This window comes from Mesorhizobium loti (assembly GCF_013170705.1).
GTDB classification, from domain to species: domain Bacteria; phylum Pseudomonadota; class Alphaproteobacteria; order Rhizobiales; family Rhizobiaceae; genus Mesorhizobium; species Mesorhizobium loti_D.
The window spans coordinates 4,097,395-4,210,616 of sequence record NZ_CP033334.1 but is presented as its reverse complement, the minus strand read 5'-3'; the positions used below and the strand labels follow the sequence as shown (position 1 = coordinate 4,210,616).

The window sequence follows — 113,222 nt, the reverse complement described above, 5'->3', positions numbered from 1 at the left end:
TTTCGGTTGGCACGCTTAGGAACTGGCGTGCGATGCGGGTCGGCCCCTCGTTTGTGAAAATCGGCAAGGCAGTTCTGTATCCTGTGGAAGAACTTGATGCGTGGGATGAAAAGAATAGAGTGCACTGCCGTGCATCACACCGATTCAACGATCAGTCAGGTGACCGAGCGGGATGATCACGCCGACGCATCCTAAACATACCCCAATTCCCGGCACCGGCGACCGCGACCATCACATAATGACAAGCTATTTCAGCTACTTACCGTGATGGCCGGGCTGGTCCACAACCACCCGTCAGGGGACCCGACGCCGTCGCGCGCCGATATCGAGATGACGAAAGAGATCATCGAGGCGGGCAAACGGCTGGGTATCGCCGTGCACGACCACATCATCATCGGGCGCAAGGGATATGCCAGCATGAAGGGACTGCTGCTGATCTGAGCGGCGGCCGATATGGCGAACAAGTCATCTTCGCCGAGAGCGAAGCCAGGGCGTTCGCGCGCAACGCATCCGACCAGGCTTTCGTCACCGGCTTCCCATGTTCCAGCGCCTTCGACAGGCCGCTCGACCATTATTGCGGCGAGCTAAGACCATGGTCCGGCCGGGATGGGACTTCAGTGCCATGGCCGTCTCATGGCGCTGATTTGCGTGGAATATCAAATAATTACGCCGTCTGCGGTTACCAGCCTCGCGCATTGCGACCGCATTTGTCTAAAGTTTACTCCGTACGGTTAGCGGTTTCTCATATTACGCTGCCCTAGCGGTGGGCGGAGGTGGCGATTCACCGAGGAGACATCATGACAAACCGGAAAACTTTGTTCGCGGCGCTTGCCGCACTGGCGCTTCTGGCGTCGCCGGCGCTCGCCGGGGGCGGCAACGGGCACGGTGGAGGCAACGGGCACGGCGGCGGCAATGGCAACGCCGGCGGCAATGGTAACGGCAATGCCGGCGGCAATGGCAATGCTGGCAGCAATGACCATGGCAAGAGCGGCGCTTCGCATGGAAAGTCTGCGTCAGCCCCAGGACAAGCAGCCAAGGCGGAAACGGACACAACAACCGATACCACGGTCGATACCACGGTCGACAACACCCAGGTCGCGTCCGTGCCCAAGGACAAGAACATCCATGCCAAGCTTGGTCGGCTGAACTCGCTGCAGCGCAACATCAACGCCTATATGAATTCCAAGAGCAAGAAATTCGCTGCCATTCAGGCCTTTGTGACGCAGTCGGCGAAAGCCAAGAACGCCCAGGCCGCGGCTGAGGCGGCTGCCACCACGGCCGCCGCTGCCCAGGCCCAACTGGATACGCTGAATGCGCAATTGACCGCGCTGCAGGCGGATCCGACCGCCACGGCCGCACAAATCCAGGCTGTGAACGATCAGATCTCGGCGCAGCAGGCCGTTGTCGACGCCGACAACGCGGCGGCTGCCCAGGCAGAAGCGGCGGCCGCCGCCGCCACCGTCGGCACCGATCAGGCGTCGCTCGACGCGGCACTGACGGACATGGCCAACAAACCGGTCGACGCCGAGGTCACGGCATGGGCCCAGGGCGTCCTTGCCGGCAAGATCGACCAGATGGCGGCCAAGATCAACGCGGAGACGACGCCTTAGGCGTCCACCAAAAACGACAGTATCCTGATTTGTCGAAGACAATGCCGTCGGGGCTCGCCCGGCGGCATTGCTGTTCTGGCCGCAGGCAAAACGCCCGGGGGGCCATTCAGGCGTGGCAGCTGCTTGCTGGGTTGCTGGAAGGCGCTGCGATGTACGTCCGATGAAGCGCGGCTAATCGAGCGAAATGCCGAAATTTGAAAATCGTTCAATCCTGGAAAGATCAGTCCAATCACACCGACACGATTGGATCAATCTTCCAATCAGCAAGCGCCACATTCAGTTTTTTGGAAAATAGTTTCGTTGAGGCGCCGCGCTTCCGCTGTTACCGTTTGAAACGCTTCAATCGGAACCAGGCAATTGCAACGCAAGCGCCCTACCATAGCGGATGTCGCACGGACCGCCGGTGTCTCCATCGGCACGGTCTCGAACTTCATCAATGGCACTGCCGGCCTCAGGGAAGACACGCGCGACCGCATCGAGAAGGCGGTCGCCGCACTGATGTACCGGCCGAGTTCCTTCGCGCGTTCCCTGCCCGGCCGCGCACTGCGCAGGCCAAAAAACCTCGATCACCTGCCGAGACTTCTGGTCGCCGGACGCGTCAGCGTCGACTTCCTGTGCCGCGTCGACGTGCTGCCGCATAGAGACGACCGGATCACTGCCAGCCATATCGAAAAGGCGCTGGGTGGCCCGGCCGCCAATCTCGCGGTTGCCGCGGCCGGCGTCGGGGCGCCCTACGCTCTTGACGTGGAGTTGGCGACGGCGGTCGGCAGGGATGCGGAAAGCGACTGGGCGCTGGGCGAACTTTCCAAGCTGGGCGTCCACGCCCTCCCCATCCGCAGCACGCCCAACAACCGGCTTTCGCAGGCGATCGTCATCATCGAGCGCAACGGCAGCCGCACCATCATCAGCGAACCGTTCGAACTGGGTGAGGTCGACCTGACCGCCAATCTGGACATCCAGTCCGAGCAGCGCCCGGCCTGCCTGCATATCGAAGGCTTTCACTATGAGACGATGACCGCCTCCATCACGCGCTTTCATCAGGCCGGCTGGAAGGTCAGCCTGCATTCGGCCGGCTTGCCCAAAAGTGCGCGCACGCCCGAAACCTTCGCGCAGATGGTCAGGCAGATCGATCTGACCTTCATCAACGACGTGATGATGCGCGAGATTTTCGGCTTTCGCACCGGAATGGCAAGCATGATCGAAGAGGTGCGGCTGAGGCTGTCACGCATCAAGCCGCGTGGAACCGTCGTGCTCACCCTTGGCGAGTTTGGCGCGGTCGTGTTCCCGGCTGGCGGCGGCCCACAGATCGAGGTGCCGGCACTTCCGGTCAACCGCGTCGATGCCACCGGCGCCGGCGACAGCTTCGCCGGCATCTTCCTGAGCCTGTGGCTGCATGGCGCGTCGCTGGACGCCGCCGCCCGCTATGCAGCGATCGGCGCGAGCCTGACGACCACGGTCGAAGGCGCGCAGGGCTACATCGCCGATTTCGCGACCCTGAAGGCCACCGCCTTGGCGGGCGACACTGTTATGGCAAGTTAAATCAAAGACTTATCAATTTCTGAGCATCAGCCCATCAGGCGAAATCGGGAGAATATGATCATGGCGAGAGCAAAAGTCCTTCTGGTCGGCGAGAGCTGGATGAGTTCGGCAACCCACTACAAGGGTTTCGATCAGTTCGGCAGCGTCACCTTTCATCTGGGCGCAACACCGCTCGTTGCCGCCCTGAAGGACAGCGAGTTCGATCTCGACTATATGCCGGCCCATGAGGCCGTCGAAAAGCTGCCCTTCACCATGGAAGGCCTGTCGCAATACAGGGCGATCATCCTGTCCGACATCGGTGCGAACTCGCTGCTACTCCATCCCGATGTCTGGCTGCACGGCAAGACGGTCCCCAACCGGCTCAAGCTTCTGCGCGACTGGACGCTGGCCGGCGGCGGCCTGATCATGATCGGCGGCTATTTCTCCTTCCAGGGCATCGACGGCAAGGCGCGCTGGCATCGCACGGCTGTCGAGGATGCGCTGCCGGTGACTTGTCTTCCCAATGACGACCGGTTGGAAATCCCAGAGGGCTTTCGGCCCGAGATCACCGGCCCCAGGGATCATCCGCTCTTTGCCGGCATCGACGGCGAGTGGCCCATGCTTCTCGGCGCCAACGAGGTCGTTGCCCGCGAGCGGGACGATGTCGAAGTCCTGGCGCGGCTGCCGCAAGACCAGGGCGGCCACCCGCTGCTGGTCACCGGGCGCCATGGCGAAGGCCGCACCTTGGTCTGGACATCGGACATCGGCCCGCACTGGTTGCCCAACAGCTTTGTCGAGTGGCCCGGCTATGCGCGCCTTTGGACCAATGTGCTGCGCTGGGTGAGCAAGACCATCTAGCCGCTCAGCCCGATCAGAAACAGCTGGGAAACCGCCATGACTGCACCGTTTCTTGTGGCCAGAAACATCGCCAAGCGCTTCGGCGCGCTGACCGCGCTGGCGAATGTCGACCTGGAAATCCATTCCGGCGAGGTGCTGGCGCTGCTCGGCGACAATGGCGCGGGCAAATCGACCTTCATCAAGATCCTGGCAGGCGCTCATGCGCCGAGCGACGGCGAACTCGTCATCGAAGGCAAACCAGTCGCCTTTTCCTCTCCCAAGGATGCGGCGTCCTCGGGGATCGCGACGATCTTCCAGGAATTGGCGCTTTCCGAGAACCTTTCGATCGCGGAGAACGTGTTTCTCGGCCGGGAATTGAAACGCTCCATTTTTGGTGTCCCGTTCCTGAAGCGCCAGGAAATGCGCCAGCGCGTCGACGGCCTGCTGAAAGAACTCGATGCCCATATCTCCGACCCGGAAGCGCCTGTCGGCAGCCTGTCGGGCGGTCAGCGCCAGGCGGTCGCCATTTGCCGGGCGCTCAATCTGAATGCCAAGCTGGTCATCATGGACGAGCCGACGGCGGCCCTTGCCGTCGCCGAGACCCGCAAGGTGCTGGCGCTGACACGGCGGCTCGCCGTGCGCGGCTGCGCCGTCGTCCTCATCAGCCACAACATTTCCGAAGTCTTCGAGGTTGCCGACCGCATCGTCGTGTTCCGGCGCGGCCGCAAGGTGGCCGAACGGCTGGCCACCGAGACCAATCACGAGGAAGTCGTTTCGCTCATAACAGGCGCTCATCCCGACGTGCGGGCGCTCGAAAAAACAAACTGAAACGCACGTCATTTCCAGAGAGGATCAAACCAAAATGATTTCACAACTCAAGAAAGTGCTCGCCGCCTCCGCATTGTCACTCGTCGTTGCCACCGCAGGGCATGCCGCGGACAAGCACAAGGTTGCCTTTGTGCCGCAACTGATCGGCATCCCCTATTTCAACGCCATGGAAGCCGGCGGCAATCGCGCCGCCAAGGATCTCGGCGTCGACTTCATCTATTCCGGCCCGGTCGACACCAATCCGGTCGACCAGTTGCAGATCGTCCAGAACCTGATCGACCAGGGCGTCGAGGCGGTCTCGGTCAGCGTGCTTGATGCCTCCAGCATCGCCCCGGTGGTCGAGAGCGCCAAGGCCAAGGGCATCAAACTGTTCACCAGCGACAGCGATGCGCCCGACAGCGGCCGCGCGGTCTATGTGGCCCAGGCAACCGACGAGGGCCTTGGCACGACGATCATCGACGAGCTCGTCAAGCGCGTCGGCGAGGACGCAACGATCGGCATCGTCTCCGGCGAGGCGACGGCGTCAAACCTCAACGCCTGGATCGGCTTCATGCAGAAGCAAGCCACGGCCAAATATCCGAAGCTGAAGCTGCTCGCCCCGCAATTCGCCGGCGGCACCGCGGAGCGCGCCGCGCAGATCTCTGGCGATCTCATGGCCGCCAACCCCGACATCAAGGCCATCATCGCCGTCGCATCCTCGACCTGCCCGGGCGTCGCCCAGGCAATCGAGACCGCCGGCAAGATCGGCTCGGTCATCGGCGCCGGCTATTGCAGCCCGAACACGGCGCGCTCCTACCTGAAGAGCGGCGCCTTCGGCTTCACCGTTCTGTGGGATCCCGAGCAGCTCGGCTATCTCACGGTGTGGGCCGGCAAACAGCTGATCGACGGCAAGGCCTTCGAGGCGGAGAACAAGATCGTCGGCCTGGAAAAGCCCGCTACCTATGACTCCGCCAAGGGCATCCTGCTGCTCGGGCCGCCGGCTGTCTTCACCAAGGACAATGTCGACAAGTTCAACTTCTGAGCCTGACATGAGCGCGGTGCGACAGTCTGCAAACGGTGTCTTCTCCATGAACGGACGAGAGTGGTCTCTGCTTGTCGCCTGTTTGCTGGCGATCCTCATCTTTTCCGTCGCATCGCCTCACTATGCCACCCCTGGCAATGCGGCGACGGTACTGCGCAACAGCGTCGAACTGCTGCTGATCGGCCTCGGCATGACCTTGCTGCTGGCAATGGGCGGCATCGATGTGTCGATCGGCATCGTCATGGGGCTGGCGGCCATTGCCATCGGTCGCGTGCTCGGTGCCGATGGCAGCCCGCTGCTGGCGATCATTGCCGGTCCGCTGGTCGGGGCGTTGCTTGGAGGCGTGACGGCAATTGTCGTCGTCCTCGGCCGCGTGCCCGCCATCGTCGGCACGCTTGGCCTGCTCGGCGTCTACCGCACCGCCGTCTTCGTCCTGCTCGGCGGACAATGGCTTTCCGGCCTGCCCTCGAGCCTCACCAACATCCTTGCGACAACCGTACTCGGCGTCCCTGTTCCCGCCCTGGTGATCGCCATTGCCTATCTCATCGTCTGGCTGGCGTTGCGGCGGACGCCCTACGGGCTGCATCTGCTGGCGATCGGCAATTCGGAGGAAAAGGCGCGGCTGTCGGGCATACCGGTAATCAAGACCCGCTTCATGACCTTCCTCATCAGCGGCCTTCTGACCGGCATTGCCGCCACCTTTTATGTCGCCACCTACCGCAATGTGGAAATGACGGTCGGCAGCACGCTGGCGCTCGATGCCATTGCCGCGGTCATTCTCGGCGGGACGAGCATATTGGGCGGCAAATGCAGCCTGATCGGCACCGTGCTCGGCGTGCTGCTTTTGAGAATCCTCCAGAACGGGCTGCTGCTGGTCGGCGTCCCCTCGCTCTGGCAGCCCGTCGTCACCGGCGTTCTCATCATCGGCGTGCTCGGCTTCGAGGCCGTCTCCAACCGGTTGCCGCTTGGCCTGATACAGCGGGCCCGCGCATGAAGACGCTCCGCAACCTGCAGGGCCCAGCCCTCACCTTGGCCTTGCTCTGCGCGCTCTGGCTGATCGTGATCGTCGGTCTGCTGGCGCTCAGGCCTTCGGTCTTCAACCTCGGCACGGTCACCACCATTCTTCAGTTCTCGACGATCCTGGCGCTGGTCGGCCTCGGCCAGGCGCTGGTCATCCTGGCCGGTGGCGCCGGCATCGACCTGTCGGTCGGCGGCGCGGTCTCATTGTCCGCCATCATCGCAATGCTTTGCGTCAAGCTTGGCCTGCCACCTGTCCTGCTGCCGGTCGTCTGCATCCTGGCCGGGGCGGTGCTCGGCGCATTGAACGGATGGCTGGTCAACGGGCTCGCCCTGCTTCCCTTCATCGCGACGCTCGGCACATTCTTCGTCTATTCAGGCGCGGCACTGGCCGTCACCGGCGGTGCCGCCCAGGCCGGCGTGCCGTCATGGCTGCTTGTCTGGGGGCGTGGCGTCGTGATGGGCATTCCCATGCCCTTCCTCACACTTGCCATCCCATGCTTCGTCCTGGCTGGCCTGGTGCTGATCTCGACTGCCTGGGGGCGCTGGATCTACGCCATGGGCTTCAATGAACGCTCGGCCAAGCTGGTCGGCATCCCGGTCGATCGCGTGCGCTTCATTCTCTATTGCCTGAGCGGAGCGCTCGCCGGTGCCGCCGGTCTGGTTTCGCTCGCCTGGCTCGGCAGCGGCAGGCCCAATATCGGCCAGAACCTCGAACTGGAATCTCTGACCGCCGCCATGTTGGGGGGCATCGTCATCACCGGCGGGCGCGGTGGCGTCGGCGGCGTTTTCGCGGCCGTCCTGCTGCTGGTCACGCTGAAGACCGGTCTTCTGCAATTGAACATCAACACGGTTTGGCAGGTGGGGATTGTCGGCGCCCTTCTGGTTTTCGTCCTTCTCGCCGACCGACTTTCCCAACGTTGGAGATCATGATGCCGTCAAAAGAAGAGATCATCGCCGCACGCGTCGAGGCAGCAGCCGACCGCATCGTCGCAACGCTGAGCGATCTCGTCGCCTTCCCCTCGATTGTAAAATCCAATCCCAGGGAGGCCGGGCCGGGTGAGCGCGATTGCCAGCTCTATCTGCAAAAACGCATCGAAGCGCTCGGCTTCATGACCGATCTCTGGGATCCGGACGGTCCGGCGCTCTATGAAAAATACAAAGGCCGCGCCGGCGCCAACAAGGGCCGGACCTTCGACGGCCGGCCCAATCTCGGCGGCGTCCTGAAAGGCACCGGCGGCGGGCGTTCCATCATGCTCACCGGCCACATCGACGTCGTGCCGCCCGGCGCCGCCAGCCACTGGACGACCGACCCGTTCAAGCCCGTCCTCAAGGATGGATTTCTGCACGGCCGCGGCACGGTCGACATGAAAGGCGGCGTCGCCTGCATGCTGATGGCCGTCGAAATCCTGAAGGAGCTCGACATTCCCCTGTCCGGCGACATCGTCTTCACCACCGTCATCGACGAGGAGATCGGCGGCATGGGCTCGCTCGCCATGGTCGATCGCGGCTTTCACGCCGACGCCGGCATCATGACCGAACCGACGGCAAACAGAATAGCGCCGCTCTGCCACGGCATCCTGTGGGGCAGGATCATCATCGACGGCATAGGCGGCCACGCCGAACTCACGCCGAATGCCTGGTATTCCAGCGGCCCGGTCGATGCCGTCCAGCTTTGCCGGCAAATCCTCGACGGCATCGACATTCTCAACCGGCGCTGGATGTTCGATCCGAGGAAGAACCATCCGCTGATGGACCTGCCCAACCAGATCATCGTCACCCAGATAAATGCCGGCGAACACCCCTCCTCCATGGCAGGACGCGGCGAGATCATAATCGACGCGCAGTATCTGCCGAGCGAGCATGACGAGTTCAGGCTGGGCGGCAACGTCAAACGCGAAATCGAAGAACACATCGCCAATATCTGCCAGGCGGACCCCTATCTGCGAAAGCACCCGGCCCGCGTCGAATGGATCCTAGACGCCGACTGCGCCGAGATTCCGTCGGACAATCCGTTCGTCGGCGTCTTCCAGCAGGCGGTCGAGGAAGCCAAGCTGTCACCGGTCCTCAGCGGTTTCGGCGCGCACAGCGACATCGGCCTGCCGACCGGGCTCGGCAACACGCCGACCGTAAATTTCGGTCCGGGCGATCCGGCACAGGCTCATCAGCCGAACGAACGCGTTTCAGTGCGCGATCTCGTCGATTGCACAAAGGCGATTGCGATCGCCGTCGAGAAATGGTGCCGGTAGAGCAATTCCAGGAAAGTATGAAGCGGTTTTCCGTCCGGAATTGCCTCAAAAGCGCGCCCCTCACCCGGCCGACCCACCAGCACGCCAGTGTCATGACCGAAAGCGCGGAGAGCACAAGGCCGAATCCGAGCGCTTCGCCCGGCGTGACGCGGCCCGACGGAACCGGCCGCCTTGACGTGCGCGACATCAGCGCGTCGATGTCGGCGTCATACGATCGCGCCTGGGCGGAATATCTCCCCGGTGGAATTGCAGCACCAACATACCATGGAATCCAGGCCGAGGGTAGAAAACCCAAGCTTTGCGAAGGTTTAGAACCCGGCCGCGCTCAAGGCGGATCGGTTCGGCAGGTCTCGGCGATCTGCTCGACCGCCTCTTCAAGCCCGGCAAGGTCGAAATCCGCCTGGCCGCGGCCTGACAACAATCCAAACCGCCAGGAAAGCGAAAGCCGTCTTGCGGGAACAAGGCGCTTGATGCCGTCGGCGCCGTCGCGCACCAGCATTCGGCCGCGTGACCCGACCGACCAGCTCTCGTCGAACTTGCCGCCGCCGTCGACGCTAACCGATATGGTGATCTTGCGGCTGGCCGAAACCCCGTCATTCAACTGCAGCCATTCGGTCCAGCGCGGTTCGCCATCCGCCCGGCAGGCAATGGTCAGCACCGGGCTGTAGCTCAAGGCGCCGCCGCCGGTGATCAGCTTGTTGGTGGCATGAAGCGAAGCAGTGACAAGACCGGCGTCATCCGTGCCGAAGCGCCAATCGCCGGCAAGCGCGTCGGCTTGGGCAAGATCACAGGCGAAGGCTAGAACGAGCGCCAGGGCGACAGCACGCCCCGTTTCAAAGAATAGGCTCAACGCCCCCTCCAGGAACCATACGGTTTGCAGCAGCAGCGCAGATAATGATCAACGCCCGGTATCGCCAAGTGCCGCGTCCCGAGAAGCGAACCGGCTGTTGCAGTTTCGCAACGAAAAAGGCCGCCTTGAGGGCGGCCTTCGTCGATTCCATCAAGTGCGGGAAACTTATTCGGCGTCCTTGGCGGCCTTCTTCTTCGGCGCGGCCTTCTTCTTCGGCTCTTCCGCCTCGTCGCTAGCCTCGCTCGCCTTGGCTTCGGCCTTCTTGGCCGCCGCCTTCTTCGCGGGCTTCGCCTTGGTCGTGGTCTCCGCTTCCTCGTCATCGGCCATCAGCTCTTCCTTGCTGACCTTGACGTCGGTGACCGAGATCTGGCCGAGCAGGTGATCGACCACCTTTTCCTCGAACATGGGTGCGCGCAGCGCGTTCAGCGCCTCGGGGTTGCTGCGGTAGAACTCGAAGGCTTCCTGCTGCTGGTTGGCCGGGAAGCGGCGAACCTGCTCGAAGAGGCCGCGCTGCAATTCCTCGTCCGACACCGTGACACCGGCCTTCTCGCCGATCTCGGCGAGCACCAGGCCAAGACGCACGCGGCGCTCGGCAAGACGCAGATATTCGGCGCGGGCTTCTTCTTCGGTCGTCTCTTCATCGGCGAAGGTGCGGCCGGCGGCTTCCAGATCGCGATTGACCTGCGCCCAGATGTTGTTGAACTCGGCGTCGATGAGCTTCGACGGCGCCTCGAACGAATAGGCCGCGTCGAGCTGGTCGAGCAGCTGGCGCTTGACCTTCTGGCGCGTCATCGAGCCGAACTGGTTCTCGATCTGGCCGCGTACGATCTCGCGCAGGCGCTCCAGTGATTCCAGGCCAAGGTTCTTGGCGGTCTCGTCGTTGATTTCCAGCTCGCCCGGCTTCGACACTTCCTTGACGGTGACGTCGAAGGTCGCTTCCTTGCCGGCCAGATGCGCTGCCTGGTAGTTTTCCGGGAAGGTCACGGTGACCTGCTTTTCGTCGCCCGCCTTGGCGCCGATGAGTTGGTCCTCGAAACCCGGGATGAACTCCTTGGAGCCCAGCACCAGCGGCTGATCGGTCCCGGCGCCGCCGGCGAAGGCCTCGCCGTCGATCTTGCCGACATAGTCGATGCTGACGCGGTCGCCTTCGGCGGCCTTGCCGGTCTTCGGCTCGTAGCTGCGTGCCGACTCGGCGACACGCTTGACCTGCTCGTCGATCTCGCTGTCCGGCACGTCGAACACCTGGCGCGTCACCTTGATGTCGGAGAAATCCTTGATCTCGATCGCCGGTATGACCTCATAGTTGAGGCGGAATTCGAAGTCGGTGCCGCCGGCCAGGATCTTCTCGGCTTCCTTCTCGTCCTCGGTCATGATGACCTCGGGCTGCATGGCGGCCTTTTCGCCGCGGCCGGTAATGATCGAACGGGTCGAATCATTGAGGATCTCGTTGACCACTTCGGCCATGAACGACTTGCCGTAGACCTTGCGCAGGTGCTGCACCGGCACCTTGCCGGGGCGGAAGCCGTTGATGCGGACCTTGTTGCGCGCGTCAGACAGCCGCGCCATCAGCTTGGCTTCCATGTCACCGGCCGGCACGGTGATCTTGATCTCGCGCTTGAGACCGGAATTGAGCGTTTCGGTGACCTGCATCGTAAAACCTTTGTTTTCACCAATGAGACTGGCACGGCCTCTGCCGTTTACAGCCTGCCGGTATAATCTTGCCGGGAATGGCTTTTGGTACGGAACCTGGCGATTTGACCGAAATTACGGCTCAAACTCTCCCAAACTGCGTTCCAAAATGTGAATAAGTTCTTGTTTTTCCTACTTCTTATCACATTCTGTAGAAGCGGATCGTCGCGTCCCGTCACATTTGACACGCCTTTTGTCACAGGCGAGGCTAATTTTCAACAGTCTTCGCGTTTAGGCGAACAACCAGCATTTCGGCCCTGACCCACCATCTTGTCTCCGACATTGACAGAATGATGGCTACATGAGATTGCCGGACCATGCGGGTATGGCGGAACTGGTAGACGCACCAGATTTAGGTTCTGGCGAGAGATCGTGGGGGTTCGAGTCCCTCTACCCGCACCAATGACCGACATCCAACATCACTAATAGAGCGGCTCCTCGAACAACGTCTTGTCGCCATCGACCAGCGCCTTGATCTGCGCGGTACCGTCGCTGGCGAGTGCAAGGCGTATCCCGAACGGGCGCACCCGCATGTCGTTCTGGATCGCGATGCCCTCGCCCTCCGGCAGGTAGAAGCGCTCGATGCCGTACTCCGGCGCGATCGTCATGCCTTCGCCGCGCAGATCCCAGCCTTCGGCGACATGGCCCAGAATATCGGCTTCGTCGGCCGCTGCGGGCGTCGGCGCCTTGCCGAACCAGGCGGTGGTCGGCGTCCAGTAGCCGTCGGCACCCTTCTTCAGGCGGACCACGATCGAGGTGTCGTCGCTGGAGAACTTTCCGGCGGGAATATTGGCGATCATTTTCACCGGAATGCGCGAGATGTCGTAGCCGAGGACAATGTAGTCGCCGCGCAGCAGGTCGCGCGGATCGACGGGCTCGATCTTCAACAGAACGTCCTTGCCGTTGCGTAGGATCGCCGCCCGGCCGGCGATGATCCAGCTCAGGAATCCTATCTGGACGAGCGCCAGCACCAGCGCCGAGATGACAAGTCTCTTTCCGGTCATCATGCCGTGGCTCCCCCGATGGCTGGACCGTTCATGCGTTTTTCGACGCGGATGATGACGACTGCCAGGATACCGAGCAGCACCGCGGCGGCCAGGAAGAAGCCGGCCGTGTCGAGCATCGACTGCAAGGTCACGACATAGATCATAGCGAGTTCGAAGGCGAAGCCGAGATAGGCAAGCCAGCGCAGGCCTCGGCTTTCCCGCCCCGCCAGCACGATAGCGGCAACGATGCCGGCGAGCGCGACGACCGAGGCGATGGCGAAGCCGCTGTTATAGGTGCTCTCGTCCGCCAGTTCGAACTGGATGATTGCCAGGCCGGTGAGGAAGCCGAGCAGAGCATGCAAGGGTAAGCGGCCGCCAAGCTGCACGATCCGGTCGACCGGTTCCGGTGCGAAGACGGCAGCCGCGAAAAGCACGGCGGAGACAATGACAAGGGGGATCGCCACCGGAAGCGTCGCGTGATTCCCGGCCAACAGCACGAGATAGAAGAGCAGCGACAGGATGATCAGGTGCCGCGCCGGCTGACTGCGGGTCCAGAACGAGACGGCAAAGAGCACGACCGCCATGACGACGAAGGCATGCGGAAAGTTGGTGCGGCTGTAGTAATCGAACCCTTTCAGGAACAGCCAGGCGTCGGCGATACCGACCGCCGCGACGGTCAGCGGGTTCGACCGCAGCGCCACCGCCGCCAGCGCCGTGCCGGCGCCCCAGGTGACCAGCGCGGAAGCCTCGTCGCCGGACAAATGATACATCTGGCCGATCAGCGCGATCGAACCGCCGAAAGCAGCGGCAGCCACGATCCACAGCGCTTCGCCGATCGCCGCATGGTCGCGCGTCTTCAGCACCGCGCCGCCGACATAGCCGCCAAGAATGATGGCAAAGAGCGCGGCCACTCGAGCGAGCCGAGGGATCGCATCCCAGTTGGCGGCGACGAAGATCAGGATGGCCGCGCCAAACAGCAGCGCCGCCATCATCGCCAGGATAGAACCGAAGCTCAGCGACTTGCGCTCGTTGGCCTCGACGTCACGGGTAAGAGAATCGGCCGTCGCGGCGTCGATCAGGCCTGTCTGCAGCCACCGCGCGATGTCGGACCTGACCCGTGTCGAGTACCCTGCCATGCCCTGCCTCCCCCGCTAGGTCGTTTTTTTAGCCGAACCAGCCAAACCGTTGACGTTACGGCACTTTCTGATTCTGGCTTCTTTGTGTCAGGTCCGTGAAGGCGCGTTAATGTTGCATTGCACAATTTGCATTGCTGCCATGCAGCCATAGCGCTTTTAAATCGATATGGGCCCGCCTATTTATGGTTCGTACACAAACGGAATGATCCGCAAGAAAGACGAAACGAGAACTACCATGAACCTGATCCGCAACTACCGCAACTGGCGCCGCTACAGGGACACCGTGTCCGAGCTGAGCCGCCTGAGCAACCGCGAACTGACCGACCTCGGCATCAGCCGCAGCGACATTCCTTACGTCGCTCGCAAGGCGGTCTAATTCTTCGGGCCGCGAATGGTCCGAACAAGTTTCTAAAAAAGAGAACCACAATGAACCTGATCCGCAACTATCGTAACTGGCGCGTTTATCGCGAGACGGTTACCGAGCTGGGTCGCCTTTCGAACCGCCAGCTGCATGATCTCGGTATCGTCCGCGACGAAATCAAGATCATCGCCCGCAAGGCGATCTAACGGAATTTCGCTGGAATCGACCTCCTCCCCGAGCCCAGCGAAGACGGTCGGCCCTTACCCTCCTCCCAAGGGTTGACCACCAAAACGGCGCCCGCCGCACCTCCTCCCGCGGCGGGCGTTGTTTCCCAGGCGGCAAAAACGAATTTTGCCCCAGAGGTTTCGCCCCTCTTCAAATGGCGAAAGAGATTTCGTCAGAGCCGACCTCCTCCCCGGCGATGACGAATAGGCCCAACCTTCACCTCCTCCCGAGGGTTGGCCAACCAAACGGCGCCCGCCGCACCTCCTCCCGCGGCGGGCGCTGTTTCCCAGGTGGCAAAGTTGCCCCAGAGGTTTCGCCCCTCTTCAAAAGGCGAAAGAGATTTCGTCAAAGCCGACCTCCTCCCCGGCAATGACGAATACGGTCGACCTTCACCTCCTCCCGAGGGTCGACCTCCAAAACGACACCCGCCGGACCTCCTCCCCCGGCGGGTGTTGTTGTTTTCAAGGGCAGGCGCTCCCGACCAGGCGATTCCCGCTCACCGCAGAGCGACAATTGCAATCGCGGCGGCAAGCGACTATTCCGGCGCTCATGAGCAAAAATCCTATCCACATCATCGGCGGTGGTCTCGCCGGTTCCGAAGCCGCATGGCAGGTGGCGCAGGCCGGCGTTCCCGTTGTTCTACATGAGATGCGGCCGGTTCGGGGCACGGACGCCCACAAGACCGATGGCCTGGCCGAGCTGGTCTGTTCCAATTCCTTCCGCTCCGACGATGCCGAAAACAACGCGGTCGGGCTGCTGCACGCCGAAATGCGGCTGGCCGGCTCCTTGATCATGAGTGCCGGCGACGCCAACCAGGTGCCGGCCGGCGGCGCGCTTGCCGTCGACCGCGACGGTTTCTCCGAGGCCGTGACGAAGAAGCTCGAAGCACACCCGCTGATCGCCATCCAGCGCGAGGAAGTGCCAGGCCTGCCGCCAGCGGACTGGGACCAGGCGATCATCGCCACGGGGCCGCTGACCGCGCCTGGACTTGCCCAGTCGATCGCCGAGGCGACCGGCGCCGACGCGCTCGCCTTCTTCGACGCCATCGCGCCGATCATCCATTTCGACACGATCGACATGGACATTTGCTGGTTCCAGTCGCGCTACGACAAGGTCGGGCCTGGCGGTACCGGCAAGGACTACATCAATTGCCCGATGGACAAGGAGCAGTACCTTGCCTTCGTGCAGGCATTGATCGACGGCCAGAAGACGGAATTCAAGCAATGGGAAGGCACGCCCTATTTCGACGGCTGCCTGCCGATCGAGATCATGGCCGAGCGCGGCGTCGAGACGCTGCGCTACGGGCCGATGAAGCCGATGGGCCTGACCAACGCGCACAATCCGACGGTGAAGGCCTATGCGGTCGTCCAGCTCCGGCAGGACAATGCGCTGGGCACGCTCTACAACATGGTCGGTTTCCAGACCAAGTTGAAGCACGCTGAGCAGGTCCGTATCTTCCGCACCATTCCGGGCCTGGAAAACGCCGACTTCGCTCGCCTCGGCGGCCTGCACCGCAATACCTACATCAACTCGCCGACGCTGCTCGACGCCTCGCTGCAGCTGAAGTCGCGCCCTGGCCTGCGTTTCGCCGGCCAGATCACCGGTTGCGAAGGCTATGTCGAAAGCGCCGCCATCGGCCTGCTCGCCGGCCGCTTCGCCGCCGCCGAACGGCTCGGCTATGCGCCGTCGCTGCCGCCGCTCACCACGGCCTTCGGCGCGCTGCTCAACCACATCACAGGCGGCCATATTGTTTCCGACGATGAGCCAGGCAAGCGCTCGTTCCAGCCGATGAACGTTAATTTCGGCCTGTTCCCCCCGATGGAAGCGCCGAAGACCGAAGGCAAGCGACTGCGCGGCAAGGACAAGACAGTCGCCAAAAGGCACGCCATCACGTCACGCGCGCTGGGCGATTGCCGGCAATGGCTGGGGCTGCCGGCGCAGGCAGCGCAGGCGGCGGAATAAGCAATCTCGGGATTGAACCTCAGGCAGGAAAGTAGGATACTATCCTGCCTGAGGGAGCCGCTCTATGGAATCTGCCGAAAAACTGTCCGTCACCGTCACGCCCGCCATGGCGCGCATGATCCGCGAGAAAGTCGAGGACGGCTCCTTCGGCTCGGCGAGCGAGGTCATCCGTGCGGCGCTCCGCGCCTTCCAGCGCGAAGAGGACGAGCATGCCGAGCGCATGGCCTCGATCAGGGCTCGGGTGAAGGCGTCGATCGAAGATACAAGGCCGAATCTTTCTGGGGAGGAGGTTCGCGACCGCCTTGGACGATTGTTCGCACAGTATTCGAGCCGCGCCGATGATCCGGCGGCTTGAGGTCGAATATCGCGAAAGCGCCAGTAACGATCTTGCAGACATTTTCAGATACCTCGTCGAGGCGCGGAAGCCCTGACGCCGCGAGAAATTTCGTTCTGCGCATCGAAGGCCGTTGCCAGAACATCGGCAATGCACCTCGCGGCGGCCGCTCGCGCGACGACATTGTGCCGGGGCTGCGAACCGTCCCGTTCGAACACTCGGCCGTTATCGCCTACGTGATCGAGGGCGATGTTGTCCGCATCGTCAATATCTTCTACGGCGGCCGCGACTACGAGACGCTGATGCGCGGTGGCGGTTCGAACGACGCCTCCTAGCAGCCAAGCAGTTACTCCGCCGGCTCGGCACTCGCCATAGGCAGTCCCGGCTTCCCCGCCTCGGCGGGATTTCGCCTGACATAAGCAGCCTTCAGGCTTTCAGAAGTTTCGCGCGAGCCGTCATGGCTCCAGCCTGGCGGCTTGATCAAGTAATTCAGGCGCTCGCGCAGCGTCAGGCCCGGCAAAAACGCATCCCTGAACATGCCGATCCATTCGTGGAAGGCCACTTTCAGCGGGTTGAAGGTGCCGAGATTCTTGACGATGCCGTAGCGCGGCCGGTCCTCCTCCAATTCCTCGACGAAGGTACCGAACATCCGGTCCCAGATGATCAGCGTTCCGGCATAGTTGGCGTCGAGATAGCGCGGGTTGGTGGCATGGTGGACGCGGTGGTGGGACGGCGTGTTGAAGATCAATTCGAACCAGCCCCACATCTTGCCGATGGTCTCGGTGTGGATCCAGAACTGCCAGACCAGGTTGAAGCCGAAGGTGAAGGCGATCACCGCCGGATGGAAGCCGAGCAGCACCAGCGGCGCCTGCAGCACGAACATGAAGGTGAACAGCCCGGTCCAGCTTTGCCGGAGCGCCGTCGACAGATTGTAGTGCTGGCTCGAATGATGGTTGACATGCTCGGCCCACACCCAGCGCACCCGGTGCGCAATGCGGTGATAGACATAGTAGCGCAGATCATCGAGCAGGAAGGCGGCCAGGAACACCCAGGCCGACAGGCCGAGATTGAAGACGCGGAACTGCCATAGCCACAGCAGCGCCCAGTAGGAGACGACACCAAGCAGCAGCCCGGCGACGACATTGCCGGTACCCATCATCAGGCTGGTCAGCGTATCGCGCGTCTCGAACGAGCCCTTGGCGCGGCCGCTGCGCACCAGCCAGAGCTCGATCAGGATCGCGGCGACGAAGAACGGAATGGCGAGTTGGGTGACCTGCGGGAAATCATAGCTCTCCATCACGCGGCCTCCCCAGCGGAATTTGAATGATGCGATCCGAAAGCCATCAGCAAGGCCCGGGCATCGGCGGCACTCGCGAAGCGGAAGCGGCCGCCCTTCCAGGTGAAATCCGTCAGCCGGACCAGAATCGTATGCGCCTCGTCGGCGCCGCAGACCTTTGTGTCTGCAGGCGTGACGATGCGGGTCAAAAACCGATCGCCGATGCCGTGAACAATGCCGATACGCCCTCGCCCAAGATCGATAAATGCCGTCTTGGCATCCGCCGTCAGGCGGACCGTCACAGCCGTCTCGTCAGGATAATCTTCGGCGAAACGGCGCAACGCCTGATTCGCGCCGGCCAGTGTGGCCGTCTTGCTGCCGCCGGTGAAATGCACCGCGGCAACCGACAGCGCAATGCCGAAGGCGACGATCGCGACCAGCACGGGCAAGCTCATGGATTTCCTCCGGGCCCGGGCCGTCGTCTTCGGCGACAGTTTTCGGGCTCAGCCGGATCCTTAACATGATTGACGTTTACGTCAAAGCGCCGGCCAGCCCTTGCTTGCGCGCCGCAACAGGAGCCAATGCCGGCGCAAGGCAGAGAGCCGCGCGACGCTGACGAGCGGTGAATGGCCCGACCCTTCCATCTTGTCGAGATAGGCGCGCGACAGCGCCAGCGGCAGGAATGCCGGGCGCAACGACGCCGGCAACTCCGCGGCGCCCCGCTCGAAGGCTGAAAGGTGTTCGCGTGCCAGAGCGATCATCGCCGCCACGGCGCGCTGCGCTCCAGGGCCGCCATCGCCGGCAACAAACTCTTCCGGCGACGATCCCGCCGCCGCCAGGATGTCGGCCGGGACAAAGCATTGCCCGCGCTTGCGGTGCAGCGGTAACAGCAGAAGCAGGCCGGTCATCGCCTGCGCACAGCCCGCCCTGCCCGCCAATTCCGCAATCCGCGGCGCGTCGACGGGATCGAGCACCATCGCCGCAAGCTGGATGAGCGCGGCTGCCGTCTCGCCGCAATAGCCTTCCAGATCCGTGCGCGACGGCATCGGATCGTCGTAGAGATCGAAGATGCGCGCTTCGAGCATGTTCTCGAAGGCCAATTTCGGCAGGCGATGGACGGAAATTGTCGCCTTCAGCGCGTCGGCGGTGGGATGACCGATGCCTGCGCCATCATTGTCGGCGGCGATGAGATCGCGCCACCATTGCAGCCGTACCTCACCCGGCAACGCTTCATGGATGCGGTCGCGAATGCCCGCGACCTCGGCATTGAAAGCGTAAAGCGACAACAGCGCATCGCGCTTGTCGGCCGGCGCGTAGAGCGCCGTGAGATACCGGTCATGGTCGGCGGCGCGCACCGCGTCCATGACGATTTTGGCATTCTGGGACATGTCAATCGACGGCGATGAGCGCGGCAGCCACGGCGCGGTCTTCCGCCAGAAGGACATTGTAGGTTCGCACCGCCGCTCCGGTCGACATCGGATCGGACGCTATGCCCGCCTCTTTCAGCGCCGCCCGCAACGCTGCCGGCAACGGCCGGAGATCCCTGCCCATGCCGACCAGCAGGATCTCGACCTTGTCGGCCTCGGCCAGAAGTTTGTCGAAATCCGCCACCGTCAGCGCCGCAGCGTCCGCCGGCTCCCAGCCATGGATGCCGGATGGTAGGCACAGCAACGAGCCGCGATGCGACATGTCGGCAAAGCGAAACCCGCCATTGCCATAGGCCTCGATCGGAGCGCGGCCTGGGAAATGCGCCTCGCGGATGACGATCCCTTTGCCGGTCACCACTCAGTCACCCCTTCGGGGCCGCGCGTCAGGTCGCGACCGCCTTGCCGCCGCCGACCGGCTTCTCCTCGTCGGCCGTGGCCTGCGGCCGCAGCTTGAACAGGATCAGCAGCGGTGCGGCGATGAAGATCGACGAATAGGTGCCGAACACGACACCGAACAGCATCGCCATGGTGAAGGAGCGGATGACCTCGCCGCCGAACAGCACCAGTGCCAGCAAGGCCAGGATCGTCGTCACCGAGGTCAGCGTCGTTCGCGACAGCGTCTCGTTGATGGCGTTGTTCAACAGCTGCGGCAGCGGCATTCGCTTGTATTTTCGCAGATCCTCGCGGACGCGGTCATAGACCACGATCGTGTCGTTCAGCGAATAGCCGATAATGGTCAGGATCGCCGCCAGCGACGACTGGTTGAATTCAAGGCCGGTGATGACGAAGAAGCCGAGCGTCATGACCACGTCGTGCACGGTCGCAACGATGGCGCCGACCGCGAACTGCCATTCGAAACGGAACCAGACATAGACCAGGATGCCGACCAGCGCGACCAGCATGGCGATGGTGCCTTGCTTGGCAAGTTCGCCGGAAACCGTCGGTCCCACAACCTCGACGCGGCGGAAATCATACTGGTCCTGCAGCTCGCCACGCACCTTGTCGATGACCGTCTGCTCGGCATTCTCGCCGCCATCCTGCGTGCCGACGCGGATCAGCACGTCGTTCGGCGCGCCGAACTGCTGCACCTGCACCTCGCCGATGTTGAGTTCCATCAGCCTGGCACGGATATCGCCGAGATTGGCGTCGCCGCTCTTGGACTTCACCTCGATCATCGAGCCGCCCTTGAAGTCGATGCCGTAATTGATATCGACCGTCATGAACAGCACCACGGACAACACCGACAGGAAGCTCGACAGCGCGAACGTCCAGCGACGGATGCCCATGAAGGGGATCTTGGTGCCTGGCGGAATGAAGGTCACCGGCGCCTTCGGCAGCTCCTTCGGGCGAGCGCGGCGCAGCCAGATCGATACCAGCAGGCGCGTGAAGGTGAAAGCGGTGAAGACCGTGGTCAGGATGCCGATGGCGTAAGTGATGGCAAAGCCCTTCACCGGACCGGTGCCGAGATAAAACAGCACCACGGTGGCGATCAGCGACGTGACGTTGGAATCGACGATGGTCGCCAGCGCCTTCGAGAAGCCGGTGTCGATCGCCTGGATCACTGAGCGGCCAGCTCGTCGCTCCTCACGGATACGTTCGTAGATCAGCACGTTGGAATCGACGGCCATGCCTATGGTCAGCACGATACCGGCAATACCGGGCAGGGTCAGCGTCGCCCCAAGCAGCGACAACAGTCCGACGATCATCGCCACGTGCACCGCCAGCGCGATGTTGGCGAGGAAGCCGAGGAAGCCGTAGGCGACGAACATGAAGGCAACGACGAGGATCGAACCGATGATGCCGGCGACCTTGCCGGCATGGATCGAATCCTGGCCAAGGCCCGGACCGACAGTGCGTTCCTCGATCACCGTCAGCGTCGCCGGCAGCGCACCGGCTCGCAAAAGCACGGCGAGATCGTTGGCGCTCTGGGCGGTGAAATTGCCTGAAATCTGGCCGGTGCCGCCGAGGATCGGCTCACGGATCTGCGGCGCCGAAATCACCTGGTTGTCGAGGATGATGGCGAACAGCTTGCCGACATTCTGCGACGTCGCCTGGCCGAAGCGCGCGGCCCCCTTGGAATCGAAGCGGAATGAAACCACCGGCTCGTTGTTCTGCGAATTGTACGTCGCTTGCGCATCGACGAGGTTTTCGCCCGAAACGATGACACGGTTTTCAATCAGATACGGAACCGGCGGATCGTCCTGGGAATAGAGCACCGAGGAGCCGGCGGGCGGGCGACCCTTGAGCGCGTCCTGCACCGGCATCGACTGGTCGACCATCTGGAAGGTCAGCTTCGCGGTCTGACCGAGGATTTCCTTCAGCCGCTGCGGATCCTGCAGGCCAGGCACCTGGACAAGGATGCGGTCGTCGCCTTGCCGCTGCACGATAGGCTCGGTGGTGCCGAGTTCGTTCACGCGGCGCTCAACCACTTCGATCGATTGCGCCAAGGCGGTCGACGTGCGGTACTTGATTCCGGCGTCGGTGACGGTGAACTTGAGCAGGCCCGGCTCGGAATCGTCCAGCGACATTTCCTGGATCGACCCGCCGGTGAACAGGCCGGCCGCGACCGGATCGGTCAAGGTCTTCAACGCCTTCTTGGCGGCATCGAGTTGCGCCGGATCCGTGATGCGAACCTGCAAGGTACGCCCCGTGCCGCCAAGGCCGGTATAGCCGATCTTTGCGTCACGCAGCAGCGTGCGGATTTCGTCACGCGTCGTCTCCAGCCGATCCTTGATCAGATCGTTCTGGTTCATCTCGAGCAGGATGTGTGAACCGCCCTGCAAATCGAGGCCGAGCGTCATCTGCCGCTTCGGCACCCAGCTCGGCAGCTGGGCCAGCGTGCTGGCGGAGAACAGATTGGGCGCGGCGAGGATCACTGTGATGGCCACGGCCACCCAGATCAGGATCATCTTGAAGCGCGAAAAATACAGCATATGGCGTCGTCCGTCAGAGCGTGTCCGCGGATCGCTCCGCCTGGAATTAGGTTATTTCTTGGCGTTCTGGTTCGCCACGGGTTCGCCCTTGACGCGTACGTCGGCGATCGTCGAGCGCAGCGCCGTCACCTTGGTGCCGCCGCCTAGGTCGATCTCGAGCTCATTGTCGTCGATCACCTTCGTCACCTTGCCGACGAAACCGCCGCCGGTGACGACAGTATCGCCGCGACGGACCGCCGCCAGCATCTCGCCGCGCTTCTTCAGCTGCGTGCGCTGCGGGCGGATGATCAGAAAATACATGATCACGAAAATCAGGACAAACGGCAAAATGCTGATGAGCATATCGGGAGAGGTGCCGCCGATGCCTTGGGCGTATGCCGGTGTCACGAACATCGAGAGTACTCCTGAATTTTGAAAACAGCCGCCAACCGTTCTGCGGAGTTTGGCGGCCCCTTGAAATTTGGCCGGAATATAGTCGGTAAAGTTGTCAATGCAACTGCGCGGCCCGGCAAATCGGCTGCTTTTCCGGCCTGCCGGGCCGTGTTAGAGCATGATCGCGAAAAGCGCGAGCCGGTTTTCGGAAAAGATCACGCTCGAACAAAAGGTTGGAACCGGTTTCGAACCTGACGGAATCGAACGGGTCCTACCTGCCCGCCCCAAGGAAACGAACCAAAAGACCTGAAATGACCGACAGCACCATCGACGCCCTCAACAAGAAACTTGACCGCCTGATCGAGGCCGTCAGCCGCCTCGCCCCGCCGCCCGTGCCCGAAACCGACCTTGGTGAGGCCGATTGCTTCGTCTGGCAGGCGGAGCCGGGCTATCTGGAGCCGGTGCGCAAGGTCAACCGCGTCGATATCGGCCTGATCCGGGGCGTCGACCGTGTCCGCGACATCCTTGTCGACAACACCGAGCGCTTCGCCGCCGGCCATCCGGCCAACAACGTGCTGTTGTGGGGCGCGCGCGGCATGGGCAAATCGTCGCTGGTCAAGGCCGTGCATGCCGAGATCAATGCCAAGGCCAGATCACACAACGCCAAATCCGACCTGCCGCTGAAGCTGATCGAGATCCACCGCGAGGACATCGACACGCTGCCGAAGCTGATGGGTTTGCTGAAGGCAGCCCCCTTCCGTTTCATCCTGTTTTGCGACGATCTGTCCTTCGATCACGACGATACGTCCTACAAGTCGCTGAAGGCAGCTCTTGAGGGCGGCGTCGAGGGGCGCCCGGCCAATGTCATCTTCTACGCCACCTCGAACCGCCGCCATCTGTTGCCGCGCGACATGATCGACAATGAGCGCTCGACAGCCATCAACCCGTCCGAGGCAGTCGAGGAAAAGGTCTCGCTGTCCGATCGTTTCGGACTTTGGCTCGGCTTCCACAAATGCTCGCAGGACGACTACCTCGAGATGGTCAACGGCTATGCCAGCCATCATGGCCTCGACATCGATCCCGAGCAGCTGCGCGCCGAGGCGCTGGAATGGGCGACGACACGCGGCAGCCGCTCGGGTCGCGTCGCCTGGCAGTTCACACAGGACCTAGCCGGCCGGCTTGGCAGGCCGCTGAAGGATTGAGGCATCGCCAAGGCAAATTCCGGGATGTCACTTGGGCAGCCGCGCCCGTCGCAAGTCGCGCGGCGTCTGGCCAATCTCGCGGCGCATCCAGTGCGCCAGGTGTGACTGGTGCGCGAAGCCCGTCAGTTCCGCGATCTCGCTTGTGCTGAGATCGTCCTGCTGCAGCAGAACGCGCGCGCGTTCGACGCGGCGTCGCAACACATAGCGATGCAGGGTGATGCCCATTGCCACCTTGAACCATGTCCGCAAGTGCGAGCTGCTCGCGCCGGCAACCCTGCTCAGGCGATGAATCGAAAGCGGCTCATGGAGGGCGGCTTCAATGTGCTCCAGGACGCGCTTGAGCTGGGTATCCGACAGCCGGTTTGTTCGATCGATGTCTGAAACATCAAGGCCAAGCAGCCTGACCGCGAGTGCGGCGCCAATGCTGTCGGCAAACAGAGAGCCGCTCGGCGCGCCGGCATTGAGATCGCTCTGGAGTGCTCGAGCAAGATGTTCGATGCGTTGGTCACGAAGCAAATGGCGTGTGTCGAGCCGCGTTGTCAGCGCCTTGCCGCCAAGTTCCGCCGCCACCCTTTCCATCAGGGCTGGCTGCAAGACAATCTCAATCGTGTCGAACGGGTTTTCAGCCTCGAAGCCGCCCTCCTCGCCAGCCGGCACCAGGTCGATGTCGCCGGCGCGCCTGACGAAATATCGCCCAACCTGATTGCAGTAGGAGCGCGTCGCCGCGCTTGCATGCACCATGATGCGGTGGTGTGGCGCCCGCGGCAGACGATGGACACCGGCCTCGATATGCCGGGAAACCATTGTTACGTCGGAGGAGGATCGGGCCGGAGCGAATTGCGGACGCATGCTCTCTCGATTCATGGCAAAACCTGTCCAAGATTTGGCAATTCCCGCGCGATTTTCAATGCCGGCAACCGGTACTCACGCCTCTCCATCAGCTTGAAGAGAGGTTGCCATGAGTTTCTATGTTGTTGTCGGCGCGGGCCCGGTTGGACGCGAGACCGCTCGCCTTCTTGGCGAAGAAGGACATGACGTCGTCCTCACGAGCCGAAGCGTCGGCTCGAACGCACTGCGCAACGTGCGGGCCATACAGGCCGACGCCACGGATGCCTCGGAACTGGCGCGTATCTGCCAGGGCGCCGAGGCCATATTCATGTGTGCCATGGCCACATATCATCGGTGGCCGACCGACTTTTTCCCCATCATCGACGGCACCGTGCGCGCCGCGGAAGCGGTCGGCGCGAAGCTCATCGTGCTGGGAAACCTCTATGGTTACGGGGCAAATGCCGATAGCCCGCTTCGCTCCGACCTGTCTCTGGACCCGACCTCGAGGAAGGGAACCGCCCGGACGATCATGTGGCAGCGGGCGGTCCGCGCCAATGTACCGGCCATCGAAGTACGGTCCAGCGACTATCTCGGACATGGCGCAATCAGCTATTTCTCACTGGTCGCGCTGCCCTCCATCATCGAGGGCAAGCCTACCGCCTTCATTGGAGACCTCGACGCAACCCACGCCTGGGCCTTCACCAAGGACGTCGCCAGGACACTGGTCGCGGCCACCCGCTACACGGGTGAATGGGGACGGGCGTTTCACGTTCCCTCGCAATACGCCTCCCCTCGGGAACTCATCCAGAAAACCGCGGCGATGCTCGGGCAAGAGATCCCAGAGACACGTTCCTACTCCGTCCCCGAGATGGAGGCTCTGGGCATGCACGAACTCATCGAAATGAGCTACCTCTTTGAACGTCCCTTGCTGGTCGACTCCTCGGACGCCGAGACGCTTCTCGGCGTGAAGGCCAGCAGCCTTGAGGAGATGATCGCCGACACGCTCCTTGATCATCTCTGAGGCTTGCGGGCGGGCATTTTTCACAACTGAAAAAGCCCGCTCCTCGCGGAACGGGCTGAGCCGGCGGGCCGGACTGGAGGTCAGACGGCCCGCAAATCGCTTTTTTTATTCTATTCGAGATAGGTCGAAGGATCGACCGGCGCCGAGTTCTTGCGCACTTCGAAGTGCAGCTTCGGCGAGTCCGTCGTGCCGCTCATGCCCGAAAGCGCGATTTCCTGGCCGCGCTTGACCTTCTGGCCGCGCTGCACCTCGATCGAGCTGGCATGGCCGTAGACGGTGACCAGGCCGTTCTCGTGGCGCACCAGCACCGTGTTGCCGAATTCCTTGAGACCGTCGCCGGCGTAGATGACGACGCCGTTTTCGGCCGCCTTGATCGGCGTGCCCGTGGGCACGGCGATGTCGACGCCATCCTTGCCGGATCCGAAGCCTGAGATCACCCGGCCGCGCACCGGCCAGCGCATCTTGCCGATACCCGTGGCGTCGGGCGCCACCGCTTCATCGTCCTCGGCCTGCTGGATGACTTTCGCATCCTTCTTCGGCGGCGTGTAGGACGCCAGCGTTTCCGACGGCGTGGTCTTTGCAGGAGGCTGCGTGGTTGCCGTGGTCACCGGATCGACTTTCGCCGGCTTTGCACTGGCGACCGTCGCCGTTCCGCCGGCCGGCACTTTCAGGGTCTGGCCGATCTTGAGCAAACCGTCCTTCATGCCGTTGGCCTGCTTCAGCGCCACGACGCCAACGCCGGTCTTCCTGGCAATCGAGGACATCGTGTCGCCCGACTGGACCGTGTAGGTGCCGGCGCCGCCGGTTGCCTTGGCCACTTGCGCGGGCTTGGGCTCCTTGGGCTGGCTCGCGGCGGCCGAAGCATCGACCTGAGCGGCGGACTTGCCCTCCTTGAGTTTCGGCTGTTGCGGCAGAACGGCAACCTTGTCCGGCGCGGTGGCCGGCAAGTCGTGCTTGCCATCCTTTACCGGCTTCCCATCAGCGACTTTCGGCTCAGCCTTGCTGGAATAAGCATAGGCCGGGATAACGATCTTCTGGCCGGTCTTCAGCCCCTTGGTCGGGCTCAGGCCATTCACCTTCATGATGACATCGGCCGGCACCTTGTAATGCGCCGCCAGGCCGGAAATGGTCTCGCCGTCCCTGACGACGATCTCGGTCGCATGCGGTGTGCCGGCCTGCGCCATCCTCGGCGCGTCGGGCTGGGCACTCTTGAATGGCTTCGCGGCCGGCTCGACAGTGCTGGTCGTCGTCCTGTCGAGATGAGGAGCGGGCCGAACCATGGCCGGCGCCGATGCGACACGCACGGGATTGGCCGCAGGCGCGAGTGCCGGAGCGGGTTGCGCCTGGGCTGAAACGGGCGGAGGCAGCGGCCGGCTGGAGACCGGCTCTAGACTGGAGCGGCTGACCGACTGCGTGTGGGTGCCGTCGAGCGGGGCTGCCGAGACATCGCCCGGATAGGGCTGCACGGCATCCTGCTTGTTGATGATGGTGCGCTGATTGTTGGTCGAGGAAGTGAAGACGTCGTCGACACTGTTGAACCGCGACGCCTGGGAACTGCACCCGGCGGCCGCGCCTGCAATCATGAGAACGGCGCAGCCCCGCGCCAGATTGCGACCATTTGCCTTCAAAACATTGAGTTGCATCGCACTAACCCGCACAAACTCTGCACCAACTGAGACAGGATTAAAGCGCGTTAATGTTACTGGGCGGTTAACCCATTAGAATCCGACGAAAATTTTCTTAAAACATTTTCGAGTGCGCCGGAGGCGACTAGATCACCGCGGCGACGCTGCGCAGGATCGGCTGCAGCCGCACGAGACCGATATCCTCACGCTCGAAACGGCTGCCGACCTTGGTGAGCTTGGCCAGCACCTGCTCGCCCTCTTCCGGCCCGATCGGTGCGATGACGATGCCGCCGCTCGACAATTGGTCGAGCAGGAAGCGCGGCAGGCTGTCGAAGGCAGCCCAGGCGACGATGCGGTCGAATGGCCCCTCGGCAGGCAGACCGCCGGAGCCGTCAGCCTGGCGCGCTATGGCGTTGCCGATGCCAAGCGCCTCGAAGCGCTGCCTGGCCTGTTCGACAAGCGTCTTGTAGCGGTCGATGGTGACGATCCGTGCCGCCAGCCGCGACATCACCGCCGCCGTGTAGCCGGAGCCGGTACCGATCTCGAGCACGCGATTGCCGGGCTCGATGGCAAGCGCCGCGATAACAGCTGCTTGCATGTCCGCGCCTTCGATCGCCTCGCCGCACTCGATCGGCAGCATGCGGTCGGACCAGGCGATCTGGTGGAACTGCGCCGCCAGGAAACCTCGCCGTGGCGTCGCCTCGAAAGCCGCGATCAATGCCTTCGGCACGGTTCCCCTGCCGCGCAGGCGCAGGAGGAAAGCGGCAAATCCTTCGCGGTCATCGATTGGCAGGTTCATGCAAGCGCCTTGCTCAGCTGGTCACGGATCTCATGCGCGGTGAGGTCGAGCTGCAAGGGCGTCACCGACACCAGGCGATTGCGCAGGGCGTAGAGATCGGTGCCTCGCTTGCCCTCGACTGGCTCGCGGCCAAATCGCAGCCAATAGTAAGGCAGCCCGCGCCCATCACGGCGCTCGTCGACCCACAGGCTGTGCACGAGCTTGCCCTGCGAGGTGACCACCGTGCCGGCAACCTCCTCTGGAAGGCAGTTCGGAAAATTGACGTTGAGCAGCACACCGTCCGGCAGCGGCGTCGCGACGAGCTTCTTCAGCAGTGCCGGCGCCAGCGCTTCGGTGGTCTCGTAGGGGACGACGCGATCCTCGCCGACATAGGAGTAGCCCTGGCTGAGCGCGATCGAGCGGATGCCGAGCAGCGCGCCTTCCATGGCGCCGGCGACGGTTCCCGAATAGGTCACGTCGTCGGCGATATTGGCGCCGGAATTGATCCCGGACAGGATCAGGTCGGGCGCACCGGGCAGGATCTTCTTCACCCCCATGATGACGCAGTCGGTCGGCGTGCCGCGAACGGCAAAATGCTTCTCGCCGATCTTGCGCAGCCGCAACGGCTCCGAGATCGACAGCGAATGCGCATAGCCTGACTGGTCCTGCTCCGGCGCCACCACCCAGACATCGTCGGAGAGCGTGCGGGCGACGCGTTCGAGCGACGCCAGGCCCTCGGCATGAATGCCGTCGTCATTGGTCAAAAGAATGCGCATTATTTCGATTCGATCTTTTCCAGACCGCCCATGTAAGGCCGCAGCACTTCAGGAATGGTTACGCTGCCATCCTCATTCTGGTAGTTTTCGATGACAGCTATGAGAGCGCGGCCAACAGCGGTGCCCGAGCCGTTGAGCGTATGGACGAAGCGATTGCCCTTGCCATCCTTGTCCTTGTAGCGGGCGTCCATGCGGCGCGCCTGGAAATCGCCACAGACCGAGCAGGACGAGATTTCGCGATAGGCGTTCTGGCCGGGCAGCCAGACCTCGATGTCATAGGTCTTGCGCGCGCCAAAACCCATGTCGCCGGTGCACAGCACCATGGTGCGGAACGGCAGTTCGAGCCGCTTCAGCACTTCCTCGGCACACTCGGTCATCCGCTCATGCTCGGCAAGCGATGATTCCTGGTCGGTGATCGACACCAGCTCGACCTTGTAGAACTGGTGCTGGCGCAGCATGCCGCGCGTGTCGCGTCCGGCCGAGCCTGCTTCCGAGCGGAAGCAAGGCGTCAGCGCCGTGTAGCGCAGCGGCAGTTTTTCATGCGCTGTGATTTCCTCCCGCACGAGATTGGTAAGCGGCACCTCGGCGGTGGGGATCAGACCAAGCCTGCCCTCCCCGTGCGGCGTGAAGAACAGATCCTCCTCGAACTTCGGCAGCTGGTTGGTGCCGAAAAGCACCTCGTCGCGGACCATCAGTGGCGGGATGACTTCCTCATAGCCATGCTCGGTCGTGTGCAGGTCGAGCATGAACTGGCCGATCGCGCGTTCCATCCGCGCCAGGCCGCTCTTCAGCACCGTGAAGCGCGAGCCCGACAGCTTTGCCGCCCGCTCGAAATCCATCATCCCGAGCGCTTCGCCGATCTCGAAATGCTCCTTCACCCAGTTCGGCCGCGTCGGCACCTTGCCGACGATGTGCTTGACGACATTGTCGTGCTCGTCCTTGCCGACCGGCACGTCATCGAGCGGCACGTTGGGCAGCACAGCCAGCGCGTCGTTCAGCGCCTTGTCGAGCTCGCGCTCGCGCGCCTCGCCGTTCTGGATGAAGGTTTTTATCTCGCCAACTTCGGCCTTGAGTTTCTCGGCAAGGGCGGCATCGCCCGAACGCATCGCGTTGCCGATCTCCTTGGAGGCGGCGTTGCGGCGCTCCTGCTTGGTCTGCAGCTCGGTGACGTGCTCGCGCCGCGCCTCGTCCCTGGCAATCAAATCATCGACCGTGGACTGCGCCTCCGCCGCCGACCACGAGCGCTTGGCCAGCGCCTCGACAAGGGCCTTCGGGTTGTCGCGAATCCATTTGATGTCAAGCATGGTCTATCCGTCCTCGGGTGGCATGTCGCCCAAAAGTGCGCAGCGGTTTGGGACAACGACATGCTCAAAACAAAAACTGAAACGCACCGCCTTGATGGCGATGCGTTTCAGTCAGAGGGCGTAAACCGCATCCTTGATCGATGCAAGATGAGGCTGGGCGGCGGTTGTCGTTTTCCGCGGCAGCCGATGTCTTACGAGGCTGCCGGCGCCGGAGGTTCGTCCGGTGCCTTGTCCGCCACAGTCTCGCCGGCTTCCTGTTTCTCGCGTGCCAGGCGCTCGCGCTCTTGGCTGCGCTCGATCAGCCGGGCCGACCAGATGGCGACCTCGTAGAGCAGGATGGTCGGGATGGCGAGACCGATCTGGCTCATCGGATCGGGCGGCGTCAGCACCGCCGCGACGACGAAGGCGATGACGATCGCCCATTTGCGCTTCTCGGCCAGCGCCTTGGACGACAACATGCCGACGCGGGTCATCAGGCTGGTCACCACCGGCAGCTGGAACACCAGGCCGAAGGAGAAGATCAGCGTCATGATCAGGCTGAGATATTCCGACACTTTCGGCAGCAGCGAAATCTGCACCTGCTCGTCGGTACCGGCCTGCTGCATGGCGAGGAAGAACCACATCACCATCGGCGTGAAGAAGAAATAGACCAGCGAGGCGCCCATCAGGAACAGGATGGGCGACGCGATCAGGAACGGCAGGAAGGCGTTGCGCTCGTTCTTGTAGAGGCCGGGCGCGATGAATTTGTAGATCTGCGTGGCGATCAGCGGAAAGGCGATCACCATGCCGCCGAACATGGCGAGCTTGACCTGCGTGAAGAAGAATTCCTGCGGCGCGGTATAGATCAGTTCGACTTTGTGCGGATCGAGACCCGCCCACTTGGTCGCCCATTTGAACGGAACGACCAGAAGGTTGAACAGCTTCTTGGCGAAGAAGAAGCACACCAGGAAGGCGACGAAGAAGCCGCCAAGCGACCAGATCAGCCGGCGGCGCAACTCGATGAGATGCTCGATCAGCGGTGCCGACGACTTCTCGATCTCGTCCTTTTCCTTGTCCGAAACGCTCACTTGGCGGCTCCAGCCGTCTTCTTGGTCACCGGCTTCTTCGCGGGCGCGGGTTTCGGTTCGGCTTTCGCCACGGCCTTGGCGGCAGTCGCCTTGGCGGCGGCGGGCTTCTTCGCAGCGGCGGTCACAGGCTTTGCTGCTGTCGCGGCCTTTGTCGCTGGTGCGGCTTTTGCCGTCACAGTCTTCGCGGATGTCGAGGCCTTGGCCGGCGCTTTTGCCACCGGTGCCGACTTGGAAGCCTTCCTGGCCGCGGATGCCTTTGGCGCCGCGGCCGCTTCCGTGGGTGCCGATACGACCGATTCATCGGTCATCGCCGGGAAAATCGGTGTTGGCGCCGCGGCTCCCGCCACACTGACGCCAGGCATTTCCGTTGCACCATTCTTCAACGGCTCGGCCGGCAGCGGCGTCGAAGCTGCTGGCGTGGACGGATCGGCGGCAGGCTTCGGCTTCATCGCCGCATCGACGCCGGCGCGCACATCGGCCGCCGCCTGCTCGAACGGGTTGAGCTGCTTCTTGATCTCGGCAATAGGGCTGAGGCCCCTGAGTTCGTCGACCGACTTCTTGACGTCGTCGAGCTCGGCTTCCTTGAGCGCGTCGTTGAACTGTTTCTGGAAATCGGCCGCCATGGCGCGCAGCTTCGCCGTCGTGCGGCCGAAGGTGCGCAGCATATTGGGCAAATCCTTCGGCCCGACGACCACGATCATGACGATCGCGATCACCAGCATTTCGGTCCAGCCGACTTCAAACATGGCACTTTGTTCCGACTAGAACTTTTTGGCTCAGCTCTTGCTGGCTTTTTCCTTCACGGCCGAAACGGTCTCGTCGGCACGGTGTTCGACGGTACGCTTGTCGTCGGCGACGTCATCGTCGGCCATGCCCTTCTTGAAGCTCTTGATGCCTTTGGCCATGTCACCCATCAGCTCGGGAATCTTGCCGCGGCCGAACACCAGCAGCACGATCACCAGCACGATCATCCAGTGCCAAATCGAAAATGAACCCATAGCAAATCTCTCTCGAATGTTTTCCCTGGCGATGATCTATGCGTTTTCGCGTTGGGATTCAAACACAACAGCGACAGAGTTTATGAAAGGGTGACGGATGTCACGCTTTTTCGACTCACTGGCCCGCTACCAATCGGCGCATCTACGATCTATCGGCGCGCTTGGACAGAGCGCCAGTGGTCAATCTTCCGTGACGCGCGGCGTCAGCAAGCCGAGTTCCTCGAGGTCGATATCGGTCAGCGGATCCTCGTCCTCGGTGAGCGTGTCGGGGTCGGCCGGCGGCTGCGGAATGGAGAAATTCGACGGCATGCGGCCCGAAAGCAGGCCGGCGCCCTTCAGTTCCTCCATGCCGGGAAGATCGCGGATTTCCTCGAGCGCAAAATGGTCGAGGAAGGTTTCGGTGGTGCCGTAGGTGACGGGACGGCCGGGCGTTTTGCGACGGCCGCGCATGCGCACCCATTCCGTCTCGAGCAGCGTGTCGAGCGTGCCCTTCGAAGTCTCGACACCGCGGATATCCTCGATCTCGGCGCGCGTCACCGGCTGGTGGTAAGCGATGATCGCCAGCACTTCGAGCGCCGCGCGCGACAACTTGCGCTGCTGCACCGTGTCACGGCTCATCAGGAAGGCGAGATCGCCGGCGGTACGGAACGCCCAGGCGTCGCCGACCCGCACCAGATTGACGCCGCGCCGGGCGTAGATCTGCTGCAACTCGTCCATTGCGAGGGCGATGTTGATGCCGTCGGGAAGGCGCGCGGCGAGCTGCTTTTCGCTTACCGGTTCGGCGCTGGCGAACACGATCGCCTCGGCCATGCGCACGGCCTCCGACATATGCAGGCGCTCGGCCGGATTCTGGGGCTGATTCTGGGGCGAAGCCTGGTCGAGATCGCCCTCATCCGGCCCATCATCCACCTTGAAGGGGATAACCGAAGCGTTGGCGCGTTCGCTCATGATGCAACCTCGACTGCCTTGATTGCCGGTGCGCGGTGATCGCGCAGATAGATCGGCGCGAACACTTCGTCCTGCCGGACATCCATCTTGCGCTCGCGCACCAATTCCAGTGTCGCCGCGAATGAGCTGGCGATCGCCGTGCGCCGCTCTTCAGGGCTGGTCATATATTGGATGAGGAAGCTGTCGAGAGCCGTCCAGTCCCGCAACGAGCCGATCAGCCGGGTCAGGATGTCGCGCGCGTCCTTGAGCGACCAGACGCCGCGCCTGGCGATCGTCACATTTGTGATCGCCTGCTTCTGCCGCTGCTGGGCATAGGCGGTCAAGAGGTCGTAGAGCGACGCCGAATAGGTGTTGCGCTTCTCGATAATGACCATTTCGGGCATGCCGCGCGCGAACACGTCTCGACCGAGCCGGTTGCGATTGACGAGACGCGACGCCGCGTCACGCATGGCCTCTAGCCGCTTCAGGCGGAATTGCAGCACCGCCGCCAGTTCCTCGCCGCTTTCGCCCTCTTCGCCAGGCTGCTTGGGGATCAGGAGCTTCGACTTCAGGAACGCCAGCCACGCCGCCATCACCAGATAATCGGCGGCAAGCTCGAGGCGCAGCGTCCTCGCCGTCTCGACAAAGGCCAGATATTGCTCTGCCAGCGCCAGGATGGAAATGCGCGCCAGGTCGACCTTCTGGTTGCGGGCAAGATGCAGCAAGAGATCGAGCGGACCTTCGAAGCCGGCGACATCGACGACCAGCGATGGGTCGCCGGTCAGCCGTGAATCATCGTTCTCGGCCCACAGGCGGTCCATCGGTGCGGCCTTCGCGGCCTTGCTCTCCAATGTTTCCGCCACAGCCTTGTCACTTCCTTGTCGTTAGGCCACCGCATCGAAATAGGTGGCGAATTCGGCGCGTATCTCGTTTTCCTCGGCCGCGTCGCGTTTCCTTATATAGGTCAGAGCCCGCTTTGCACGCTCCAGAGACTTGCCTTCAAGCCCCGTGGTGCGCGATGCGATGCCCACCATCTCCTCGAAAACGCCGTTGCAGTGAAGGACCAGATCGCAGCCCGCCGCAAGGATCGATGCCGCCTTTGTCGGGAAATCCCCAGAAAGTGCCTTCATCGAGGTGTCGTCGCTCATCAGGAGCCCGTCAAAGCCGATGTCGCGGCGGATGATCTCGTCGATGACCTTGCCCGATGTCGTCGCCGGGTTCTTCGGGTCGATGGCGCTATAAACGACATGCGCCGTCATTGCCATCGGCAGGTCGTTGAGTTCCCGGAACGGCGCAAAATCATGCCGCTGCAGATCGCTGAGCGAAGCATCGACCGTCGGCAGCTCGAAATGCGTGTCGGCAAAGGCCCGGCCATGCCCCGGAATATGCTTCATCACCGGCAGGACCCCGCCGGACATCAGGCCTTCGGCGGCGGCACGACCGAGTTCGATGACCGCGCGCGGCTCCTTGCCATAGGCGCGCGCGCCGATCACGTCGCTGGCGCCTTCGATCGGCACGTCGAGCACCGGCAGGCAATCCGCCGTGATGCCGTAGCGCAGCAGGTCGAAGGCGTGCAGGCGCGCCATCAGCCATGCGGCACGGGCGCCGGCGTCGTGATCGTCGCGCCACAGCGCGCCAAGCGCCCCGCCGGCCGGATAGTTGGGAGCCAGCGGTGGCCGCAGGCGTTGCACCCTGCCGCCCTCCTGATCGATGAACACCAACGCGTCGGGGCGTCCGATGCAATCACGCATCTCGGCGACCAGATCGCGGATCTGCTCGGTCTCGCCAATGTTGCGGGCAAACAGGATGAAGGCCCACGGGCATTCATTGCGATAGAAATTGATTTCTTCGCGGGTGAGCGATTTCCCGGCACAGCCGAGGATCATGGATTTTGATTCGGTCATGTCAGGAGTTTAGGGCTTCGCGCGATCAAAGGGAATCGCTTGCGATCACATGCGGCCCAACGCCGGAACTGCTTCCACATGAAAGCGCTGGGCACATGAAAACGCTGGGCGCATGAAAACGCTGGGCGCATGAAAAAGCCGGCGCGGTCAAAGACCACGCCGGCTTGATTGATTGATCGGCGCCTAGCGGGAGACGAAGCAGTTGCCGCCAGCCGCCTTGTAGCTGGTGCACAGGTTGATGGCATCGTTGCGCGACTGGGCCGCGACGCGGACACGGTAGAACGTGCCCTTGCCGGCGATCTCGGCCTTGACGATGTTGGCGGTGCGGCCGGCAAGCACGCTGCCGTAGCGGCGCTGCAGATCCTGGTAGGTCGACTGGGCGCTTTCCACCGTCGGCTGCGAAGCAACCTGCATCGACCACGAACCGCCACCGGTCGCCGTCGTTGCCGGATCGATGGAAGCGACCTGATCGGGCTTAACCTCGCCGACGACGTCGACCGGCTGGTCGGACGGGCGCTGCGGTGCGATCGCAACCTTGGCCGGGGTGTTGGCCGACTGCGCCTTGGCCGGTTTGGCCGCCGGCTTGAGGGCCGGCTCGTCGCCCGACTGGGCGGCGGCAGGCGCCACGGTGCCGGTCTGGTCGGTATCGGCAGAGGGTGCGACATGCTGCGGCGCCGGATCGGTCGGCTCAGCGGCCGCGACCTGCGGCGCGGCCGGCGCCGGGTCCTCGCGCGGCACCAGCGAGCCATCCGACTTGACAACCATGGTCCTCACCTTGCGCGGCGCGACGGCGACGACATCGGTGTTGGTGCCCTTGTCGGCATCCTGCAGCACCTGCGCGATGCGATCCTCGGACTTGGGCGCCGGCGCCGCATTGGCGGTTGGGGCCGCATTGGCGGTGGGCGAGGCGTTGCCGTCATCGGCTCCGCCAACGGCGGCACTCTGGTCAGGAGAAATATCTATGGCGCGAGCCGGATCCTTTGCCTGCACGTCCACTGGCACCTCGGTGTTGGTGACAAGCTTCTGCTGCACCGGTTCGGCGGGCTTCGCGCCCTTGACCACCGCGTCGTAAACCTTGTTGTCCTGGTTCGGCACCACGGTGCCGCCCGGATTTTCCGGCTTGACCTTGATCGGTGAATTGTCGGCTTTGACGATCACCGGAGCTTCGCTGCCGCCCTTGCCGCCGAAGGACAGCGCAAAGGCGCCAAGACCGCCCGCGACCGCAACGGCGCCGACGATCGCGGCGATGAACAGGCCGCGGCGGCCCGACGAGCTGGCCGCTTCGCGCTCGCCGAGACCCGGAACGGACATCGCCTCGTCCAGTTCAGGATCATAGTCGAGTTCATCGACGGTGAAATCGTCCGCCTGCGAGACCGGCTGGCTGCCGGGCAAATTGTCGAGGTCGAAGCCGTCCGCGGCATCGGCATAGCCAGTGTTCGCGGCCGCACGAGCAGGCGTTTCGGTCGGCCGCGCCGCATAGGTGCGCGCTTCAGGCTGGTAGGCAGGCTTGGGCTCTTCGTATGCCGGCGCCTGGTATCCCGCGTTAGACTTCTCATATCCCGGATTGAGACTCCCATATCCCGGATTGAGCCCCTCATATCCCGAACTGTATCCTGCATTGTAGGATTCGTCGGCGTAGGCAGCGCTGCTTGCGGGAGCAGCTGGAGCAGGCGCGACTTCCACCGAATTCATTTCCGTCAGAAGGCTGGCGAACTCGGCGTCGAGATCGTCATAGCCAGGCGCGGCCGGCTCGTCTTCCTCGAAATGCAGTTCCGGAATGTCGAGATCGTCCGCCAGCGCCACGACGCGCTCCGGCACATCGACCGTTTCGACATCAGGCATCTCCTCATAGCGCGACGGCTGTCGCGGCTGCAGCGCTGATACAGGGGCCGCATGGGGAGCAGCCGCAACCGGCTCGGGTGCACGATAGGTCGGCACCACAGCCACTGCCGGGGCCACTTCCGGCGCGGCGGCCCTGGCCGCCATCGAAGCGGCCGGCTGCGTGGCAAATGCCGGCTGCTGGGGAACCGGTGTCACGCGGCTCCACGAACGGGTTGGCTCCGTCGGCGCCGAGCGTTCGGCCAACCAATCGAGGGAATCGGCCCGATCCTGCTGGGAAGCCGTCTCATGGCGCGCATCGAGACTCCTGGCAAGGGCCGCATCGAACGCATCATCGTCGAGATCGATATGATCCGCGGCATCCGAACCAAGATCCTGGTCCTGAAGTTCGTCGAGCTGCAGATTGTAGAGATCGGCATCGGCGGCGTGGGCGGCACTCGAACGATGCGGATCCTCGGGCGCATGGTCGTCGAGATCCCAGTCGAGATCGCCAACGAGATCGGCATTTTCCTCCGCGCTCTTCGCCGGTGCGGCGGCATGGACCTGGGCGGGAGCAATATCCGGTTGGGCTACAACAGGCCGAGCAACGACAGGCTCGTTGACCGCCGGCGGCGTGCGCGCCGTCATGGCGCCCAGAAGCGCGTTCAATTCGTCTTCGAGGCTCCGTTCGTCCGCCGCGTGGGCCCGCACGGGCTCGGCGATGACCGCTGCCGGAGCCATCGGCTGGACCGCAGCCGCAACCTCGGCGACCGGCTCTTCGGCAGGCTCGGCGAACGCATCGCCCAAATTCAGGTCGAAAGCGTCATCATCCGAAGCGGCATCGGGGCTTGAGAACTCCCCTTCCGTGTCCACGGCATCGGCGAGCACGTCGTGCGCTTCCGCTGCATCAAAGGCCACCGGCTCGTCTGCCTGAACGTCAAAATCCATATCGACATCAGCCATGGCGTCGTCGAAATGACCCGCGAAATCCTCGTCGGAAGTCGCCTGGACCTCATTCGCAACGGCCAGTGCCGGCTCAGGATAGTCGACGGCGGATGCGGCCACATGGCGCTGATCCGCCGGATGGTCGTCAAGCATCAACTCGTCTTCGAGCGAAAGCGCGACCGCATCGTCGAATTGATGATCGGGCTCGACAGCCGCCGGCGCTTCGGCCACCGCGTGCCGAGCCTCGACGGTATCGCCCTCGATGTGGAAATCCTGATCGAGCGACGCGGCAAGCTCGTCCTCCATCGGCAGATCGTCTTCGAAGGGCGAAACGTCTTCGAGCGAACTGGCAACGGCATTGTCGAAATCGGCGTCGAAGGCAGGTTCGACGGATGGCGCGGCTTCGGCAGCGTGAGGGTTGGCATGGCTGGCGACCAGCCCCTGATCATCGGCACCCGTGAAGTCCAGATGGAAATCGTCGTCGAGGGACAGCGCAAGATCATCGTCGGCCGCGTGCGTGGCCGCCGTTTCGAATGCCGGCTCATGAACATCGACGGATGGAGCGGCCGCACCGTCGCCGGCGTCGAACTCGCCCATCAACTCCTTTTCGAGGTCGATATTGAAATCGTCCTCCTGCACGGGCTGGCTGGCGACAGGAGCCTGGGCCGGCGCCGGTTGCTTGACCGGCTGGCGCGGGTCGAATCCCATGATCCTGGTCAGTTCCGCGAACGGATCATCGTCAGCGATGTCGTTGTTGTCGGCTACTCTCAGCTGGGTTCTGTCTGCCATTATTGTTCCCGAACTCGCACTCATTCGGACGCCATGGACGTCGCGCAGGGTTGGCCCTTACCAGCGCAATGTGGGCAAAAGGTGACAGGTTTTTTAGTCAAACCTAACGCATTTCGGTGGGCGCTGCCGCTCCGATCAACGTCAGGCCGGACGTCAGAACGTCCGAAACAGCCTGCACCAGCCCTAGTCTGGCATGCGTCAATTGTCGGTCGTTAACCTTAACAAAACGTAAGTCCGGATTATCCGTGCCCCGGTTCCAGTGTCCGTGGAAACTGGAAGCCAGATCATAGAGGTAAAATGCCAGCCTATGCGGCTCCAGCGCAAGAGCGGCGGATTCGATCAGGCGTGGATATTCGGCGAGTTTGCGGATCAGGCCGATCTCGCCCTCGTCGGTCAGCGATGCGACGGCGGCCGCCAGGCTGTTGCGGTCGAAATTCGCCTCGCCCAATTGCTCGCTTGCCTGCCGGAACACCGAATGGCAGCGCGCCGAAGCGTACTGCACGTAAAACACCGGATTGTCCTTGGACTGCTCGGTCACCTTGGCGAAGTCGAAATCGAGCGGCGCATCGCTTTTGCGGTAAAGCATCATGAAGCGGATGGCGTCGCGGCCAACCTCTTCCACCACTTCCCGAAGCGTGACAAAATCACCTGACCGCTTCGACATGCGGACCGGCTCGCCGTCACGAAACAGCTTGACCAGATTGCACAACAGGACGGTGAGCTTGACCTCGTCGCCCGCGATGGCCCGTGCCAGCGCCTCCAGCCGCTTGACGTAACCGCCATGGTCGGCGCCAAGCACATAGATCAGGTCGACGAAGCCGCGATCGACCTTGTCCTTCAGATACGCCACGTCGGCGGCGAAATAGGTGAACGCGCCATCGGACTTGACCAAAGCCCGGTCCATGTCGTCGCCGACCGCGGTCGAGCGGAACAGCGTCTGCTCGCGGTCTTCCCAGTCGTCCGGCTTCTCCCCCTTGGGCGGCGGAAGCTTGCCCTTGTAGATATGGCCCTTCAGCGTCAGGTCGTTGATCGCCGAGCGGATCTTCCTGGCATTGTCGGCATGCAGCGTGCGTTCGGAGAAGAACACGTCGTGATGCACGTTGAGCAGCGCCAGATCCTCGCGGATCATCGCCATCATCGCGTCAATGGTCCGGTCCTTGACGATGGCCAGTGCTTCGTCATCCGGCATCTGCAGCAGCGAACGGCCGAACTCCTTGACCAGCGCATGACCGACCGGGACCAGGTAGTCGCCGGGATAAAGCCCGGGCGGAATCTCGCCGATATCCTCGCCAAGCGCTTCGCGGTAGCGAAGGAAGGCCGAGCGTCCGAGCACATCGATCTGCGAGCCGGCATCGTTGATGACATATTCCTTGGTCACGTCGTAACCGGCAAACGCCATCAGATTGGCGAGCGCGTCGCCCACCACGGCGCCCCGGCAATGGCCGACATGCATCGGCCCCGTCGGGTTGGCCGAGACATATTCGACATTGGTTTTCCGGCCGGCACCGACCGTCGAGCGGCCATAATTGCGTCCCTCGCCCAGAAGGGCCGCCAGATGGGCCTGCCAGAAGCCGTCCTTGAGGCGGAGATTGACGAAGCCAGGGCCTGCAACTTCGGCGGCGGCGACATCCTTGTCGTCGCGCAGCGCCAGCGCCAGCCTTTCGGCCAGCGCACGCGGGTTCTGGCCGGTGGGCTTGGCCAGCACCATTGCCGCATTGGTCGCGAGGTCGCCATGGCTGGCGTCGCGCGGCGGTTCGACTGCGATGCGCGACAGGTCGGGCGAAACGCCATCCTTGTCTTTCAGATCGAGCGCTTCGACAGCCTTTGTGACTCGCGCGGTGAAATCGGCGAAGATGTTCATGGGTATTGCTCTGGCGGCTTTATGGCGAATCCGGCTCGTTGGCCGGCAAAATCGCGCCCGCCCTAGCTCAAATCCGGGGTGCGGTCAAACAAACGTCGATGTTCCTTGAGTGCGTAGGTATCGGTCATCCCTGCCAGGAAATCGGCCACGCTGCGCGCCTTGATGCGATCCTCGGCCCGGTCCAGCCCCTCGCGCCAGCCGTCGGGCATGGCGCGCGGGTCGGCGAAATAGACATCGAACAGGTCCCTGACGATCTGCTCGGCGCCGGCGCGCACCCGCATCACCTCCTTGTGCCGATAGAGGTGCTTGTAGAGAAAAGCCTTCAGTTCCTTCTCGGCCGCGGCCATCTCGGTGGAAAAGGTCACCATCGTCTCGCCGGCCGCCCTCACCGCATCGGCGCTGCGTGGGGCGATACGCTCCAGATTGGCGGTCGCGGAAACGATGACATCCTCGACCATCGCGGTGATCTGCCGCCGCATCAGTTCGTGGCCGGTGCGCACGCCATCAAGCGCCGGATAGCGTTGGCGCACGCCCCGCAGGATCGCTCCCGGCAGCGAGACGTCCTCCAGCATGTCGAGCGTCAGCAGCCCTGCCCGCAAGCCGTCGTCAATATCATGTGTGTTGTAGGCGATATCGTCGGCGATGGCGGCGCATTGCGCCTCGATGCCGGCGAAGTGGTCGAGTTCGAGATCCTGCAGCTCCGAGTAGTCGCGGATCGCCTGCGGCACCGGCCCTTTCAGGCCCTTGCCGCGGCTGTCGGTCAGCGGGCCATTGTGCTTGACCAGGCCCTCCAATGTCTCCCAGCTCAGGTTCAGCCCGTCGAATTCGGCGTAGCGCGCTTCCAGCCGGGTCACGATACGCAGCGATTGCGCGTTGTGATCAAAACCGCCCCAGGCAGCCATCTTGTCGTTCAGCGCGTCCTCGCCGGTGTGGCCGAAGGGCGTGTGGCCGAAATCATGCACCAGCGCCACAGCCTCGGCCAGATCCTCGTCGCCGCGCAGCGCCCGCGCCAGGGCGCGCGCGATCTGGGCCACCTCGATCGAATGGGTCAGCCTTGTGCGGTAGTGATCACCTTCGTGGGCGATGAAGACCTGGGTCTTGTGCTTGAGCCGCCGGAACGCCGTCGAATGGATGATGCGGTCGCGGTCGCGCTGGAACGGCGTGCGGGTCGGGCTTTCGACCTCGTCGAACAGCCGGCCGCGCGAGCGCGCCGGATCCGTGGCATAGGCCGCGCGCGGCCGGTAGCCGAATCCGATGTCGCCCAACTCGTTGGTCATGGTCGATGCCGCAGGTTGACTGGTCTAGTTGACTTGGCCGCTTGCGCTTCATACCTATCATGTGAAACCGAAAGCAAGGTGACGCCCATGGGCGCGGATGCCAAGACTGCCATGAAAGTCGATATGACCGAGGCTGCCGCCAAGCGGATCGCCAGGATTGTCTCCAACGAAGACGGCAAGACGGCGTTGCGCGTTTCCGTCGAAGGCGGCGGCTGCTCCGGCTTTTCATACAAGTTCGATCTGGTCGATACGCGCAACGACGATGACGTAGCCATCGAGAGGGATGGCGCCACTGTGCTGATCGACGATTTGTCTCTGGTCTATATGGGCGGGTCGGTAATCGACTTCGTCGACGATTTGATGGGCCAGTCGTTCCAGATCCGCAATCCGAACGCGGTCGCCTCCTGCGGCTGCGGCACCAGTTTCTCCATCTAGCGGCATGCCTGCCGTCGGCGCGGTCCGTCAGGTCGCGCTGTCGGCCGGGCGCGATCTTGATTCGACGCTCGCCTTCTGGCGCGATGTGCTCGGCATGAATGTGCACGCGCGCTTCGACCCACCGGGTATCGCCTTCATCATGGCAGGCGGCGTGCGGCTGCTGTTCACCGACGGCATACCGGCCGGCACCGTCTCTCTCGACATAACGGGCCTCGAAGCCTTCCACGCCGGGGCGAAAGCCGCGGGAGTCCCCCTTCACCGCGCCGCCGACGCTGGTGCATCGCGACACGGAGGGCCAGTTCGGTCCGGCGGGGGAAAGCGAGTGGATGGCCTTCCTAAAGGACCCGGCAGGCAATACGATCGGCCTGGTCCAACGCCACCCGCCGCAGGAAGAATAGACCGTCATGAAAATCGTCACCTGGAACATCAACGGCGTCCGCGCCCGCATCGGCAACCTCACCCACTGGCTGACCGAAAGCGCGCCCGACATCGTCTGCCTGCAGGAGATCAAGACGGTCGATGAGCAGTTCCCGCGCGCCGAGATCGAGGCGTTGGGCTACAATGTGGAAACCCATGGCCAGAAGGGTTTTAATGGCGTCGCCATCCTGTCGAAGCTGCGCTTTGATGAAGTGAACCGCGGCCTGCCGGGCGACGACACCGACGAACAGGCGCGTTTCATTGAAGGCGTGTTCTCGACCGACAAGGGCGCGCTGCGCGTCGCCTCCCTCTATCTGCCGAATGGCAATCCGATCGATGACGACAAGAAGTTTCCTTACAAGCTGTCCTGGATGGCCCGGCTGGAACGCTGGGCCGAGGAACGGCTGAGGCTCGAAGAGGCACTGGTGCTGGCCGGCGACTACAACGTCATTCCCGAGCCGATCGATGCGCGCTTTCCGGAGAACTGGCTGGGCGACGCGCTGTTCCAACCGCAGACGCGGCAGGCCTTCCGGCGGCTTCTCAATCTCGGCTTCACCGAAGCGGTGCGCGCGGTGACCGATGCGCCCGACACCTACACCTTCTGGGACTATCAGGCCGGCGCCTGGCAGAAGAACAACGGCATCCGCATCGACCATCTGCTGCTGTCGCCGGAAGCCGCCAACCGATTCTCGTCGGCCTCGATCGAAAAGCATGTGCGCGCCTGGGAAAAGCCATCCGATCACGTGCCGGTGGCGATCGATCTCGCGCTGCAGCCAGCCTGACCGGCCCCTTCCGCCGTCGAATCGCCGGGCTTTGTTTCGCCACGACGACGTTGTGTCGCCACAAATCAGGCTCATGATCGAAAATCATCATGGCGGCCGGGGTTCCCATGACTATTCGATTTGTTGCTTGTCCGATCGGCCTGGCATTCGCCACGGTCGTCATGCCGCCGGCCTTCGCCGCTCCGGAATGTCTCGCCAATGGAAAATCCTATCCGGTCGGTCAGGTCGCCTGCCTGACTGTTGGCGACCAGAGCCATCTGGCGCGCTGCGACATGGTGCTCAACAACACGTCATGGACCAAGGTCGGCGACAGCTGCCCCGAAAACAAGATGGCGCCGCATCTGCATGTCACGCCGATCTCGACGCCCGCGCCAAGCATGGTGCCGACCGAACCGACCGAGAACTGATTTTCTCATCAGGCTATCGACCTCGCCGCCGACTATTTTCATCGTTATGTCTTATGTTAAAGACGCAGACCTCGGATCGGTACAAGGTGCGCCAGTCAGCGGCCAGTTAAATGGGCTCCGCTGCTTGGGAGCGACCATCGCACTCTCGCCCTTACCGGAGCGTAGAGATGTTTGGACAAGACAGCAGCCAAATTCTGTATCCCGAGGATATCGACCGTCTTTGCGCCGTGTTTGAGGCTGTGTGTGACCGTTACCAGATTTTGCCGGATCCCGAAGCCGCTCTCGACCTAGCCGCGGATTTGGTGCGCTTGTTCCAGTCCGGCATGACAGGCGAAACGGCGCTCAGAATTGCGGCGGAGGCGCGCCTCACGGAACCCTATCGTCTCGCGGGCTGATCTGGCGTCGGCTGCTGGTGACTTCCATGATCACCGCCCGCCGTTCGGCCTCGACCTGGGCGACGTTGACCAACGTGTCTATGTCCAACATCTCATGAAGATGACCGGATTGCACAACCATGTTTCGAACGGTTTTCAACGTTTCGCTGGTGGCTCGAAGCGTCGCGGCGAGCGTAGGCATGTCAGTCATTTGCTACTCCCGGAGAAATCACGCGTCGAGACAACCACTCAACCATAGATAGATATCCACATAAAATTCAACCGCAGGTTTATCCATTATCGGCCATCGCTAATTTCACAATTCAGGCGCAGCCGCTTGCGCAACCGTGCGGCATTTTATTTGCCAAAATTGGCTCTGATATTTATCAGCCCGCGACGAAGCCAAGTCCGCATCGTGTTTATCGGCACGTCATGACGCTCGGCCAATTGCGCGTAAGAGAGGCCCTCGATGTAAGCGCCTCGCACGGCTTCCGCCTTTTCCCTTCCCAGTGCATCGATGCATCGATGCACGCGCTTCGTATCGTCGGCTGCGATTAGCAAAGCTTCGGCCAAAGGGGTCGGATCGGCGACATCGTCCGCGGCAGCGAGGTCGGCGGTAGCTGGCCGGCGCGACCGGACCCGATCTATCGCATGGTTGCGAGCGATTGCCGCAAGCCATGAAATGGGACTGAGTTCCGAAATCACGAAGCGGTCTGCTTTGGACCAGATCTTGACGTAAACCTCCTGCAGCGCCTCCTCCGCTTCGCACCGATGACCAAGTATGCCCAAGCAAATTCCGAATAGCTTCCCGCTCGTATGCCGATAGAGAAGATCGAACGCGGCCCGGTCTTGCATGCTTGTCCGCAGGATCAGCCTTGATATGTCATCACGATTCATCACGGGAATCGCTCGATCTCGACCGGAGGTGAAACAACCTTGGATCCGCGCGCGCCGCAAAAATCGCTTGGAAATGCCGAGTTGGGAATGTTCCTTACAGAAGATCTCCAGTGACCGTCGATTTTAGAGAGAGAGACTCCATCGAAGTCCGAGATACTTTCCCAATACCGCCCATTTTGGACAAAATAGCCAAGCTCACTTTCGAGCCTGATGGCGTTCTCCATCGACGTATCGTCGATCGCCGATCTGAACTTCGCCCTGATGGCTTTGATGCGGGCGGAGGTAAGCCGCTCGATTAAAGGCAGCGTCACGCGCGGTAGGGCAAGACGCGTTACGGGAAGCTCAGACAGGTTGAGGCACAGCGTTCCGTGACGCAGGGCTTGGGCGAACAGCCTTGCCGACTTCGCCTTCAGATCCCTCAGAGTTACGTCGTTCCTCAGCGGATCTGCCGTGCCAACCCCGTAGAAGTGCGTAGGCGCGTTCGCGGGATACACCATATCGCAGCCTAAAAAGGCTATGATGTCGGGCTTCAGCGCCTTCAGCGCCCAGTAGCCCGCGGTAAATGCCATTGTCCCGCCGGCGTAGACGAATCCACCGAACAGGTTCTGCGCGGGCACGAACTCGGCGGATGTTATGATCGATGCAAACCGCGGGCTCGGGCTATCCGGCAACCGTCCCTCGGGAAAATCGTCTGGGTGGATCAGATAGTCCCAATCGGGCCGCACGGCCCAGGCGTTGTTTATGGCGACGATGTCGGTGAATGCCGAGCGATCCCAGTCCCTGGCCCTGACCGCGTCGGGCGCGCTGCCGATTATCAGCGAGATCTTAGGCATCTCACGCGGGCTCCTGACTGCTGGTCGCTTGCGAAGCGATTGGTTTGTTCTGGTTACGGCTCAAGACCCGAATTGGATCACTGCCGATCAAACGAACAAAAATCATTTTGCCTGGGAATGTGATCCGAACCCGCGCGCAGTTCGTAAAAAGACCAACGACCCAAAGAGCTGCCTGGTCAGCCGGAGCAAGTTTGAGCGTATACTGCAAGGCGATGGTTGAATTCGATCCAGCCTGGTTAATCACTCGCGTTGCGGCAACCCAGGATCGGGATGCTTTCGTGAGCCTATTCGAGCACTACGCGCCACGCGTGAAATCCATGATGATCCGACGCGGCGCAAGCCCCGACCGTGCGGAAGACCTCGCGCAGGAAACCCTGCTCAGGCTCTGGCGAAATGCCAGCCAGTTCGACCCCGGACGCGCTACGGCATCGAGCTGGGTCTATGCCATCGCGCGCAATGTAGGCATCGATCTCGGCCGTCGTGACCTTCGAGCCGCCAAATGGTTGGAAGACGAAGCCGTTCAGGAAGAGGCAGATCCAGACGAGCCAGAAGGGCAGCTTCTCGCGGCCGAGCGCGAAGACCTGGTCAGGACCTCGATCGCAACGCTGCCCAGCGACCAATTGCGCGTTGTCCGATTGTCGTTTTTCGACGGCCTGGCGCATGCCGAGATCGCCAAACTGCTTGGGATACCGCTCGGCACCGTAAAGTCGCGGATGAGGCTGGCTCTGCATCGATTGAGAGGGAAGCTTGGTGAGCTGAGATGACGAACGACATTACCCACCATCCGAGCGACGAGACTCTGGCCGCCTTCGCCTCCGGCACGCTTGATGAAGCGCGTAGCCTGGTCGTCTCGATCCATCGATCCTTGTGCGCCGCCTGTGGCCACGCGGTCGATCAATATGAAGCGATCGGTGGAGCGCTCCTTGAGCAGGCATTGCCAGTGTCGATGAGGCCCGGCGCGCTCCAGGCGGCGCTGGGATCGATCGGTACGAGCGCCCAGGGCGCGGAGATCGCATCCGAGCAGCTGCTCGACCGTCATAAGCTCGGTCCATGGCGCCGGGTGTGGCCCGGTCTGCAGCAACGCGCCGTCTCCGTCGCCGGCGATTCCGATATCAAGGTCTTCATGCTGAAGGCGGCACCCGGAATCACGCTTCCGCACCACAAGCATACCGGTGACGAATGGACGTGTGTTCTGGAGGGCGCTTTTGAACACCAATTCGGCCGTTACGGTCCTGGCGACTTCGACGAGGCGGACGAAACCGTCGACCACAAGCCACGCATTTGCAGTGACGTGCCCTGCGTCTGCATAGTCGCGCTTCAAGGAAGCATCAGGCTTCAAAGCTTTTTGGGCCAGTTGATACAGCCAATCCTCAGGTTCTGATCGCTGCTGGGAGTGCGGCAATCGTTACCGTTCGCGGGCCTGATGCATGTCGCCCAGAAGTGTGCAGCGGTTCTGGGACGACGACATGAACCAAAACAAAGACTTTAAGGCGCGTCGCCTGAATCGGCTTCAGGGCGACGCGCTTTAAAAGCCGCGACCCGGCCTTTGTCGCATCGAACGCAATCGCCATCTTACCGACGAAAGAATCGAAGCAAGGATCAGGAGAATAGGGTGTGGGCGTGCCGCAACGGTGCTCGACAGCTTACCGGGAAGAAGAGTAGGACCCAGGTGTCCGGATTGCACCAGAAACAGCACCTTCTGATCGGTCGTCATGCCATTTCCTTCTGCCACCTCTCGAAGTTGCGGATCGCTGAACATGACCATGAGGACACCATTGAGAACTCGATGTCACATAACGTGATCGAACCTCACGCGTTCCAATCATTTGTGATGTCAGGGAGTTCGCCAACGTGAACGGAGGGCGCGAAAGGTCGCTACCTCGAGCCAAGACGCGGTCAGCCGCTATTGGTCGGCGTTGGTGGTGCCCTTGGTAAGGATGTCATCCGCCAGCGAAATCGCCGTGCGCCGGTCGGCTTCGCCGGCCGCGGCGAAAGCCTCTTCCTGCATGCCTCGGATCCAGGGCTGGTCGGCCGGCGACGCGCGTTCGAGCGCCGCGGTCATCATCGCCAGGCCGCGAACGATCTTGCCGCTCTGGAACAGGAGATGGCCGAGCGTCGCCTGCGCGCCGGCATGGCCCTTCTCGGCGGCGAGCTGGAACCAGCGCCCGGCCTGCTTGACGCTGGCCTTCACGCCGCCCTCGCCTTTCAGGAACATCTGCCCCATCTCGAACTGGGCGTTCGGGTTGCGATAGTTGGCGGCGGCGCGCATGTAATATTCCTGGGCCGCCACCTCGTTCTCGGTGACCGGACTGCCGGGAATGCCCTTGCGCAGATAGTCGCCGAGCGCCACCAGCGCGTCCGAGACGTAGCTTTCTTCCGGAGAACCGGGCTCGACATCCTGGTCGACGATTTCCGAGAAGAACTTGAACGCCTCATAGTCGTCGCGGGCCACGCCATCGCCCTCGGCATACATGCGGGCAAGCTTCCAGGTGGCGCCGATCTGGCCATTTTCGGCGGCGTATTTATAGGCCTCGGCGGCCTGTTCCTTGTGGCCGTTCTTGTAGGCGGAGAAGCCGAACTGGAACACCGCCCAGGGACTGGACTGCGGCTTCACGCCGGTCTTGTCGTCGAACACCTTGTCGTCGAAGGCCAAAGCCTGGCCCACGGCCCCAAAGATCGCAACAGCGACCAGTGCCGGAAGGACAGATGACCTCAACAACTCTGGTGTTGACTTCAACAACTCAGATATCCGCATAACAGTGTGTTTCTTTCGCACCGCCCGGATGGGTGACCGCACCATCCCGGGCAGACCCGACCGTCTGTGCGTATTTCCATATCGCGCCCGACTGGTAGTCGGTCGTGCGCGCCTTCCATGTCTTTGCCCGCGCCGCCAGTTCGGCGTCGGTCAGCGCCACCTCGATCGTACCGTTCACGGCATCGATCGAAATCACGTCGCCATCCAGGATAAGACCGATCGGACCGCCAACCGCCGCTTCCGGCCCGACATGGCCGATGCAGAAGCCGCGCGTCGCGCCCGAGAAGCGGCCGTCGGTGATCAGCGCCACCTTGCCACCCATGCCCTGGCCGTAGAGCGCCGCCGTCGTCGACAGCATCTCACGCATGCCCGGGCCGCCGCGCGGCCCTTCGTAACGAATGACGAGAACCTCGCCTTCCCTGTAGTTGCGATGCGTCACCGCCTCGAAACATTCCTCTTCCGAATCGAAGCAGCGCGCCGGGCCGGAGAATTTCAACTCCGCCATGCCCGCGACCTTCACGATCGCGCCTTCGGGGGCAAGGTTTCCCTTCAACCCCACGACACCGCCGGTTTGGGTAATTGGTCTGTTGGCCGGGCGGACCACATCCTGGTGTTCATTCCAGGCAACGTGCTCCATATTTTCGGCCAAAGTACGGCCAGTGACCGTCAGGCAATCGCCATGAAGATAGCCGTGATCGAGCAGCGTCTTCATCAACAGCGGAATGCCGCCGGCCTCGAACATGTCCTTGGCGACATATTTTCCGCCGGGCTTGAGATCGGCGATATAAGGCGTCTTCTCGAAGATTTTCGCCACGTCGAACAGATCGAACTTGATGCCCGCCTCATGCGCGATCGCAGGCAGATGCAGCGCTGCGTTGGTCGAGCCGCCGGTGGCCGAAACCACGGTCGCCGCATTCTCCAGTGCCTTCAGCGTGACGATGTCGCGCGGCCGGATGTTCTTGGCGATCAGTTCCATGATCTTTTCGCCGGAGGCGAAATTGAAACGGTCACGCATCTCGTAGGGGGCCGGCGCGCCGCAGGAATAAGGCAGCGCCAGGCCGATCGCCTCGGCAACGGTAGCCATGGTGTTGGCGGTGAACTGGGCACCGCAGGAGCCGGCCGAGGGACAGGCGGCCTGCTCGATCTCGAGCAGTTCGGCATCACCGATCGTGCCGACCGAATGCTGGCCGACAGCCTCGAACACATCCTGCACGGTGATCTGGCGGCCGCGATAGCTGCCGGGCAGGATCGAACCGCCATAGATGAAGATCGATGGCACGTTGAGCCGCACCATGGCCATCATCATGCCTGGCAGCGACTTGTCGCAGCCGGCGAGGCCGACCAGCGCATCATAGCAATGGCCGCGCATGGTGAGTTCGACCGAATCGGCGATGACCTCGCGCGACACCAGCGAAGACTTCATGCCCTGGTGGCCCATGGCGATGCCGTCGGTGACAGTTATGGTGCAGAATTCGCGCGGCGTGCCGTTGGCGGCCGCCACACCCTTCTTGACCACCTGCGCCTGGCGCATCAGCGAGATGTTGCAGGGGGCGGCTTCGTTCCAGCACGAGGCTACGCCGACCAGCGGCTGTGCGATCTCGGCGGCGGAAAGCCCCATGGCATAGAGATAGGACCGGTGCGGCGCGCGCGCCGGACCGACAGTCACATAGCGGCTAGGGAGCTTAGCCTTTGAAATGACCTTGGCGTCCATTCTCATCCTTGCCGCGGGCGGTGCGGCCTGCCTCGTCACCGGGCCTTCTTGGCACGTGTCCCGAGACAGGTTCGAGGTGCGCCGGGTTTATGGCGGGAAATAGGCAATTTCCCCGGCCTGACTTTTAGCGCGGGGGTTGTTCAGAAAGTGTTGCCAAAACGTCACAATTGCACGAGGCAGTCCCAGTGCGGCTTATATGCAACGCAGCTTGGATAGCGGCATCGCCAACAATGCCCGCCCAAACGAAGAAGGCCGGGCAATGCCCGGCCTTTTGCCAGTATTTTCATAAGCTTAGAACTTGATCTTGAGGCCGCCCGAAATCGCGGAGACCAGATCGTTCCCGAAGTCGTAGCTGACGTCCGTACCGGCTTGAAATCCGTTCTCACCGTTCACAACACCCGAGTGGCCGCTGGTCAGCACGCCGATCGCGCCGGCCAGGCGCAACTCGATGTTGGGCTTGGGGGTGTAGGCGATGCCGCCACCTATCGTCCAGGTATCGGTCTGGTCGCCATAGCCATGCGAGGTCCCGCGGTCCCATGAAATCTGGGCCGCGCCGCTCCACTGTTCGTTGAATTGGTGGCCGATGCCGCCGGTGACCGTCCAGCCGTCCCGATACATCAGATCCAGCGAGGTCACGGCCGCCGCCGAACCCGTAACGCACACGGAAGCCGGAACCCCCTGCGGGCAGATCGGGATGCTTTGCAGCAGGCTCCAGTTGACCCACTTGATTGAACCGAATGCGAGCCAGCCGGGCGCGATGCCCGATTGCAATTTCAGTTCCAGCGAATCCGGCATCGACTGCGTTGCGCCGTATATATCGCCGACAATATTCAAGGTGCCCGCGATGTTGTCGAGTTTCACCTGCGAATTGTAGACGAGGCTGGCGCGCAGCGCGATATCAGGAATTTCGTAGGCGACGCCAACGCGCCAGCCCCAGCCGCTGCTGCTCAGGTCGACACGGCCGATTGTGGTGCCGAAGGCCGGGTTCGCATAGCTCTCCTTGAAGCCGTAGACTTCCTGATAGAAAACGCCGCCGATGAAGCGAAGCTGCCCCTTGCCGACATCCATCTTGTAGGAGCACGTGCCGGCATAGTTGTTGCTTTTGATCTGGGTGTTGATGTTGGAATAGGAGCCGTTCCAGATACCGGGGTTTGAACTCGCACCCCATGGCTGCGAATAGTCAAGCATGCAGTCAACGCCATGGCCAACCGTTGCCTTGACGCCGACATACGGCACCCAGTAGCCCTCGGCGTTACGGGCGGTACTCTTGCCCGTTAGCCCGCCGCCGGACGTGTCCGTCGCGTTCTTGAGATCGCGCTGCGGCATGACATAGGTTCCACTGACGTCCGAAGCGAAGGGGCCCGGATCGAACAACAGGTCGATGTCGTAGCCGCCGCGCTCCAGGCCACCAGCATGCGCCGTGTCCATCACCGTGCCTATCAAAGCAAGCGAAAAGCACCCCGCCCCCAGCAGCGCTTTCAGACGCACATCGAACATGAATCTCCTCCCCGGATTCGAGTACAACCAAGCAAGACCGCTTTGTGCTGGTAGTGCAACAGCGATTTCGAGGGTGTACATGTACATGTTTTTCTTGGTGCCTTCTCCGTCGAGCCGCTTAAGGCCCTCACCGTCATAAAAACAGCCAATCTGCGTGCGCCAATTCGAAAAACCCAAAAAAACAGCCAACATCTTCGCAAAAAATAGCGTCCTGACGGCCGGTCTGCTGTTACATTATAGCAACATCGCGGCAGAAACTTCCGTTTACGTCAACGACAACATTTGCGCGCAAGCTAATGTATTGCCACGGAATACGTGGTCCACGGGAAAGACCTGGCCAACCCAAAAAAGGCCGGGCATTGCCCGGCCTTTTTTGGTCGACAGTGTAAGGACTTACCACTTGACGCTGTAGCCACCCGACAGCGCGTAGCCCCAATCGCCCTGAACGGTACGATTGAGCAAAGAAGGCGTGTACTGGGTCTCGGACACCGATGCGAGATAGATGGCGGCAACGCCAAATCGAAGCTCCCCACCGAGCTTGTCCTTAAGCGCAACGCCGGTACCGATCGTGTAGGTGTCTCCGGTCAAATCCCAACCCGTGCTTACGCCCCGGTCATAGGAAGCAAACACAGTTCCGGACAACTGATCATTGAACTTGTGGCCAACACCGCCAGTGACGGTCCAGCCATCGCGCCAGAAATAGTCGTTGCCGTTCTCGATGCCCAAGGACGGGATATGAAGATTGAGCTGCTTGGTAACCGACCAGTCAGTCCACTTCACACTGCCATAGACCAACCAGCCTGGTGCGACACCGGTCTGAGCCTTGAACTCCAGCGACTGCGGGAACTTCGTGTCACCCGTCGCGTCCACCGTGACCGGCCCTGGGACCGGGAATGGAATCAGAGCTGGACTTGCGACCGCCGACCCGGACGCGTCGATGGACACACCTGAGCGATACATCAGCTGGGCGCGTAACGCGATCTCGGGGATCTCGTAAGCAACGCCTGCACGCCACCCCACATTGCTGTCTTTCAGACCGACATCAAGCAATCCTGCGACCGCAAGAAGGTTGTAGTCAACATCCTCATGGTAGACGCCACCGAGTATCCAAATGCGACCTTTGCTCAAATCGAATTTTATGCCGCAGGTGACAGCACCTTCGTAGATTGTGAAATTTTCTCTCAGCTTGGCAAGAGTCCCACTCGGCGAGGGCCATGTCGCTCCGCCACCATAAGACTCTGTGTAGGTACCTGCGCAAGACAGGTTGTCCGACAGCTTGAATTTTACCGCGGCCGAAGGGACAGCGTAGCTGTCGGAATAGTTCACGCCCACCAAATTGGGATTGAGCTGGTCCACCGAATATTTTCGCGTGGGCGCGACATAGGTCACGCTGGTGCGCATGTTGAAATTGCCGTCTTCAAAAAGAATATCGGTATCAGCCGTGCCGCGCGAAAAGCCGCCAGCGTGCGCCGAGCCCATCAAAGCAAGTGAAAAGCACCCCGCCCCCAGTAGCGCTTTCAGTCGCAGATTGGTCATGAATGTCCTCCCCGAATTCGAGTGCATCAAGCTAGAACCAATTCAGGTTAACGGCGCAACAACGAATTAGCGGGCGTACATGTACATGCTCGGCGAACGCACTTTCGACAAAATGCAGATAAGCACCGTAAGGCCGAAAAACGGATCGAGGCGTGCCTGTCCGAACAGAAAATAACCAAAATTCGCCCCAAAAGGCTCAAAGACAGCCACTTTTAAGGGGGCTATGGCCCCATTGTTACATTATGGCAACAATGGACGCAAAGTTTCCGTTTACGTCAAAATTAACGTAGCGGAATGCCTGTTTTCGAGGCAGCTGACGTTTGGGCACACCCCTCATGGCCTGCACGAATCTGTCCTTCAACCGGCGTCGCGAACTCTGGTCAAAGCCACCGAAAGCTTGTCCTGCGCATCGCGGTATTCGGCGAGCTTTTCGCGCTCGGCCTCGACAATCTCGGCCGGCGCGCTGGCAACGAACCGTTCGTTGGACAGCTTCTTGTGCAAGCGCGCGATTTCCTCTGTGACCTTGGCCAGTTCCTTCTGCAGCCGCGTGGCCTCGGCGGCGAGATCGATCAAGCTGCCAAGCGGCAGGCAGATCGTCGCCTCGTTGAGCACGATCTGCGCCGCGCCCTTGGGCGCCGCATCGGCGAGCGAGATGTCACCGACACGCGCCAGCCGCTTGATCGCCGAGTCCTCGCGAACCAGCCGCTCACGCGTGAGATCGTTGGCGCCGACCACGACCAGCGGCGCGATGGCCGCCGGCGGCACATTCATCTCCGAGCGCACCGAGCGGATGCCAGAGACGAGGTCGACCAGCCAGTTGATGTCGGCGGCGGCATCCGCGTCCTCGAAATCCGGCGCCGGCCAGGCGGCGTGGCAAAGCAGCGACTCGCGCTCCTTGCCCTCGCCCGCCGTCTGCGCCCACAGCTCTTCCGTCATGAACGGCATCATCGGATGCAGAAGCTTGTAGATCTCGTCGAGCACGAAGGCTACGCAGGCGCGGCTTTCGGCCTTGGCCGCCTCGTCCGTGCCCATGAACACCGGTTTCAGCAGCTCGAGATACCAGTCGCAAAACAGGTTCCAGACGAAGCGGTAGGCCGCCCCGGCCGCTTCGTTGAAGCGGTATGAGGTGATGCCGTCCGTGACCTCGCGCGCAGCGCGTGTCAGTTCGGTCAGGATCCAGCGGTTCACCGCCAGCTTGGCATCGTTCAGCCAGAAATCGTCATTGCGGGCGACTTCGTTCATCTCGGCGAAGCGCGTTGCGTTCCACAGCTTGGTGCCGAAATTGCGATAGCCGGCGATGCGTGCCGGATCGAGCTTCACGTCGCGCCCCTGTGCCGCCATCACCGCCAGCGTGAAACGCAGCGCGTCGGCGCCGTACTCGTCGATGAGGTCGAGCGGGTCGATGACGTTACCTTTCGACTTCGACATCTTGGCGCCGTTCTTGTCGCGAACCAGCGCGTGCACATAGACGGTATGGAACGGCTCCTCGTCCATGAAGTGCAGGCCCATCATCATCATGCGGGCAACCCAGAAGAAGATGATGTCGAAGCCGGTCACCAGCACGTCGGTCTGGTAATACGTCTTCAGTTCAGGCGTCTGGTCCGGCCAGCCCAAAGTTGAGAACGGCCAAAGTGCCGAGGAGAACCAGGTATCGAGCACGTCCTCGTCGCGGGTTAGGATCTCGCCGGGCTTGAAGTTCTCCAACTTGTCCTCGACCCAGGCCTTCCACGGGCCTTCAAGCGCCAGATAGTATTCGATAGCCGCACTCAGCGCCTCTTCCTCCGACTTCTCGACGAAGACGCGTCCGTCCGGCCCGTACCACGCCGGTATCTGGTGACCCCACCACAGCTGACGCGAAATGCACCAGGGCTGAATGTTCTCCATCCAGTCGAAATAGGTTTTTTCCCAGTTTTTCGGCACGAAGTTGGTGCGGCCCTCGCGCACAGAGGCAATGGCCGGCTTCGCGAGTTCGGCGGCATTGGCATACCACTGCTCGGTCAGGAACGGTTCGATCGGCACACCACCGCGGTCGCCATGCGGCACGGCATGGCGATGCGGCTCGACCTTGTCGAGGAAGCCGCCGGCTTCCATCAGCTCGACGATCTTCTTGCGCGCGACGAAACGGTCGAGCCCTTCAAGCTCGGCCCAGACAGCCTGGCGTTCCGGCGTGACCTGGAGGCCGGCGAGGAAGTCCTCATTGTCCTTCAATTTGATGGCGGCTTCGACGGTCAGGATGTTTATCGCCGGCAATTTGTGACGCTTGCCGACCTCGAAGTCGTTGAAATCATGCGCTGGCGTGATCTTGACCGCGCCCGAACCCTTTTCCGGATCGGAATATTCGTCCGCCACGACGGGGATTTTTCTGCCGACGATCGGCAGCACAACGTTTCTGCCGACCAGATGCCGGTACCGCTCGTCGTCCGGGTGCACCGCGACGGCCGTGTCGCCCAGCATCGTTTCGGGCCGTGTCGTCGCCACGGTGATGAAGGTCTTCGGATTTTCCGGGTCGAAGGTCTCGCCCTCGATCGGGTAGCGGAAATGCCAGAGGTTGCCGTTGACCTCCTGCTGCTCGACCTCGAGGTCGGAGATCGCGGTCAAGAGTTTCGGGTCCCAGTTCACAAGGCGCTTGTCCTTGTATATCAGGCCTTCCTTGTAGAGGGTGACGAAGACTTCAAGCACGGCCTTGGACAAGCCTTCATCCATGGTAAAGCGTTCGCGGGACCAGTCGGCCGAGGCGCCGAGCCGCTTCAGCTGATTGAAGATGGCGCCGCCGGATTCGGCCTTCCACTCCCAAACCTTCTCGATGAATTCCTCACGCGTCAGGTCGCGGCGATGGATCTGCCTTTCCATCAGCTGGCGCTCGACCACCATCTGCGTGGCGATACCGGCATGGTCCATGCCCGGCTGCCACAGCACGTTCTTGCCGCGCATGCGCTCGAAGCGGATCAATATGTCCTGCAGCGTGTTGTTCAGCGCATGGCCCATATGCAGCGAGCCGGTGACATTGGGCGGCGGGATGACGATGGTGAAGGCCTCGGCCCCCTCCTCGGCGCCGGCGCCGGCGCGAAACGCGTCGGCCTCTTCCCACACTTTGGCGATCTTCGGCTCGACGGTCTTTGCGTCGTAGGTCTTTTCAAGCATGGGAAAACGGTCCGCGCTGTCGGGATTTTTGCTGGTTCGGTGTAAATCGGAAGGTCTTGGCCAAGTCAACCGCAAGGGCCGCTTCGGTTCATGAGAAGCAGATAGGCGCGGCGGTGTTCATTTCAACGGGAGCCATGCTGCACGGCACCGCGCCTTGACCCGCGGCCGTCCCGGCAATACCTTGTCGGTGCTGCTGTAGGGCGCATCGGCTTCCGGCCGGAGGGGCATTGCCCGCCTACGCCACCTCAACCCCACAGTGCGCCCATGCCGACTCTCGAACACCACAAGAAACAGGCCAAGCTCTATCTCAAATGGCACCGCGAGCGGTATTACCCCGTCGCCGCTGTGATTGGATGGCTCTTGCCGCGATTTCGCCATTTCAGCGACAGCCAAATCCTCGATCACGACTTCAAGCTGACCGATGCCCAGGAACTCGTCGCCAGGAAGTCAGGTTTCGAGAGCTGGCAGGCGCTGAAGGAAGGCCTTCAAACCGTGACCGATCATGCAGCAACAGACGCCGCAAAACCGCATCTCGCCTTTGCCGAGCCACAGCTCTTTGTCTGTGACATCGCAGCGGCCTGTAATTTCTATCGGGAAAAGCTTGGCTTCGAGACGCGCTTCACATATGGCGAGCCGCCCTTCTACGCCCAAATCATTCGCGATGGCGCACGGCTCAACCTGCGCCATGTCGACAAGCCTCCACTCGCCGCCAATTCGACCGATGACCTGCTGGCGGCGACGATCGTCGTCGACAACATCAAGGCTCTGTTTCTGGAGTATCAGAAGGCCACGGCCCCGTTCCATCAGACATTGCGGACCGAACCCTGGGGGGCCCGCACGTTCATCGTCACGGATCCCGACGGCAACCTTGTCTGCTTCGCGACCAGCGCGGGCTGACCTCATCGGCAAAAACGCCGCCTCATGGCGGCGTTTCGAAAATGATCGTTGGAGGAGATTACTGCGCGCCGCGTGCGACGCGCTCGATTTCTTCGCGCACCAGGCGCTCCACCAGCGTCGGCAGATTGTTGTCCAGCCAGTCCTGCAGCATCGGCCGCAGCATCTCCTCGGCCATCTCGTCGAACGTTTTCTTGCTGCGGCTGGCAAAGGCATCGGACAGCTCGCCAAAGGCCGCGGCGACCTGCCGGCCCGTGTGTTCGGAAAGAATTGCCGGACGAGCCGAAGGCGCTTCATTTGTCGCCGCATATGCCTGAGCGGCGCCGGCCGAAGCGTCGCTTGAAGAAGGCTGTCCGAACGCGCCCTCAACCACCGATTCGCTCGCCGGGGCCTCGGGCTGGGCAACGGGCTTGCGGATGCTCCTGTCCGGCATCGCCTTCGCCTGCTCTCCAACCGCGGCGATCTCGCGCCGCCAATCGGCAACGATGCTATCGCTTGTCGCGCTGGCCTCTGGCGCCGCTGGCGCGTCGATCCTGGCGGCAGGCGCCGGCTCGGCGGCGACCCTGGCACTGACCTCCGCAAGCGTCATCGAAGGCCTGGCCGGAACGGGATCGGCGCGCGTCTGCGATTCCATGCGCGCGATCACCGGCTCTGGCGACGGTGCCCGGACTTCCGCGAGCGCGACCTGCGTCCTGACTTCGGGGGCAGCATGCAGTTCGGCGCGAAACGCATCGACGTCCGCCGCCGGAGCTTCGCCCGGCGACGGCTCCAGGTCCTGCCGCAGCTCATCGGTCTCGCCCGGCTGCTTGCGGCCGTTATCGCTATCCTCGATGATCCTCCTGATGGAAGCCAGTATCTCTTCCATGGAAGGTTCGCGCTGTGCGCTGCTTGCCGTTGCCATCGTCACATCCGCCGCCCTGGTGACCCTGCAGATTTCCACTCCGGCAAAGCCGGATTCGAATCATGGCGACAGCGTAACCGACGGATCGCCGAACGAGAATCCCCAATCTGGGGACACGTGGGATTTCAACAGATTAGAGCGTGAAGCCGAAAAAAGCCGGACGGGGTTTTCAAAAAATCCCGTCCCGGCGGAAGGCGAGAATTCCAGCCGATGGCCTTATCGGCCATCCGGCGTCCGCACGCCGATCCACTTGTCCTTGACGGCGTTGTAGTGCTCTTCGGGCTTGTACTTGGTCACCGGCAAGCCAAGCCGGTCGACCGACAGGCGGCCCATCGCCGACAGGATGGCATAGCTTGCCACGACCACATCGTGTTCGGAATTGGCCTGGTTGATCTTGGCGGTGATGACGGCGGCCTGCGCGTTGAGCACGTCGAGCGTGGTGCGCTGGCCGACATTGCGCTCCTCGATGACGCCGTTCAGAGCCAGTTGCGCGGCATCGATCACCTGCTTGTTGGCGGAGACGCTCTGCTGGGCGGCGGTGTATTGCGACCATGCGGTGGCAACGGCCTGGCGCACCTGGTCACGGCTGACATCGACCTGGATGCGGGCCTGGCCAAGCGATTCCTTGTTCTGCCGCACCACCGCCGATGTCCGCCCGCCCGAATAGATCGGAATGGTCAGCGTCGCGCCGATATTGGCCGACGTCGAATTGCCGTTCGTTCCGACATTCGGATTGCGGTTGAGATAGTCATCCGAGATGCCGGCCGATGCGGAAAGCTGCGGCAACAGCGCGCCTTCCGCCGACTTCACCGAAAACGCGGCCGCGTCGACCAGATGCTGGGTGGCGAGGATGGCCGGATGTTCGGCCGAACCAATGGCAATCGCCGAATTGAGGCTCGCCGGCAACAGTTTCCCCAATGGCGAAGCGGGCTTGAGCTTGCCCGGCTCGTCGCCGACCACCTGGTGATAGGTTGCAGCGCTCGCCAGCGCCTGCGCACGGGCGGCACTGAGCGAGGCCACCGCCGAGGCGCGCGACGCGTCGGCCTGGGCGACATCGGTGCGCGTGCCCTCGCCAACCTCGAAACGCGAGCGCGCGGCGCGCGCCTGTTCGGTCAGGAACTGCAGGTTCTGTTCGGTCAGCACGGCGATCTGCCGATCACGGATCACATCCATATAGGCCGTGGCCGCGCTGAACAGCGTGTTCTCTTCGGTGTTGCGCAGGCTCTCCACCGACGCCTTCACCTGGGATTCCGCGGCCGCCACATTGTTCCTGGTCTGAAAGCCGTCGAACAGGGTCTGGTTGATGGTGATGCCGACGCTGGCCGACGACGTCTTGCTGTTGGCACCGCTGGCGCGCGTGTTCACATAGTTGGCGTCGGCGGACCCGGCGATGGTTGGGCGCCAGCCGGACTTGGCGATGGCCACGCCTTCATCGGTGACGCGCACGCCGGCACGGGAGGCATTCAGCGAGGAATTATACTGATAGGCCTTGGCGAGGGCGCCGGTGATGGTTTCCGCGGAGGCGGTCAGTGGAGACAGCGCGGTCGCGGAAACAAGGACAGCGGCAAAAAGGATCTTGGATACAGACGGCACGGGTATATCCCTCATTCGTTTTCCATGGGAACCGCGCCGCGCCAGCTTCTCGCTAGAGTAGCCGGAGTGACGTGTTTCGATGTTCCCTGTCGCTCGGTCCCAAAGTGCCCCCAGTCCGGGATCAGCAACGATTGTTCAAATGCAAGCGACCATGACAAAGCCTTTGCTGCAAGGCCAAACCATTCAGAATTCGAAAGCATGCTCACGTTCGAATCCGGGTAGTGGCTTAATTGCCGCATTAAATGCCCGTCTCCCGGTTGCAACCCCCCCAGCCTTGAAAAAAAGTCGCGCCACGCCGGCATTACCCTGCCCTTCGACCGCGACGAGTCGGCCGCCATCGGCGAGCTGATCGAGCAGCGGCGCCGGCACTTTCTCGACACTGCCGCCGATGAAGATGACGTCATAGGGGGCCTTGGCCGCGTGACCTTGCGCCAGCGCGCCCTGGACCACGGTCACATTGCCGCAGCCCAGGCGGGAAAGGGTCGACGCCGCGGTTTGCGCCAACACCGAATCGCTTTCGAGCGCAACGACGGATCTCGCCAGCCGCGACAGGATGGCCGAGGCATAGCCGCTGCCGCTGCCGACATCGAGCACCGAATCGGTCGGGTTGATCTCGGCCAGTTGCATCAGCTTGGCCAGCGGCGATGCTTCCATGAGATAGCGCGCGCCATCGGCGCCGCCGCCGATGCGGATGTCCTCATCGATATAGGCGAGATCGCGCTGTTGGTCGCCGACGAAGAGCTCGCGCGGTACGGAAAGCAAGGCTTCCAGCAACGGGGCGCTGGTCACGTCGGTGGTGCGAACCTGGCCGTCGACCATCTTGACGCGAAGCTCGGAGAAATCAGCGCTCATGTCCCAACCAATCCGCTTGCCGCGTCAAGAACGCGGCTCATTTCGACTGGAACTTCAGCCCCCGGCGCTTGTGCGCGGGAGCCTGGGGCATTGGAGGCCTCGCCCGGAATCGAACCGGGGTGCAAGGATTTGCAGTCCTCTGCGTAACCACTCCGCCACGAGGCCTCATTGCTCCCGGCGTTCCACCCGGTTCCAATAGGTTGCGGCGAAAATGGCGTCAAGCGGCCTCCATGCATTCCTCGCGGTTTCCTCTGAATGAATCCTTACCCCCGTATCGAGCGTCGCGGCCGCGATGACCACGACGCATATTAGCATGGCATTAGGTATAACAGCAGATCACGCGAAACTCCACGCCCCGGCCGCCGTTGGGAAACGGGAGGACTGTTCCATGCGGTCTGCAAGCCCGAACAACGGAATGAACGCCTGGGACGGCTTGTCGCGATCGGGATGCGACGCATTGCTGCGGCATGCCATCGACTGCCTTGCGATAGACGGCGCCGCCAAGCTTTCACCGCGTGACCGCGCGCGCCTCGCCTCGGCCGCCGCCATTCTCAGGGAAATCCGCGAGGACCTGGAAAGAAGTGCGGACCGACGAGCGGATTCGCGAAAATCCGAAACTCGAACAAGGGCATGACGCGCCTGCAAGACCCGATCAAGGACACGGCTGGTGGCGACGTTCAGTCCGGACGCCGCCGCCGCTCCCACCAGACGACGAGGCGACGGCGATGGCGCCGCACCATGGCGAATTCATAAGAAAGCACCAGCAGTCCGATCGGAACCATCCAGAAGCCAAGAATCGGCAGAAACCCGAGAATGCCGCCGATGGTCAAAAGAATGCCGATCGTGATTCTGAGGCCCCGCGATTGCGGCATGGTGAATTCGCGCCCGAAAATCGAGATCTTTCGTGCCGGTATCCGGTTTTCGTCTGCTGCCGTCATCGCGAATGGCTGCCCATCTGGTGGCTCGACAATGTCAGTTTACGAAAGCCGCGACAGCCCTATCGGTTCCGCGCCCGTCGCCAAGACGGCTAATATGAGGACTGACACCGGCGATTGCGAGAAACCGCCGCGCGAAAAAGTCTCGGAAAAATACGAAATGCTTCTTTGCAAAGCCGAAAGGGGTTTGCTATAGGCTGCGCCACTTGCTGAAAGAGCCTCCGTTCCCCGGTAGCTCAGTGGTAGAGCAACCGGCTGTTAACCGGTTGGTCGCTGGTTCGAATCCGGCCCGGGGAGCCAATCATTTCCATGCACTTGTGATATTTTAGCGCACACAACAGTGCCAAGCTCTGCCTTGGGCAACAATCCAGTGCCGGCGCGAGAGAATCGACCAGTTTTCAGGGTACTCACCGTTACCCGAAACGTCAGGCGTCTCACTCTACAACGACACCAAGCACTGCCGCCTTCTTCAAGATCAGAGCTTTCAGATCCGCATCAGAACGTTGCGTTCCAGTCCTTTGGCGCAGCAATTCGATAAATTCGGCCATGGATTGGAGGTCATGTTCACCCAGCATCGTCTCGACCACCATGGCCACGTCGACTGTGTCGGGTCCAACCGCTGTTTCCATTTGCCACCTCCGCACAAGGTTGCATTAGCGATCAGTAAACTTCGAACTCCCGCTTCCGTTCCTATCGAGGCGATGTGACGCCTTGCATTTTAGCCAAATTAAATGTGGGAGATGGTCATGGAATTCCGAGCGGGGGCTCATGACCACAGACCTGTTTCTCGCCGCTGTCGCGGCATTCGCGATTCTCGTCCCGCTCTACTTCATCCTCAAGTGAGGCGTTAGGCCTCCGCCAGCCTCGCCAGCGCGCGGGATCGACCGTCGCGGCGTGTCGTGAGTTGATGCCGGGTGTCGGGTCTGGGCCCCGCTGCAAATCGGACCTGCAGCCGGTCTGGCCGGCTGCTTGCCGCGGGGAGAGCCGTCGCGCGCCATTCCGTCGAGACAAGCCCACGTGGCGCGTCGAGGGCTTCGAACTCGATCGCCGAAGCCCTCGCGCTCAGCCGCTTGGCAGCTCAGACTTGCGCCAAGCCTCCGTCGACGAACACCTCGCCGCCGGTCATGAAACTGCTGTCCGAGGATGCAAGAAAGGCGGCCACGGCGCCGGTTTCCGACGGATCGCCCATCCGCCCGAGGACCGTGCTGGCCCCCAGAGCGGCTATGCCTTCGTCGCCCAGCACTTCCAGTGCCAGCTCCGTCGTGGTCGGTCCCGGCGACAGGACGTTGACGCGGATGCCCGTCCCCTTGAGGTCCAGCGCCCAGCTACGCGCCAGATTGCGGACAGCCGCCTTCGTTGCGCTGTAAATGCTGAACGCCGGGGTCCCCATCACGCCCGTGCTGGAACCTGTCAGGATGATCGACGCCCCCTCGCCCATCAGCGGCAGAGCCTTCTGCACCGTGAAAACCAGCCCCTTTACATTCAGATCGAAGATCCGGTCGTAGTGCTCGGTCGTGATCTCGCCGAGCGGCGCGAACGCTCCGGTCCCGGCGTTGGCGAGCAGGATGTCGAGGCCGCCCCGCTCCGCCTTCACCGTCTCGTACAACCGATCGAGGTCAGCCTGATCGGTTACGGACCCGCCCACCGCCCTCGCATTGGGGCCCAGCTGCTCCAAGGCCGCGTCGAGCGTCTTCTGCCGCCGCCCGAAGATGTAGACGAATGCGCCTTCATCGACGAACCGTTTGGCGGCGCCAAATCCGATGCCGCTTCCGCCGCCCGTCACCACGGCCGTCTTACCCTGTAGTCTGCTCATGATGTGCTCCTTCATTGAGGTTACACAGACTTGGCGACATACCCACCTATTGACAAGTATGCACCTTTTGGTAAGTACTATGGGATGTCGTTAGATCGCCCAGACCCAACCTCGTCGCCGATCGAGATTCTCTCGTCGGCCCAGAATTGCACGCCGACATTGCCAGGCTTCACCTGCGGCCTCGATGCCACCCTGAGAGTCATCGCGGGCAAGTGGAAGCCGCTGATCCTGTATTTCCTCGCGCAGGGCGGCCCCATCCGCTATGGCGCGTTGCGACGAGCCGTGCGCGGCGTGAGCGACAAGATGCTGATCCAGCAGCTCAAGGAGCTGGAGACCGACGGCCTCGTGAAGCGGACCGACTACAAGGAGATCCCTCCTCGGGTGGATTACAGTCTGACCCCGCTCGGCCTCAGCCTGGCAGAGGCCCTCGTGCCGCTATGCATCTGGGGCACGGAAAACATGGCTGAGGTCACGCGCGTCTTCGCCCTGCGCGAGGCGTTGAACGGCAAGATACGGTGATCCTTCTTGGCGGAGACGATGGCCATCCGCTTTGCTCGGCGCGCCTTCAACAGCGCGGGTCGATGTCGTCGGTAGCCGACTCGTAATTCTCTGCTTCGTCGGCTCCGGCGCGCCGGCATTTCCAAAGGCCCGATCCGGAATATCCGCCAACGTCTGGCGGCGCTTGCGCGCGGTTGTCCGCCGCGCGATAGATGCGTCGGTTCAGGGAGGAATCATGCGGAAGATCCTGGCATCGGCGCTGCTGTCCGCAGCCGCACTTTATGCAAATTGTGCTCTCGCACTCGACAGCAGCGGCACGCCTGTCGTGGTGACACCGCTTGCATCGCGCACGACAACCGCGTCCGGCCAGCCGATCACGCTGCCGCAAAAGAATGTGCAGGTGCTGGTATCGACCTATGATATCGCGCCGGGTGCGACCTTGCCGGTGCACCGGCACCCCTTCCCGCGCTATGCCTATGTCGAGGCCGGAACGCTGAAGGTGACCAATGTCGAGACCGGCAACAGCAACACCTACAAGACAGGCGATTTCATCATCGAAATGATCGGGCAGTGGCATCAAGCCACCAATATCGGCGATGGCCCGGTCAAGCTGCTGGTGATCGATCAGGTCGAGGAAGGCGCCAAGAATACGGAATTGCGGCAGTAGCCGCCCATGCCTGAAAAGCGGAAAAGCAATCCGCTTTCCCCCGCCGTCGCGGACACCACCCTGCCCAAGCGTTTCAAAGAGCGCTCAGCTCCAGCTTTCGACCATCTGACGAGTCGTCGCGTTCAGCCGATTGAAGGCGTTGATCAAGGCGATCTGGACAACCAGGGCGGCAAGCGCCTTTTCATCATAGTGCCTGGCGGCTTCGTCCCAGACATCGTCCGGCACGGCGTCCGGGCGGTCGGCGAGCCTTGTGCCTGCCTCGGCCAGCGCCAGGGCCGCCCGCTCGGCTTCGCTGAAGTACGGCGTCTCCCGCCATGCGGCCAGCGCAAAGATGCGCTCGTCCTTTTCACCGGCCTTTTTCAGTTCGCGCGCGTGCATGTCAACGCAGACGGCGCAATTGTTGATCTGGCTGGCGCGCAGATGAATGAGCTTGCGCGTCACATAAGGCAGGTCGACCGCCTCCGTCGACTTGTCCAGGGCCAGCAGCGCTTGCAGGGCGCCCGGGATGAGCATGACCGGGTTCTTGATTCGAGCTTGCATTGTCTTTCTCCATTGAAGGCATTTCGCGGGCATGTCTTGCCGAGCCGGGATGCCGCGCATCCAGCTTCGACTCGATGGGATTTTCGGCTGCCGCCGCATCGCTGACGATCAATCGATAACCCTTCAGCTATGGGTTTAATTCATAACTACACGGTTATAAGACTGTCAAGCCGGGAAATGGCGCCTGGTCCAAATGGCTTTGTTTCGTTCACGCTTTCGCGTCAGCCGCTCGGGTGCTAGGGCATTGCCACCATCATGGACAGGATCGCCCCTTGACCACACAACCCCGCCCACCGCTGATCGAAATATGTGTCGAAGGCATCGATGGCCTGCTCGCGGCGCAGGCTGCCGGCGCCGATCGGGTCGAACTGTGCGCCAGCCTGGTCGAAGGCGGCATCACACCGAGCCTGGGCACGGTGCGCGCGGCCCTGGACCAGGCGACGGTGCCGTTTCATGTCATGGTGCGGCCGCGCGGTGGCGATTTTCTCTACAGCGAGACCGAATACGGCTCGATGCTCGCCGACGTCGCGGCGCTGCGTGATCTCGGCGTGGCCGGCGTGGTGTTCGGCTGCCTGAACCCCGACGGCACCATCGACGAGAAGCGCATGGGCGAGCTGACGCGGGCTGCCGGGTCCTTGAATGTGACCTGCCACCGCGCCTTCGACATGACACGCGATCCCAGCGAGGCGCTGGAAGCGCTGATCCGCTGCAAGGTCGGCCGCGTGCTGACCAGCGGCCAGCGAGACACCGCGATCGAAGGCCTGCCATTGCTGGCCGATCTGGTGCGGCAAGCGGGCGACCGCATAATCATCCTCGGCTGCGGCGGGCTCGATCTCGCCAACATCGCCGAGGTGCGCAAAAAGACCGGCCTGGCGGAGATGCATTTCGCGGCGCTGAAGGATGTGCCAAGCGCCATGGGTTACCGCAATCCCAAGGTCGGCATGGGCGGCTCCGATCTCGACCGCGAATACCGCAACACATTGACCGACACACCGCTGGTGGCAGCGACGATCGCGGCGGCCAAGGCATGACCTCTCCGATAGACCGCATAGCGCAGGACAACGAAGCGGCCATACTGGCGCTCAACACCGAACACGCGGCGGAACTCTCCTGGCTCGAAGCCGAGCGGCTGTCGTTCCTGCTTGGCGAGGCATTCTACGCGCGGCGCATCGGCGATCTCGAAGCCTTCATCATGACCTTCGACCAGGACGCGAACTACGACAGCCCGAACTTCGTCTGGTTCCGCGAACGCTACGAACGCTTCATCTATGTCGACCGCGTGGTCGTGGCGGCGCACGCAAGGGGCCGCGGCCACGCGCGCCGGCTCTATCAGGATCTGTTCGACCATGCCGAGCGCGCCGGCTACGCGCTGGTCACCTGCGAGGTCAACATCGACCCGCCCAACCCGGCCTCGGATGCCTTCCACGCCGCTCTCGGTTTCGCCGAAGTCGGCGACGCGGTCATCCATGGCGGCAAGAAAGCCGTGCGCTACTACGTCAGGCGGATCGTCGCCTGATCCGCTGGCGCTGGCCACATAAAAAAGCGACAACTAAGATAGCCGTTCCGCCAACCAGGGGAACCGCGATGCCAAGCTGGCGCGATCGGCACCGCTCTGAATATCTCCGCCGGTTGATCTAAGCGGGCCTCAGAGTCTTCTCACGCTGACCCCGAAGCGCATTCAAAAGCGGCTTCTCGACCCTGGTGTGAACCGCCCATCCAAAGAGCACACAGGCGAGCGTCGACAGGATGATGATCAGGTCCGGGGCGATCGGGAAAGCAAGCCAGAATTGCAGTAGGGTCAACAGGATCAGGATGTGCGTGAGGTAAAGCGAATATGAGGCGTCGCCTTGCGCAGTCCAGAAACTAGGGCCAGCCTTGATTTGCATCGTCCCATACACGATCAACGCTGCCGGGATGCCGTAGATCAGCAGCCGCGGTCCTACGCCAACGCCAACCAGATAGTCGATAGGATCGCCCGAGGTGGCGAACCCGATTGGGCCGGCCAGCACGATCATCCCCGCGCCAACGACTATAGCCCATCTGGCCGATCGCCACTCCGGCAATCGAGCGATAGCGACACCGAGCAGAAATTCCAGAATGATCGGGTTGCCGAGGAACTGGAACACCGGACCCATCGGGCGAAGCAGCATCGCGCCGATGAATAGTCCGAGCAGGACATAGAGCGCGTTTCGGTTCCAGAGCACCAGGGTTGCCGCAGCATAGAACAGCGTTTCGAAACAAAGGGTCCATGCGACCGTCAACAGGGGCGCTGTCATTACGTCGGTCGCCGGCCAAAGCAGGAATGTGGCGAGCACATCGCGCCAGCCGAAGCCATCCTTGGCCGCGATCACAACCGTTGGAATGCAGGCGACGAAATAGATCGGGACAACGCGACGGAGTCGCCGCCACGCGAATTCCTGCCACGACAACCCGATCGATACCCGGCTGATGATGACGCCGGAAATGACAAAGAAGATATCGACACCGGCCCGTCCGACCATCTGTACGCTCAGGGGCAAAAGGCCATTCGATCTCGTCACCTCGATGGCGATCTTCACTGAATGGGAGTAGACCACCATCAGCGCCGCGACAAAGCGAAGGATCTGCAACGACCAAATCATAGCCGCGCCAGTCGGACCGGCCAGATAAGACCGTCAATCAGGCATTCGCCGAATATCCTCGCCACGAACGATGCGCGCGCCGGCACCATGCTGGCCGCCGCCACGCTCAATGCCCATGCGACCAGGGCACTCATCGCGTAGACGACGATGACCAAGGTCAGTCGCTCGCGCCATGCTCTGTTCAGGATTGGCTTCAAAAGAACCCCCGCCAAAATCAAACCACTCCTCCGCCGGTCGCGCAAGGACATGGTTTCCGAGCGGTTAACGGGGGAGCGCAGGTGAAGGTGGACGCTTAACGGTTGGTGCGAAGCATGCCGCTAGCCCCGGCGGCCGCCAGGAACGCCTTCCGGCTTCGCTTGACCGCAACACGAAATTTGGCCGGCCGGTTGCAGTCACCATGTCCGCTCCGCCGCAACTGCGTTGCCGTACTCACCAGTTGCGGTTGAGCCATTCGCGCGCCGGGCGCTCGATGAGGTAGTAGCTGCAGAGCGCGCAGGCAAAGGCGCCGGCCAGCATCGGCCAGGGGTTGCTGCCTTGCTCATAGACGAATTTGTAGAATGGCTGCTGCCACAGATAGAGCGAATATGACCACAGGCCCAATGTCGTCATTGGCCAGGACGACAGCAGACCGGAAAAAAGCCGGTTGCTGAAATCGAGCGCGTTGACGGCCAGCGCCAGCAGGGGCGTGGCCAGGAGATAATGGATCGGCGTCGGCACCGGGTCCACGAACAGGAAAACCGCGCCAACCGCCGCTGCAAGGGCGACATAAGGCCCTTTCAGCACGTCCGGCAGCCTGCCCTCGGCCTTGAGCAGGCAGATGGACGCCGACAGCAGGATTGATGCGATGTGCACATCCGTGCGCCAGTAAGTGGCCTCGTAGTCCAGGTTGAAGACCCAGTACGACACCGCGCCATTGGCCATGGCAAGCAAGGCCAGCGCTACCAGCAATGGGAGGACGCGGTCGCGGCTGACGACCGTGGCGCTGATCAGCGCCAGGATGACATAGGCATGCTCCTCGACACAGAGCGACCAGATATGGTCAAGCGCCCCGGCGCGGGTGACGAGGATGCCCGCGTAATTGTAGGTGAATGTCAGCGCCGTCAGCGCCGCCTTCCACTTGAAGGCGATGAATGTGCCGGACAGCGCGATCATGGCAATGATGACGAAGACCAGGAGCGCCGGATAGATGCGCGAGAAACGGCGCTTGAAGAACTTCTTCAGCGGATACCGTTCGATGAAAAGGATCTCGGCCATCAGCCGGCCGCTGAGCACGAAGAAGAACTCGACGCCGAGCACCCCGAGGTTGATTCCGGGGACCGGGAAAAAATGGCCGATCAACACCAGGGCGATCGACAGGCCGCGCCAGCCATCGAGATAGGCCAACCTTGTCCTGGCCGATCTGTCTACGACGGCCCGGGACGGAACCATGTGGGTCGCGGAAATTTCGGACATGCCGATCCTTTCGCATTGGCATGCGAAAGGGCACGGCGGTACGCATTCCGAACCCGGCTCGCATTCCCGCCCCCGTCCATACTGCAGTGCAATATAAATTTGTGCAAGTGCGAGATTGCCGCCGACACGGTTTTCAGGCGGTATGGCCCGGAATTGCTTCAAGCAAAGGATGTTGCGCTGCGGCTGAATCCATCAGCAAGTGGCCACTACAGGCCACCACGAAAAAGGGGCCGCCATGGCCCCTTTCCGTGAAACCATGAAACGCGCCGGTGTCAGGCGTTGGCGGCTGCCACGGCGCGCTTGGCCATGACCGCGATCAGATTTGCGCGATAGTCGGCGGAAGCGTGGATGTCGCTCATCAGGTTCTTGGCCGGCACCTTGACGCCGGCAAGCGATGCGGCGTCGAAATTCTTCGCAAGGGCCGCCTCGATTTCCTTCGAGCGAAAGACACCGTCATCGCCGGCGCCGGTGACGGCAACGCTGACGCCATCCTTGCCCTTGGCCACGAACACGCCGACGATCGCGTAGCGCGAGGCCGGGTTGCGGAATTTCTCGTAAGCGGCCTTTGCCGGAGCGGTGAAGCTGACCGCGGTGATGATCTCGCCGTCCTTCAATGCCGTTTCGAACAGCCCCTTGAAGAACTTGTCGGCTGATATCTCGCGCTTGTTGGTGACGATGGTGGCGCCCAGCGCCAGCAGGGCCGCCGGATAGTCCGCCGCCGGATCGTTGTTGGCGATCGAGCCGCCGATCGTGCCCTTGTAACGCACCGCCGGGTCGCCGATCAGCGACGCCAGATGGGCAAGCGCCGGACACGCCTTCCGCAGCTTCTCGTCATTGGCGACATCATAGTGGGTCGTGGCGGCACCGATGGTGACCGTCTTGCCCGACACCTTGACGCCATGCAGTTCCTTGATGCGCGAGAGGTCGACGAGATCCGAAGGAGCCGCCAGACGCGTTTTCATGGCGGGGATCAAGGTCATGCCCCCCGACAAAAGCTTGGCGTCGCCGCTCTTCACAAGCTTGGCGGCTTCAGCGACCGAGGCGGCACGGTGATAGTTGACCGAGTACATGTTTGTTCCTCCTCAGTGCTTCGTCGCGGCGCGGATCGCGGCCCACACGGTGGACGGCGAAGCGGGCATGGCGATATCGGCGATGCCGATGGCGTCGGTGATGGCGTTGATCACCGCCGGCGGCGAGCCGATGGCGCCGGCCTCGCCGCAGCCCTTGATCCCAAGCGGGTTGCCCGGGCATGGGGTGTTCGAGGTCGAGACCGTGAACGACGGCAGATCGCCGGCGCGCGGCATGGTGTAATCCATGTAGCTCGCCGTCAGCAGCTGTCCGCTGGCGTCATAGTGGGCGCCTTCCAGCAGTGCCTGGCCGATGCCTTGCGCCAGTCCGCCATGCACCTGGCCTTCGACGATCATCGGGTTGATGATGTTGCCGAAATCGTCGGCCGCAACGAATTGAACAATCTCGGTCAGGCCGGTTTCCGGATCGATCTCGACCTCGCAGATGTAGCAGCCCGCCGGGAAGGTGAAATTCGACGGATCGTAGAACGCCGTCTCCTTCAGCCCGGGCTCCATGCCGCCGGGCAGATTGTGGGCGGTGTAGGCGGCGAGCGCCATCTGGAACCACGGCACGTTCTTGTCCGTGCCGGCGACTTTCAGCGCACCATTCTCGATGACGATATCGCCCTCGTCTGCTTCGAGCAGATGAGCCGCGATCTTCTTGGCCTTGGCTTCCACCTTGTCGAGCGCCTTGACGATGGCCGACATGCCGACCGCTCCCGAGCGCGAACCGTAGGTGCCCATGCCCATCTGCACCTTGTCGGTGTCGCCATGGACGATCGAAACCGAATCTATCGGCACGCCAAAACGCTCGTTGACCAGCTGCGCGAACGTCGTTTCGTGGCCCTGGCCGTGGCTGTGCGAGCCGGTCAGCACCTCGATCGTGCCGACGGCGTTGACCCGCACCTCCGCCGATTCCCAAAGACCAACGCCGGCGCCAAGGCTGCCTACCGCCGCCGACGGCGCGATACCGCAGGCCTCGATGTAGCAACTCATACCAATGCCGCGCAGCAGCCCCTTCTTGGCGGCAGCAGCCTTGCGCTTGGCAAAGCCGGCATAATCCGAAGCCTTCATGGCCGCGTCGAGCGAAGCCGCATAGTCGCCGGCGTCATAGCACATGATGACCGGCGTCTGGTGCGGGAACGAGGTGACGAAATTCTTGCGCCGCAACTCGGCCGGCGACACGCCGAACTGGCGAGCGGCGGTTTCCATCATGCGCTCCATGACGAAGGTCGCTTCTGGACGCCCCGCTCCGCGATAGGCGTCGACCGGCGCGGTGTTGGTGTAGATCGCCTTCACATTGGCGTGGATCGCCGGAATGTTGTACTGGCCCGACAGCAGCGTCGCGTAGAGGTAGGTCGGCGTCGCCGACGAGAACAGCGACATGTAGGCGCCGAGATTGGCTTTGGTCTCGACCTTCAGGCCAAGTATCTTGTGGTTCGCATCAAAGGCCATTTCGGCATGGGTGTGATGGTCGCGGCCATGCGCGTCGGTGAGGAAGCTCTCCGTGCGGTCGGCTACCCATTTGACCGGCACACCGGTCTTCTTCGACGCCCACAGGCAGACGATCTCTTCGGGATAGATATAGATCTTGGAGCCAAAGCCGCCGCCGACATCCGGCGCTATGACACGCAGCTTGTTCTCCGGCGCTACATTGTAGAAGGCGCTCATCACCAGCCGCGCGACATGCGGGTTCTGCGACGTGGTCCAGCAGGTGTAGTGATCCTCGGCCTTGTCGTAGTGGCCAAGAGCCGCCCGCGGCTCCATGGCGTTGGGAACCAGCCGGTTGTTGATGATGTCCATCTTGACGACATGGGATGCTTTCTTGAAGGCAGCCGCCGTCTCGTCGGCATTGCCGATGTCCCAGTCGAAGATCAGGTTGTTGTCGGCCTCCGGGTGGATCTGCGGCGCGCCCTTGTCCATCGCCTTCGAGGCGTCGACGACCGCCTTCAGTTCCTTGTAGGTGATCTCGACCGCTTCGGCCGCATCGCGTGCCTGGCCCTTGGTCTCGGCGACGACGATGACGACCGCGTCGCCGACATAGCGAACCTTGTCGAAGGCCAGCGGCGACCATGCGCCCATCTTCATCGGCGAACCGTCCTTGGAGTGGATCATCCAGCCGCAGATCAGGTTACCGATGCCATCGGCCTTGAGCTCCTTGCCGGTCAGCACCCCGATGACGCCGGGCATGGCTTGCGCCTTCTTGACGTCGATCTTCTTGATCTGAGCATGCGCGTGCGGGCTGCGCACGAAGGCCGCATGCTTCATGCCGGGCACCACCATGTCGTCTACATAGCGGCCGGCGCCGGTGATGAATCTTTTGTCTTCCTTGCGCGCGACCCGAGCGCCAACACCTTCAATGCCCATAGAAATTCCTCCCGAAATGGTGAGTATGAAGTAGCGAGTACCTGAATAGTGAAGATCGCCGCCGGTTCAGACCGGCAACTGACCACTCACTACTCTACCGCTCACTCTTCACGCAGCCTGCTTCGCCTTGCCCTTGGCTCCCTTCGACATCGTCTTCGATGCGGCGAGGATCGCCTTGACGATGTTGTGGTAGCCGGTGCACCGGCAGATGTTGCCTTCCAGTTCGGCCCGCACCGTCGCCTCGTCGAGGCCTTCGGGGTGGCGGTTGATCATGTCGGTCGCAGTCATGATCATGCCTGGCGTGCAGAAACCGCACTGCAGCCCGTGATGTTCCTTGAAGGCCGCCTGCACCGGATGCAGGTCGGCGCCGTTGGCGAGACCTTCGATCGTCACGACGCTCGAGCCGGACGCCTGGACCGCAAGCATGGTGCAGGACTTCACCGCCTTGCCGTCGACATGGACGACGCAGGCCCCGCATTGCGAGGTATCGCACCCGACATGAGTGCCTGTAAGGCCGAGATTCTCGCGCAGGAAATGGACCAGAAGCGTTCGATCCTCGGCAACGCCGCTGACGCGCCTCCCGTTCACAACAAACGAAACGTCCGACATGGTCCCTCCCTGGGTATCAACCTTGGTCCTCACCTGCCGACACGCCGCTGGCGCTTCGGCCATGCGTTATTCGTACACCGCACAACGCACAAAAAACAGCGCGACGGAAAAGGCGGATCATTGTACTTTCGGTCATGGCCAAGGCCAAAGGCGCACTCCCCTCGCCCCCATTGCCAAAACGCCTATTGGAAGCAACAATATCTTCGACGCCGCGCGCCAGAAGCTTGGTAAAAACAGCCGCGCATAAAACAGCGTTGGAGGAAGTGCGGGAGGACGCCGCTGACCAGTTCACGGACGCGCTACGCATGCGGCTTGTCGGCGCTGACCACGGACGAGCCCAACCCGGATGTTTTCGCGCGCGCGGTGGCCGCCGAGGCCGCCGCAATCAACGCCGGCTTTGCGCTGCTGTTCTTTTCCCAGAGCCTCGTCGAGGCCGGTGCCTTGTCGCGGGCGCTTTCTGCCCACGCGCCGGGGCTCCATCATGCGGGCTGCTCGACAGCCGGCGAGATCACGCCGCAGGGGCTCGAAGAAGGCCATATGCTGGCAATGCTGCTGCCGTCGGCGTCGTTCACCGCGGTCAGCACCATGGTCGGCAACCTGTCCACATCGGGCATGGACAGGATCACCGGCGAGGTCGAGGCCTTGCGGCGCGCGCTGCGCGGCCGGCTCGGCGGTGAGCAGACCAGGAACACCTTCGCGCTCTGTTTCATCGATGGGCTATCCTATGCCGAGGAAGCGGTAAGCTCCGCCATCCACTGGGGACTTGACGACATACCGCTGCTCGGCGGGTCGGCCGGCGACGATCTGAAGTTCGAGACCACACGCCTGATCTCGAACGGCAGGGTCACCTCTGACAGCGCCATCATCGTGTTGATCGCCACGGAGATTCCGTTCCACGTCTTCAAGACCGACAATTTCGTTCCGACCGACGAAAAGCTGGTGGTGACGGCGTCCGATGCCGATCACCGCATCGTGCGCGAATTCAACGCCACCAATGCGGCCGAGGAATATGCCGCTTCCGTTGGAATCGTCGCGCAGACCCTGACGCCGCTGAGCTTCGCCTCGCATCCGGTGGTGGTGAAGGTGGGCGGCGAATATTATTGCCGTTCCATCCAGAAGATGCACCCGGACGGTTCGCTATCGTTCTTCTGCGCCATCGACGACGGCGTCGTGCTGTCGATCGCCCAGCCCAAGGATATGGTGGAATCGACACGCGCCGCCCTGCGCGAGGTCGAGGAGAGGCTTGGCGGTATCGACATGATCCTCGGCTTCGACTGCGTGCTGCGCCGGCTCGATGCACGCAACCGCCAGGTCTTTCGTGACATTTCGGAGCTCTACCGGGTCAACAACGTCATCGGCTTCGGCACTTATGGCGAGCAGTACCGGTCGATGCACCTCAACCAGACCTTTACCGGCATCGCTTTCGGCGAACGGCAAGCGGCAGAATAGGGCGGCGAAATAAGATGCCGCTCAGGGACATAAACGATCTCGAAAAGCTGAAGAAGATCAACGCCGCCCTGGTCAGCCGCGTCGAACGGTCGATGGACCAGCAAGGCAATGCCTTCTCGCTGTTCCAGACCGCGATCTCGCTCGAAAACCGCGTGCGCACGCGCACGGAGGAGCTGCACTCGACCTTGCGACGGCTCGAGCAGTCCAACATAGATCTCAGTGCCGCCAAGGAAAACGCCGAACTAGCGAACCTGTCCAAGACAAGGTTCCTCGCCGCCGCGAGCCATGACGTGCTCCAGCCGCTGAACGCGGCCCATCTCTCCGTCTCCGCACTCGCCGAGGTGCAGACCAGCGACGAGGGCAGGAAGCTGGTGCGGCAGGTCGAGCGCTCGCTGGAAACGATGGAGGACCTGCTGCGCACGCTGCTCGACATTTCCAAGCTCGATGCCGGTGTGGTGCAGCCCGACATTGGCGATGTCAGCCTCGAGGCGCTGTTCTCGTCGCTGCGCTCGGATTTCCAGCCGGTCGCGGAAATGAAGGGGTTGTCGCTGAAATTCCGGCCGGTCAACGCCGTCGTCCGCTCCGACCGGACGCTGCTGCGCCGCATCCTGCAGAACATTCTCTCCAACGCACTGGGCTACACCCGCTCGGGCGGCGTCCTTGTCGGCACCAGGCATCGCGGCGACACGATCCGCATCGATGTCGCCGATACCGGCTGCGGCATTCCCGAGGACCAGCGCGAGGCGGTTTTCGAGGAGTTCCATCGCGGCACTTCGCCGACCAGCGCCGAACTCGACGGCGGAGGCCTTGGGCTCGGACTTGCCATCGTGCGCCGCATGGCCGGCGCGCTCGGCCACCCCGTGACTTTCTCGTCGAAGGTCGGGCGCGGCACGATCTTCCACATCGATGTCCCCGTCGGCATCGGGGCGCCCGCCGACGCCATCGCCAGCGCCACCGGCCTTGAGCGGTCGCGCGGCTACGGCCTGTTCGGCACCAAGGTGCTGCTGGTCGAGAACGACATCGAGGTGCTGGAGGCCATGACCTTCCTGCTCGAGCGCTGGCAGTGCCTGGTGCGGGCCGCGACCTCGACCGACGATGCGCTCGACCTGCTCGGCGACACCGACTGGGTGCCGGACATCGTCATTGCCGACCAGCATCTCGACGGCGGCGATCTTGGCACCGCAACCATATCGGAAGTCCGCGATTATCTCGGCCGCGCCGTGCCGGCGCTCATCGTCACCGCCGACAGTTCCGAAGCCGTCGCCAAGGCGGCACGCGCCGGCGGCATCGAATTGATGCGCAAACCGCTGAAACCGGCGCAGCTGCGCGCGCTTCTGGCGCATTTGCTGGCTTAGGGGTTTACCCTCCCCTTGATAGGGAGGGTAAAAGCTCAAAAACCCGCCTGATCCCTGAACAGCTCGGCATTGTCCAGCTTCGACACCTCGATCACCGCCTGCGTGCGGCTGTAGACATTGAGCTTGCGCAATATCTCCGAGACATGCGCCTTGACCGTGGTCTCGCCGACCTGCAGTTCGTAGGCGATCTGCTTGTTGAGCAGGCCCTGGCGCAGCATCTGCAGCACGCGCAGCTGCTGTGGCGTCAGCTTGGACAGGCGCTGGACCATGTCGGCGCGGTCGATGCTGTCGGCGTCCGCCGGCTGGCCCTCATAGGTTTCCGGCACATAGATCGCACCGTCCATTACCGACCGGATGGCGGCGGCCAGATCGCTTTTGCGGGCCGATTTCGGGATGAAGCCGGCGGCACCATAGGACAGCGCTTCGGAAATGATCCTTGGCTCCTCATATCCAGACACGATCACCACCGGCAGGCGCGGATAGCGGGTCCTGAGCTGGAGCAGGCCCTCGAAACCGTGCACGTCGGGCATTGAGAGATCGAGAAGCGCAAGATCGAACGGCTTGGCGTCCGCCAGCAATTCCACCGCCTCGGTGATCGAGCGCGCTTCCACCGTATCGACTTCCGGATAGGCCATCTGGACGGCGCTGTGCAGCGCCTCGCGAAACAGCGGATGGTCGTCGATGATCAGGAACCGGGCGCGATCGTTGGGTGCTGTCATGTGGCTCGTTCCGGTTTACCCGCCACACCATAGTCCCGCGACCATGGCCGGATTATTGGCAAATAGTCTATCGCCAATTGCCAGGATGCACCGCTGTAAAAGCAATGGAAACCCTGAATTCCTCATACAGCCCAGGCAAAGCCCTTGCTTTATGAAAAGCGACGCCTTGCCCGCCCCCCGAAATCGGTCGAAGGTACCGCCATTCATCCCGATATCCAAACGCAGAGACCACCATGACCGCCTTTGTCCTTCCCGTGCCGCCAACACCTTCCGTCGCCGTCAGCGGATCGGCCGAGCGCTTTGCCGTACGGCGCATTTTCTGCGTTGGCCGCAACTATGCGGCGCACGCGCGCGAGTTCGGCAACGACGAACGCGATCCGCCCTTCTTCTTCACCAAGCCCGCCGACGCCGTGGTCGATTCCGGCACCGATATCCCCTACCCGCCGCTGACGGCCAATCTGCACCACGAAATCGAACTGGTGGCCGCGATCGGCAGACCTGGCTTCCGCATCGCGCGTGACCAGGCGCTGGATCATGTCTGGGGTTATGCCGTCGGCATCGACCTCACCCGCCGCGATCTCCAGGATGAGGCCAAGAAGGCGGCGCGGCCGTGGGACTGGTCAAAGGCCTTCGACCGTTCAGCCCCTTGCGGCCCGCTGGTTCCCGCGCAGAAATCCGGGCACCCGACGAAGGGGCGTATCTGGCTCGCCGTCAACGGCGCGGTGAAACAGGATGCCGACCTCGCCGAATTGATCTGGCCAATCGCCGACATCGTCTCGATCTGCAGCGAAGCAGTCGAACTGCAACCGGGCGACCTGATCTTCACCGGCACGCCTGCCGGCGTTGGCGCGGTCAAGCCCGGCGAGACGATGACCGGCGGCGTCGACGGCATCGGCACGATCGAAGTGACGATCGGCCAGCCGCAATCTTGAACGACAGAGCCATGAGCGACATCGTCCTGCACAACTACTACCGCTCCTCCACCTCGTATCGGGTGCGGATCGCGCTGGAGATGAAGGGGATGAGCTACGACTACGTCCCGCATCATCTGCGCCATGGCGAGCATCTTGAGCCGGCCTATCTCGCGGTCAACCCGCAGGGGCTGGTGCCGGCATTGGTGCTCGACGACGGCACGCTTTTAACGCAGTCGCTGGCCATCATCGAATATCTCGACGAACTCCAGCCCGCACCGCCGCTGCTGCCGAAAGACGCACTTGGCCGGGCGCGCGTCAGAATGCTGGCACAGACGATCGCCTGCGACATCCACCCGGTGAACAATCTGCGCGTGCTGACCTCGCTGCGCACTTTGTTCAGCGCCGGCGACCAGGACATCACCAACTGGTTCCGCCACTGGGTGAACGAAGGCTTTCAGCCGCTTGAAAAGATTCTGGCTTCGTCGCCCGATACCGGAACTTTCTGCCACGGCGAGGCGCCGGGGCTGGCCGATATCTGCCTGGCCGCGCAGGTCACCAACAATGCCCGCTTCGGCGTCGACATGGCGCCTTACCCGACAATCGCCCGCATCCATGCCGCCTGCATGGCACTGCCAGCCTTCCAGAAAGCCGCGCCGCAGAACCAGATCGATGCCGAATAGGGCCTCTACCGACCCACGCGCAGCGTGAGCGCCCAGAAAGCCAAAGCGAACAGGCCGATGCCCACCCCAAGCAGACAGACGCCGCTCCAGCCAAAGGCGCCGTAAGTCATGGTCGAAGCGATCGAGCCGAGCGCGCTGCCAAGCGAATAGAAGATCATGTAGCCGCCGACCAGCCGGCTGCGCGCATCCGGCCGGCGCGAAAAAATCAGGCTCTGATTGGTGACATGGACGGCCTGGATCGCCAGGTCCAGCATGACGATGCCGGCGACAAGCAACCACAGCGACAGACCCATGAAGGCGATCGGCAGCCAGGCGGCCGTCATCAGAAGCAGGCTGAGGCCGGTGACCAGGTGCCCGCGCCCGCGATCGACCAAGCCTCCCGTCCAGCGCGCGCCCAATGCGCCGGCGACGCCGGCAAGGCCGAACAGCCCGATCTCGGTATGCGAGAGTGAAAATGGCGCAGCGCTCAGCGGCAGCACCAGCGGCGCCCACAGCACGTTGAAAGTGGCGAAGATCAGCATGGCCAGCACCGCACGCACGCGCAGCAGCGGTTCCTGCACGAACAGCAGCACCACCGAGCCCAGCAGGCGCGGATAGGATGTGTGGGGCCGCGCCGCCTCGTGGCGCGGCAGGATAAGGTAGAGAACCACCGCCATGACGAGCGTCAGCGCCGCCGAGACAAGATAGACCCAGCGCCAGCCGGCGAAGTCGGCGACGACGCCGGCGACGAAGCGTGCAAGCAGGATGCCAAGGATGACGCCGCTGGTGACGGTGCCGACCGCCCGCCCCCGCTCGGATGGCACGGCGAGATCGGCGGCGTAAGCCACCAGCACCTGCACCACTACCGCAAGGAGCCCGACGATCGCGAGGCTTGCCAGCAGCATCGCGGCGCTCGGCGCAATCCCGACCGCACCCAGCGCCACGGCGGAAAGCACCGCCTGCCCGGCGATGAGCTTGCGGCGATCGAAGAGATCGCCAAGCGGCACGATGAAGAACAGGCCGAGCGTGTAGCCGATCTGCGTGACCGTCACCACAATGCCCACCGAGGCCGGCGCGATGGCGAAATCATGCGCTATGGCGTCAAGCAGCGGATGGGCGAAATAGACGTTGGCGACGCTCAGGCCACAGGCAATGGCGAAGACCAGCGCCGTCATTCCCGACAATCCCGGTGGCGAAGCTGGTATTGCCCGCGGCAGCCTGTCAGCCCGCTCCGCTCCTGTTGCCACGCCGTCCACAACCTGCAGATTCATGTCGCTCTCCACAATAGGTTTCAACTTGAAACCACTTGCTGGATAGCCAAATCAGTTTTATCTTGCAACCGACATGATTGTTCTGGACCAACGACTGCCATGGTGAAACGAACGAGCCACCACCAGGCGGATTGCCTGATCGCGCGGCCGCTGGATGCGATCGGCGACTGGTGGTCTCTGCTCATCGTGCGCGACGCCTTCGACGGCTTGCGCCGCTTCGGCGAATTCCAGAAGAGCCTCGGCGTCGCCAAGAACATCCTGTCGGCGCGGCTGCGCAATCTGGTTGCGCACGGCATTCTCGAGACAGTGCCGGCTCCCGACGGCAGCGCGCACCATGAATATGTGCTTACAGAAAAGGGGCGCGGCCTGTTCTATGTCCTGGTCGCCCTGCGGCAATGGGGCGAAACCTATTTCTCCGGACCGGGCGAGCCCTATACTTTCATGGTCGATACGCGGAGCGGACGGCCGATCAGGCGCTTGGAAGTGCATGCCGAGGATGGTCGGGTGCTTGTTCCCGGGGACACCAGACTTGCCGATTTCCGCGACCGCGAAAACGGCTGAGCGCCCGGGCTGGTTCGGCGGGCTGGCAAGGCTGGCGGAATCGATTTCCGCTTGACCGGACAGGGAATCGGCTATCGTTTCCACGGACAGTACGCAGGGTGGAGTGACCGATGAAAGCCGTCGTCTTCGAGAAATTCGGCGAAGCGCCGACGATCCAGACCGTCCCAGATCCGAAGCCGGCCGCCGATGGCGTCGTGATCAAGGTCGAGGCAACCGGGCTCTGCCGCAGCGACTGGCATGGCTGGATGGGCCATGACGATGATATCCGGCTGCCGCATGTGCCGGGCCATGAATTGGCAGGCGTCGTTGTGGCGGCCGGCAAGCGCGTGACGCACTGGAAGGCAGGCGACCGGGTCACGGTGCCTTTTGTCGGCGGCTGCGGCCACTGCTTCGAATGCACGTCCGGCAACCATCAGGTCTGCGAGCATCAGTTCCAGCCCGGTTTCACCGCCTGGGGCTCTTTCGCCGAATATGTCGCCATCGACTTCGCCGACACCAATCTCGTACGCTTACCGGAAGAGATGGAATTCGCCACCGCTGCCAGCCTAGGCTGCCGCTTCGTCACGTCGTTCCGGGCGATCGTCGACCAGGGACGGGTCAAGCCCGGCGAATGGGTTGCCGTGCATGGCTGCGGCGGCGTCGGGCTTTCGGCGATCATGATCGCCAGCGCCATGGGCGCCAATGTCATTGCCATTGATCTCACCGACGAGAAACTGGAGTTTGCCCGCAAGATCGGCGCGGTGGCGACCATCAACGCATCGACCACCCCCAATGTGGTGAAAGCGGTCAAGCAGCTCACCAATGGCGGCGTTCACATGTCGATGGACGCGCTCGGCCATCCGACCACCTCGTTCAACTCCATCTCGAACCTGCGCCGGCGCGGCCGCCATGTGCAGGTCGGCCTGATGCTGGGCGACCATGCCAAGGCTGCGGTGCCCATGAGCAAGATCATCGCTTTCGAGTTGGAGATCCTCGGCAGCCACGGCATGCAGGCTTACCGCTACCAGGCGATGATGGAGATGATTCGCACCGGCAAGCTCAAGCCCGAACTGCTAGTCGGCAAGAAGATCAGCCTCGACGAAGCGCCCGCCGCCTTGATGGCGATGGGCGGTTTCGAAGGCATCGGTATCGGCGTGGTGACGAAGTTCTAGAGGCGGGCGTCGTTTGCCGAACTAGCGCGCGAACTTCTTCGCCCCGAACACGCACGCCACGACGCCCAGCGTGACTACCACCATCAGCGGGCTGACCTGCTCGTGCAGCAGGCTCGCCGCGAGCGCCAGGCCGAAGAAGGGCTGCAGCAATTGCAGCTGGCCCACCGCGGCAATGCCGCCTTGCGCCAGCCCCCGATACCAGAACACGAAGCCGATCAGCATGCTGAACAGAGAGACATAGGCGAGCCCGATCCAGGCGTGGGCGCCGACGGCGGCAAAGGACGGCGGCAGCGTCACGAAAGTCAGCACCAGCATGATCGGCAGCGACAGCGTCAGCGCCCAGCAGATCACTTGCCAGCCGCCGAGCCTGCGCGACAGCGCGGCGCCCTCGGCGTAGCCCAATCCGCACACGACGACGGCGCCCAGCATCAGGCCGTCGCCGAGCGGTGACGCGGTCACGCCTTGCATCAACGCAAAGCCAGCGACGAGCGCGCTGCCGATGCACGAAAACAGCCAGAACGCCGGTCTTGGCCGCTCGCCGCCGCGCAGCACGCCGAAGATCGCCGTTGCCAGTGGCAGCAGGCCGACGAAGATGATCGAGTGGGCTGAGGTGACGTGCTTCAGCGCCAGCGCGGTCAGCAAGGGAAAGCCGACCACCACCCCAAGCGCGACGATCGCCAGCGACAAGAGATCGCCCCGTTCCGGGCGTTTCTGGCGGAACAAGAGCAGCATTGCCAGGCCAAGCAATCCGGCAATCGCGGCGCGGGCTGACGTCACGAATGTCGGATCGAAATCCATCACGGCAACGCGCGTCGCCGGCAGCGAGCCTGAGAAGATCAGCACGCCGATAAATCCGTTCAGCCAACCGTTCGCGGTCTTGTCCATTCCAGGCTCCATGTCTTTCGCCCTGTATCTGGCAGATGCCATGGCACAGCCAGAGACAATGGGGTACAATTCAGCGAAACTGTAATGGCATCACGGGCAGTACGGATGAGCAACCTCGCCTTGGAAACTGATGGCGCGCGCGCCCTGGGCGCCCCCACTCTGGTCGAAAGCGTCATGGCGGCCATCCGCCAAAGGATCGCCGCGCGCAGCCTGACGCCGGGAGCCCGGCTGCCGTCGATCCGCGCCTTCGCGCAATCCATGCAGGTGTCCAAGTCCACCGTGGTCGAAGCCTATGAGCGGCTGGCCGCCGAAGGCACGATCCGCTCCCGGCCGGGCTCAGGCTTCTATGCCGCCGGCTCGCTAGCGCCGCTGTCGTTGGCCGAGATCGGTCCCCGGCTCGACCGTGCCGTCGATCCGCTCTGGGTCTCGCGCCAGTCGCTGGACGCCGGCGACGAGGTGCTGAAACCTGGCTGCGGCTGGCTGCCGGCCGCATGGATGCCCCAGGCCGGACTGCGTCGCGCGCTACGCACGGCAGCGCGCGCCGATGATGCCGCGCTTGCCGACTACGGCACGCCGCTCGGCCTGCCGCCGCTGCGGCAACTCTTGGCGCGGCGCATGGCCGGGCATGGCATCGAAGCCTCGCCTGAACAGATCATGCTGACGGAATCGGGCACGCAGGCCATTGACCTCCTGTGCCGGTTCCTGATCGAGCCCGCCGACACGGTGCTGGTCGACGATCCCTGCTACTTCAATTTCCACGCTTTGCTGCGCGCCCACCGCGCCAAGGTCGTCAGTGTTCCTTACACGCCGTCGGGGCCTGATATCGAGCTGTTCGCGCAGGCGCTCGCCGAACACCGGCCGCGCCTCTACATCACCAACTCCGCCATCCACAACCCGACCGGCGCAATCCTGTCACCGGTCACCGCGCATCGTCTGCTCAAGCTCGCCGACCAGTCGGACCTGACCATCGTCGAGGACGACATCTTCGCCGATTTCGAGCACACCCCTGCCCCCAGGCTGGCGGCCTTCGATGGGCTGCATCGCGTCGTCCAGATCGGCAGCTTCTCCAAGACGCTGTCGGCCTCGGTCCGCTGCGGTTTCATCGCAGCGCCCCGCGACTGGATCGAGGGCCTGACCGACCTCAAGATCGCCACCACCTTCGGCGGCGGACGGCTGGCGGCCGAACTGGTGCTGACGCTGCTCAAGGACGGCAGCTACCGCAAGCATATGGATCTGCTGCGCGCCAAGCTTGCGCGCGCCATGGCCGAGACCGGCACTCGCCTGAAGGCGATCGGCGTCACGCCCTGGATCGACCAGCCGGCCGGCCTGTTCCTGTGGTGCGGCCTGCCCGACGGCGTGGACGCGGCCGACGTTGCACGCCATGCCCTGGCCGACAACGTCGTGCTGGCGCCTGGCAACGCATTCAGCCTGTCGCAGACGGCCAGCCGTTTCCTGCGCTTCAACGTCGCCCAGTGCGAAGACCAGCGGATCTTCAAGGTGCTTGAGGCCGCGATGGCACGCTGATCTCAGCGCCCCGTACAGACCTCCCGCACGCAGTCGCGCATCCAGCGCTGCGCCGGATCGGCATCGAGGCGCGGATGCCAGAGCATCGAAATGGTGACCTCCACGGTCGTGACAGGCAGTGGAAAACTGTGCATGCCGGCGCGCGCGCCGGCCGTGTGCCGCTCGGGCACGCTGGCGATCAGGTCCGAGGCGCGCGCCATGGCGAGTGCCGCCGAGAAACCCGAAACCATGCACACGACCGTCCGCCGCAAGCCAAGCGCGCTCAAAGCCTCGTCGATCGGCCCTTTCTCGCGGCCACGCCGCGAAACGCTGATATGCCGGCCCGCCGCATAACGCTCTGGCGTCACCGTGCCTTCGCTCAAGGGATGGCCGGCTCGAACAGCACCAATGAAGCGGTCGCGAAACAGGGCCTGGATGCGCACTTCGGGTCCGGTTTCGCCGGCGACGCCGATTTCCAGGTCGATCGCCGCGTCGCGCAGCGACAGCACATCCTTGTCGGATTTCGGCGCGAAACGCAGCCGTACTCCTGGCGCATCGACCTCGATGCGCGCGACGAGACGAGGACCGAATTCCTCGACGAAACCCTCATTGGTGCGCAGGGTGAAGACCTTGTCCAGGCTTGCGGGATCGAGCAACTCAGCAGGACGCAGCAGCACCTCCGCGTCCTGGACGACGGGGCCGACCTGCCGCCGCAATTCCTCCGCACGCGGCGTCGCCACCAGGCCGCGCCCGGCCCGCACCAGCAGAGGATCGCCCGTTGCCTCGCGCAGCCGCGCCAGCGTCCGGCTCATCGCCGAGGGGCTGAGCCGCAGGCGGCGCGCGGCGCGGGCCACGCTGCCTTCCGCCAGCAGCACGTCGAGAGCAAACAGCAAATTGAGATCAGGAGACGCCATCTTTGGATCATAACATGATGTGGCGTTTGACGCATGAATATGATGCAAATGCTGCGCCTTCCGCCATATCAACCACAAGACTAGATCTCCGATGGCTCCGGTTCCGGAGCGAATGAAAGGAGATCGCCATGGCAGTCGCCACACAAGGTCGAGATGGGCTGACATCGGCCCCGCAAGAGAAAGAAGCGGTCGGCTGGGCCTTGGCAAGCCTGTCGCTCGCCACGCTGCTGTCGTCGCTCGGGACCAGCATTGCGAGTGTCGGGTTACCCTCGCTGATGCAGACGTTCGGGGCGTCGTTCCAGGCCGTGCAATGGGTGGTTCTGGCCTACCTCCTCGCCATCACCACGCTGATCGTCAGCGCCGGGCGGCTGGCCGACATGTTCGGACGCCGGCCGCTGCTGCTTGGCGGCATCGCGTTGTTCACATCGGCATCGGCGCTCTGCGGCTTGGCGCCGACGCTCTGGCTGCTGATCGCCACGCGCGCCGTGCAGGGGCTTGGCGCCGCATTGATGATGGCGCTGACGCTGGCCTTTGTCGCCGAAACCGTCAGCAAGGAGCGGACCGGCAGCGCCATGGGCCTGCTCGGCGCCATGTCGGCGATCGGCACCACCCTCGGTCCCTCGCTCGGCGGCCTGCTGATCGCCGGCCTCGGCTGGCGCGCGATCTTTCTCGTCAATGTGCCGCTGGGTCTCCTGACCTTCGCCCTCGCCTGGCGTGGCTTGCCCGCGAGCAACAAGAACGCGCAGACCGCTCAAGGCGGGTTCGACGCGATAGGCACTGTCCTGCTGGCCCTGACCCTGGCTGCGTATGCACTGGCCATGACGCTTGGGCGAGGCAATTTCGGCGCGCTCAAAATTGGCCTGCTTGTTGCGACCGGCATCGGCGTTGTTCTCTTCGTCGTCACGCAATCAAGAGTGAAAACCCCGTTGATCCAGCTTGCCAGCTTCCGGGATCCGCGGCTCAGCGCCAGCCTGGCCATGAGCCTGATCGTCGCCACGGTGATGATGGCAACCTTGGTGGTTGCCCCGTTCTATCTGTCGCGAGGGTTGGGGCTCGATGCCGCGATGGTCGGCTTGGTGCTTTCAACCGGGCCGCTGGTCTCGACCCTGTCGGCGCTGCTGGCTGGGCGGCTTTCCGATCGCTTCGGGGCCAACAGGATGATGGTCGCCGGGCTCACCAGCCTTGCCGCGGGCACGTTCCTGCTCTCGCTCGCCATGACGAAACTCGGCATTGCCAGCTATGTCGTTCCGATCACCGTCACCTGCTTCGGCTATGCCCTGTTCCAGACCTCCAACAATGCGGCCGTCATGACCGGTGTCGGCGCCGGCGAACGCGGCGTCATGTCGGGCCTGCTCAACCTGTCGCGCAATCTCGGCCTCATCACCGGCGCATCCCTGATGGGCGCCATATTCGCGGTTGCGTCGGCTGGTGCTCAGAATGTTCTCGGCTCCGCCTCGGCCGCGCGGGGCATGCAGGTCACTTTTGAGACGGCAACGGCCCTGGCGCTGGTTGCGCTGCTGCTCGCCCTGTTCTCGCCCCGCTTTGCCGGCCGTGCCCGTCCCAGGAATTCCTGACCTGCCCGGGCGGTTGCCGAGCCGATCCCGGGCTGTTACTGAACGGCGCGCAGGCGAATGCCTGCAACGTCAATTTCGGGACAGCGGTATGGGAACCACAAAGTCAGCAGACAAATAAGCCGCGACAACATCTCGTTGTTGCGGCCTTCTGCCCCGTCAAATCAGACCATCCAGGAAACGGCAGATCGCCGCCAAATCTCACCATTTGTGCGGATGCTCAATCATGCCTTTTCCAAAACGCCCGATATGGGCCTATTCCTTGCCGTCAGCGCTGCTGCTGATGGCGCCTTTCGATATCCTGGCCTCGCTGGCCATGGACATCTACCTGCCGGTCGTTCCGCTGATGCCGGAGGCTCTCGGGACATCGCCTTCGGTCATTCAGCTGACGCTGAGCCTCTACATGATCACCCTTGGCCTCGGCCAAATCGTCTTCGGCCCGGTCTCCGATCGGATCGGCAGGCGCCCGGTGCTGCTCGGCGGCGGCCTCCTGTTCGCAAGCGCTTCCATCGCGCTTGCCGGCACGTCACTTGCCATTGCCTTCGTCGTGCTCCGCGTCATCCAGGCCATGGGTGCGTCCGCCGTACTGGTCGCGACCTTCGCCACGGTTCGGGATGTGTACGCGGAGCGATCTGAAGGCACGGTCATCTATGGTCTGTTCAGCTCCATGCTGGCCTTCGTGCCGGCGCTGGGGCCGGTCGCCGGCGCCGTGATCGCCAAGGGTTTCGGCTGGCGTGCGATCTTCGTCACACTCTGCGTTCTGGCCACGGCTGCCACACTTAATGCCTGGCTTCGCTGGCACGAGACGCGCGCCCTGAATGACTCCGGAACGCGACCGGCTTTCGGCCCGATCTTGCGCAGCTTTGCCTTCTGGACCTATACGCTCGGCTTCGCCGCGGCCATGGGCACGTTCTTCGTGTTCTTCTCGACGGCACCGCGCGTGCTCATCGATCGTGCCGGTTTCACGCAGGTCGGTTTCAGCCTTGCCTTTGCGACGGCGGCACTGGTGATGATCGCAACCACCCGGCTTGCCAGGCCATTCATCGCGCGCTGGGGCACCGCGGGCAGCCTGGCACGCGGCATGGCGATGGTTGCTTCTCGGCGCATCGATGCTGGTGATCGGACAGGTATTCGCCGCGCCCTCTTTCGTCACCTTCGTCCTGCCGATGTGGGTGATGGCGGTAGGCATCGTCCTTGCTGGATCGGTCACCGCGAACGGCGCGCTCGAAGCGTTCGGGGATGTCGCGGGAACCGCTGTGGCGCTCTATTTCTGCGCCCAAAGCCTGATCACGGGCATCGCAGGCACGTTCTTCGTCATCCTGCTGGGCGGCGATACGGCATGGCCGCTGGCCTTCTATGCCACGGTGCTCGCGGTAACGACATTATGCGCGCTGAAGCGTTTGCGGAGCCGGCAAGGCGCAGTCAGCTGAAAAACCGCAGGGGCTTGGGCGGGGTGCGCTCAGGCCCCCGCGCGTTTGCGGCGCTCGTAAAGCATGACCAGCGTTTCGGCCGTCAGTGCCGGCTTTTCCTCGCCTTCGATCTCGACGGTGTTGGCCGCCTTCATCAGGTATTGGCCGGGCCCTCTGTCTTCCATGGAAAGCAGGACCGTGCGCAGCCTGATCCGTGCGCCGACCTTGACCGGCGCGAGGAAGCGCACCTTGTCGAAGCCGTAGTTGAAGGCGGCCTGGGTGTTCTCGGGCACTATGCCCATGCCGAGCGCCAGCGCGCCGATGATCGACAGCGTCAGGTAGCCGTGCGCGATCGTCGTGCGGAACGGGCTTTGCCGCCGCGCCCGCTCGGGATCGACATGGATCCATTGATGGTCGCCGGTGCATTCGGCGAACTGGTTGATACGGTTCTGGTCGACCGTGGTCCATTCCGAGACGCCCAGTTCCTGCCCGGACATCGTCCTCAACTGCTCGTAGGTCGGCGGCGTTTTAGGCCGTACTTCAGTCATTCCTGCTTTCCCGATAGCTTGCAGTGCCTCCGGACCACGAACGGACGGCTCCTGTCAATTCGCCTTGCGTGAATCCGTTCCGCCGAATTCCGGCTGAATCGTGCCATGCCGCCTGACGCGTGGCGCCGATGCAACTATGCGCAAGCGGGTAGGGAGTGCCGACGATCCGCGTGGAGAATGCGGACAACGGCCCACGCGGACCTACTTCTTCTCGTAGCCGGCGCGGATTTCCTCCATCGCCTCCTTGATGCGCGCGCGCAGGATGTCGATCGATTCGCTGCCGGATTTCCGGGCCAATTCAGCCACTTCGCCTGCATTCTTGAGCGCCGCCTCGAATGATTTCCTGGCGAACTCCGTCTGCTTGGCCATGAGTTCCTGCGGATTGCCCGGCGCCCTGTAGCCCTGCGCCACGTCGGCAACCTCGCGCAACGTGTCCTGCAGCATCTCGCGTTGCCTTGACAACAGCGAGGTCGCTCCGGCTGCGCTGGCTCGCGCCGCCTTCTCCAGCGCTTCCAGGTTCTTGCGGTGATGGGCGAGGATCGCCTCGACATCGACATTGGGCACCTTCAGGTCGCGGCCGAATTTGCCGAACATGTCCATGAAGGAATCGGATTCCGGTTGTTTTGCCATGACGTCTTCTCCCCTGTCGCCGCGGATGCGGGCGCCCTCGTCGGAGAATAGCACTCGCGTGTCCATTCGGACACAGGCATGGCGATGGACGCGGAATCAATTGACCGGGAGCAGCAACTCGATCGTATAAAGCACTATGCCCGCCAGCCCGCCGATGATCATGCCGTTGAAGCGGATGTACTGCAGGTCTCGGCCAATGTTCATCTCGATCAGCCGCGTCAGCTGGCCAAGGTCCCAGCGCTTGACCTGGTCGGCTATGAATTTCGACACGCCGCTCTTCTGGCTCTCGACGAAGGAGGCCAGCGCCACGACGAACCCCCGGTTCATGTCGGCCCGGATCCGCGCATCGCCGGCAAGATGGCGGCCGACCTCGACGAACATGTTGGCGAGATGCGCGCGGATCACCGAATTCGGCGCCTTGGCGTCCTGCTCGATGAACAGGCTGAGGCTCTGCCACATGTCCCCGGCCAGCGCCCTGACTTCGGGGCGGGCGAGGAAATCGTGTTTCATCTTCTCGGCACGCTTTGCATATTGCTTGGACGTCCGCAGCCGTTCGACGAAGCCTTGCGCGAAACGGTCGAACTCGGCGCGCATTGGATGGTCCGGATCGGCGCGCACTTCCTCTAGCAGAGAGCTCGCAGACGCGACGATCTTCTTCAGAAGATAGGCGTCGGCTCTGAACAGGTTGAACAGCGACGGCAATTCCTCGCGGATTTTCTCACGCATCGTCGCCAGCGCCTGTTCATCATTGAGGAAGCGGCCGACCACCTTGATGAACTCGTCGAACAGTTTCTGGTGGCGGCGGTCGTCGGTGAGCGCCGACAGGAGCTCCGCCGCCAGCGGCGCCAGCGGCACCTTTTCGATCTGTTCGAGCATGCGGCTGGTGACGAAGCCGCGCAGGCCGGATTGCTCGACGGCGGCCAGCGTCTGTGGCACCAGCCGCACGACGAAGCGCGACAGGCCGGCGGCGCGTTCGACATCAGTCAGCCAGTCGGCGACGAGTGCGGCAAAATCCACCTCGGCGAGTTTTTCCCGCACCGGCTCCGGCGCCAGGAAATTGGCCTCGATGAAGCGGCCGAGATTGTCAGCGATGCGGTTCTGGTTTTCCGGGATGATGGCGGTGTGCGGGATCGGCAGCCCGAGCGGCCGCCTGAACAGCGCCACCACCGCGTACCAGTCGGCCAGGCCGCCAATGGTCGCCGCCTCGGCGAACGCGGCGACGAACCCCAGCCATGGATAGGAGCTCTCGAACGACTTGGCCAGGGCGAACACCAACACGCAAAGCGCCAGCGCGGCCGTGGCGATGAATTTGGTCCGCCGCAGCGCCGAGAGCTTGGCTGCCGCATCGGCATCGAAACGGACAGGCGCCAGGGACGAAGCCGATTGTGACATGGACGAACTGCTCCTCGCCGATCTCTGGTCAACCGCTGGTCGATCTCTGGACGACCACCGATCGGTCTCTGGTCGACCACTGGTCGATCTCCGGCCTATCTAGGGTTTCATCAGCCGAAATGCCCGTGACGACCGGTTTTCCCCGCGTTCCGCCCGGTTGCGCACATAAAGTTGACGAGAATATTCATCTATAACGCGAAGCTAGTCTGGAATTATTCCAAGGTATAGGCCATATTCGCTCGAGGCCAGTGTGGCGACTCCGAAATTCCGGGTCACAGCCGCGTCGGCAAAGTTCTGGAATCTGGCGTGGTCGCACCACGCCGGCGCCTAGCGAGGACGAAATGCGGCTTACCCGCCAGACCAACTATGCCATGCGTATCCTGATGTATTGTGCCGCCAACAATGACCGGTTGAGCCGCATTCCCGAAATCGCGACCGCCTACTCCGTTTCGGAACTTTTCCTGTTCAAGATCCTGCAGCCGCTGGTCGAGCATGGCCTGGTCGAGACCGTGCGCGGCCGCAATGGCGGTGTCCGGCTTGGCCGTGCCGCCGAGGCGATCAGCCTCTTTGACGTCGTGCGCGTCACCGAGGAAAGCTTCGCCATGGCCGAATGCTTCGAGAACGATGCGGCCGAGTGCCCGCTGGTCGACAGCTGCGCGTTGAATTCAGCGCTGCGCGAGGCGCTCAACGCCTTCTTCGCCGTGCTTTCCCGCTACACGATCGCCGATATGGTGGCGGCAAGGCCGAATGTGCGCAACCTGCTTGGCATCGACATGCTGGAACGCCGCGCCCCGGCCGCCTGAGGGTACGTGAGTACCGGAAGCGCAGGAAACCACCGTTCGCAGGCCGGCCTCACCTGAATATCAACCGACCGAGGATTGCGGCAGCACGAACGGCATATTGCCGGCTGGCAACACACCGACCCTGAGCCGGCAATCGAACACTTTTTCGATCAAATCGTCGCTCAGCACCTCTTGCGGCGAGCCGGTCGCGGCCAGCCGGCCGAGATGCATGACGAAGATGCGGTCGGCATACATGGCCGTCAGGTTGAGGTCGTGCAGGATGGCGACCACGCCGCCTCCCCTTCTGGCGAAGTCACGGGCGATGTTCATGATGATCAGCTGGTGCTTGATGTCGAGGCTGGAAACAGGCTCGTCGAGGAACAGGTAGCGCGGCTTGCCGTCGAGCACCGGTGCCCAGACCTGGCACAGCACGCGCGCAAGCTGGACGCGCTGCTGCTCGCCGCCCGAAAGCTCCTGGTAGAACCGCCCCGCGAAACCGTCGAGGTCGACGCGTGCCAACGCCCGTTCCGGCAGCCGCGCATCCTCGCCAGGCAAGGCACCCGAGCGGCCGCCGACAAGCCCGAGCTTGACCACCTCGCGCACGGTGAATGGAAACGACAGCGTCGTCGCCTGTGGCAGGACCGCGCGATGGACGGCAATCTCGACCGGCTTCATCGCCGCAAGGTCGCGGCCGTTGAGGGCGACGCGCCCGGTATGGGCAAGCTCGCCGGACAACGCCTTCAGGAAGGTCGTCTTGCCCGAGCCGTTGGGGCCGACGATTGCCGCGATTTCGCCGGGTCGCGCATCGAAATCGACACCGCCGACGATACGTTTGCCGGCGATATCAACCGAAACATCCCTTGCCTCGATCATCCCAGCCTCACAAATCCCGAACTTCACAGGTCAACGACGCCTCGCTTGCGCAGCAGGATCCATAGGAAGAACGGCGCGCCGGCGACCGCGGTGACAATGCCGATCGGCAGTTCCGCCGGCGCCACGATGGTACGTGCGACGGCATCGGCAAGCAGCAGCAGCGAGGCCCCAAGCAGTGCCGAGGCCGGCAAAAGATAACGATTGTCTGGGCCGATCAGCAGGCGCAGCAGATGCGGCACGACGATGCCGACGAAGCCGATGCCGCCGCTGACGGCGACGGACGCACCGACCGCCGCCGAGACACCGATGATGGCGGTGTATTTCAACCGCTGGACGGGTATGCCGAGATGGCCGGCGGTCGCCTCGCCAAGCGCCAGGGCGTTGAGACCCCGCGCCAGGAAAGGCATTGCCGCCAGAGCCAATATGATGATCGGCCCGACGGACGCGATCTTCGCCCAGGTTGCGCCGCCAAGGGATCCCAGCGACCAGAAGGTCAAGTCCCGCAACTGACGATCGTCAGCCATGAAGATGAGGATGCCGGTCAGCGCCATGGCAAGCGCTGCCAGCGCGATGCCGGCGAGCAGCATGGTGGCTACCGAGGTCTGCCCGCGCCGCGTGGCGACCTGGTAGAGCACCAGGGTCGTGGCGAGACCGCCGAAGAACGCCGCCATCGGCAGGGCAAGCGTGCCGAACAAAGCCGTTACCGGCGCCAGAATGGTGGCGCCAAGCACGATAATGGCCACGGCGCCGAGGCTGGAGCCGGCCGAAACGCCGATCAGGCCGGGATCGGCCAGCGGATTGCGGAACAGCCCCTGCATGACGGCACCCGAGACCGCGAGCGCCGCGCCGACCAGTATACCGAGGATGATGCGCGGCAGTCGGATATCGTAGACGATCAGGCTGTCACGCGCGCTCAGCGCCGCATCAAATGGAACAGCTCCGGACAGCCAGTCCCTGATGACATTGACGGCCGATGCGTCCGATGCGCCTGACGTAAGCGATAGAAATACGGCGGCGGCGAGCCCGAGGCACAGCAGCACGATGACGATACGGGCGCGGCCCGAGCGATCGCCTTCGGATACACTCATCGCCTTCACCGGGCCGGCGATCGATTGATCGACCATGATGCGCACGCTCAGTCCGTGACCTGCCCGCCATAGAGCGAGACGGCGAGGTCGTGGATGGCGTCGGCCGTACGCGGCCCGAAGCCGAGCAGATAAGCGCCATCGATGCGGATCAATTTGCGGGCGGCACCTGCCGGCGTCGAGGCGACGGACGGATTGCCGAACAATTCATCGTCCGATACCGGCGGCCCGGCATTGCTCATCATCAGGATCACATCCGGCCTGGCGGTGATGATCGCCTCGTCGGACATCTGCTTGTAGCCGGAAAAGCCTTCGACGGCATTGACGCCGCCGGCCAGCCTGACCATGCCGTCGGCCGCGGTTTCGCTGCCGGCCGCCAGGATCTTGCCGCCCTGGACCGACAGCACGAACAGGACCCGCTTGCGTTCCTTGATCGAGGCAGTCTGCTTTTCGGCTGATGTCAGCCTGTCATCGAGGTCCCTGGCGAGCACCTCGGCCTTGGCGTCGGCCCCCAGCGCCTTGCCGATGATACGGACCTTCTCCAGGATGCCCTCACGGCTATAATGTTCAGGCACTTCGATGAAGGGGATGCTCGTCTTCTTCAGCACGTCGACCGCTTCCTTGGGACCGCTGCCCTGCAACGCCAGGATGCCGGTCGGATTGACCGACAGCACGCCCTCCGGCGACAGCGCGCGCATATAGCCGACATCGGGCAGGTCGAGCACCGCCTTTGGATATCGGCTGGTGGAATCGCGCGCCACCAGATGCTTCTCCTCGCCAAGCGCATAGACGATTTCCGTGATCGAGCCGCCTATGGCGGCGATCTTCGACGGATCGGAGAAAACGGAAACGCCCTCGGCGGCATCAGCCGGTTGCAGCGCGGTAAAAGCCAAGGCAAGGCCGACCATCGGGCCGGCGACGATCCTGGAAAAACAGCCCATTGTCGTTCTCCTCAGGCTGCTGTCGGATTTGGGATACGCGGCAGATTTTCTGCCAGGAATCGCCAATCGTCGCGCTCGCTTTCGCCTTCATGGCGCTTGCCGAAGAACTGGATGATCATCTCGCCGTCGGCGGCATAGACCTCGAGCGAGGTGACATGGCCATCCTTGGTCGGCTTGCGCACCGCCCAGACTTCATGGATGTGGTCGGTGCGCAGATGCAGATGGAAGGTCTCGTCGAGCACATTGATCCACGGCCCCATCGGCTTGATCGACCTGACCGGTCCGGAATGGATCTGGATGCAGCCGCGGTTGCCGACAAAGCACATGATCGGCATCTCGCCTTCGGAAGCGTGATGGAACATGGCGCGGACCGCGTCATTGTCGAGCAGCCAGGCATAGTCCGTTCCGACCATGCGAACTGCCTGGCGGCGGCTGAGCTTCAGTGTCTTCAGCATGCCGAAGAACTGGTGCACATCGGTCAGCCGACTCCAGCGGTCGCGCAGGTCGTCAAGATTGGCGGTGGTTGCTTCGGCCTCGCTCTCATCATCGGGGATTGGCCCCGAAATATCGATCGTCGGCTCCTGGTTCGACGATGCCAGAGCGGCGACCAGCTTCTGGTAGGCGTAGAGGCTGGAAGCCGGACGCAGATGCACCTTGTGCACCGCCTCGCCCGCCGCGTCGAAGAACTGCAGGCTGCGGCGGATCTCTTCGCCGTCACGCTTTTCCACAGCGAAGCCATGCGCCCAGACTTTCGGGAAGATGCGCAGGTCGATGTTCTCGCCAAGCACCATGGCATTGTGGTTGCCGGTAACCACCTTGTCATAGACGCCGATCTTTTCGTGCACCGCGCTTTCGTTACGTGTCAGCGCCATAACCTCGCCGACGGCCTCGAGGCCGGTCAGAAGATCGTTGACGCGCGGCTCGACGCGCACGACGCCGTCGCCGCAATGCGCGGCCACCAGTTCGGCCTCCGAAATGCCGAGCTGGGCCGCCAGGTCACGCTCGCGCGCTTTCGGATTGTCGGTCCGTGCCCGCCGGATTTCATGCGGGGCGGGTTTTACGCGCTGGTCCATGTCTTAACCCCTGATACCTTTTTACTTGTTGAGAATGAGCTTGCCCTGCCGGGTGATCTTCAGCCGGTAGAGCGCACCATGATGCTCGATGCCGATCTCGTGCTCGCCCTGGAACAGCGTGTTGCTCGACAGCGTTCGCACGGCCAGCGGGATCCGGTCGAAGCGGGTGGAGGCATCATCGGAACGCCGGACGCGATAACGAAAATCGTTGGGATTGTGCGTGTTCATCTGGGTCGATCCCTTTCCTGTGCCGGGCATCTGGCTAGGCGTTGCATATTGCCGATTCATTTCTTGACTCGAATAATCATGTTTATTAGTCAGTGCAATACCGGAGCAAATGAGTCAACATTTAACACGCCGGACACGATGAAAAATGCCAGCCAGCCCCGGGCCAGCCAGCATGAAACCTGGAATTTGGAGTTGGGGCATGGGGTTGGTGAACTGGGAATCGCGCGGCCGGTCGGCGGCGAGCGGCATGGCGGCTTTGTTGGCAAGCGTGGCGGTCATCGCCCTGTCCGCGCCAGCAGCCTACGCCCAACAGGCAACGCAGCCGGCGGGCGATCAAACGGATCAGTCGAAGAAGGCTGACCAGGAAAAAGCAGCACCCGCGGGCGCGACGCTGCTCGACAAGATCCTGGTGCTCAGCCGCACCGGCGAAACAGCGATCGAATCACTGGCCTCGGCCAGCCATATCGATCAGGAACAGCTGGACCGTCGCATGGCGACGACGCCGAACGAGATGCTGCTCGGCGTGCCCGGTGTCGCCGCGCAGGCCGACGCCAGGCGTGTCAGCACCAGCATCAACATCCGCGGCTTGCAGGATTTTGGCCGTGTCGCGGTTATCGTCGACGGCGCACGCCAGGATTTCCAGCGGTCCGACCACGGCACGCAGTCGACCTTCTATATCGATCCCGAGCTCGTCAAATCGGTCGATGTGATCCGTGGTCCTGTCGCGAACACCTACGGTTCGGGCGCCATTGGCGGTGTCGTCTTCTTCGACACAAAGGATGCCTCGGATTTTCTCAAGCCCGAAGAGACGTGGGCCGGCTCCATCACCGGACGTTACGAGAGCAACGGCAAGGGCTGGACCACCAGTGCCACCGGCGCCTATCGTCTCAACGAGAATTGGGATGTGTTGGGCAACATCGTCTACCGCGACTATGACGACTACAAGGATGGCGGCGGCGACACCGTCAAGGGCACCGGCTTCGACGTGCTGAGCGGCCTGCTCAAGACCACCATCCGCCCGACCGACAACAGCGAGCTGAAACTGGGCTGGGTCGGCTCAAGCGACGGCTGGAGCGAGATCAGCGGCGGCGTGCCGACCAACGATGCGGATCTGAAATCCAACACTTTCACGGCTCGCTACAACATTACCGACGAAGACAAGAGCTGGCTCGATCTCCACATCAACACCTCCTACAACAAGACCAATCTCGGCCTGACCAGCCTTGTTCCTCTCAGCCGATTCGATCCCACCACGGGCGATTCCATAATCCTTCCGGCTGGATCGACATCGACATTCGACGTCGGCACGACGGCGATAGACATCTGGAATACATCGAGATTCGAGACTAGGGGCGTGGCGCACGAACTGACCTATGGCGGCGATTGGGTCAATGATGACGTCAAAACCGGCGGCACCGCGGGCGGAGACAGTTTCTACACCCCTTCGGGAAAGCGTAACGTCTCTGGAGCCTACGTTCAGGACAAGCTCACCTGGGAATGGCTCGAAGTCATCGCCGGGCTGCGCTACGACAGCTACAGCCTCAAGGACGGCACCCATGAAACGTCAGGTGAGCGTCTTTCGCCGCGCATCACCGTCGGCGTCACGCCGTTCGACACGCCAAGCCTGTCGGGGTTGCAGTTCTACGGCACCTATGCTGAGGGCTACCGCTCTCCATCGCTGACCGAGACGCTGATCAGCGGCAACCATCCGGCGGGGGTTACTTTCCCGTTCCTGCCCAATCCCAACCTGAAGCCCGAGGCCGGCAAGACCGTGGAATTCGGCGTCAACTACAAACAGAATGACATCCTTGAAGCCGGCGACGCGCTTCGCATCAAGGCGGCCTACTTCAACAACAATGTGGACGACTACATAGAGGGTACATCCTTCGGGGCTTCCTTTACCAATCCAGCGAGCGCTTGCCCGGTCGATTGGGACCAGCTCATGAACAACCCCGGCTACATCCCGATCTGCTACCAGTATCAGAATTTTGCCAAGGCCAAGATAAACGGCTTCGAGTTTGAAAGCGTCTATGACGCCGGTTGGGGATATGCTGGCCTCTCTGCCTCGATAACAAATGGTCACACCATTTCCTACGCGGGCGTTCGAGCAGACCTCGCCACGATACCGTCCTCCCAGGTCACGGCCCAGCTTGGGCTGCGTTTCCTCGAGGACAAGCTGACCGTCGGCGGCGAAGTGCAATACAATGGCAAGCCGAAGGGCAATGCCGTGGCCACCGACTATACGCTGGTCAACGCCTTCGCCAGCTATCAGGCGACGGACAATCTGAAGGTCGATTTCCGGGCCGACAATCTGTTCGACGTCAAATACGCCAACCCGTTGAACGGCAGTACGACAGTTGCGGTCTATGAGCCGGGCATAACGTTGAAGTTGGCGGCAACCATGCGTTTTGGAGGCTGATGATCATGAAGAGCTCGGCGACATCCCTTCGTCTGCTGACCTCGACGTTTGCGATGTCGCTGACGATGGTTCCGGCGTGGGCTGAAGGGTCCGCGCCGGTCCCCGCACTGACCCTCGAATTGAACGCCGCGCAACCTTCCGACAAGGGTTGCCGGCTGACATTCGTGGTCAACAACAACCTTGGCGCCGGCCTTTCCAAGGCGGCATTCGAGATCGCGCTGTTCAACGGGGCCGGCGTCGTCGACCGGCTGACCGTGCTCGACTTCAAGGATCTGCCGGAAGGCAAGACCAAGGTGACGCGCTTTGATCTCGCCGGCACCGATTGCACCAAGGTCAGCCGCGTTCTGATCAACAGCGCGACCGAATGCGCCGGCACCGGCGTCGAGCCGAATGCCTGCATGCGCAAGCTGAAGACCGAGACCAAGACCGGCATCGCTTTCGGCGTCTGAGGTGGGGCTGCACACCACCTTCGCACAAGACACCGCGGCATGGTCCGTGGCCGGCTGCGGTCCGCTGCCGTGCGGGGCAAACGATCTTGATTTGACAACACTGCGTGGGCCACTGCAGTTTCCGGCCCGCAACATGCAGGAAGTCAGTCCCCTCCCCGACGCTGGCGGCGAGCTGGCGATAGCGCCGGCCGAGCCGCTTGCCCAGACGCGACCGCAAGCCGGCACCGGCAAGTGGGCGATGGCGATTGTCATCTCCGGTCTGCTCCATGCCGCGGCAGCGGCGGCTTTTCTGATCTCGCCCGCCGGCACATTCGATTTCCAGGACGCGGAGCAATCGGAAGGCAGCGATCGGACAGGTGACAAGGTCGCCGGCAGCGCATTGGACAAGGACCCCTCGACAGTGAACGTCAGGCTGGTGCCAAGCTCTCAGCCGGCCAAGCCACAGGCAGAGGCCGCCAGACCAGCGCCGCCGGCAAAACCTTCGCAGCCCAAACAGGAAGCCGTGAACCAACCTCCCGAACCGACAAAGGAAGCGGCAAGGCAACCGCCCCAGCCTTTGCCGGAAGCTGTCCAACAGCAAGCGGTCACGCCGGACATACTGGTGGCGGCGGCCCCGCGCCCCGATGACCAAAGCGTGGCTGCCAAGGCCGAAGCGCCGGCTCAGCCAAGCGCTCAGCCTGAAACCACCGAAATGCCTGTCGCCGTTCCGAACCAGCCGCCGATCCCCAGCGCCAGGCCAACGCCGGTGGCGCCGCCTTCAAAAGCGGTGGACGAGAAGCGCGGCACCGCTGATGGCCAGGACCGGCTGGCGCAGGCGGCCAGCAAAGGCAAAAAGCAGGAAGAGCCAGGCAGCGCCGCGGAAGACAGCTATCGCGGCGATGTGATCAGGAAGCTCAGCCGCGTCAATCGAGCCGTACCGCCTTCCCTGCAACTGACAGCGCGCAACAATGCCGTTGTGACATTCGTTATCAGCAGCAAAGGCGGCATTGATGACCTGCGCATCCTGGAAAGCTCCGGATCGCCAAACTTCGACCAGATCGTGCTTGGCATCGTCCGCAAGGCAGCGCCGTTCCCGCCTATTCCGCCCAAAATCGGCAATAGCATGGAGTTTACCGGCGCTATCGGGCCGTTTTGAATCTCCCGCCTTCAACCATCAACATTGATTGAAAAAGGAAATCCCATGTACATCGCCATGAACCGCTTCAAGGTGCAGAACGGCTCGGAAGCCGATTTCGAAGCCGTATGGAAAAACCGCGATTCCAGCCTTGCCGAGATGAAGGGTTTTCGGGAATTCCACCTGCTGCGCGGCCCTGTCAACGAGGCCGAAGGCTACACGCTGTTTGCCTCGCACACCGTGTGGGCGAGCCAGGACGATTTCGTCGCCTGGACAAGATCGGAGAATTTCCGCGCGGCCCACAGGAATGTCGGCACGACGAAAGTCCACTATCTCGGCCATCCGCAATTCGAGGGCTTTTCCGTCGTCGAGGGTGCCTGACGTCCCTTTGCCCGAGCGACTGTGACGATCTCTGCCACCATCGTCATGATCGCGTGGAACCGCGCCCACCCAGCCGACGCAGCCATTGGGCAATGTGCATGCGCATTCATCTGATCGGTTGCCCCGCTCGAATTGCCGGCCGTGTTTATCCCCGGCAACTCGACATAAGGCAAGCCAGGTGCGAACAGTCCCTATGCCGCCGCCAACAGGCTGGCATTGCCGCCGGCCGCGGTCGTGTCGACGCAGACGGCCCGCTCATGCGCATAGGCCGCCGGGTTGAGCACTTCGCTGACCAACGGCACGATCGGACCAGTCCTCTCGGCAATGACCTTGCGCACGATGCGCGCGGCTTCCGGCGTTCCCGAAAAAGCGACGACATCGACGCGCAGCGAGCGCGCCTCGACCGGATCAGGCAGGCCATCTATTGCAGCGAGCGGCAGCCCCTTGCCGGTCAACGCCGAAAGCGCCGCTGGCGCCCCGGGCGCAACGGCCAGCACCGCATTGCCGGCGGCAAGCGCCTGGATCGTCTGGGCAAGCAGCGTGTCGGCATCCGGCCCCAGGCACAGCACGCGGCCGCGCGGCGACAGCGACAGCGTGTTGGCCTCGCCGGTCGGCCCGGGCAGATCGACCTGACCGAAATCGATACTGGCGGCGGCTCCGATGGCGGCAGCTCCCTTGCCGCGCAGGTGCTTCCTCAGAATGGCGATCCGGTCCGGGCGCGTCGACCAGCCGCCCAGCGTGGGATCGGGCAGATTGTCGGCCAGCTCGGTCGCCGTCACCTTGTGGCCATCCTGCAAATGGGTGCCCGCCTCCGGCCCCTTGCGGAAGCGCCGGAGATAATGCGGTCCGCCGGCCTTCGGCCCGGTGCCAGACAGTCCCTCGCCGCCAAAGGGCTGCGAACCGACGACAGCGCCGATCTGGTTGCGGTTGACATAGATGTTGCCGGCGTGAATGCCGTCGACGAAATGCTGCACGCGACCTTCGATGCGGGTGTGCAAGCCGAAAGTCAGGCCATAGCCCTTGCGGTTGATCGCGGCGATCACCGCGTCGATCTCATCGGCGTCGAATGTCGCGACATGCAGCACCGGCCCGAACACCTCGCGCTCCATCTCCTCTATGCCCTTGACCCTGAACACATGCGGCGCGACGAAGCGGCCATCCTTCGGCGCCTCGAGCTTGGCGATCAGCCGGCCCTCGAGGCCCTTCTTGGTGCAATAGTCGCGGATCGAAGCCTGTGCCTCATCGTCGATGACTGGGCCGACATCGGTCGAAATTTGCCAGGGATCGCCGATGTTGAGCGCCTCCATGGCGCCCTTCAGCATCTCCAGCATCTTCTTCTCGACATCCTTCTGCACATAGAGCACGCGCAGTGCCGAACAGCGCTGGCCCGCGCTCTGGAACGCAGAGGCCAGGATGTCGCGCACCGCCTGCTCGGGCAGCGCGGTGGAATCGACGATCATCGCGTTGAGGCCGCCGGTCTCGGCGATCAGCATGGCGTCCGGTGCCGCGGTCTCCGCAAGCTGCTTCTCGATCAGCTTGGCGACCTCGGTCGAGCCTGTGAAGCAGACGCCGGCAATGCGCGGGTCGGCGGTCAGCGGCGCGCCGACCGACGGGCCGTCGCCGGGCAGGAGCTGGATGACGTCTTCCGGAACGCCGGCCTCGCGCAGCAGTTCGACGGCGCGGAAGGCGATCAGCGGTGTCTGCTCGGCCGGCTTGGCGATCACCGAATTGCCGGTGACCAGCGCTGCCGCGATCTGGCCGGTGAAGATGGCGAGCGGGAAATTCCACGGCGAGATGCAGACGATGGCGCCCCGCGCCTGCGTGCCCGTCTCGGCGTTTGCCGACTCGGTCGCGTAATAGCGCAGGAAATCGACGGCTTCGCGCACTTCCGCCACACCGTCGGCCAGCGACTTGCCGGCCTCGCGGGTGGCCAGCGCGAAGAACTCCACGGCATTGGCCTCGTAGAGGTCGGCGGCGCGGTTGAGAATGGCGGCGCGCTCGGCAACGGGGCGCTTTGCCCAGGCCGGCTGCGCTTCCACCGCAATGCGCACGGCGGTCGCGACTTGCTTGGCCGCGGCCTCGTGAACGGTGCCCACCACTTCGGCAGGCTTGGCCGGATTGACCACCGGGCGCTGCTTGCCATAGCCGGCGGCCCGCGTAATCGGCTTGGCATGCCAGCGGTCCGGCCCCGCAAAGGCCGCCTTGGCCCTGTCGATCGCCGCCAGCGTCACCGTGTCGGTGATATCGAATCCCTTCGAGTTGCGGCGGCCAGCGCCAAAAATCTGGGAAGGCCGGACTATCGCCGGATTGGCGGCGGGGCCCTGGCTTTCGATCGTTTCGAGCGGATCGCGCGCGATGTCCTCCGGCTCGACGTCTTCGTCGGTCAACTGGTGGACAAAGGAAGAGTTGGCACCGTTCTCGAGCAGCCGGCGGACCAGATAGGCAAGCAGGTCGGAATGCGCGCCGACCGGCGCATAGATACGGCAGCGCGTGCCTTCGGCCTGGCGCACCGTCTCGTGCAATGCCTCGCCCATGCCATGCAGGCGTTGGAACTCGAAGGAATTGCGATCGCCCGCCATCGACAGGATGGCGGCGACGGTATGCGCATTGTGGGTGGCGAATTGCGGATAGATTCGGTCGGTCATGCCGAGCAGTTTTTTCGCGCAAGCCATATAGGAAACGTCGGTGTTGGCCTTGCGCGTGAAGACGGGATAGCCGTCAAGCCCGAGCGTTTGCGCCCGCTTGATCTCGGTATCCCAATAGGCGCCCTTGACCAGCCGCACCATGATGGTGCGGTCGTACTTCTTCGCCAGCGCGTAGAGCCAGTCGATAGCGAAGGCTGCACGCGGGCCATAGGCCTGGACGACGACACCAAAGCCGTTCCAGCCGGCGAGTTCCGGCTCGGCCAGAACCCGCTCGATGACGTCGAGCGAGAGGTCGAGCCGATCCGCCTCCTCGGCGTCGATATTGAGGCCCATGCGCGAATGCCGGGCCGCGAGCGCCAGCGACAACAGCCGCTCGGCCATGACAGGCAGCATCTCTTCTTTCTGCGCCACTTCGTAACGTGGATGCAGCGCCGAGAGCTTCACCGAGATGCCATGGTTCTGCCTGATGTCAGGACCGTTCGAGCCGGAATCGAGCGACGAGATCGCATCGGCATAGGCCTTGTGGTAGCGCAGCGCGTCAGCCTCGGTGCGGGCCGCCTCGCCCAGCATGTCGAAGGAATAGAGATAGCCCTTCTGGATCATCTGCCGACCGCGCTTGACGGCTTCGGCGATGGTGCGGCCAAGCACGAACTGCTCGCCCATTTCACGCATGGCGGCGGCCACCGCCTTGCGGATGACCGGCTCGCCCAGCCGCCGCACCATCGAGCGCAGCGTGCCTTCGATACCGCCCTCGCCCTCGTCGAGGACACGACCGGTCAGCATCAGCGCCCAGGTCGAGGCGTTGACGAAGATCGAGCTCGAACCACCGGAATGCGCGGACCAATCATGCGGCGCGATCTTGTCGGCGATCAGATCGTCCATAGTCTCGGTATCCGGCACGCGCAGCAGCGCCTCGGCCAGGCACATCAGCGCCACGCCTTCCTTGGTGGAGAGACCGTAGGCCGAGAGAAAGACCTCCATCAGCCGGGGATCCGACGAGCCGCGCACCGCCCGCACCAGATCGGCGGCGCGGGCCGAGATCGCATTCCGATCTTCTGCCGAGAGTCCCGTCGCTTCGGCCAGCCGCTTCACGGCTTCGTCTTCGTCAGGCAAATAGTTGGCACGGATCTGCTGGCGGATGGTGTCGAGCGGCATGGCGGTCCTGCGGAACGAGCATCGGGGAGCGGGCCGGCGGTCACCGGACCGAATGGCGCAAGCTAGCACAGCTGCGAATTTCCATCGGTCCAAAGAAATCGACAAGATAAACCAATCGATCTATCATTCTGCCAATCTGACAAAGTTTGGACTGCGATTTCCATGACAGAAGACCAATTGGACCGCATCGACCGGAACATCCTGTCGGCGCTGGCAAGCAATGGCCGGCTTTCCATGTCGGAATTGGCGGCAAAGGTGGGGCTTTCGAAGACACCGGTGCAGGCGCGGGTGAAGCGACTGGAGAAGGACGGCTATATCAGGGGCTACCAGGCAATCATCGACCGCGAGCGCATGGGCGAAGGCCATGTCGCCTTCGTCCAGGTGAAATTGTCCGACACCCGTTCAGCGGCACTCGACGCATTCAACCGGTCGGTACAGTCCGTGCCCGAGATCGAGCAGTGCCACATGATGGCGTCGAGCTTCGACTATCTGCTGAAGGTTCGCACCAGGGATATCGCCGCCTACCGCCGTGTGCTGGGCGAGCGCATCTCGGCCCTTCCCCACGTCGCCCAGACCTCGACCTTCGTGGCGATGGAGACGGTGAAGGACCGCTGACCATGATCCCGAAACACGGACGCCGGTTACCGGCCGGGATCATGGTCAAGCAAGAAAACAGGGCCTACTCCGACAGCGTCTTCAGGAACGCCACCAGCGCCGCACGCTCGCGATCCGACAGCTCCAGCGGATGGATCTCGGATGTCCCCTCGACGCTGGGAGCCGCCTTGGCATAGTGCGCCACCACCTCGTCCAGCGACGAAAACTGCCCGGCATGCATATAGGGCGGCCGCGTGGCGGCGCCGCGCAGCGACGGCGTCTTGTAGGCGCGGATCAATTGCGGTCCGTCCTTGACCATGAAGCGCAATTCGCCGCAGGCGCTCACATCACCGTCGCGATAGGCGCCGAGACAATTGAACGGGTCGGCCTCGACCTGAGCAACCGCGTCGACACGCCCGCGATCCGGCGGCAGATCCGCGACGGGCGGTACACCGGTGTTGTGAAAACCGTTGTCGGTGAAGCGCGGGCCGTTGTGGCAGGTCACGCAATTGGCCTTGCCGATAAACAGCTTCAGCCCGAGGATCTCCTCCCGGGAAAAGATGGCATCGCCTTTGGGCTCGGCACCGGTGGCAAGGTCAAGCGCAAAGCGGTCGAAACGCGTCTGCGCCGGCTCGATCGAGCGTTCAAAGGCAGCAATCGCCTTGCCGATATTGGCATAGACGCGGTTGATGGCGTCGCGCTGTCCATCGCTCATTGCATTCCAGGCGGCCTTCTCGGCATCGGTTCCCAGCGGGCTGGCATTGGAAGGAATGCCGGAAAAATCGGGCAGCGGCCCGAAGATCCGCTCATAGCGCTCGCCGAAGCGCGCCTTGATGTAATGCGCGTAGGCGGCGCGGTTTCCGGCCTGCTCCAGCGGGTTTTCCAGCGGTGTCAGCGCTTGCGCCCACAGGCTGTCGCGTCGGCCGTCCCAGAAGAAAAAGGGATCGCGCGCCACGCCCGCCAGCGGCATGGTGCGCCGGTTGGTGCGGCCGACGCCAACGGCTCGCGGCAGGTCGTCCTGGAACTGGCGGTCGATCTTGTGGCAGGTCGAGCACGACACGGTGCCGTCGCGGCTCATGCCCAGATCGAAGAACAGCGTCGAGCCAAGCGCCGCCGCGGCCGGCACATCGGCGAAGCGATTGGTCGTGTCGGGCTTCAGCGACGGCAAGGTGTTCAGGGCCAGCGAAGCGATGGTCTTCTTCTCGGCGTCGGAAAAATCCGGCTTGCCGCAGCCAACGAGGATGACGGCGACCGTCAGCGCAAGAAAACAGAAAAGGCGCGTCATCGATCGCTCACAGCACCACGTTGAACAGCACCGTGTCGGAGCCAGCGCCGGACGAGATGGCGAAACGAAGTTGCCACCAACCGCTCATGGTGAATTTCAGCCCCTCGATGCGGTAACGGCCCTCGCCCAGATAATCGGTCACCTGCGGGCTCGTCGGCAGGCCGTGATTGTGTTGCGGCATGCCGCCGGAGATGGCGATCGCGGCTCGCTCCACCGAAGCCCCTGTCTTTGTTTTCAGCGTCAGCAGCCAGGATTCCAGTTCGCCCTGCCGCACCACGCCCCGTTCCGGCACGAAGCTCGCAATGTACAGCCCGTTGTCGGTTTTCTTCGTCCGAGAGAGATCCGGGCCGGCAAGCTGCGCGCTTTGCGGCGCGGTCAGGTAGACGACCGCGAGAACGCCGACCAGCAGAGCAGCCAGACCAAGACCCGCCAGGAGATAACGCCATATCGATGCCAAACCGGTTCCTCTTCTGCAGACAACGTTCTCCCGGGTGGATCGCTTCCCGCCAGCCTGTGGGAAAACGCTGTGGCGCAAAAATGCCTGCTTGCCAAGCATGGCGCCGCCACCGGCAAAAAGCTACAGCACGGAAATCACTGGAGGATAGCAGATGGCGGGAAACGGCGTCGCCTCGATCGGCGAATGCATGCTCGAACTGTCGGGCCAGACCGGCACGAACTGGCGCATGGGCTTTGCCGGCGACACGTTCAACACGCTGTGGGCGCTGCATGCGTTGAGCCAGGACCGGCCGGCGACCTATGTCTCGGCCTTCGGCGACGACCCCTTCTCGCAAGGCCAGATCGGCTTCTTCGCCGAAAACGGCATCGGCATCGGCTCCAGCCCGGTGATATCGGGGGCGCGCCCCGGCCTTTACGCGATAACGCTGACCGGGGCCGAACGCTCCTTCACCTACTGGCGCGGCGACGCCGCCGCCCGGCAGCTTGCTTCCGATCCAGCCGCACTGTCGAAAAACCTTGAGAATCAGGCGCTTGTGTATTTTTCCGGAATCACTTTGGCAATTCTGGACGATGCCGCGCGCGCCACACTGCTGAGCGCTGTGGCCAAGGCGCGCACGGCGGGGTCGCTGATCGCTTTCGACCCCAACTACCGGCCGCGGCTTTGGCGTCGGCGCGAGGACGCGCAAACGGCCATCGTAGAGGCGCTTGCCGTTACCGACATCGCACTGCCGACCTTCCCCGACGAGCAGATGCTGTTTGAGGATGCAACGCCGCAGGCGACCGCCGAGCGGCTTGGACAATGGGTCAGCGAAATCGTCGTCAAGAACGGCGAACAGCCGGCGCTGATTGCCAAAAACGGAACGTTGCACGACGTGCCGGCGATCCATGTCGCGGCCGCCATCGACACCACCGGAGCCGGCGATTCCTTCAACGGCGCCTATCTGGCGGCGCGTCTTGCCGGTCATGGCCCCCAGGAAGCTGTCCGCCGAGCCCATCGCGTCGCCGCCGCCGTGGTGCAGGTTCGCGGCGCGCTGGCGCCGTTCGATACATTGCGGACTGCGTTTGAAAACTAGCGCTTGGAGAAACTATGGAAGGCGGAAACGATATTCCGTCACGTGGTGATAAATTGCACCTGGCCACAGCGTCGCCTGTGGAAAATACGGCCGGTTCGGCGCATCCGGCCATATCTGAGGTTCCAGGCAGAAGCCACTAAAGGCTTTGTAATCCCGCCCTTCCAGGCCCTTGCGGGGCGTCACATACTGGCCTGTATAGAGCTGGACGCCGGGCTCCGTCGTCCAGACCTCCATCTCGACGCCGGAGCTTGCCCCTTGCGTCCATGCCGCTTGCCGCAGCGGTCCGCGCGCCGAGGCGAGGCAGAAATTCTGGTCGTAGGGCAGTTGTTCGCCCTCGGTCTCCATGCGCAACGGCCGCGCCTGGCGGAAATCGAAAGGCGTGCCGTCAACCGGCTTGACCACGCCGGTCGGGATCATGTCGCCATCGACCGGCAGATAGGCACCGGCGTTCAGCATCAACCTGTGATCGAGAATGTCGCCGGCCCCGCCATCATCCAGGTTGAAATAGGAGTGCTGCGTAAGATTGCACAGCGTCGGCTCCTCGCAGGTCGCCGTCAGTTCGACGCTGAGCGTGCCGGGTATCTTCAGCCGGTAGGTGCAGGTGACGTCGAGCGCGCCGGGAAAGCCCATCGCGCCGTCGGGATCGTGCAGCGTCAGCGTGACGAAGTCCCGGCCGTGCAGCGAAACCGCCCATGGCCGGTGCGAATAACCCTGCGAGCCGCCATGCAGCGTGTGCTTGTCGAGGAAATTCGGCTCGGTCTGGTAGCGGTTGCCGCCAATGGTGAAGCGGCCGTCGCGGATGCGGTTGGCATAGCGGCCGACCACCGCGCCGAAGAAGGCGTTGTCGGCCTCATACTCTTGCAGGGTGCCGTAGCCGAGCACCAGCGGCGCATCGTGGCCGGTCAGGCGCAAATCCTGGATGATGGCGCCGAGACCGATGATGTTGGCGGTGAGGCCGCCGCCCCTGATGGCGAAGCGGCGCACGGGCTCGCCCGTCTGTGTCGTGCCGAAGACCTCGCCGTCCTTCATCGCCATGCCCGCAAATGCCAGTTGATCCAGAGGACTTCGGGAGGATTTCCCAGAAAAGATGGGCCGCCCGTTGGCCTGCCCATCTCAAGACCAGTCTATCAGAGGCCGAGGCCGCCAATGCAGACATATTTGGTGTCGAGATAATCCTCGATGCCCTGATGTCCGCCTTCCTTGCCGAGACCCGATTCCTTGACGCCGCCGAACGGCGCCTCTGGCGTCGTGATGAGGCCTTCATTGACGCCGACCATGCCGTATTTCAGCCCTTCCATGACCCGGAAGGCACGGCCGAGATCACCGGTGTAGAAGTAGCAGGCAAGGCCGAACTCGGTGTCGTTGGCCAGTTGCACCGCCTCTTCCTCGGTCTCGAACTTGAACACCGGTGCGACCGGGCCGAAGATCTCTTCCTTCATGAAGCGCATCTTGGGCGTGGCATTGGCGATGACCGTCGGCTGGAAGAACGAGCCGCCGAGCGCATGACGCTTGCCGCCGGCGACGATCTTGCCCCCCTTCGAGGTGGCGTCGGCGATCAGTTCCTCGACCTTCTCGACCGCCTTCTCGTCGATCAGCGGTCCCTGCTGCACGCCTTCCTCGAGGCCGGAACCGACCTTCAGCCCGTTGCTGGCGGCGGCCAGTTTCTCGACGAACTTGTCATAGACGCCGGCCTGCACGAGGAAGCGGTTGGTGCACACGCAGGTCTGGCCGGAATTGCGGTACTTGGCGGTTATGGCGCCGGTGACGGCACGGTCGATATCGGCGTCGTCGAAGACGATGAACGGCGCGTTGCCGCCAAGTTCCATCGAGACTTTCTTGACGGTGACCGACGACTTCTGGATCAGGATCTTGCCGACTTCGGTCGAGCCCGTGAAGGTGATCTTCTTGACCAGCGGATTGGCGCAGATCTCGTCGCCGATTTCTCCGGCGGCACCGGTCAGGATGTTGACGACGCCCTTGGGGAAGCCGACTTCCTCGGCCAGCGCGCCCCAGGCGAGGCCCGAATATGGCGTCTGCGAGGCCGGCTTGACGACGGCGGTGCAGCCCGCGGCCAGTGCGGGACCGAGCTTGCGGGCCAGCATCGAGGACGGGAAATTCCACGGCGTGATGGCGGCGATGACGCCGACCGGTTCCTTGGTCACCAGGATACGGCGATCCGCCCATGGTGACGGCACAACGTCGCCATAGGTGCGGCGGCCCTCCTCGGCGAACCACAATATATAAGCCGCGGCCGAGCCGATCTCGCCCTTCGATTCGAACAGAGACTTGCCCTGCTCGATGGTCAGCAGTTCGGCCAGCACGTCCTGATTGTCCATCATCGCGTCATGCAGCTTGCGCAGCAGCTTCGAGCGTTCGAGCGCGGTGGTCTTGCGCCACGACTTGAAGGCGGCATCGGCCGCCTCGATGGCGCGGCGGGTCTCGGCCTTGCCCGACTTCGGCACGGTGCCGATCTTGAGGCCGGTGGCGGGATTGTTGACGTCGACCGTCTGGCCGCTGTCGGCCTGCACCCATTCGCCGTTGATGAGATTGGCCTGCCGCATGAAATGGCTGGTTTTCTGAAGCATGGTCTAGCCTCCGCTCGGCGCACTGACGGGCCGGTATCTGGATTTTCTTCGATGGGCGTGCCCGATGATATCGAGGCCGGGACACTGGAGCCAGTGCTCTTTACCTAGGGCAAGCCACGCAATCAATTGCAAGATGGCATATAGGCTTTGGGCCAGCACGAAACCAGCCGAAGACGAACTAACCGTAGACGTGGAGAACCACGGTCAGCCAGAAAGCCGTGGTGATGGCGGCACAGGCCGTGGCGATGGTCATCTGGTTCGAAGCCAGCGCCTGGCCGGTGTTGAACTGCACGGCGATGAGATAGGAATTGATCCCGGATGGCAGCGCCGCGACCACGACCGCCACCTTGGCGGTCATCGGCGGCAGGCCGAGCAGCCATACGAAGGCGAGAACCAGCGCAGGCATCAGGAACAGCTTCAGCGCCGAAAGCGCCAGGGCCGGCCTGACATTGCCGGAAACGCCGAAGCGACGCAGGCTGAGCCCCATGGCAAACAGCGCCACCGGCCCGGCCGTGTCGGCCAGCGCATCGACCAGCCGCATGGCGAGGTCAGGCAGCGGCACGCCGCTGAGGCGCCATGCCAGCCCCAGCAGAATGCCGATGATCAGCGGGTTCATGAACAGCCGCCGCAGGAAGCTGCGCAGCACCCGCAGCGGATGGACATGGTCGCCGCTGCCGCGGCCAAACATCTCGAACAGCACGATCGAGGCCATCATCATGACCGGCAGATGCACGGAGACCAGAAGCGACAGCACTTCGAAGCCGCTCGGGCCGAATACGCCAAGGATGAACGGCGCGCCGAGCAGCACGACATTGGAATAGGCCGACGACACGCCCCCGACGACGCCGGCGCGCGCATCACGTCCGAAGATCCTCGTGGTGACGAGATGGCCGACGGCCCAGGTTATCGCCACAGACGTGAAATAAGCTCCCCACAGCGGCCATGGCGCCACGCCGTGGAAATCGGCATTCACCATCGTCTGGAACAGAAGCAGCGGCATCGCCACCGAGACCGCGAAGTCCGATATCCCCTCACCGCTCGCCGGCCTGAGATAACCGGTGAGCCCGGCGAGATAGCCGAGCGCGACGAGGCTGAAGACGAAAAGGACGGTTTCTGTGAGTGGGGACATTTTTCAGGGATAGGCGAGCCACGCCCGTGGCGCAATCGCGCCCGAATTTGATCATGCCCGAATTTGATCATGGTCTGCTGGCAGCGTTATAGAGGGTTTGGAACATCAGGGCGGACACGAACGACAAATGACCTTTGTCGAAACCTCAGGACGCAATCTTTTTGCGCGGATGTGGCTGACGGCCTTCGTCGCCGCGCTGTTTTGTCTTGCCGCGACGGCGTTTGCGCTTGCCGAACCGAAAAACCTCAAGGGCGTGGCGCTGATTATCGGTCAGTCGAAATATGAACACATCGCCGCCCTGCCCAACCCGGCCAACGACGCCCGCGACATGGCCAAGATGCTGACAGACCTCGGTTTCGACGCCCGCAACGTCACCGATCGCGATGCCGCCAGGTTGAAGCGCGACCTCGAACGGTTCGTCGAGGATGCCGAAGGCGTCGACGTCGCCTTCATCTACTATTCCGGGCACGGCATCGAAGCCGGCGGCGAGAACTATCTGGTTCCGGTCGATGCCGACGTCTCGTCGCTCAAGGATGCCGGTCAGGCGCTGGTGCCGATGTCCGCCGTCATGGATGAATTGAAGAAGACCGTGCCGGTGACGATCATGCTGCTCGACGCCTGCCGCACCAATCCGTTTCCCGCCGACGCCGTGGTGCGGCGCGCACCAACCGCTTCCGCCGAGCCGATCGGTGCCGGCGGGCTGGAACCGGTCCGTGGCGCCAAGGCCCTCGGCAACGCACCGGCGGCCGATGCGAGCCTGGGCACTGTGGTCGGCTTCGCCGCCGAACCGGGGCGCCCGGCTCTGGATGGTGCCCCCGGGGAAAACAGCCCTTACGCAGCCGCGCTGCTACGCCACCTCGCGGCGATGAAAGGCACGGAGTTCGGCTCGGTCATGCGCATGGTGACCGAGGAAGTCTATCTCGACACCAAGGCGAAGCAGCGCCCCTGGGTCAATGAAAGCCTGCGCCGGCTGCTCTATTTCGGCGTCGCGCCACCGGAACCGACAGGCGATGACGGGCTGATCACCGGCGAACGGCGGCAACTGCTCCTGACCATTTCCGACCTGCCCGATCCCAAAAGGGCGCAAGTGGAACTGGCCTCGCTGCAGGACGGGGTGCCGCTCGACGCGCTCTATGGGGTACTCAGGGCACTCGGCACGGAAAAGATCCCCGAGGATCCGGCCGACCTGCACAAGGTGCTCGACGCACAGGCCGAGCGGCTGAAGAAGATGATGTCCGAGCGCGCGGCGTTGCGTACGGACGATCCGGAGATCAAGCGGCTGGTCGCGTCCGCCGACAAGGCCATCAGCCAGGGCGCAATGGTGACGGCGCGCAAATTCCTCGATGACGCGGTCGGCAGGGTCGAGCAGAACGGCGACGCTGTTGACGAGGCCGAGGACCTGGTCCGGCAGAAACGCATCGCCGACGCCGCCATCTACGCCAAGCGCGCCGACGCGTCGGCGCTGATCTTCGACTACAGATCCGCCGCCAACGACTACGCCAAGGCATTCTCGCTGGCCGAGAAATGGGACGAGAAGCTGCGCTGGAACTACAAGAACCAGGAAGCCGAGGCACTCAATGCCCATGGCTATGCCACCGGCGACCTCGATGCGCTGCAGCACGCGATCGAAGCCTATCGCGTCATCCTGAACTTCATCCCGAATGGCGAGCAGAACCGTGACTGGGCCATCACTCGCAACAACATGGCGGTGGTGTTGCAGACCATCGGTGAACGCGAGACCGAAACCGCCCGTCTCGAAGAAGCGGCACGGATCTTTCGCGATTCGCTTGCCGTTTTCGAGCACGAGAAGGACGACCGCAACTGGGCGGCCGCGCAGAATAACCTCGCCAATGTGCTCCTGAAGATCGGTGAGCGGGAAAGCGATCCGAAACGACTCAATGAAGCGGTGGCGGCGATGCACGCCACGCTCGAAAAGCGCCCACGCGACAAGCTGCCGCTCGACTGGGCCGCCTCGCAGAACAATCTCGGCCTCGCGCTCTACGCCCTTTCCGAGCGCGACCCTGCCGGCGAGCACCTGAAGGAAGCGGAAGCCGCCTACCGGCTGGCGCTCGAGGAATACACGCGCGAGAAAACGCCGGTGGAATGGGCGATGGTCGAGAATAATCTCGGCAATACCCTTGTGACTTCAGGCATCCAGCTCAACGACAAGGCCAAGATCAACGAGGCGGCCGATGCGTTTCGCGCGGCGCTGAAGGTGCGGACCCGCGAGACCTTCCCGGTGTCATGGGCAACCAGCCGGCTCAATCTCGGCAACGCGCTGAGCGGGGTTGCCCGCTTCGATATCGGCACGGGCACGCTCGAAGAGGCCGCCGCGGCTTATGATGACGCGCTCACCGTGTTTACCCGCCAGCGGTTCCCGATGGATTGGGCGTCGGCGCAGAACAATCTCGGCTCGATCTATCAGACGCTTGGCCAGCGAACCCGCGATGCGGCCAAGCTCGAACAGTCGGCGGCAGCCTTCCAGGCCGCCCGGCAGGTCTATGTCAGGCGGAAATTCCCGCAGGATTGGGCCATGAGCTACTACAATCTCGGCAACACGCTGCAGCTTCTTGGCGGCGTCACGGACAAGCCCGAGCACTACAGCGAGGCGGTCGACGCCTATCGGAATGCGTTGCGCGAATACAAGCGCGAGACGAACCCTCGGCAATGGGCGCTGGC

105 protein-coding genes, 3 tRNA genes and 4 pseudogenes (2 of these 112 only partly in view) are annotated in these 113,222 nt (G+C 62.9%); 48 read left to right on the top strand and 64 right to left on the bottom strand.

What is annotated here, in order from left to right; genetic code table 11:
• The 10 genes and pseudogenes from EB815_RS20465 to EB815_RS20415 all read left to right on the top strand — a co-directional run.
• Positions 1 to 176 carry the 3' portion of a helix-turn-helix transcriptional regulator gene (locus EB815_RS20465; protein WP_081295133.1) on the top strand. Its footprint begins 58 nt before the window's first position, so only the last 176 of its 234 coding nucleotides appear in the window; the start codon falls outside the window, past its left edge; it ends in the stop codon at positions 174 to 176.
• A 100-nt stretch (positions 177 to 276) separates the two neighbouring features.
• Positions 277 to 441: pseudogene (locus EB815_RS20460) on the top strand (JAB domain-containing protein); the annotation flags it as partial.
• A gap of 356 nt (positions 442 to 797) precedes the next feature.
• A complete protein-coding gene (locus EB815_RS33445) occupies positions 798 to 1,610 on the top strand; it encodes a hypothetical protein (protein WP_056572323.1) in 813 nt (270 codons plus the stop codon).
• 357 nt (positions 1,611 to 1,967) lie between these two features.
• Entirely contained in the window at positions 1,968 to 3,149 is a 1,182-nt protein-coding gene (locus tag EB815_RS20445; protein ID WP_056572325.1) for a carbohydrate kinase family protein, read from the top strand.
• Between the two features lie 60 nt (positions 3,150 to 3,209).
• On the top strand, positions 3,210 to 3,986 hold the full coding sequence (locus EB815_RS20440; protein WP_056573410.1) for a glutamine amidotransferase: 777 nt from the start codon (positions 3,210 to 3,212) through the stop codon (positions 3,984 to 3,986).
• 36 nt (positions 3,987 to 4,022) lie between these two features.
• Positions 4,023 to 4,793, top strand: a complete 771-nt coding sequence (locus EB815_RS20435; RefSeq protein ID WP_056572327.1) for an ATP-binding cassette domain-containing protein — start codon at positions 4,023 to 4,025, stop codon at positions 4,791 to 4,793.
• Positions 4,794 to 4,827: 34 nt separating this feature from the next.
• A complete protein-coding gene (locus EB815_RS20430) occupies positions 4,828 to 5,814 on the top strand; it encodes an autoinducer 2 ABC transporter substrate-binding protein (RefSeq protein ID WP_065005582.1) in 987 nt (328 codons plus the stop codon).
• Between the two features lie 7 nt (positions 5,815 to 5,821).
• A complete protein-coding gene (locus EB815_RS20425; RefSeq protein WP_081295110.1) occupies positions 5,822 to 6,808 on the top strand; it encodes an ABC transporter permease in 987 nt (328 codons plus the stop codon).
• Positions 6,805 to 7,764, top strand: coding sequence for an ABC transporter permease (locus EB815_RS20420; RefSeq protein ID WP_056572334.1), 960 nt, complete (start codon positions 6,805 to 6,807; stop codon positions 7,762 to 7,764). The genes EB815_RS20425 and EB815_RS20420 overlap by 4 nt, the downstream gene beginning before the upstream one ends.
• On the top strand, positions 7,764 to 9,080 hold the full coding sequence (locus EB815_RS20415) for a M20 family metallopeptidase (protein WP_056573413.1): 1,317 nt from the start codon (positions 7,764 to 7,766) through the stop codon (positions 9,078 to 9,080). The genes EB815_RS20420 and EB815_RS20415 overlap by 1 nt, the downstream gene beginning before the upstream one ends.
• Before the next feature lie 85 nt (positions 9,081 to 9,165).
• Here the strand turns inward: EB815_RS20415 and EB815_RS20410 are convergent.
• The 3 genes and pseudogenes from EB815_RS20410 to tig all read right to left on the bottom strand — a co-directional run.
• Positions 9,166 to 9,297, bottom strand: a pseudogene (locus EB815_RS20410) (UbiA family prenyltransferase); the annotation flags it as partial.
• A gap of 108 nt (positions 9,298 to 9,405) precedes the next feature.
• The gene (locus EB815_RS20405) at positions 9,406 to 9,930 is read right to left on the bottom strand and encodes a hypothetical protein (protein ID WP_056572336.1); all 525 of its coding nucleotides are present in this window, start codon (positions 9,928 to 9,930) and stop codon (positions 9,406 to 9,408) included.
• A gap of 165 nt (positions 9,931 to 10,095) precedes the next feature.
• Positions 10,096 to 11,580: a trigger factor gene (gene tig, locus EB815_RS20400; protein ID WP_056572338.1), complete on the bottom strand. Its 1,485-nt coding sequence runs from the start codon at positions 11,578 to 11,580 to the stop codon at positions 10,096 to 10,098.
• Between the two features lie 358 nt (positions 11,581 to 11,938).
• Between tig and EB815_RS20395 the strand changes: the two genes are divergently transcribed.
• A tRNA-Leu gene (locus tag EB815_RS20395) sits at positions 11,939 to 12,021 on the top strand.
• A 20-nt stretch (positions 12,022 to 12,041) separates the two neighbouring features.
• On the opposite strand, the gene EB815_RS20390 is transcribed toward EB815_RS20395, so the two are convergent.
• Together EB815_RS20390 and EB815_RS20385 are read right to left on the bottom strand one after the other, a co-directional pair.
• On the bottom strand, positions 12,042 to 12,626 hold the full coding sequence (locus tag EB815_RS20390) for a GDYXXLXY domain-containing protein (RefSeq protein ID WP_056572339.1): 585 nt from the start codon (positions 12,624 to 12,626) through the stop codon (positions 12,042 to 12,044).
• A complete protein-coding gene (locus EB815_RS20385; protein ID WP_056572342.1) occupies positions 12,623 to 13,741 on the bottom strand; it encodes a DUF2157 domain-containing protein in 1,119 nt (372 codons plus the stop codon). The genes EB815_RS20390 and EB815_RS20385 overlap by 4 nt, the downstream gene beginning before the upstream one ends.
• A 235-nt stretch (positions 13,742 to 13,976) precedes the next feature.
• On the opposite strand from EB815_RS20385, the gene EB815_RS20380 reads away from it, so the two are divergent.
• From EB815_RS20380 to EB815_RS20360, 5 genes are all read left to right on the top strand, one after another.
• Entirely contained in the window at positions 13,977 to 14,117 is a 141-nt protein-coding gene (locus EB815_RS20380) for a DUF1127 domain-containing protein (RefSeq protein WP_013531315.1), read from the top strand.
• A 50-nt stretch (positions 14,118 to 14,167) separates the two neighbouring features.
• A complete protein-coding gene (locus EB815_RS20375; protein WP_065005581.1) occupies positions 14,168 to 14,308 on the top strand; it encodes a DUF1127 domain-containing protein in 141 nt (46 codons plus the stop codon).
• Positions 14,309 to 14,876: 568 nt separating this feature from the next.
• Positions 14,877 to 16,289 carry a methylenetetrahydrofolate--tRNA-(uracil(54)-C(5))-methyltransferase (FADH(2)-oxidizing) TrmFO gene (gene trmFO, locus EB815_RS20370; RefSeq protein WP_056572343.1) on the top strand — a complete coding sequence of 471 codons (1,413 nt, stop codon included), beginning with the start codon at positions 14,877 to 14,879 and terminating at the stop codon, positions 16,287 to 16,289.
• Between the two features lie 64 nt (positions 16,290 to 16,353).
• Positions 16,354 to 16,644 carry a type II toxin-antitoxin system ParD family antitoxin gene (locus EB815_RS20365; RefSeq protein WP_056572344.1) on the top strand — a complete coding sequence of 97 codons (291 nt, stop codon included), beginning with the start codon at positions 16,354 to 16,356 and terminating at the stop codon, positions 16,642 to 16,644.
• A gap of 32 nt (positions 16,645 to 16,676) precedes the next feature.
• Entirely contained in the window at positions 16,677 to 16,958 is a 282-nt protein-coding gene (locus tag EB815_RS20360) for a type II toxin-antitoxin system RelE/ParE family toxin (RefSeq protein WP_320412013.1), read from the top strand.
• 11 nt (positions 16,959 to 16,969) lie between these two features.
• On the opposite strand, the gene EB815_RS20355 is transcribed toward EB815_RS20360, so the two are convergent.
• The 6 genes from EB815_RS20355 to yajC all read right to left on the bottom strand — a co-directional run bounded on the left by EB815_RS20355 (position 16,970) and on the right by yajC (position 22,652).
• Positions 16,970 to 17,920 carry a sterol desaturase family protein gene (locus tag EB815_RS20355; RefSeq protein WP_171883303.1) on the bottom strand — a complete coding sequence of 317 codons (951 nt, stop codon included), beginning with the start codon at positions 17,918 to 17,920 and terminating at the stop codon, positions 16,970 to 16,972.
• Complete coding sequence (locus EB815_RS20350) at positions 17,920 to 18,354, bottom strand: hypothetical protein (protein ID WP_056572346.1); 435 nt, start codon at positions 18,352 to 18,354, stop codon at positions 17,920 to 17,922. Before EB815_RS20350 ends, EB815_RS20355 begins: the two co-directional genes overlap by 1 nt.
• An 81-nt stretch (positions 18,355 to 18,435) precedes the next feature.
• Complete coding sequence (locus EB815_RS20345) at positions 18,436 to 19,287, bottom strand: phytoene/squalene synthase family protein (protein WP_056572348.1); 852 nt, start codon at positions 19,285 to 19,287, stop codon at positions 18,436 to 18,438.
• Position 19,288: 1 nt separating this feature from the next.
• Positions 19,289 to 19,681 (bottom strand): Mth938-like domain-containing protein, encoded by a 393-nt coding sequence (locus EB815_RS20340; RefSeq protein ID WP_081295109.1) that lies wholly within the window; start codon positions 19,679 to 19,681, stop codon positions 19,289 to 19,291.
• A gap of 28 nt (positions 19,682 to 19,709) precedes the next feature.
• Positions 19,710 to 22,259, bottom strand: coding sequence for a protein translocase subunit SecDF (gene secDF, locus EB815_RS20335; RefSeq protein WP_056572352.1), 2,550 nt, complete (start codon positions 22,257 to 22,259; stop codon positions 19,710 to 19,712).
• 51 nt (positions 22,260 to 22,310) lie between these two features.
• On the bottom strand, positions 22,311 to 22,652 hold the full coding sequence (gene yajC / locus EB815_RS20330; RefSeq protein ID WP_056572354.1) for a preprotein translocase subunit YajC: 342 nt from the start codon (positions 22,650 to 22,652) through the stop codon (positions 22,311 to 22,313).
• Positions 22,653 to 22,942: 290 nt separating this feature from the next.
• On the opposite strand from yajC, the gene EB815_RS20325 reads away from it, so the two are divergent.
• Positions 22,943 to 23,833 (top strand): ATP-binding protein, encoded by an 891-nt coding sequence (locus EB815_RS20325; protein WP_056572356.1) that lies wholly within the window; start codon positions 22,943 to 22,945, stop codon positions 23,831 to 23,833.
• A gap of 27 nt (positions 23,834 to 23,860) precedes the next feature.
• Here EB815_RS20325 and EB815_RS20320 read toward each other — a convergent pair whose 3' ends face one another.
• Positions 23,861 to 24,682, bottom strand: coding sequence for an AraC family transcriptional regulator (locus EB815_RS20320; RefSeq protein ID WP_056572358.1), 822 nt, complete (start codon positions 24,680 to 24,682; stop codon positions 23,861 to 23,863).
• Between the two features lie 109 nt (positions 24,683 to 24,791).
• Between EB815_RS20320 and EB815_RS20315 the strand changes: the two genes are divergently transcribed.
• Complete coding sequence (locus EB815_RS20315; protein ID WP_056572360.1) at positions 24,792 to 25,682, top strand: NAD-dependent epimerase/dehydratase family protein; 891 nt, start codon at positions 24,792 to 24,794, stop codon at positions 25,680 to 25,682.
• Between the two features lie 110 nt (positions 25,683 to 25,792).
• Here the strand turns inward: EB815_RS20315 and EB815_RS20310 are convergent, their stop codons facing one another.
• From EB815_RS20310 to EB815_RS20250, 13 genes are all read right to left on the bottom strand, one after another.
• The gene (locus EB815_RS20310) at positions 25,793 to 27,325 is read right to left on the bottom strand and encodes a peptidoglycan DD-metalloendopeptidase family protein (protein ID WP_056572362.1); all 1,533 of its coding nucleotides are present in this window, start codon (positions 27,323 to 27,325) and stop codon (positions 25,793 to 25,795) included.
• A gap of 127 nt (positions 27,326 to 27,452) precedes the next feature.
• Positions 27,453 to 28,106 (bottom strand): protein-L-isoaspartate(D-aspartate) O-methyltransferase, encoded by a 654-nt coding sequence (locus tag EB815_RS20305; RefSeq protein WP_056572364.1) that lies wholly within the window; start codon positions 28,104 to 28,106, stop codon positions 27,453 to 27,455.
• Positions 28,103 to 28,861 (bottom strand): 5'/3'-nucleotidase SurE, encoded by a 759-nt coding sequence (gene surE, locus EB815_RS20300; RefSeq protein ID WP_056572365.1) that lies wholly within the window; start codon positions 28,859 to 28,861, stop codon positions 28,103 to 28,105. The genes EB815_RS20305 and surE overlap by 4 nt, the downstream gene beginning before the upstream one ends.
• Entirely contained in the window at positions 28,861 to 30,165 is a 1,305-nt protein-coding gene (gene serS, locus EB815_RS20295; RefSeq protein ID WP_056572367.1) for a serine--tRNA ligase, read from the bottom strand. Before serS ends, surE begins: the two co-directional genes overlap by 1 nt.
• 191 nt (positions 30,166 to 30,356) lie before the next feature.
• Positions 30,357 to 31,232, bottom strand: coding sequence for a twin-arginine translocase subunit TatC (tatC, locus tag EB815_RS20290; RefSeq protein WP_019858559.1), 876 nt, complete (start codon positions 31,230 to 31,232; stop codon positions 30,357 to 30,359).
• A complete protein-coding gene (gene tatB / locus EB815_RS20285; protein WP_065005580.1) occupies positions 31,229 to 31,978 on the bottom strand; it encodes a Sec-independent protein translocase protein TatB in 750 nt (249 codons plus the stop codon). Before tatB ends, tatC begins: the two co-directional genes overlap by 4 nt.
• A gap of 30 nt (positions 31,979 to 32,008) precedes the next feature.
• Positions 32,009 to 32,230 carry a twin-arginine translocase TatA/TatE family subunit gene (locus tag EB815_RS20280; protein ID WP_010909892.1) on the bottom strand — a complete coding sequence of 74 codons (222 nt, stop codon included), beginning with the start codon at positions 32,228 to 32,230 and terminating at the stop codon, positions 32,009 to 32,011.
• Between the two features lie 180 nt (positions 32,231 to 32,410).
• Positions 32,411 to 33,178: an SMC-Scp complex subunit ScpB gene (gene scpB, locus EB815_RS20275; protein WP_056572370.1), complete on the bottom strand. Its 768-nt coding sequence runs from the start codon at positions 33,176 to 33,178 to the stop codon at positions 32,411 to 32,413.
• Positions 33,175 to 33,978, bottom strand: coding sequence for a segregation and condensation protein A (locus EB815_RS20270; RefSeq protein WP_056573419.1), 804 nt, complete (start codon positions 33,976 to 33,978; stop codon positions 33,175 to 33,177). The genes scpB and EB815_RS20270 overlap by 4 nt, the downstream gene beginning before the upstream one ends.
• Before the next feature lie 63 nt (positions 33,979 to 34,041).
• Positions 34,042 to 35,061, bottom strand: a complete 1,020-nt coding sequence (gene nagZ / locus EB815_RS20265) for a beta-N-acetylhexosaminidase (protein ID WP_056572371.1) — start codon at positions 35,059 to 35,061, stop codon at positions 34,042 to 34,044.
• 183 nt (positions 35,062 to 35,244) lie between these two features.
• Positions 35,245 to 38,613: an SPOR domain-containing protein gene (locus tag EB815_RS20260; RefSeq protein ID WP_056572373.1), complete on the bottom strand. Its 3,369-nt coding sequence runs from the start codon at positions 38,611 to 38,613 to the stop codon at positions 35,245 to 35,247.
• 103 nt (positions 38,614 to 38,716) lie between these two features.
• Positions 38,717 to 40,474 (bottom strand): arginine--tRNA ligase, encoded by a 1,758-nt coding sequence (gene argS, locus EB815_RS20255; RefSeq protein WP_056572374.1) that lies wholly within the window; start codon positions 40,472 to 40,474, stop codon positions 38,717 to 38,719.
• A gap of 62 nt (positions 40,475 to 40,536) precedes the next feature.
• Entirely contained in the window at positions 40,537 to 41,751 is a 1,215-nt protein-coding gene (locus EB815_RS20250; RefSeq protein WP_056572376.1) for a deoxyguanosinetriphosphate triphosphohydrolase, read from the bottom strand.
• A gap of 87 nt (positions 41,752 to 41,838) precedes the next feature.
• Here EB815_RS20250 and erpA point away from each other — a divergent pair, with 87 nt between their 5' ends.
• The 5 genes and pseudogenes from erpA to EB815_RS20230 all read left to right on the top strand — a co-directional run bounded on the left by erpA (position 41,839) and on the right by EB815_RS20230 (position 44,187).
• Entirely contained in the window at positions 41,839 to 42,186 is a 348-nt protein-coding gene (gene erpA, locus EB815_RS20245) for an iron-sulfur cluster insertion protein ErpA (RefSeq protein ID WP_056572378.1), read from the top strand.
• A gap of 4 nt (positions 42,187 to 42,190) precedes the next feature.
• Positions 42,191 to 42,584: pseudogene (locus EB815_RS33650) on the top strand (VOC family protein).
• A 6-nt stretch (positions 42,585 to 42,590) separates the two neighbouring features.
• Entirely contained in the window at positions 42,591 to 43,385 is a 795-nt protein-coding gene (xth, locus tag EB815_RS20240) for an exodeoxyribonuclease III (RefSeq protein WP_056572380.1), read from the top strand.
• Positions 43,386 to 43,474: 89 nt separating this feature from the next.
• Positions 43,475 to 43,792: a hypothetical protein gene (locus EB815_RS20235; protein WP_056572382.1), complete on the top strand. Its 318-nt coding sequence runs from the start codon at positions 43,475 to 43,477 to the stop codon at positions 43,790 to 43,792.
• 167 nt (positions 43,793 to 43,959) lie between these two features.
• A complete protein-coding gene (locus EB815_RS20230; protein WP_056572385.1) occupies positions 43,960 to 44,187 on the top strand; it encodes a hypothetical protein in 228 nt (75 codons plus the stop codon).
• Positions 44,188 to 44,523: 336 nt separating this feature from the next.
• Here the strand turns inward: EB815_RS20230 and EB815_RS20225 are convergent, their stop codons facing one another.
• Both EB815_RS20225 and EB815_RS20220 read right to left on the bottom strand, forming a co-directional pair.
• Positions 44,524 to 45,063: a sigma-70 family RNA polymerase sigma factor gene (locus EB815_RS20225; protein ID WP_056572389.1), complete on the bottom strand. Its 540-nt coding sequence runs from the start codon at positions 45,061 to 45,063 to the stop codon at positions 44,524 to 44,526.
• Positions 45,063 to 45,896 carry a hypothetical protein gene (locus EB815_RS20220; RefSeq protein WP_056572391.1) on the bottom strand — a complete coding sequence of 278 codons (834 nt, stop codon included), beginning with the start codon at positions 45,894 to 45,896 and terminating at the stop codon, positions 45,063 to 45,065. The genes EB815_RS20225 and EB815_RS20220 overlap by 1 nt, the downstream gene beginning before the upstream one ends.
• Positions 45,897 to 46,108: 212 nt before the next feature.
• On the opposite strand from EB815_RS20220, the gene EB815_RS20215 reads away from it, so the two are divergent.
• Both EB815_RS20215 and EB815_RS20210 read left to right on the top strand, forming a co-directional pair.
• Positions 46,109 to 46,660: a sigma-70 family RNA polymerase sigma factor gene (locus EB815_RS20215; protein ID WP_056572393.1), complete on the top strand. Its 552-nt coding sequence runs from the start codon at positions 46,109 to 46,111 to the stop codon at positions 46,658 to 46,660.
• A complete protein-coding gene (locus tag EB815_RS20210; protein ID WP_056572395.1) occupies positions 46,657 to 47,277 on the top strand; it encodes a ChrR family anti-sigma-E factor in 621 nt (206 codons plus the stop codon). Before EB815_RS20215 ends, EB815_RS20210 begins: the two co-directional genes overlap by 4 nt.
• A gap of 522 nt (positions 47,278 to 47,799) precedes the next feature.
• On the opposite strand, the gene EB815_RS20205 is transcribed toward EB815_RS20210, so the two are convergent.
• From EB815_RS20205 to EB815_RS20185, 5 genes are all read right to left on the bottom strand, one after another.
• Positions 47,800 to 48,651 (bottom strand): tetratricopeptide repeat protein, encoded by an 852-nt coding sequence (locus EB815_RS20205; RefSeq protein WP_056572397.1) that lies wholly within the window; start codon positions 48,649 to 48,651, stop codon positions 47,800 to 47,802.
• Entirely contained in the window at positions 48,638 to 50,362 is a 1,725-nt protein-coding gene (ilvD, locus tag EB815_RS20200; protein ID WP_056572399.1) for a dihydroxy-acid dehydratase, read from the bottom strand. The genes EB815_RS20205 and ilvD overlap by 14 nt, the downstream gene beginning before the upstream one ends.
• 291 nt (positions 50,363 to 50,653) lie before the next feature.
• Positions 50,654 to 51,859: an OmpP1/FadL family transporter gene (locus EB815_RS20195; protein WP_056572401.1), complete on the bottom strand. Its 1,206-nt coding sequence runs from the start codon at positions 51,857 to 51,859 to the stop codon at positions 50,654 to 50,656.
• 393 nt (positions 51,860 to 52,252) lie between these two features.
• On the bottom strand, positions 52,253 to 53,395 hold the full coding sequence (locus EB815_RS20190; RefSeq protein WP_056572403.1) for an OmpP1/FadL family transporter: 1,143 nt from the start codon (positions 53,393 to 53,395) through the stop codon (positions 52,253 to 52,255).
• Between the two features lie 357 nt (positions 53,396 to 53,752).
• Entirely contained in the window at positions 53,753 to 56,536 is a 2,784-nt protein-coding gene (locus tag EB815_RS20185; protein ID WP_056572405.1) for a valine--tRNA ligase, read from the bottom strand.
• A 264-nt stretch (positions 56,537 to 56,800) separates the two neighbouring features.
• On the opposite strand from EB815_RS20185, the gene EB815_RS20180 reads away from it, so the two are divergent.
• Positions 56,801 to 57,433: a bleomycin resistance protein gene (locus EB815_RS20180; RefSeq protein ID WP_056572407.1), complete on the top strand. Its 633-nt coding sequence runs from the start codon at positions 56,801 to 56,803 to the stop codon at positions 57,431 to 57,433.
• 58 nt (positions 57,434 to 57,491) lie between these two features.
• Here EB815_RS20180 and EB815_RS20175 read toward each other — a convergent pair whose 3' ends face one another.
• From EB815_RS20175 to EB815_RS20155, 5 genes are all read right to left on the bottom strand, one after another.
• Positions 57,492 to 58,331, bottom strand: coding sequence for a PopZ family protein (locus tag EB815_RS20175; RefSeq protein ID WP_056572409.1), 840 nt, complete (start codon positions 58,329 to 58,331; stop codon positions 57,492 to 57,494).
• A gap of 216 nt (positions 58,332 to 58,547) precedes the next feature.
• Positions 58,548 to 59,924 carry a TolC family outer membrane protein gene (locus EB815_RS20170; RefSeq protein WP_056572411.1) on the bottom strand — a complete coding sequence of 459 codons (1,377 nt, stop codon included), beginning with the start codon at positions 59,922 to 59,924 and terminating at the stop codon, positions 58,548 to 58,550.
• Positions 59,925 to 60,107: 183 nt separating this feature from the next.
• Positions 60,108 to 60,776: a protein-L-isoaspartate O-methyltransferase family protein gene (locus EB815_RS20165; RefSeq protein ID WP_056572413.1), complete on the bottom strand. Its 669-nt coding sequence runs from the start codon at positions 60,774 to 60,776 to the stop codon at positions 60,108 to 60,110.
• 91 nt (positions 60,777 to 60,867) lie between these two features.
• Positions 60,868 to 60,941 (bottom strand) — tRNA-Cys (locus EB815_RS20160).
• 512 nt (positions 60,942 to 61,453) lie between these two features.
• Positions 61,454 to 61,714 carry a PGPGW domain-containing protein gene (locus EB815_RS20155; RefSeq protein WP_056572415.1) on the bottom strand — a complete coding sequence of 87 codons (261 nt, stop codon included), beginning with the start codon at positions 61,712 to 61,714 and terminating at the stop codon, positions 61,454 to 61,456.
• 222 nt (positions 61,715 to 61,936) lie between these two features.
• On the opposite strand from EB815_RS20155, the gene EB815_RS20150 reads away from it, so the two are divergent.
• Positions 61,937 to 62,011: transfer RNA gene (locus EB815_RS20150), tRNA-Asn, on the top strand.
• A gap of 134 nt (positions 62,012 to 62,145) precedes the next feature.
• Here EB815_RS20150 and EB815_RS20145 read toward each other — a convergent pair.
• Together EB815_RS20145 and EB815_RS20140 are read right to left on the bottom strand one after the other, a co-directional pair.
• Positions 62,146 to 62,340, bottom strand: coding sequence for a hypothetical protein (locus EB815_RS20145; RefSeq protein WP_056572417.1), 195 nt, complete (start codon positions 62,338 to 62,340; stop codon positions 62,146 to 62,148).
• 449 nt (positions 62,341 to 62,789) lie between these two features.
• Positions 62,790 to 63,524 (bottom strand): SDR family NAD(P)-dependent oxidoreductase, encoded by a 735-nt coding sequence (locus EB815_RS20140; RefSeq protein WP_056573422.1) that lies wholly within the window; start codon positions 63,522 to 63,524, stop codon positions 62,790 to 62,792.
• A 159-nt stretch (positions 63,525 to 63,683) separates the two neighbouring features.
• Here EB815_RS20140 and EB815_RS20135 point away from each other — a divergent pair, with 159 nt between their 5' ends.
• Both EB815_RS20135 and EB815_RS20130 read left to right on the top strand, forming a co-directional pair.
• Complete coding sequence (locus EB815_RS20135; protein ID WP_065005579.1) at positions 63,684 to 64,043, top strand: winged helix-turn-helix transcriptional regulator; 360 nt, start codon at positions 63,684 to 63,686, stop codon at positions 64,041 to 64,043.
• Between the two features lie 214 nt (positions 64,044 to 64,257).
• Positions 64,258 to 64,689, top strand: coding sequence for a cupin domain-containing protein (locus tag EB815_RS20130; RefSeq protein ID WP_056572418.1), 432 nt, complete (start codon positions 64,258 to 64,260; stop codon positions 64,687 to 64,689).
• 84 nt (positions 64,690 to 64,773) lie between these two features.
• Here EB815_RS20130 and EB815_RS20125 read toward each other — a convergent pair whose 3' ends face one another.
• Complete coding sequence (locus EB815_RS20125) at positions 64,774 to 65,229, bottom strand: carboxymuconolactone decarboxylase family protein (RefSeq protein WP_065005578.1); 456 nt, start codon at positions 65,227 to 65,229, stop codon at positions 64,774 to 64,776.
• Between the two features lie 272 nt (positions 65,230 to 65,501).
• Between EB815_RS20125 and EB815_RS20120 the strand changes: the two genes are divergently transcribed.
• Together EB815_RS20120 and EB815_RS20115 are read left to right on the top strand one after the other, a co-directional pair.
• The gene (locus tag EB815_RS20120; protein WP_056572422.1) at positions 65,502 to 66,260 is read left to right on the top strand and encodes a copper homeostasis protein CutC; all 759 of its coding nucleotides are present in this window, start codon (positions 65,502 to 65,504) and stop codon (positions 66,258 to 66,260) included.
• Positions 66,257 to 66,745: a GNAT family N-acetyltransferase gene (locus EB815_RS20115; protein ID WP_065005577.1), complete on the top strand. Its 489-nt coding sequence runs from the start codon at positions 66,257 to 66,259 to the stop codon at positions 66,743 to 66,745. The genes EB815_RS20120 and EB815_RS20115 overlap by 4 nt, the downstream gene beginning before the upstream one ends.
• A 118-nt stretch (positions 66,746 to 66,863) precedes the next feature.
• Here the strand turns inward: EB815_RS20115 and EB815_RS20110 are convergent, their stop codons facing one another.
• The 6 genes from EB815_RS20110 to EB815_RS20085 form a co-directional block, all read right to left on the bottom strand.
• Positions 66,864 to 67,838: an acyltransferase family protein gene (locus EB815_RS20110; protein WP_244494095.1), complete on the bottom strand. Its 975-nt coding sequence runs from the start codon at positions 67,836 to 67,838 to the stop codon at positions 66,864 to 66,866.
• Between the two features lie 8 nt (positions 67,839 to 67,846).
• On the bottom strand, positions 67,847 to 68,098 hold the full coding sequence (locus EB815_RS20105; protein WP_056572428.1) for a hypothetical protein: 252 nt from the start codon (positions 68,096 to 68,098) through the stop codon (positions 67,847 to 67,849).
• 181 nt (positions 68,099 to 68,279) lie between these two features.
• Positions 68,280 to 69,302, bottom strand: a complete 1,023-nt coding sequence (locus tag EB815_RS20100) for an acyltransferase family protein (RefSeq protein ID WP_056572430.1) — start codon at positions 69,300 to 69,302, stop codon at positions 68,280 to 68,282.
• Between the two features lie 272 nt (positions 69,303 to 69,574).
• Entirely contained in the window at positions 69,575 to 70,372 is a 798-nt protein-coding gene (locus EB815_RS20095) for an FAD binding domain-containing protein (RefSeq protein ID WP_056572432.1), read from the bottom strand.
• A gap of 12 nt (positions 70,373 to 70,384) precedes the next feature.
• The gene (locus EB815_RS20090) at positions 70,385 to 72,736 is read right to left on the bottom strand and encodes a xanthine dehydrogenase family protein molybdopterin-binding subunit (protein ID WP_056572434.1); all 2,352 of its coding nucleotides are present in this window, start codon (positions 72,734 to 72,736) and stop codon (positions 70,385 to 70,387) included.
• A 108-nt stretch (positions 72,737 to 72,844) separates the two neighbouring features.
• Positions 72,845 to 73,345, bottom strand: a complete 501-nt coding sequence (locus tag EB815_RS20085) for a (2Fe-2S)-binding protein (protein ID WP_056572436.1) — start codon at positions 73,343 to 73,345, stop codon at positions 72,845 to 72,847.
• A 312-nt stretch (positions 73,346 to 73,657) separates the two neighbouring features.
• Here EB815_RS20085 and EB815_RS20080 point away from each other — a divergent pair, with 312 nt between their 5' ends.
• Complete coding sequence (locus EB815_RS20080) at positions 73,658 to 74,794, top strand: FIST signal transduction protein (RefSeq protein ID WP_056572438.1); 1,137 nt, start codon at positions 73,658 to 73,660, stop codon at positions 74,792 to 74,794.
• 14 nt (positions 74,795 to 74,808) lie between these two features.
• Entirely contained in the window at positions 74,809 to 76,149 is a 1,341-nt protein-coding gene (locus EB815_RS20075) for a hybrid sensor histidine kinase/response regulator (RefSeq protein WP_056572439.1), read from the top strand.
• 35 nt (positions 76,150 to 76,184) lie between these two features.
• On the opposite strand, the gene EB815_RS20070 is transcribed toward EB815_RS20075, so the two are convergent.
• A complete protein-coding gene (locus EB815_RS20070; RefSeq protein ID WP_056572442.1) occupies positions 76,185 to 76,868 on the bottom strand; it encodes a response regulator in 684 nt (227 codons plus the stop codon).
• 233 nt (positions 76,869 to 77,101) lie between these two features.
• Between EB815_RS20070 and EB815_RS20065 the strand changes: the two genes are divergently transcribed.
• Entirely contained in the window at positions 77,102 to 77,800 is a 699-nt protein-coding gene (locus tag EB815_RS20065) for a fumarylacetoacetate hydrolase family protein (protein WP_056572444.1), read from the top strand.
• An 11-nt stretch (positions 77,801 to 77,811) separates the two neighbouring features.
• A complete protein-coding gene (gene maiA / locus EB815_RS20060) occupies positions 77,812 to 78,462 on the top strand; it encodes a maleylacetoacetate isomerase (protein ID WP_056572446.1) in 651 nt (216 codons plus the stop codon).
• Positions 78,463 to 78,467: 5 nt separating this feature from the next.
• Here maiA and EB815_RS20055 read toward each other — a convergent pair whose 3' ends face one another.
• Positions 78,468 to 79,712, bottom strand: coding sequence for an MFS transporter (locus EB815_RS20055; RefSeq protein WP_056572448.1), 1,245 nt, complete (start codon positions 79,710 to 79,712; stop codon positions 78,468 to 78,470).
• A 99-nt stretch (positions 79,713 to 79,811) separates the two neighbouring features.
• On the opposite strand from EB815_RS20055, the gene EB815_RS20050 reads away from it, so the two are divergent.
• Entirely contained in the window at positions 79,812 to 80,273 is a 462-nt protein-coding gene (locus tag EB815_RS20050) for a winged helix-turn-helix transcriptional regulator (RefSeq protein ID WP_056572450.1), read from the top strand.
• 110 nt (positions 80,274 to 80,383) lie between these two features.
• Complete coding sequence (locus EB815_RS20045) at positions 80,384 to 81,424, top strand: zinc-dependent alcohol dehydrogenase family protein (protein WP_056572452.1); 1,041 nt, start codon at positions 80,384 to 80,386, stop codon at positions 81,422 to 81,424.
• Positions 81,425 to 81,445: 21 nt separating this feature from the next.
• Here EB815_RS20045 and EB815_RS20040 read toward each other — a convergent pair whose 3' ends face one another.
• Positions 81,446 to 82,309 carry a DMT family transporter gene (locus EB815_RS20040; RefSeq protein WP_056572454.1) on the bottom strand — a complete coding sequence of 288 codons (864 nt, stop codon included), beginning with the start codon at positions 82,307 to 82,309 and terminating at the stop codon, positions 81,446 to 81,448.
• A 105-nt stretch (positions 82,310 to 82,414) separates the two neighbouring features.
• Between EB815_RS20040 and EB815_RS20035 the strand changes: the two genes are divergently transcribed.
• Positions 82,415 to 83,833: a PLP-dependent aminotransferase family protein gene (locus EB815_RS20035; RefSeq protein WP_056572456.1), complete on the top strand. Its 1,419-nt coding sequence runs from the start codon at positions 82,415 to 82,417 to the stop codon at positions 83,831 to 83,833.
• A 2-nt stretch (positions 83,834 to 83,835) separates the two neighbouring features.
• Here the strand turns inward: EB815_RS20035 and EB815_RS20030 are convergent, their stop codons facing one another.
• Positions 83,836 to 84,726, bottom strand: a complete 891-nt coding sequence (locus EB815_RS20030) for a LysR family transcriptional regulator (RefSeq protein WP_056572458.1) — start codon at positions 84,724 to 84,726, stop codon at positions 83,836 to 83,838.
• A 128-nt stretch (positions 84,727 to 84,854) separates the two neighbouring features.
• On the opposite strand from EB815_RS20030, the gene EB815_RS20025 reads away from it, so the two are divergent.
• On the top strand, positions 84,855 to 86,300 hold the full coding sequence (locus EB815_RS20025; RefSeq protein ID WP_056572459.1) for an MFS transporter: 1,446 nt from the start codon (positions 84,855 to 84,857) through the stop codon (positions 86,298 to 86,300).
• A gap of 223 nt (positions 86,301 to 86,523) precedes the next feature.
• A pseudogene (gene cml / locus EB815_RS20020) lies at positions 86,524 to 87,727 on the top strand (CmlA/FloR family chloramphenicol efflux MFS transporter).
• A 29-nt stretch (positions 87,728 to 87,756) separates the two neighbouring features.
• On the opposite strand, the gene EB815_RS20015 reads toward cml, so the two are convergent.
• From EB815_RS20015 to EB815_RS20005, 3 genes are all read right to left on the bottom strand, one after another.
• Entirely contained in the window at positions 87,757 to 88,254 is a 498-nt protein-coding gene (locus tag EB815_RS20015) for a MaoC family dehydratase (RefSeq protein ID WP_027043813.1), read from the bottom strand.
• Positions 88,255 to 88,455: 201 nt separating this feature from the next.
• Complete coding sequence (locus EB815_RS20010; protein ID WP_056573427.1) at positions 88,456 to 88,884, bottom strand: phasin family protein; 429 nt, start codon at positions 88,882 to 88,884, stop codon at positions 88,456 to 88,458.
• A gap of 96 nt (positions 88,885 to 88,980) precedes the next feature.
• Positions 88,981 to 90,276, bottom strand: a complete 1,296-nt coding sequence (locus EB815_RS20005; protein WP_056572463.1) for a DUF445 domain-containing protein — start codon at positions 90,274 to 90,276, stop codon at positions 88,981 to 88,983.
• A 341-nt stretch (positions 90,277 to 90,617) separates the two neighbouring features.
• Between EB815_RS20005 and rirA the strand changes: the two genes are divergently transcribed.
• Positions 90,618 to 91,079, top strand: a complete 462-nt coding sequence (rirA, locus tag EB815_RS20000) for an iron-responsive transcriptional regulator RirA (RefSeq protein ID WP_056572465.1) — start codon at positions 90,618 to 90,620, stop codon at positions 91,077 to 91,079.
• Between the two features lie 60 nt (positions 91,080 to 91,139).
• Here the strand turns inward: rirA and EB815_RS19995 are convergent, their stop codons facing one another.
• From EB815_RS19995 to hemP, 5 genes are read right to left on the bottom strand one after another with little or no spacing between them, the layout of a single operon-like run.
• Entirely contained in the window at positions 91,140 to 91,931 is a 792-nt protein-coding gene (locus EB815_RS19995; protein WP_056572467.1) for a heme ABC transporter ATP-binding protein, read from the bottom strand.
• Between the two features lie 23 nt (positions 91,932 to 91,954).
• Positions 91,955 to 93,055 (bottom strand): FecCD family ABC transporter permease, encoded by a 1,101-nt coding sequence (locus EB815_RS19990; RefSeq protein ID WP_056572469.1) that lies wholly within the window; start codon positions 93,053 to 93,055, stop codon positions 91,955 to 91,957.
• A gap of 11 nt (positions 93,056 to 93,066) precedes the next feature.
• On the bottom strand, positions 93,067 to 93,957 hold the full coding sequence (locus EB815_RS19985) for a heme/hemin ABC transporter substrate-binding protein (RefSeq protein WP_056572471.1): 891 nt from the start codon (positions 93,955 to 93,957) through the stop codon (positions 93,067 to 93,069).
• 11 nt (positions 93,958 to 93,968) lie between these two features.
• The gene (locus tag EB815_RS19980) at positions 93,969 to 95,030 is read right to left on the bottom strand and encodes a hemin-degrading factor (RefSeq protein ID WP_056572473.1); all 1,062 of its coding nucleotides are present in this window, start codon (positions 95,028 to 95,030) and stop codon (positions 93,969 to 93,971) included.
• 21 nt (positions 95,031 to 95,051) lie between these two features.
• On the bottom strand, positions 95,052 to 95,258 hold the full coding sequence (hemP, locus tag EB815_RS19975) for a hemin uptake protein HemP (protein WP_010909946.1): 207 nt from the start codon (positions 95,256 to 95,258) through the stop codon (positions 95,052 to 95,054).
• Between the two features lie 199 nt (positions 95,259 to 95,457).
• Between hemP and EB815_RS19970 the strand changes: the two genes are divergently transcribed.
• From EB815_RS19970 to EB815_RS19955, 4 genes are all read left to right on the top strand, one after another.
• Positions 95,458 to 97,677 (top strand): TonB-dependent hemoglobin/transferrin/lactoferrin family receptor, encoded by a 2,220-nt coding sequence (locus tag EB815_RS19970; protein ID WP_081295105.1) that lies wholly within the window; start codon positions 95,458 to 95,460, stop codon positions 97,675 to 97,677.
• 5 nt (positions 97,678 to 97,682) lie between these two features.
• Complete coding sequence (locus EB815_RS19965; RefSeq protein ID WP_056573430.1) at positions 97,683 to 98,126, top strand: hypothetical protein; 444 nt, start codon at positions 97,683 to 97,685, stop codon at positions 98,124 to 98,126.
• Positions 98,127 to 98,760: 634 nt separating this feature from the next.
• Positions 98,761 to 99,261 carry an energy transducer TonB family protein gene (locus EB815_RS33645; protein ID WP_244494096.1) on the top strand — a complete coding sequence of 167 codons (501 nt, stop codon included), beginning with the start codon at positions 98,761 to 98,763 and terminating at the stop codon, positions 99,259 to 99,261.
• A 45-nt stretch (positions 99,262 to 99,306) separates the two neighbouring features.
• Positions 99,307 to 99,621, top strand: a complete 315-nt coding sequence (locus EB815_RS19955) for an antibiotic biosynthesis monooxygenase family protein (RefSeq protein WP_056572477.1) — start codon at positions 99,307 to 99,309, stop codon at positions 99,619 to 99,621.
• Positions 99,622 to 99,812: 191 nt separating this feature from the next.
• Here EB815_RS19955 and putA read toward each other — a convergent pair whose 3' ends face one another.
• A complete protein-coding gene (putA, locus tag EB815_RS19950; protein ID WP_056572479.1) occupies positions 99,813 to 103,421 on the bottom strand; it encodes a bifunctional proline dehydrogenase/L-glutamate gamma-semialdehyde dehydrogenase PutA in 3,609 nt (1,202 codons plus the stop codon).
• A 162-nt stretch (positions 103,422 to 103,583) separates the two neighbouring features.
• Between putA and EB815_RS19945 the strand changes: the two genes are divergently transcribed.
• Positions 103,584 to 104,036, top strand: a complete 453-nt coding sequence (locus EB815_RS19945) for an Lrp/AsnC family transcriptional regulator (RefSeq protein WP_056572481.1) — start codon at positions 103,584 to 103,586, stop codon at positions 104,034 to 104,036.
• Positions 104,037 to 104,100: 64 nt separating this feature from the next.
• On the opposite strand, the gene EB815_RS19940 is transcribed toward EB815_RS19945, so the two are convergent.
• Together EB815_RS19940 and EB815_RS19935 are read right to left on the bottom strand one after the other, a co-directional pair.
• Positions 104,101 to 105,300, bottom strand: coding sequence for a cytochrome-c peroxidase (locus EB815_RS19940; RefSeq protein ID WP_056572482.1), 1,200 nt, complete (start codon positions 105,298 to 105,300; stop codon positions 104,101 to 104,103).
• 7 nt (positions 105,301 to 105,307) lie between these two features.
• Positions 105,308 to 105,757, bottom strand: a complete 450-nt coding sequence (locus EB815_RS19935; RefSeq protein ID WP_056572484.1) for a FixH family protein — start codon at positions 105,755 to 105,757, stop codon at positions 105,308 to 105,310.
• Positions 105,758 to 105,908: 151 nt separating this feature from the next.
• Here EB815_RS19935 and EB815_RS19930 point away from each other — a divergent pair, with 151 nt between their 5' ends.
• Positions 105,909 to 106,829 carry a sugar kinase gene (locus tag EB815_RS19930; RefSeq protein ID WP_056572486.1) on the top strand — a complete coding sequence of 307 codons (921 nt, stop codon included), beginning with the start codon at positions 105,909 to 105,911 and terminating at the stop codon, positions 106,827 to 106,829.
• 12 nt (positions 106,830 to 106,841) lie between these two features.
• Here EB815_RS19930 and EB815_RS19925 read toward each other — a convergent pair whose 3' ends face one another.
• The 3 genes from EB815_RS19925 to EB815_RS19915 form a co-directional block, all read right to left on the bottom strand.
• Positions 106,842 to 107,864 carry an aldose epimerase family protein gene (locus EB815_RS19925; RefSeq protein ID WP_056572488.1) on the bottom strand — a complete coding sequence of 341 codons (1,023 nt, stop codon included), beginning with the start codon at positions 107,862 to 107,864 and terminating at the stop codon, positions 106,842 to 106,844.
• 92 nt (positions 107,865 to 107,956) lie between these two features.
• Entirely contained in the window at positions 107,957 to 109,414 is a 1,458-nt protein-coding gene (locus tag EB815_RS19920) for an NAD-dependent succinate-semialdehyde dehydrogenase (protein WP_056572490.1), read from the bottom strand.
• Between the two features lie 178 nt (positions 109,415 to 109,592).
• Positions 109,593 to 110,543 (bottom strand): AEC family transporter, encoded by a 951-nt coding sequence (locus tag EB815_RS19915; protein WP_056572492.1) that lies wholly within the window; start codon positions 110,541 to 110,543, stop codon positions 109,593 to 109,595.
• 127 nt (positions 110,544 to 110,670) lie between these two features.
• Here EB815_RS19915 and EB815_RS19910 point away from each other — a divergent pair, with 127 nt between their 5' ends.
• Positions 110,671 to 113,222, top strand: partial view of a caspase family protein gene (locus tag EB815_RS19910; protein WP_056572495.1) — the 5' portion only. 469 nt of this gene lie beyond the right edge of the window; 2,552 of the gene's 3,021 nt are visible here — the first part of the coding sequence; its start codon is at positions 110,671 to 110,673; its stop codon lies beyond the right edge, outside the window.

Coding starts and splice junctions, on each gene's coding strand:
- EB815_RS20185 (WP_056572405.1), bottom strand. CDS start 56,536: ATGCTTGAAAAGACCTACGACGCAAAGACCGTCGAGCCGAAGATCGCC.
- EB815_RS20180 (WP_056572407.1), top strand. CDS start 56,801: ATGCCGACTCTCGAACACCACAAGAAACAGGCCAAGCTCTATCTCAAA.
- serS (WP_056572367.1), bottom strand. CDS start 30,165: ATGCTTGACATCAAATGGATTCGCGACAACCCGAAGGCCCTTGTCGAG.
- EB815_RS20015 (WP_027043813.1), bottom strand. CDS start 88,254: ATGACTGAAGTACGGCCTAAAACGCCGCCGACCTACGAGCAGTTGAGG.
- xth (WP_056572380.1), top strand. CDS start 42,591: ATGAAAATCGTCACCTGGAACATCAACGGCGTCCGCGCCCGCATCGGC.
- EB815_RS20305 (WP_056572364.1), bottom strand. CDS start 28,106: ATGAACCTGCCAATCGATGACCGCGAAGGATTTGCCGCTTTCCTCCTG.
- tig (WP_056572338.1), bottom strand. CDS start 11,580: ATGCAGGTCACCGAAACGCTCAATTCCGGTCTCAAGCGCGAGATCAAG.
- EB815_RS19930 (WP_056572486.1), top strand. CDS start 105,909: ATGGCGGGAAACGGCGTCGCCTCGATCGGCGAATGCATGCTCGAACTG.
- EB815_RS20315 (WP_056572360.1), top strand. CDS start 24,792: ATGAGTTTCTATGTTGTTGTCGGCGCGGGCCCGGTTGGACGCGAGACC.
- EB815_RS20225 (WP_056572389.1), bottom strand. CDS start 45,063: ATGAATCGTGATGACATATCAAGGCTGATCCTGCGGACAAGCATGCAA.
- EB815_RS20195 (WP_056572401.1), bottom strand. CDS start 51,859: ATGTTCGATGTGCGTCTGAAAGCGCTGCTGGGGGCGGGGTGCTTTTCG.
- EB815_RS20065 (WP_056572444.1), top strand. CDS start 77,102: ATGACCGCCTTTGTCCTTCCCGTGCCGCCAACACCTTCCGTCGCCGTC.
- EB815_RS20070 (WP_056572442.1), bottom strand. CDS start 76,868: ATGACAGCACCCAACGATCGCGCCCGGTTCCTGATCATCGACGACCAT.
- EB815_RS20035 (WP_056572456.1), top strand. CDS start 82,415: ATGAGCAACCTCGCCTTGGAAACTGATGGCGCGCGCGCCCTGGGCGCC.
- EB815_RS20075 (WP_056572439.1), top strand. CDS start 74,809: ATGCCGCTCAGGGACATAAACGATCTCGAAAAGCTGAAGAAGATCAAC.
- EB815_RS20055 (WP_056572448.1), bottom strand. CDS start 79,712: ATGAATCTGCAGGTTGTGGACGGCGTGGCAACAGGAGCGGAGCGGGCT.
- rirA (WP_056572465.1), top strand. CDS start 90,618: ATGCGGCTTACCCGCCAGACCAACTATGCCATGCGTATCCTGATGTAT.
- EB815_RS19980 (WP_056572473.1), bottom strand. CDS start 95,030: ATGGACCAGCGCGTAAAACCCGCCCCGCATGAAATCCGGCGGGCACGG.
- EB815_RS20215 (WP_056572393.1), top strand. CDS start 46,109: ATGGTTGAATTCGATCCAGCCTGGTTAATCACTCGCGTTGCGGCAACC.
- EB815_RS20420 (WP_056572334.1), top strand. CDS start 6,805: ATGAAGACGCTCCGCAACCTGCAGGGCCCAGCCCTCACCTTGGCCTTG.
- trmFO (WP_056572343.1), top strand. CDS start 14,877: ATGAGCAAAAATCCTATCCACATCATCGGCGGTGGTCTCGCCGGTTCC.
- EB815_RS20210 (WP_056572395.1), top strand. CDS start 46,657: ATGACGAACGACATTACCCACCATCCGAGCGACGAGACTCTGGCCGCC.
- nagZ (WP_056572371.1), bottom strand. CDS start 35,061: ATGACCGAATCAAAATCCATGATCCTCGGCTGTGCCGGGAAATCGCTC.
- EB815_RS20095 (WP_056572432.1), bottom strand. CDS start 70,372: ATGTACTCGGTCAACTATCACCGTGCCGCCTCGGTCGCTGAAGCCGCC.
- EB815_RS20005 (WP_056572463.1), bottom strand. CDS start 90,276: ATGTCACAATCGGCTTCGTCCCTGGCGCCTGTCCGTTTCGATGCCGAT.
- EB815_RS20230 (WP_056572385.1), top strand. CDS start 43,960: ATGTTTGGACAAGACAGCAGCCAAATTCTGTATCCCGAGGATATCGAC.
- EB815_RS20100 (WP_056572430.1), bottom strand. CDS start 69,302: ATGTCCGAAATTTCCGCGACCCACATGGTTCCGTCCCGGGCCGTCGTA.
- scpB (WP_056572370.1), bottom strand. CDS start 33,178: ATGAGCGAACGCGCCAACGCTTCGGTTATCCCCTTCAAGGTGGATGAT.
- maiA (WP_056572446.1), top strand. CDS start 77,812: ATGAGCGACATCGTCCTGCACAACTACTACCGCTCCTCCACCTCGTAT.
- EB815_RS19945 (WP_056572481.1), top strand. CDS start 103,584: ATGACAGAAGACCAATTGGACCGCATCGACCGGAACATCCTGTCGGCG.
- EB815_RS20415 (WP_056573413.1), top strand. CDS start 7,764: ATGCCGTCAAAAGAAGAGATCATCGCCGCACGCGTCGAGGCAGCAGCC.
- EB815_RS20235 (WP_056572382.1), top strand. CDS start 43,475: ATGGCGGCCGGGGTTCCCATGACTATTCGATTTGTTGCTTGTCCGATC.
- EB815_RS20375 (WP_065005581.1), top strand. CDS start 14,168: ATGAACCTGATCCGCAACTATCGTAACTGGCGCGTTTATCGCGAGACG.
- EB815_RS20145 (WP_056572417.1), bottom strand. CDS start 62,340: ATGGAAACAGCGGTTGGACCCGACACAGTCGACGTGGCCATGGTGGTC.
- EB815_RS19965 (WP_056573430.1), top strand. CDS start 97,683: ATGAAGAGCTCGGCGACATCCCTTCGTCTGCTGACCTCGACGTTTGCG.
- EB815_RS20260 (WP_056572373.1), bottom strand. CDS start 38,613: ATGGCAGACAGAACCCAGCTGAGAGTAGCCGACAACAACGACATCGCT.
- EB815_RS20115 (WP_065005577.1), top strand. CDS start 66,257: ATGACCTCTCCGATAGACCGCATAGCGCAGGACAACGAAGCGGCCATA.
- EB815_RS20325 (WP_056572356.1), top strand. CDS start 22,943: ATGACCGACAGCACCATCGACGCCCTCAACAAGAAACTTGACCGCCTG.
- ilvD (WP_056572399.1), bottom strand. CDS start 50,362: ATGGACGCCAAGGTCATTTCAAAGGCTAAGCTCCCTAGCCGCTATGTG.
- EB815_RS20385 (WP_056572342.1), bottom strand. CDS start 13,741: ATGGCAGGGTACTCGACACGGGTCAGGTCCGACATCGCGCGGTGGCTG.
- EB815_RS20090 (WP_056572434.1), bottom strand. CDS start 72,736: ATGGGCATTGAAGGTGTTGGCGCTCGGGTCGCGCGCAAGGAAGACAAA.
- yajC (WP_056572354.1), bottom strand. CDS start 22,652: ATGTTCGTGACACCGGCATACGCCCAAGGCATCGGCGGCACCTCTCCC.
- tatB (WP_065005580.1), bottom strand. CDS start 31,978: ATGTTTGAAGTCGGCTGGACCGAAATGCTGGTGATCGCGATCGTCATG.
- EB815_RS20025 (WP_056572459.1), top strand. CDS start 84,855: ATGGCAGTCGCCACACAAGGTCGAGATGGGCTGACATCGGCCCCGCAA.
- EB815_RS20040 (WP_056572454.1), bottom strand. CDS start 82,309: ATGGACAAGACCGCGAACGGTTGGCTGAACGGATTTATCGGCGTGCTG.
- EB815_RS20050 (WP_056572450.1), top strand. CDS start 79,812: ATGGTGAAACGAACGAGCCACCACCAGGCGGATTGCCTGATCGCGCGG.
- EB815_RS20280 (WP_010909892.1), bottom strand. CDS start 32,230: ATGGGTTCATTTTCGATTTGGCACTGGATGATCGTGCTGGTGATCGTG.
- erpA (WP_056572378.1), top strand. CDS start 41,839: ATGGGCGCGGATGCCAAGACTGCCATGAAAGTCGATATGACCGAGGCT.
- EB815_RS19970 (WP_081295105.1), top strand. CDS start 95,458: ATGGGGTTGGTGAACTGGGAATCGCGCGGCCGGTCGGCGGCGAGCGGC.
- hemP (WP_010909946.1), bottom strand. CDS start 95,258: ATGAACACGCACAATCCCAACGATTTTCGTTATCGCGTCCGGCGTTCC.
- EB815_RS19985 (WP_056572471.1), bottom strand. CDS start 93,957: ATGGGCTGTTTTTCCAGGATCGTCGCCGGCCCGATGGTCGGCCTTGCC.
- EB815_RS20365 (WP_056572344.1), top strand. CDS start 16,354: ATGGAATCTGCCGAAAAACTGTCCGTCACCGTCACGCCCGCCATGGCG.
- EB815_RS20165 (WP_056572413.1), bottom strand. CDS start 60,776: ATGAGCGCTGATTTCTCCGAGCTTCGCGTCAAGATGGTCGACGGCCAG.
- EB815_RS20350 (WP_056572346.1), bottom strand. CDS start 18,354: ATGAGCTTGCCCGTGCTGGTCGCGATCGTCGCCTTCGGCATTGCGCTG.
- EB815_RS19940 (WP_056572482.1), bottom strand. CDS start 105,300: ATGACGCGCCTTTTCTGTTTTCTTGCGCTGACGGTCGCCGTCATCCTC.
- EB815_RS19915 (WP_056572492.1), bottom strand. CDS start 110,543: ATGTCCCCACTCACAGAAACCGTCCTTTTCGTCTTCAGCCTCGTCGCG.
- EB815_RS20125 (WP_065005578.1), bottom strand. CDS start 65,229: ATGCAAGCTCGAATCAAGAACCCGGTCATGCTCATCCCGGGCGCCCTG.
- EB815_RS20380 (WP_013531315.1), top strand. CDS start 13,977: ATGAACCTGATCCGCAACTACCGCAACTGGCGCCGCTACAGGGACACC.
- EB815_RS20440 (WP_056573410.1), top strand. CDS start 3,210: ATGGCGAGAGCAAAAGTCCTTCTGGTCGGCGAGAGCTGGATGAGTTCG.
- EB815_RS19990 (WP_056572469.1), bottom strand. CDS start 93,055: ATGGTCGATCAATCGATCGCCGGCCCGGTGAAGGCGATGAGTGTATCC.
- EB815_RS20205 (WP_056572397.1), bottom strand. CDS start 48,651: ATGCGGATATCTGAGTTGTTGAAGTCAACACCAGAGTTGTTGAGGTCA.
- EB815_RS20190 (WP_056572403.1), bottom strand. CDS start 53,395: ATGACCAATCTGCGACTGAAAGCGCTACTGGGGGCGGGGTGCTTTTCA.
- EB815_RS20355 (WP_171883303.1), bottom strand. CDS start 17,920: ATGGAGAGCTATGATTTCCCGCAGGTCACCCAACTCGCCATTCCGTTC.
- EB815_RS20250 (WP_056572376.1), bottom strand. CDS start 41,751: ATGACCAACGAGTTGGGCGACATCGGATTCGGCTACCGGCCGCGCGCG.
- EB815_RS20310 (WP_056572362.1), bottom strand. CDS start 27,325: ATGCAACTCAATGTTTTGAAGGCAAATGGTCGCAATCTGGCGCGGGGC.
- EB815_RS20045 (WP_056572452.1), top strand. CDS start 80,384: ATGAAAGCCGTCGTCTTCGAGAAATTCGGCGAAGCGCCGACGATCCAG.
- EB815_RS33445 (WP_056572323.1), top strand. CDS start 798: ATGACAAACCGGAAAACTTTGTTCGCGGCGCTTGCCGCACTGGCGCTT.
- EB815_RS20175 (WP_056572409.1), bottom strand. CDS start 58,331: ATGGCAACGGCAAGCAGCGCACAGCGCGAACCTTCCATGGAAGAGATA.
- EB815_RS19920 (WP_056572490.1), bottom strand. CDS start 109,414: ATGCTTCAGAAAACCAGCCATTTCATGCGGCAGGCCAATCTCATCAAC.
- EB815_RS20430 (WP_065005582.1), top strand. CDS start 4,828: ATGATTTCACAACTCAAGAAAGTGCTCGCCGCCTCCGCATTGTCACTC.
- EB815_RS20105 (WP_056572428.1), bottom strand. CDS start 68,098: ATGTCCTTGCGCGACCGGCGGAGGAGTGGTTTGATTTTGGCGGGGGTT.
- EB815_RS19955 (WP_056572477.1), top strand. CDS start 99,307: ATGTACATCGCCATGAACCGCTTCAAGGTGCAGAACGGCTCGGAAGCC.
- EB815_RS20270 (WP_056573419.1), bottom strand. CDS start 33,978: ATGGACCGCCTGTGGGCCGAGAACGATGATTCACGGCTGACCGGCGAC.
- EB815_RS20085 (WP_056572436.1), bottom strand. CDS start 73,345: ATGTCGGACGTTTCGTTTGTTGTGAACGGGAGGCGCGTCAGCGGCGTT.
- EB815_RS20435 (WP_056572327.1), top strand. CDS start 4,023: ATGACTGCACCGTTTCTTGTGGCCAGAAACATCGCCAAGCGCTTCGGC.
- secDF (WP_056572352.1), bottom strand. CDS start 22,259: ATGCTGTATTTTTCGCGCTTCAAGATGATCCTGATCTGGGTGGCCGTG.
- EB815_RS20155 (WP_056572415.1), bottom strand. CDS start 61,714: ATGACGGCAGCAGACGAAAACCGGATACCGGCACGAAAGATCTCGATT.
- EB815_RS20030 (WP_056572458.1), bottom strand. CDS start 84,726: ATGGCGTCTCCTGATCTCAATTTGCTGTTTGCTCTCGACGTGCTGCTG.
- EB815_RS19995 (WP_056572467.1), bottom strand. CDS start 91,931: ATGATCGAGGCAAGGGATGTTTCGGTTGATATCGCCGGCAAACGTATC.
- EB815_RS20320 (WP_056572358.1), bottom strand. CDS start 24,682: ATGCGTCCGCAATTCGCTCCGGCCCGATCCTCCTCCGACGTAACAATG.
- EB815_RS20010 (WP_056573427.1), bottom strand. CDS start 88,884: ATGGCAAAACAACCGGAATCCGATTCCTTCATGGACATGTTCGGCAAA.
- EB815_RS19925 (WP_056572488.1), bottom strand. CDS start 107,864: ATGGCGATGAAGGACGGCGAGGTCTTCGGCACGACACAGACGGGCGAG.
- putA (WP_056572479.1), bottom strand. CDS start 103,421: ATGCCGCTCGACACCATCCGCCAGCAGATCCGTGCCAACTATTTGCCT.
- EB815_RS20345 (WP_056572348.1), bottom strand. CDS start 19,287: ATGTCCCAGAATGCCAAAATCGTCATGGACGCGGTGCGCGCCGCCGAC.
- EB815_RS20390 (WP_056572339.1), bottom strand. CDS start 12,626: ATGATGACCGGAAAGAGACTTGTCATCTCGGCGCTGGTGCTGGCGCTC.
- EB815_RS20130 (WP_056572418.1), top strand. CDS start 64,258: ATGCGGAAGATCCTGGCATCGGCGCTGCTGTCCGCAGCCGCACTTTAT.
- EB815_RS20140 (WP_056573422.1), bottom strand. CDS start 63,524: ATGAGCAGACTACAGGGTAAGACGGCCGTGGTGACGGGCGGCGGAAGC.
- EB815_RS20425 (WP_081295110.1), top strand. CDS start 5,822: ATGAGCGCGGTGCGACAGTCTGCAAACGGTGTCTTCTCCATGAACGGA.
- argS (WP_056572374.1), bottom strand. CDS start 40,474: ATGAACATCTTCGCCGATTTCACCGCGCGAGTCACAAAGGCTGTCGAA.
- EB815_RS20220 (WP_056572391.1), bottom strand. CDS start 45,896: ATGCCTAAGATCTCGCTGATAATCGGCAGCGCGCCCGACGCGGTCAGG.
- surE (WP_056572365.1), bottom strand. CDS start 28,861: ATGCGCATTCTTTTGACCAATGACGACGGCATTCATGCCGAGGGCCTG.